This is a genomic window from Uliginosibacterium sediminicola (genome assembly GCF_039631295.1).
Lineage (GTDB): Bacteria > Pseudomonadota > Gammaproteobacteria > Burkholderiales > Rhodocyclaceae > Viridibacterium > Viridibacterium sediminicola.
The window spans coordinates 1-113,110 of record NZ_JBDIVE010000009.1 but is presented as its reverse complement, the minus strand read 5'-3'; the positions used below and the strand labels follow the sequence as shown (position 1 = coordinate 113,110).

Here is a 113,110-nt window from a genome sequence, read left to right as displayed (position 1 = left end):
CGATACGCGGCAGCCGGAATTCTGGGCGGGCTTGCGTCCTGCGACACCGAGCAATGTGCCGATCATCGGTCGCGCGCGGCTGCCGAACCTGTTCTACAACACCGGACACGGCACCCTGGGCTGGACGCTCTCCTGTGGCTCGGCCAAGCTGCTCAGCGATCTGATCGACAAGCGCACGCCGGCCATCGACTTCCCGCTGTGGCGGGGCCGCAGCTGAGCGGCCCATGGCGCTGTCCGCCGAGTACCAGGAATATCTGCGCGAACTCTTCGCGCCGCTGGGCGCCATCCGCATCAAGCGCATGTTCGGCGGCGCCGGCATCTACCTCGACGAAGTCATGTTCGCGCTGCTTGCGCAGGACACGCTCTATCTCAAGGTTGATGCAGAGAACCGCGCCGCCTTCGATGCGGCCGGGCTGGAGGCATTCAGCTACACGGCACGCGGCAAACTGGTCAAGCTGAGCTATTGCCGGGCGCCCGATGAAGCACTCGACTCACCCGCCCTGATGCAGCCCTGGGCGCGTTCCGCGCTCGGCGCTGCGCTACGTAATGCACGCCACCAGGCACGCCCCCAGAAATGACAAACGGGCATTGCTGCCCGTTTGTGACTGCGTTACACCACGCGCTGCTTACCAGCCGCCACCGAGTGCGCGGAACAGGTCCACGCTGGCATTGAGCCGGTTGGCCTGCGCATCGATACGGTCGCTATCAACCGCATAGAGGCTGCGCTGCGCGTCCAGCACGTCGAGATATTGCGAGACGCCCGCGTCATAGCGTCGCTGCGCAATACGCAAGGACTCGCTCAAGGCCTTGCTGCGCTGCTGCTGCAGGACCAGGGTGTCGCTGGCGGCGCGCATGGTACCCAGCGCGTCATACACTTCCTTGAACGCGGTCTGCACGGTCTTGACGTAATTGGCTTCGGACTGCACGCCACGCGCCTTGGCTGCATCAACCTGGGCATCAATATCACGGAGACCGAAGATTGGCTGCGTCAGCGCCGCACCCACCGCCCAGATCAGCGCCGGACCGGAGAACAGGTCGGAGAGCTTGGCGCTCTCCTGACCGACATTGCCGGTCAGCACCAGTTGCGGGTAATAGCGGGCACGCGCTTCACTCACCTTGGCCTGCGCCGTAGCAAGATCAGCCTCGGCCTGACGGATGTCGGGGCGACGCGTCAGCAGATCAGAACTCAACCCCGCCGGCACCGCCGGTGCGTCCGGCAGGCTGCTGGCCTGGCTACGCTTGACCGGCGCTTCGATGATGGCACGCGGCGAAGCACCGGCCAGCACCTGCAAGGCGCGCTCGCTCTGCGCTTGTGCCGCGATCAGATTCGGCAGATTGGCCGCCACCGCATCACGCTCGCTCTGCGCCTGCTGCAGTTGCAGCGAGTTGGCGGTACCGCCGTCCAGCCGCTTCTGCGTCAGCGCCAGCGCTTCCTCGCGGGTGCGCAAGGTCTGCTGGGTCAGCGCCAGCTTGCGATCAGTGGCCAACAAGCTGAAATAAGCGCGCGCCACCTGCGCTGCCAGCGAGGAACGCAAGGCGTTGAGCGCTTCGCGATTGGAGATCAGCTGACCGAGCGCGGCCGAATTGTTGGCGCGCACGCGGCCCCACAGATCAACCTCGTAGGACAGATTGACGCCTGTCGAAAAGGTATTGCTCAGATAGGTGCCAACCGGGCGCGCCACCGCGCCCTTCTCGGAAGCCTGGCTGCGGTTGGCGGAGATCGACAAGTCCGCCGTCGGCGTGAGATTGCTGCGCGCTGACGAGAGCAGTGCGGCCGCTTCATCAACACGCGCCACGGCAGCCTTGATGTCGGCGTTGTACTGCAGCGACTGCTCGATCAGCGCGTTCAGCGCCGGGTCCTGATAGCGCTGCCACCACTGGTTCAGATCCTCGCTCTTGGCCGTGGTGACGGTCGGCAGCTCCAGTGCCGGCTTGCTGGCCTCGGGCGGCAGGGTGCTGCAGGCCGCGAGGGTCAGCAGCGCCAGGCTGGCCAGTTTGAATCGGGCCTTGTTGTAATCAAGCATCATTGTTCTCCACTTCGAGGTCACGCGCAGTGCTCTGCCCTGCTTGTTTTTTGTCGCCGCTCAGGTCATTGATCAGGCGATAGAACAGGGGCACGAAGAAGATGGCCAGGAAGGTCGCCGCCATCATGCCGAACATCACCCCGGTACCCACCGACTGGCGCGCACCTGCGCCGGCGCCGGAGGAGAAGGCCAGCGGCACCACACCGAGGATGAAGGCCAGCGAGGTCATCACGATCGGGCGGAAGCGCAGACGTGCCGCTTCCATCGCCGCGTCAATCGACGACATGCCTTCATGCCGCTTGAGTACCGCGAACTCGACAATCAGGATCGCGTTCTTCGCCGCCAGACCGATCAGCGTGACCAGACCGATCTGGAAATACACGTCATTGGCCAGTGGTGGAATCGGGAAGGGCAGGAAGCTGTACACGAAGTTGCGCAACCACACCCCAGCCAGCGCACCGAAGATGCCGAAGGGCACCGCCAGCAGCACCGACAGCGGCAACGACCACTTCTCGTACTGCGCCGAGAGGATCAGGAACACCATGATCACGGCCATGCCCAGCGCCATGCCCGATGCACCCGAAGCACGCTTCTCCTGATACGAGGCACCACTCCAGTCGAGCGAGAAATCCGGCGGCAGCACTTCGGCCGCAATCTTCTCGATGGCTGCAATCGCCTGCCCCGAGCTGATGCCCGGCACGCCCGAGCCAAGCATCTTGACGGCCGGCAGGTTGTTGAAGCGGTCCAGCGTGTCCGGGCCCGAGCTGTACTTGACCGTGGTGAAGGCCGACAGCGGAATCATGCTGCCACTGCTGGACTTCACATAGATGCGACCGATGTCGTCGGGCTTCATGCGGTACTGCGTGTCCGCCGACATGATCACCTGCCAGGTACGGCCATACTTGTTGAAGTCATTCACGTAGTAGGAGCCGAGGGTTGCCGACAAGGTGTTGAACGCATCGCTGAGCGACACACCCAGGGCCACGGCACGCTCACGATCGACATCGATGTAGAGCTGCGGTGTCTGCGCGCGCCACAAGGTCTGCACATAGGCCAGGGTTTTGTCCTGTGCCGCGCGCGCCATGAAGGCTTGCGTGACTTCGGCCATGCGCTTGGGACCACCTTCGCCACGGTTCTGGATGTAGAACTCGAAGCCACCGGCCTGCCCCAGACCAAAGATCGCCGGCGGATTGAAGGCCAGCACCACGGCATCGCGCAAGCCAGCAGTTTTGGCATAAACCTCGCCGACCAGCGCCTGGGTCGGCAGCTTGCGTTCCTCCCAAGGCTTCTGGATCACGAAAATGGTCGCGGCCGAGTTCTTGTAACTGCCACCCAGGAAGTCGAAACCGGTAAAGGCCATCACGTCCTGATTGGCGTCGTTGGACTTGATGATCTCGGTGACTTGCTGCACGACCTTGTCGGTGCGCTGCAGAGAGGCGCCGTCCGGCAGGAACACCGAGGAGATGAACCAGCCCTGATCCTCATCCGGCACCAGCGAACCAGGCGTAGCAACCCACAGCTTGGCGGTCAGGCCGATCATGCACAGGAACAGCACGACCCCCAGCACGGCACGCCGCGCCAGGCCACCGACCACGCGGGTGTAGCGACGCGTGAGACGATCAAAGAAATTGTTGAAGGCCTGGAAGAAGCGATTGTCGGCCTTGTGCTCGCTGCGCAGGATCAGCACGCACAGCGCCGGCGTGAGGGTCAGCGCGACCAGACCGGAGATGCTCACCGCAATGGCGATGGTCACCGCAAACTGGCGGAACAATTCACCGGTCAGCCCGCCGAGGAAGGCGATCGGCACGAACACCGAGACCAGCACCAGCACAATCGCGATGACCGGACCGGTCACCTCGTGCATGGCCTTGATCGCCGCCTTGCGCGCATCCAGATGCTCTTCGTGCATGATGCGCTCGACGTTTTCGAGCACCACGATGGCATCATCAACGACGATACCGATGGCCAGCACCATGCCGAACAGGGTCAGGGTATTGATCGAGTAGCCGAGCATGATCATCCCGGCGAAGGTGCCCAACAGCGACACCGGCACCGCGAGGATAGGGATCAGCGTGGCGCGCCAGTTCTGCAGGAACAGGAAGACCACCAGGAAGACCAGCACCATGGCTTCGCAGAGGGTCTTGACCACTTCGTGGATCGACACCTTGACGAAGCGTGTGGTGTCATACGCCACCTTGTGGGTCAGGCCCTCGGGGAACTTGGCCGACAACTCCTTCATGGTCTTGTTCACGTCTTCGGCCACACCCAGCGCATTGGCACCGGGCTGCAGGAAGATACCGACCAGGGTCGAGGGTTTGCCATTGACGCGACCAATGAAGTCATAGTCCTTGGCGCCCAGCTCGACGCGCGCCACGTCCTTCAGGCGCACCTTGCTGCCATTGCCCTGCGAGCGGACGATGATGTCCTCAAAAGACTTGGCATCCGGCAGGCGGCCTTGCGCGGTGATCGTGTAGACCAGTTCCTGGCCATCGCCAGCCGGCGTCTGGCCGATCTTGCCCGGCGCGAACTGCGCGTTCTGTGAATTCAGCGCGGCCGTCAGCTCGGCCACCGTGATGCCCAGCTGCGCCATGCGATCAGGCTTGATCCAGATGCGCATTGCATAGTCTTTGGCGCCAAAGATCTGCACATTGGTGGTGCCCGGAATGCGCTTGAGGCGGTCCAGCACATTCAGCGTGACGTAGTTGCTGGTGTAGAAGTCGTCAAAGCGCTCGTCCGGTGAGTAGAAGGCGATCACCTGCAGGAAGCTCGACGAGCCCTTCTCGACCACCACACCCTGACGCCGCACCTCTTCAGGCAGGCGCGATTCGACCTGCTTGACGCGGTTATTGACGTTGAGCGCAGCCTGGTCGATATCGGTACCGATCTCGAAGGTCACGGTGATGGTCACCGCGCCATTGGAGGCCGAAGTCGAGGACAGGTACATCATGTGCTCGACACCATTGATCTGGTTTTCGAGCGGAGCTGCCACCGTCTGCTCCAGCACCTCGGCCGAAGCGCCCGGATAAACCGTGGTCACCTGCACCACGGGCGGAGCAATTTCAGGGTACTGCGCAATCGGCAGCACGCGGATCGCGGCCAGACCTGCCAGCGCGATGAAGATCGAGATGACCGCCGCGAAGATCGGGCGATCTATGAAGAAGCGTGAAAACATGTGGCCTCCTCAGTGTGCGGCTGCAGGTGCGGATTGCGCAGCCGCCGAAGCTTCCGGCGACACCGGCGCGACCGGCACGCCCGGCGGCATGCGGGTGAGCTTGGTCAGGTTGTCGATGATCACCTGATCACCGGCCACCAGACCCTTCTTCACCACCCAGACACGCGCCAGCGGGCCCTTGCCGAGCACCGACCATTCACCCACTTCGATCGGGCGCGGCGCAAAGCTGGTCGGCGCGCCATCCTTGCCGGGCACCACCACCATCACCATCTTGCCTTGCGGGCCTTCGAGCACGGCGCCTTGCGGCACCACCAGCGCTGCCGGACGCACTGCACCTTGCAAGGCGACACGCACGAACTGGCCGGCCTTGAGCTTGTTGTCGGCATTCGGCACTTCGGCACGCATCTCGACCGTACCGGTCTGGTTGCTGACGCGGCTATCTGCGAAGTTCAGGCGGCCACCCTGGGCCAGCACCTTGCCGTCAATGCCGCGGATCTCGACCGAGTAAGCGCCGCCCTTGGGCAGCTCCAGCTGATTGGCCGCCACATCGGCATTGATCGCGTTCTGTTCGTTCTCCGAAGGACCGAAGCTCACATACAGCGGATTGAGCTGCACCAGAGTGGTCAGCAGGCTGTCGGTGGTCGTCACCAGGCTGCCCTCGGACTTGAGGCCACGACCGGACCAACCGGAGACCGGCGCCGTGACCTTGGTGTAACCGAGGTCCAGCTGCACTTGCTGCAGACGCGCCTTGGAAGACTTTAGCGTCGCAACGGCAATCTGCTCATTGGAGACGGCGTTGTCGTAGTCCTGCTGGCTCACCGCCTTGTCGGCGATCAGCGGCTTCAGACGCGCCGCTTCGCGGCTGGCCTGGGCCAGGCGAGCCTCGGAAGTGGCCACATCGGCCTCCGCCGCAGCAACCTGGGCCTGCAGCGGCTTGGGATCGAGTTCAAACAGGGTCTGACCGGCCTTGACGAAAGCGCCCTCGGTGTACAGGCGCTTTTCAAGAATGCCGCCGACGCGGGCGCGCACTTCCACCTCGCGCGAACCGACGGTCTGGCCGGTGTATTCAAAGCTGACCGGCACGCGCTGCGGCTGCACGGTGACCGCGCCAACCTGCAGCGGCGGCATGTTGCCCATGCCAGCTCCTGGCGCCTGCGGAGCTTTCGAGCAAGCGGCCAGGCTGGCAATCACGGTTATACAGAGCAAGGCCGGTTTCATTTGACGAGCAATCATTGCAGGCTTCTCCAGTCGAGGCGATATGCGGTGAGATCAAGACATCTTGCAGCATTTTGATTAGCGGCAAATGACGTGCAGGAGTGCACGGTCATCTGACAACAATTGTGCTGCTTTGTAACATTTAACATACATTCTTGTATGTATGTCAAGCCGCGCCTATAATCCACACTGCCCGTACGGATTCAAGACCCTGCCGGCAGGAGACACAACATGGCCCGTAAAACCAAAGAAGAAGCCCTCGCTACACGTAATCAGCTACTCGATGCTGCTCAGCACGTGTTCAGCGAATGTGGCGTATCGAATACCTCGCTGCAGGAGATTGCCTGCGCGGCAGGCGTGACACGTGGGGCGGTGTATTGGCACTTCGAGAACAAGACCGACTTGCTGGCCGCGCTCTGGGACCGCGTCTGCCTGCCTATCGACGCGGCCATGGACGAGCTCGACCAGCGCTATGCCGAAGACCCGCTGGCACGCCTGGAGCACAAGATGCTGGACGTCATGCAACGCGTGGTCAATGAGAAGCAAACGCGTGACCTGATGGAAATCCTGCTCCTCAAATGCGAGTACGTGCCGGCAACCGAGGCCACGCGCCTGCACTTCGTCACCCAGCGCGAGAGCTGTCTGGACCAGACCGAGCAGGACTTCCGCGCAGCCGTTGCCTGCGGGCAATTACCGGCCAGCACCGATACGCGCATGGCCGCGCTGGGCCTGTTCGCGATCTTCGATGGCTGCTGTTTCCACTGGCTGATGGCCCCCGAACGATTCGATCTGATGGCGCTCGCCGACAACCTGGTCAAGGCCTACCTGCAAGGTTTGAGCAAACTCAGCTGATCAGCATTTGTGATCAGGACGCAGCATGCGCGCCGTGCGAGAATGCTGACGCCATGCACGCACAACTCGAACACATCCACCACTGCTTTCCCGGCGGCCGCCACAAGGCGCTCACCTTCAGCTACGACGACGGCAAGATCGAAGACCGTCGCCTCGTCGAGCTGTTCAACCGCCATGGGCTGAAAGCCAGCTTCAACCTCAACGGCGCCAAGTTCGGCCGCGATCACCGCATCGACGCGCATGAACTGGCCGATCTGTATGCCGGTCATGAAGTGGCCGCGCATTCGCTGACCCATCCGACCCTGACGCGCTGCCCGCCCGAGTTGCTGGTACAGCAGCTGTTTGATGACCGCCGCCGCCTTGAAGACCTGCTGGGCCGCGCCGTGCGCGGCTTCGCCTACCCCAATGGCAAGCACGATCAGCGCCTGCACGCCCTGCTGCCGGCTCTGGGCTTTGCCTATGCGCGTACCACGGGGGCGACGCGCAGCTTCGAGCTGCCGCAACAATTATTTGAATGGCAACCGAGCTGTCACCACAACGAGGGTTTGCTGGAGCTGGGTCAGGAATTCCTCGCCCGCGACAAATCCCAGTATCTGGATCTGTTCTATGTGTGGGGCCACAGCTTCGACTTCGAACGCGACGGCAACTGGTCGCTGATCGAGCGCTTCGCGCAGCAAGCCAGCGGCCACGCGGAGATCTGGTACGCCAGCAATATCGAGATCGTCGATTACCTGGCCTGCCTGCAACGCCTGCAATTTACCGCCGACTGCCGCCACGTGCACAATCCTTCGGCGCAAGCGCTGTGGCTGCGCGTCGACACCTTGCAGGCGGGCGAGCGCCGCAGCGCGATGTTTGAAGTCGCGGGCGGCGCTACGCTGAGCCTGTTTTAGTCTTCGAGCAGGCTACGCAGCATCCACGCGGTTTTCTCGTGCAGCTGGATGCGCTGGGTGAGCAGATCGGCGGTGGCTTCGTCGCCGGCCTTCTCCGCCGCCGGGAAAATCGAACGTGCAGTGCGCACAACGGCTTCCTGGCCGGCCACCAGCTGCTTGATCATCTCGACCGCCTTGGGCGTACCCTCGGCATCCTTGATCGACGAGAGCTTGGCGAAATCGCTGTAAGAACCCGGCGCGTAATGCCCCAGCGAGCGAATGCGCTCGGCGATCAGATCCACCGCCAGCGACAGCTCGGTGTACTGCGTCATGAACATCACATGCAGGGTGTTGAACATCGGCCCGGTCACGTTCCAGTGGAAGTTGTGGGTCTTGAGGTAGAGCGTGTAGGTGTCGGCCAGCAGATGCGACAAACCCTCTGCAATCTTGGCGCGGTCGGTTTTCTTGATGCCGATATCGATGTCCATCTGGTACTCCCCTTCGTAAAAAATCTGATCAGTAAGCGAATGCTAGCGCGCCCTTCGACCTAGCGGAACGCCGCTCAGGCTATAAAAACGATAGCTATTGAAGGGCTAGTCGGTGTTGGGCATCACGCAGCGCTCGGCGCCATAGCAGTGCAAAACACCTTGTCTGCGCACAGCCACGATACAAGGCCCACGCCTTGCCTCAGCTGCGCAGGCTCAAGCCCTTGTTAAAACAGCACTTGTTGACACGCCGCGAACAAGTCACTGCGGCATGTAAATTGCTTGAAACCCTCCATCAACTCTGCACCGGGGCAACGGCGTCTCCGCAGAGTCTGGCAAAGCTTGCCAATCGTCCACCTGCACGCCGTTCGCGCCTCTCTGAGGCAGCCGCAACGGCTGCCACGAATGAGAGACCATGGCTGACACACCCCACACCCCCACAACGCCCCGCCTGGAGACGCGCTCCACCTGCTGCTATTGCGGCGTTGGCTGCGGCGTCATCATCGAGCACGACGGCAAGCAGATCAGCGGCGTGCGCGGCGACCCCGAGCACCCCGCCAACTTCGGCCGCCTGTGCAGCAAGGGTTCGACCCTGCATCTGACGATGACAGAAGATTCACTGGCCGTCCGTGCGCTATACCCCGAACTGCGCAAGCAGCGCGAGCAGCCCCGCCAGCGCTGCGACTGGCATACCGCGCTCGATCACGCCGCCGAACGCTTCGCCAGCGTGATCCGCGAGCACGGGCCGGACGCCGTCGCCTTCTATATCTCCGGCCAGCTACTGACCGAGGATTACTACGTCTTCAACAAACTGGCCAAGGGCCTGATCGGCACCAACAATGTCGATACCAATTCACGCCTGTGCATGAGCAGTGCGGTGGCTGGCTACAAGCTGAGCCTCGGTGCCGACGCGCCACCCGCCTGCTACGAGGACATCCAGCACGCCGACACCCTGTTCATCGCAGGCAGCAATACCGCTTTCGCCCACCCCATTCTGTATCGCCGTATCGAGGATGCGCGGGCCGCCAAGCCGGCGATGAAGCTGATCGTCGTCGACCCGCGCCGCACCGATACCGCCGCCGAAGCCGACCTGCATCTGGCGATCCTGCCCGGCACCGACATCGCGCTCTACAACGCCATGCTGCACGTGATGCTGTGGGAAGACTGGATCCGCCCCGACTACATCGCGGCCCACACCGAGGGCTTCGAGGCCTTGCGCAAAACCGTGCGTGAATACACGCCGGCGATGGCCGCCGGCATCTGCGGGATCGACAAGAAGGACATCGAAAAGGCCGCCGAGTGGTTCGCCCACGCCGGCGATGCCAGCAAAGCCACACTGTCAATGTATTGTATGGGCACCAATCAATCGAGCCACGGCACCCACAACAACGCCGCAATCATCAACATGCATCTGGCCACCGCGCAGATCGGCAAGCCCGGCGCCGGACCTTTCTCGCTGACCGGCCAGCCGAACGCCATGGGCGGGCGCGAAGTCGGCGGCCTCGCCAACCTGCTCTCCGGCCACCGCGATCTGGCCAAGCCCGAGCATCGCGCCGAAGTGGCGCAGCTCTGGGGCATTCCCGAAGTGCCCGAGAAGCCCGGCCTCTCCGCCGTCGAACTATTCGACGCGATGGCGGCAGGCCAGGTCAAGGCGGTGTGGATCAGCTGTACCAACCCCGCACAGTCGATGCCCGACCAGAACCTGATCCGCCAGGCGCTCAGCCAATGTGACTTTGTCGTCGTGCAGGAGGCTTACCGCACAACCGAGACCGCGCGCTACGCCGACCTGCTGTTGCCGGCAACCAGCTGGGGCGAGAAGACCGGCACCGTGACCAATTCCGAACGCCGCATCAGCCGCGTCATCCAGGCCGTACCCGCGCCCGGCGAAGCACGCCATGACTGGGATGCGGCGCTGGACTTTGCGCGCCGCCTGGGCAACAAGCTCGCCAATCCGCACACCGCCAAGCTATTCCCCTACAGCACCGAGCAGGAGATCTGGAACGAGCATCGTGAATCCACGCGCGGCCGCGATCTGGACATCACCGGCCTCAGCTACGCCATGCTCGAACAGCAAGGCCCGCAACAATGGCCCTTCCCCTCCGGCGCCCACACCGGCAAAGCGCGACTCTATGAGGATGGCCGCTTCCCGACCGATTCCGGCAAGGCGAGGTTCGTCGTTACCGAGCACCGCGAGACGGCCGAAAAGGCCGACTCGAAATATCCGATCCGCATGACCACAGGGCGGCTGCGCGACCAGTGGCACGGCATGAGCCGCACCGGCACAGTGGCCCGTCTCTACGCCCACGAAGCCGAGCCGCTGATCCACATGAACGCTGCCGACATGGCGCGGCGCGGTCTCAAGAATGGCGACACGGTGCGCGTCAAGAGCCGCCGTGGCGAAGTCATCCTCAAGCTGCGTGAGAGCGAGAGCGTGCGCGCCGGTCAGGCCTTCATGCCGATGCACTGGGGCAGCAATGCGATGAGCGGCCTGGGCAGTAATGCGCTGACCATCAAGACCTTCGATCCTTTTTCCAAACAGCCCGAACTCAAGCACGCAGCGGTACAGATCGAGAAATACCAGGCGGCAACGGGCCTGGTCGCCATGCGCCGTGTCGGCAGCAACGCCAATGCCTTGCAGGTGATGGAAGCACTCCGCCCGCAGATCCAAAACATGGCGCAAGCCACCCTCACCCTCGCCGGCCGCGACACTCCCGTGGTGGTGCTCAAGGCGCAGACCGCAGCACTCGGCGCTGAGGCCATGGCGGCGCTCGACGCCAGCTTCGACCTCGCTGACGATACGCACTGTCTCAGTTACAAGGACGCACGCCGCAATATTTCCAAGCGCGCCCGCGTCGACCAGAACACGCTGACCGCCGTACGCCTCACAGGCGAGACGCGCGGCGCCGAGTGGCTGCAAGACATGATGGAGAACAATGGCAGCGCCAGCGAAGCGCGCAAATGGCTGCTCGCCCCACTGGCCGAACCACCTGTGGGTCAGGCACCGCGCGGCAGGATCGTCTGCAACTGCTTCAACGTGTCGGAGGGCGAGATCAGCGCGCGCGTGGCGGCGGGCGACTCGCTGCAAGCGCTACAGGCGCGTCTGAAGTGCGGCACCAATTGTGGTTCCTGCATCCCCGAGCTCAAGCGCCTCACCTCCAGCACTCAGGCATAACGCGCGCGCAGTAACTCGCAGAAGGCCTGCGCCGGCGGCGACAAGGTGGTATTGCGGCGCAGGATGAGCACGATGGTGCGCTGCACCTGCGGCCCCACCAGGGGAATGCTCAACACGCCCGGACGTGCGCCGGCCTGCAGCGTCGAAGCGGGCAGGATGGCGGTGCCGACGCCTGCCGCGACGAGGCCGATGGCGGTAGCCAGATGCTGCACCTCGTAGGCGCCGCGCAGGCTGATGCCTTGTTTGGCGAGCTGGTAATCGAGAAAGACGCGATTGACGCTCAGGCTGCTGATCATGATCAGCTCGGCCTCGCGCATGTCCGCCCAGGTCACCGAGCCTTGCGCACTGAGCGGATGCTCCTGGCGGCAGAAGAACATATAGGGCTCTTCCAGCAAGGAGATTTCCAGGATTTCGGGGTGCGCATCCATCGGGATGCCGACGCCCAGCTCAGCCTGCCCGCTCAACACCGCCTTGCGTACATCGAATGCATTGGTGTCGAGGATGCGGATGCGATTGCCCGGATACGCCGCCGAGTAATCGCTGATCACCGCCGGCAGCGCGTGCGAGGCCATGGTCGGCACGCAGGCGACACAAAAATCGCCCCGCCCGCTGCGCGACAGATCCTTCAGATTGCCGATGGCCTCGCTCATCTCGACGACAAAACCCTTGGCCCGCGGCAGGAATTCGCGCCCCACAGCAGTCAGTGCAACGCTGCGCGTGGTGCGGTCAAGCAGCTTGACGCCGAGGTAATCCTCCAGCTTCTGGATGCGCCGGGTCAGCGCCGTTTGGGTCAGATGCAGCTGCTCGGCGGCCTTGCCAAAGCCGCCCAGCTCGGCAATCGCCACAAAAGCCTGGATGCCATCGAAGTCAATTTTCATGCTTGCACGCCGTAACAGACGAAAGATCCATTTTATGCACAAAACGCAATAATTTGATCATTTAATGCATTTGAGTGATAAGAGACTAGGGCCTAGCATGCAAGGCATAAGGCTCGTTCAGGGCCAACCAACGGAGACAAGCACCATGAAGATCCACCATGCACTGCTCGCTGCAGCCTGCTTCCTGTGCAGCAGCCTCAGCCTCGCCCAGAACCCCATCATCATCAAGTTCTCGCACGTCGCCGCCCCTGACACGCCCAAGGGTCAGGCCGCGGACTATTTCAAGAAACTCGTCGAAGAACGCAGCAAAGGCCGCGTGAAGATCGAGATCTACCCGAACAGCATTCTCTACAAGGACGGCGAAGAACTCGAAGCGCTGCAGGTGGGCTCGGTGCAGATGCTGGCGCCGGTGATCAGCAAGTTCGGCCCGATCGGCATCAAGGAATTCGAGGCCTTCGACCTGCCCTATCTGTTTGCCGACGAGGACGCCGTGCACCGCGTCACGCGCGGCCCGCTCGGCGCATCGCTGCTCAAGAAGCTCGAAACCAAGGGCTTTGTCGGCCTGACCTTCTGGGATTCGGGTTTCCGTGTGCTGAGCTCCAACAAGCCCTTCAAGACGCCCGAGCAGATCAAGGGTCAGAAGATCCGCATCAACTCCTCCAAGGTGACGGCAGCGATCATCAAATCAGTCGGCGCCCTGCCGCAGACGATGTCGCTTGCCGAGGTCTATCAGGCGCTGCAAACCGGCGTGGTCGATGGCACCGATGGCCCCATCGCCAATCTCTACACGCAAAAGCACTACGAGGTGCAGAAGTACATCACCGTCACCAACCACACCTACAGCGGCTCGGCGGTGGTGGTGAACAAGAGCTTCTGGAACCAGCTGCCGGCCGATGTGCGCGGCCTGATCGAGACCGCCATGAAAGATGCAACGGTCTACAACGACCAGGTTGCCGAGAAGGACACCGATCAGGCACTCGCTGCGATCAAGGCCTCGGGCAAGAGCCAGGTCTACGTGCCGACAGCCGCCGAGCGCGCGCAATGGGTCAAAGCCATGGAATCGGTGCGGGAAGAAATGACCCCGCGTGTCGGCAAGGAAACGGTCGACGCCATCCTCAAAGCGGCTGCGGACCCCGCCGCTAAGTAAAGCCCCGCCTGCTGCCGGGCCACGCGCCTGGCAGCGCTGCTTTCCCCACCGGAGCTACACATGAAATTCCTGGATGAATTCGAGGAATGGTTCATCACGTCCCTGATGGCCGGCGCCACCATCGTGATCTTCCTCGCCGTCATACATCGTTACCTGTCCGCACTGCCCATTCCGGGCCTGCAGAACTGGCTGGTCTCGCTCGATGTGAGCTGGGCGCAGGAGCTGTGCATCATCATGTTCGTCTGGATGGCGAAGTTTGGCGCGGCCTATGGCGTGCGCACCGGCATCCATGTCGGCGTCGATGTGCTGATCAATCGGCTTGAGGCAAAGAATCGCGCCCGCTTCGTACTCTTCGGCCTGCTGGCCGGTGCCAGCTTCACCGGCATCGTCGCCGCGCTGGGCGCCGAATTCGTCTGGAATGCCGGCGCCCACCACGCTGCCCTGCAGGCTTTCGGCATGCCGCTGGGTGACATCCCCGAGGGCGGCACGACACCCGATCTGGAATGGCCCAAGTGGATCGTCTACAGCGCGGTGCCGCTGGGCTCCAGCCTGATGTGTTTCCGCTTCCTGCAAGTGGCGCTCAACTTCGTGCGCAGCGGTGAATTGCCCCACCACGACCACAGTCATGTCGACGGCCTCGACGATGACGCCGCAAGCGGAGCCAAAGCATGAATACAGCCGTCATCTTCGGAGTTCTGCTGGTGCTGATGATCACCGGCATGCCGATCTCCATCTCGCTCGGCCTGACCGTGCTGACCTTCCTCTACACCATGACCCAGGTGCCCATCGAATCGGTCGCGATGAAGCTGTTCACCGGCATCGAGAAGTTCGAGATCATGGCCATCCCCTTCTTCCTGCTGGCCGGCAATTTCCTCACCAGCGGCGGCGTGGCGCGACGCATGATCCGCTTCGCCGTCACCATGGTCGGCCACTGGCCGGGCGGTCTGGGCCTGGCCGGCGTGATGGCCTGCGCGATGTTCGCCGCCATCTCCGGCTCGTCCCCCGCCTGTGTGGTGGCGGTGGGCTCGATCCTGCTGCCGGCAATGATCAAGCAAGGCTATCCGCCGCGCTTCGGTGCCGGCGTGATCACCACTTCTGGCGCGCTGGGCATCCTGATCCCGCCCTCGATCTGCATGGTGATGTTTGCCGTCGCCACCAATACCTCGATCGGTGCGCTGTTCATGGCTGGCGTGATTCCCGGCCTGGCGCTGGCGCTGACTCTCGGCGGCGTGACCTGGTGGCGTGCCAAGAAGAACGGCTACCCGCGCTCGCCCAAGGCTTCGTGGGCCGAACGCCTGCACGCCTTCCGCGAATCCTTCTGGGGCTTGTTCCTCATCGTCGTGGTGATGGGCGGCATCTACACCGGCGTGTTCACGCCGACCGAGGCGGCCGCGATGAGCGCCATCTATGCATTCATCGTGGCGGTGTTCGTCTACAAGGACATGGGCGTCAAGGACGTGCGCCGCGTGCTGCTGAGCTCGGCCAATATGTCGGCGATGCTGCTCTACATCATCACCAATGCGGTGATGTTCAGCTTCATCCTCACCAATGAGCAGATTCCGCAAGCGCTCTCCAACTGGCTGCTCGCTAACGGCTTCGGTGTGATCGCCTTCCTGATGGCGGTGAACATCGTCCTGCTGCTCGCCGGCAACTTCATGGAGCCGGCCTCCATCGTGCTGATCTTCGCGCCTATCCTCTTCCCGGTGGCAGTGAAGCTGGGCATCAACCCGGTGCACTTCGGCATCATCATGGTGGTGAACATGGAAGTCGGCATGTGTCACCCGCCGGTCGGCCTCAACCTCTACGTCGCATCCGGCATCACCAAAATGGGCATCACCGAACTGACCGTGGCCGTCTGGCCCTGGTTGCTGTCGATGCTCGCCTTCCTCGTCCTCGTCACCTACTGGCCCGGCTTGTCGATCTGGCTGCCGCGCACCATGGGCCTGATGTGATGTGCATAACGGACACCGCACTGGAGCACTGACATGAATCTCACCGAATGGATCGGCCGCAGCGAAGAAGTGGCCGACATCGCCACCGCCACGCCCTATGCCGCGCTGTCGGCAACGCTTGATCGCGAAGCCACGCGTCCGATACCCGGCACGCCGCTGCCCGCGCTGTGGCACTGGCTGTACTTCCTGCCCATGCATCGGCAAAGCGAGATCGGCGCCGATGGCCATGCCAAGCGTGGCGGCTTCCTGCCACCCGTGCCGCTGCCACGCCGCATGTGGGCCGGCAGCCAGTTCGAATTCCACCAGCCGCTGCGCATCGGCGACGCGCTGACGCGCACCTCGACCATCCATGATGTCAGCGAGAAAAGCGGCCGCACCGGCCCGCTGGTCTTCGTCAAGGTGCGTCATGAGCTGCGTCGCAGCGGTGAGTCAGAGATTGCGCTGACCGAGTACCACGACATCGTCTATCGCGAAGCGCCCAAGCCGGACGACACGCCCTCGCCGCCCAAAGCCGCGCCGACGACAGCACGCTGGGAAAAGAAATGGGTGCCCGACGATGTGCTGCTGTTCCGCTACTCGGCGCTGACCTTCAACGGCCACCGCATCCACTACGACCGCCGCTATGTGACCGAGGTCGAGGGCTATCCGGGCCTCATCGTGCACGGCCCGCTGATCGCCACCTTGCTGCTCGACCTGCTGCGCCACCAGCTGCCCGATGCGGAACTGGCGCGCTTCGAATTCCGTGCCGTGCGCCCGATCTTCGACATCAACCACTTCTTCGTCTGCGGCGAACCACAAGCCGACGGCAAGACCATCCACCTGTGGGCCAGGGATCACGAAGGCTGGCTGACCATGGATGCCACCGCCGTGCTGCGCTGAAGCTCTGGAGACCCTGATCATGCGACCGCTTGAAGGCATCACCGTCGTCACCCTCGAACACGCCATTGCCGCGCCCTTCGCCTCGCGCCAGCTGGCCGACCTGGGCGCCCGCGTCATCAAGATCGAACGCCCCGGCGTCGGCGACTTCGCCCGCGGCTATGACGAACGCGTTCGCGGCCTGGCCTCGCACTTCGTGTGGACCAACCGCTCCAAGGAAAGCCTGACGCTGGACGTCAAGCATCCCGAAGCGCAGAAGATCCTGCACCGCCTGGTGCTGGAGCAAGCCGACGTAGTGCTGCAGAACCTCGCCCCCGGTGCCTCGGCGCGCCTGGGTTTGTCCTATGAAGCGCTGTCGGCGAAGAAGCCCGGCATCATCGTTTGCGACATCTCCGGCTACGGCAACAACGGACCCTACCGCGACAAGAAAGCCTACGACCTGCTGATCCAGAGCGAGTCCGGCTTCCTGTCCGTCACCGGCACGCCTGACGAACCCTGCAAGGCCGGCCCCTCGATTGCCGACACGGCCGCCGGCATGTACGCCTACACCAACATCCTCGCCGCCTTGCTGCAGCGGGGCAAAACCGGACGCGGCCAGCACATCGACATCTCGATGCTGGAGAGCCTCGTCGAGTGGACCAGCTACCCGCTCTATTACGCCTTCGACGGTGCCGCCCCGCCGCCGCGCACCGGCGCCAGCCACGCCACCATCTACCCTTACGGCCCCTTCCCGGCCGGTGACGGCAAGGTGGTGATGCTGGGCCTGCAGAACGAGCGCGAATGGGGCCTGTTCTGCGACAAGGTGCTGCTGCAGCCGGCACTGGCCAGTGACGAGCGCTTCACCAGCAACTCGCGCCGCGTCGCGGCACGCGAGGCCCTGCGTGCCCTGATCGTGGACGCCTTTGCATCGCTGACGGCCGAGCAAGTCGTGGAACGCCTCGAAGCCGCGCAGATCGCCAATGCCCAGGTCAACAGCATGCACGAGGTCTGGGCGCACCCGCAGCTCAAGGCACGTGATCGCTGGCGCGAAGTGGACACCGCCATCGGCAAGGTGCCGGCCCTGCTGCCGCCCGGTTCCTGGCAGCACGGCGAGCCACGCATGGACCCCGTTCCTGCACTCGGCCAGCATAACGATGCCATCCTCGCCGAACTCGGTTACAGCGCTGCGCAGATCGAAGCCTTGCGCGCCGAGAAAGCGATCTGAGCCATGGCGCTGCCGATCTCCTACCTGTTCGTCCCCGGCAACCGGCCCGAGCGCTTCGACAAAGCGCTGGCCAGCGCCGCCGGCGCGGTGATCATCGATCTTGAAGATGCGGTCGCCCCCGCCGACAAAGCCGCTGCACGCAGCGCACTGGCGCACTGGCTGAGTACGCATGACGAAGCACGGGCCCGCCTCTGCGTGCGTATCAACGATTGTCGCTCAGCCGACTTCCGCGCCGACCTCGACTGCCTCGCCGCGCTCGACCTGCACCGGCTGATGCTGCCCAAGGCTGAGTCGGCCGACGACCTGATGGCCGTGATCGCACGGCTCGGCACGGACATCCAGGTCATCCCGCTGATCGAGACGGCGCGTGGCGTACAGCAGCTCATGCAGATTGCGGCCGCCCCCTGCGTGCAGCGCCTGGCTTTCGGCACCCTCGATTACGCCGCCGACCTTGAACTCTCGGGCGACCCGCGCGGCTTGCTCTACCCCGCCAGCCAGATCGCCATTGCCTCGCGCTGTGCCGGCATCGGCACACCGATTGCCGGCGTCACCGCCGCGCTGCAAGACCCCGCTGCGCTGGCCGAAGACATCGCCTTGGCGCGCGCCTGCGGCTTCGGCGCCAAGCTGTGCATTCATCCTGCCCAGCTTGAGCCTACCCATTCAGCATTCCGCCCCAGCGCTGATGAACTGGCCTGGGCGCAACGCGTCATCGCTGCGGCGAGCGACTCGAAAGGCGCAGTACAACTGGACGGCAAGATGATCGACCCGCCCGTCCTGCGTAAAGCACAAGCGATCGTCGATCGCGCATCACTCTAACCAGCAAGGAGAAAACGCCATGGGCGCCAGCATTATTGACTCGTCGATCTTCGGCAATATTTTCAGCACCGAAGCCATGCGCGAGGTGTGGTCGGATCGCAATCGCACCACCAAGTACATCGACATCGAACGCGCACTGGCCATCGTGCAAGGCCGTCTGGGCATCATCCCGCAGGAAGCGGCCGACGAGATCGTGCGCAACTGCGACATCGACAAGATCGACATGGACAAGCTGCGCCAGCAAACCGAGCGCATCGGCTACCCGGTGCTCGGCGTGGTCTCGCAGCTCAATGCCCTGTGCCGCGACAAGCTCGGTGAATTCTGCCACTGGGGCGCCACCACGCAGGACATCACCGACACCGCAACGGTGCTGCAGATCCGCGAAGGCTTGGCCATCATCGATGAAGAACTCACCGCCATCTCGGCTGCGCTGGCAAAGATCTCGCGCGAACACCGCGACACGCCGGTGATCGGCCGCAGCAATCTGCAGCAGGCGATTCCCGTCACCTTCGGCTTCAAGGCCGCCGCCATCCTCGCCGGCATCGAGCGCCACCGCGAGCGCTTGGCGCAGCTGCGAGTGCGCGTGCTGATGGGCGAATTTGGCGGCGCCTGCGGCACCCTGGCATCCATCGAGCGTGGCGCGATGGAAACCCAGGCTGGCCTGATGCAGGAGCTGGGCCTCGCCCAGCCCGATATCGCCTGGCACACGGTACGCGACACCATCGCCGAAGTCGGCGCCTTCCTCGGCCTGGTCGGCGGCTCGCTGGGCAAGATCGCCATGGACGTCAAGCTGATGATGCAGCACGAAGTGGCCGAGGTGTATGAGCCCTTCGCGCCGGGCCGCGGCTCCAGCAGCACCATGCCGCAGAAGCGCAACCCGATCTCCAGCTGCTACATCCACGCCGCGATCAGCGTAGTGCGCCAGCATGCCGCTTCGCTGATGGATGCCATGGTCGCTGACCACGAACGTTCCACCGGCCCCTGGGAAATCGAATGGATCGCCCTGCCCGAGGCCTTCTGCCTGCTCGCTGGTGCCCTCAAGCAGACGCGCTTTGTGCTCGAAGGCCTGGAAGTCGATCCGGCGGCGATGCGCAAGAACATCGACCTCACCAACGGCCTGGTGATGTCCGAAGCGGTGATGATGGGCCTCGGCCCCTACATCGGCCGCGAATACGCGCACGATCTGGTGTATGACCTGTGCCGCCAGGCGATCAAGGAAAACCGCCCGCTGCTCGACATCCTCGCCGAGCACCCGGAGATCAATGTGCATCTGTCGCGCGACAAGCTTGCCGAACTCTGCGACCCGGCCAATTACCTGGGGCAGGCCGGCGTCATGGTGGATAAGGTGCTGGCCCGCTTGAAATAAGGCTGGCCGTGAAATTGAGCCATTGCAGCCTGCCACGGGCATGCGATGGCTCAAGCAGCGAAAGTGATCTGAGATTACAATCGTCACATTTCCGTCACACAGCACACCAACATGTTCGGACGCCTGATGCCCCGCGAGGGCCGTTTTTTTGAGCTTTTCAATGCCCACACCGAGCAGATGGTGGCGGCAGCAAAATCCCTTGAAGTTCTGATGTCGGCGGACGATGTACAGCCGCACATCGAAGCCATCGACTCGCGCGAAGTGCGTGCCGACGGCATCCAGCACGAAATCATGGCCCTGCTGCACCGGACTTTCATCACGCCGTTTGACCGTGACGAAATCCATGCGCTGATCTCCTCGATGGACGACATCGTCGACGCCATCCAGGACGTCGCCGAATCGATCACCCTCTACAACGTCGACCGCTACACGCCGGACGCCCGCCAGATGGCCAGCCTGTCGCTGTCCTGTTGCGAGCGCGTCAAGCACGTGGTCAGCCTGCTCGACGACATGAAGTCGGCCGGCGACATCCTGCGCACCTGCCGCGAGATCGACCAGATCGAAGGCGATTGCGACCGCGTGATGCGCACCGCCATCTCCGAACTGTTCCGCAAGGAAACCGACGCACTCAAGGTGATGAAGCTCAGCGCCATCTACCAGGTGCTGGAAAAGATCACCGACTGTTGCAAGGACGTGGCCAAGCGCGTCGAGAGCATCGTGCTGGAAAGCGCCTGAGCGATGGATCTGTCGATCAGCTTGCCGATCATCGTCGGCCTCGTCGTCCTGGCGCTTTTGTTTGACTTCCTCAATGGTTTCCACGACGCCGCCAACTCGATTGCCACCGTGGTCTCCACGGGCGTGCTCAAGCCCGGCCATGCCGTGATCTGGGCCGCCAGCTTCAACTTCATCGCGCTGTTCATCTTCCACCTCAAGGTGGCCGCCACCATCGGCAAGGGCATTGTCGACCCGCTGGCCGTGGACCACTACGTGATCTTCGGGGCGCTCGCTGGCGCCATTGCCTGGAACCTGATCACCTGGTTCTACGGCATCCCGTCAAGCTCCTCGCACGCGCTGATCGGCGGCATCGTCGGCGCCACCATCGCCAAGGCCGGCACCGGCCCGCTGGTCGCCTCGGGCATCGGCAAGACCGTGCTGTTCATCGTGCTCTCGCCGATGCTGGGCATGCTGCTCGGTTCGCTGATGATGCTGCTGGTCGCCTGGCTGCTGCGGCGCTCCCACCCGGCTCACGTGGACCGCTGGTTCCGCCGCCTGCAACTGGTCTCGGCCGGTCTCTACAGCCTCGGCCACGGCGGCAATGATGCGCAGAAAACCATCGGCATCATCTGGCTGATGCTGATCGCTGCCGGCGTCACCAGCGCAGGTGAGCCGGTGCCTGACTGGGTGGTCATCAGCTGCTACATGGCGATCGGCCTGGGCACCCTGTTCGGTGGCTGGCGCATCGTCAAGACCATGGGTCAGGGCATCACCAAGCTGCGCCCGGTCGGCGGTTTCTGCGCCGAAACCGGCGGTGCGATCACCCTGTTCCTCGCTTCCGCCCTCGGCGTGCCGGTGTCGACCACCCACACCATCACCGGCGCCATCGTCGGTGTCGGTTCGGCGCACCGCGTCTCGGCCGTGCGCTGGGGTCTGGCGGGCAGCATCGTCTGGGCCTGGGTGCTGACCATCCCGGCCAGCGGCTTGATCGCCGCACTCGCCTACGCCGTAGGCAAGCACCTGCTCTGAACCGGCTATGCGCAGGGCGCCCGCCCTGCGCACGCGGCAGCGAGGCCGGCACAGCGCTCTGCGCTGCGCAATAAATCCTGCCAGCGCGCTCAAGTCGCCCTTCCTTGAGCCGTAGAAAGGTGCTGTCCCCCTACGATGGAAGAGCCTCATGTCCAGCACCCCTGACATTCTTGTCGTCGACGACAGCAAGGTCTCGCGCATGCTGATCCGCGCCATGATTGCTGCCACCTATCCGCAAGCACGCATTGCCGAGGCAGCCGAAGCCAACCAGGCACAGGCGGCCGTCGAGGCTCAGCGCTTTGACCTGGCCATCCTCGACATGAACATGCCCGGCATGAACGGTCTCGATCTGGCCGGCACCCTGCTCGCCCACGCCAATGCACCCCAGCGTGTCTGCATGCTCAGCGCCAATGTGCAGGACGCCACGCGGCTGCGCGCCGAAGAACGTGGCGTGCTATTTTTCCGCAAGCCGGTATCTGAACCGGTGATCGCCGAAATCCTCGCCACCCTGAGTCATTAGAGTCCGTCATGATCGAATTCTCCGAACTGGAACGCGATGCCCTCGCCGAGGCCTTCAACCTCTCGCTCGGTGAAGCCGCCGCCACTTTCTCCACCATGGTGCACGAGGAGATCGAACTGAGCGTGCCGACCGTCGAAGTGGTCTCGCATGCCGACTTTGTCAGTCAGGTCGAGAGCCTGCTGCACAAGACCCGCAACATGCGGGTGGCCAGCATCAGCCAGTGTTTCGAATCGGACGCCGGTTTCGATACGCGCACCTTCCTGCTGTTTCCCGAACAGGGCAGCCTGGAGATCGTGCGCCGCATGCTCGGCGACGACACGCCCATCGAACAGATCACCGAGCTCGAACAGGACGCCCTGGCCGAGATCGGCAACGTCATCATCAACAGCTGCATGAGCAGCCTGGCCAATCTTTTCGGTGCCCGCCTCGAAGGCACGCTGCCGCTGGTCGAAACCGCCACCTCCAGCACCCTGCTGCGCGACCGCGCGCCGGACGCAGTCATGCTGGTGGCGCGCATTACCATGAGCATGTCGGCACACGACATCTCCGGCCTGGTGCTGTTCGTCATGGACGTGCCCTCGCTGACCAAATTCATGCAGGAGCTGCGCCGTGTTTTCCGCATGGATGACTAAGGCGCCCGCCACAACACCATGAACATGCTGCACCTGATCACCCAGCAACTCGATCTCGGACTGATCGTCCTCGATTCGCGAGGCTGCATCCTGATGTGTAACCCCTGGATCGCCAAGCGCTCCAATGCCGATCCAGTCACCAGCATCGGCCTGCGTCTCGAAGAAGCTTTCGGCGCCAGCATCGACCCACGCATTGCCCGCGTCGTGCGTGAAGCCCTGGACTTCGGCTGGTCGGCGCGCCTCTCCCACGCCCTGCACCCGACGCCCTTGCCGCTCTACGCCATCGGCGGTGGCGAGGAACGCATCAAGCAGATGATCGACGTGCAGCCGCTCAAGCAGGACGGGCTCATGCTCTGTCTGCTGCAGATCCGCGATGTCACCGAAACGGTGCGCCGCGAATCCCTGCTGCGCCAGCAAGCGCGGCAGCTGCGTACCGATCTGGCCAAGCTCGCCAGCGCACAGGAAGAACTGCAGCGCCGCGAGCTACGCTTCCGCGAACTGGCCCGCCTGGCGCCCGCCGGCCTGTTCGAGACCGATCCGCAGGGCAACTGGGCCTACCTCAACGAACGCACCAGCGCCTTCACCGGCGTCTCGCCCAAAGAGGGGCTGGGCAAGAGCTGGTTCGACTGCATCAACGAAAGCGAGCGGCCACGCGTCAAGGCGCAGTGGCAGATCGCCCGCGAGAGCGCGATCCGCTTTGCCGAGGAATTCCACTGCCAGCGCCCCGATGGCAAGGCGCTGTGGCTGCGTGTCGAGGCCGGCCCGGTCAAGGACGCGCAGAACCAGATCAGCGGCTTTGTCGGCACCTTGCTGGATGTCAGCGAATACCGCATCCGCGCCCAGCACATCGAGTTCCGCGCCAACCACGACGCCCTCACCTCGCTGTGCAACCGCGAACGCTTCGACACCCGCCTGCGCGCCGCCGTGTCCGGTGCGCAAGAGGTTGGCCAGAGCTTCGCCCTGCTGTTCATGGACCTCAACGGTTTCAAACAGGTCAATGATGAATTCGGCCATGCCGCCGGCGACAAGGTGCTGTGCACAGTCGCCGACCGTCTGCGCCGCGTCACGCGTCAGGAAGACCTCGTCGCCCGTTACGGCGGCGACGAATTCGCGATCCTGCTACTCGATGTGGGGGACGAAAAAGCCTTGCTGCACGTGGTCAGCAAGGTGCGCCAGGCGGTCTCGCTGCCGATCAATGCCGGCGGCTTCCATGCCCAGGTCAGCGCCTCGATCGGCATCGCCCAGTTCCCGCGCGACGCCCAGGATGCCGCCGCCCTGCTGCACTTTGCCGACCAGAAGATGTACGAATCCAAACGCCAGCGCAAAGCAGCCGGCGAAACGGTGATCCTGCCCGGCGAGCAGCTACTCGATAGCAATACCGACAGCTGGGACAACTAAGCGTCCCAGCGAGATCAGCACAGCGCGGCGCTCAGCCGCCGGTGCCACCGACGGTCAGGCCTTCCATGCGCAGGGTCGGCTGGCCGACGCCCACCGGCACGCTCTGACCATCCTTGCCACAGGTGCCGACCCCCGGATCGAGCGCCATGTCATTGCCGATCATGCTGACATGGGTCAGCGCGTCGGGGCCGTTGCCGATCAGGGTGGCGCCCTTGACCGGGTAGGCGATCTTGCCGTTCTTGATCACATAGGCTTCAGCCGCCGAAAAGACGAACTTGCCACTGGTGATATCGACCTGGCCACCACCGAAGTTGGCCGCGTAGAGCCCGTCCTCCACGGAGGCGATGATTTCCTGCGGGTCCTTGTCGCCGGCGAGCATCAGGGTATTGGTCATGCGCGGCATCGGCAGGTGGGCGAAGGATTCGCGACGGCCATTGCCGGTCGGCGCCACACCCATCAGGCGCGCATTCATGATGTCCTGCATGTAGCCGACGAGGATGCCGTCTTCGATCAGCGTGGTGCGCTGCGTCGGATTGCCCTCGTCATCAATGGTCAGCGAGCCGCGACGATCTGCCAGCGTACCGTCATCGACCACGGTCACGCCCTTGGCAGCGACCTGCTTGCCGATCATGCCGGCAAAGGCCGAACTGCCCTTGCGATTGAAATCGCCCTCCAGCCCGTGGCCAATCGCCTCGTGCAGCAGGATGCCCGGCCAACCATTGCCGAGCACCACGGTCATCGCACCGGCCGGTGCCGGCCGTGCGGCGAGATTGGTGCGCGCCTGGTGGGCGGCCTGCCGTGCGTATTCGCGCAGCTTGTCGTCGGTGAAATGCTTCAGATCCAGACGCCCGCCACCACCGGCCGAACCTTGCTCGCGGCGGCCCGCCTCTTCCATCACCACGCTCAGCGAGATGCGCACCATCGGGCGCACATCGGCGGCCATATGACCGTCGGAACGCGCCACCAACACCACTTCCCAGCTCGCGCCCAGATAGGCCATGACCTGGATGATGCGCGGATCTTCAGCACGCGCCAGCGCTTCGAGGCGTTCGAGCAGGCGCACTTTTTCAACAGCGGAGAGCGCAGCAATCGGATCAGCGTCGGCATACAGCGGCAGCGGCGAAGTCTTGGCCGCAGCCACCTTGACCTTGCGCGCATTGCCGGCGGCAGCAATCGCCCGCGTCGTCTTGGCGGTCTCGCTCAGCGCCTTCAGGCTCAGCTCGTCGGAATACGCAAAGGCCGTGCGATCACCGGCCACGGCGCGCACGCCGACGCCTTGTTCGATGCTGAAACTGCCGGACTTGACGATGCCTTCTTCCAGGCTCCAACCCTCGGAGCGCTGGTACTGAAAGTAGAGGTCGGCGTAATCGACCTGGTGCGTCATGATCGAGCCGAGCACCTTGCCCAGCGCAGCTTCAGTCAGTCCGCCGGGCTGCAGCAGGACGTCGCGGGCGGTGTCGAGGGATTTGAGCGGCGGGATCATCGGAGCGTTCATGTGCGGGGCTTGCCTTGCTGCATTGGGGTCTGCAGTTTAGCCCGGATCGCGTGCCGGCGAAACGCAGCCAAGCACGCCCGCTCAAATCAGATAGTCGAGCGCCAGCCCGGCGAACACCGCAGCGCCCAGCCAGTTGTTGTGCAGAAAGGCCTTGAAGCATTGCGCACGCTCACGCGTGCGGATCAGGCTGTAGTGATAGCAAGCGATGGCCGCCGCCACCAGAAGCCCGGCATAGAACGCCGGCCCGCGCCCGAGCTGGCTGCCGACCACGGCCAGCAGCGCCAAGGTGAGCGCGTAGCAGATCATCACCGCCAGCACATCGAAGCGGCCGAAGGTGATGGCCGAGGTACGGATGCCGATGCGCAGATCGTCGGGCCGGTCGACCATCGCATATTCGGTGTCGTAGGCCACCGCCCAGAACACATTGGCCAGCAGCAGCAGCCAGGCCAGCGGCGGCACCGTACCGAGCAGCGCGGCAAAACCCATCGGAATACCGAAGCCGAAGGCGATACCCAGATACGCCTGCGGAATAGCCAGAAAACGCTTGGTGAAGGGATAACTGCCGGCGAGGAACAAGGCCGGCAGCGACAGCCACAGCACCAGCGCATTGAGCGGCAGGATCAGCACGAAGGAACACAGCGCCAGCGCCGCCGCCAGCCACAGCGCCTCGCGCGGACGCACTTCACCAGTCGCCAGCGGACGCTGGCGGGTGCGCTCGACTTCGCCATCGAAGCCGCGATCAGCCCAGTCATTGATCACACAGCCGGCCGAACGCATCAGCAACGTGCCGAGCACGAAGATCAGCAGCACCTGCAGATCCGGCCGCCCCGCCCCGGCCAGCCACAGCGCCCACAGCGTGGGCCACAGCAAGAGCAGGGTGCCGATGGGTTTGTCCAGGCGCATCAGGCGTCGATAGGCATCAAGTCGGGCGAGTATGGGATTCATCGTGGCAGCTGGCCAATATCATCAAGAAAGATCTCGCAGACGATCATCGCCAGACCGCGGCGCATGAACAGCGAACGGCGCCCCCACAACTGCCCGGCGCGCACCGGGGCGAAGGCGGCGGCGCGATGATAGCGCGCATCACGCGCATCGAAACGCCGGCTCTGCAAGGCCGAGCGGCTGACCAGCGGGTCGGCGAACAGGGCTGAACCGAGCGGGCGATTGCCGATGCGGCCGAACAGGCGCCAGTCACTGCGCAGACTGGCGCGCGGCATGATTGAGCGCGCATAGACCTGGGCCACGCCATCGGTGCACAGCAAGACTTCGCGCACGCAGGCCAGCTCGCGTGGCCGCAAGCCGAGCACGACCGCTTCATCCGGGTGTGGCAGGGCCAGGCGCTGACTGAGCAGCTGTACTGTCAGGCGCGTGCAACGCGCGGCCAGCCGCGCCGTGAGCGAAGCCTCATCGCTGAGCCAGAGATAAAGGGGATGATGGGCCGGCAGAGACACCTGACGCCAGCCGGAGACGCGTTTCAGCAATGCAGCACTCACTCTCGGGAACGCCCGCCATGATACCCGTACGAAAGGGCAAGACATTCAAGTTATGCCCGCCACGCCCGTAAAACCTTTCTCCGCAATCGACGAGACAAACTGCCATGTACCCTGTCGAACGCTTCTTCACCACCACCACGCCCCTGCCCAGCATTCCCGGCGTGGTGCAATCCCTGATCTGCAGCCTCAGTGACGAGGATGTCGAGCTTGGCGTACTGATCAAGCAGATCGCCCGCGACCCCTCGCTCAGTGCGCGCGTGCTGCGTCTGGCCAATTCCAGCCACTATGGCGTCAGCCGCAAGATTGGCGCCATTGATGACGCCGTCACCCTGATCGGCCTCAATGCCTTGCGCACCCTGGTCATCGCCTCGGGCATTACCGCCGCCTTCAAGACCGTGCCGGGCGTCGATCTGGACCACTTCTGGCGCCACGCCACGCTCAGCGCGCAGATCGCCCGCAAGCTGGGCCGCAGCATGCAGTGCAATGCCGAATTCGCCTACACCGCCGCGCTGATGCACCGCATCGGCCAGCTGCTGATCAGCCTCGCCTACCCGAGCACGGCACGCGAGATTGCCGAGGAAAACCGCGACCTGTCGGTCAATGAACTGGCCGCCATCGAACGCGAACACCTGGGTTTCGATCACTGCGAGCTGGGCGCCGAGATGGCCCGCCGCTGGCAGTTTCCGGCGGTGATCCACAACGCCATGCGCTGGTACGGTCGCCCGCTGGCGGCGGAGGCCTGCCCGTATGCCGGCATCGTGCATCTGGCGGCGCACATTGCATTCGGCATCGAGGCCCACACCTATGATCGCGACATCGTCGCCAGCCTCAACTGGCCGCTGATCGAGCATCTGGTGCTGGAACAGCACGACTGGTTCGAAGAGGTGGAACTGGCGCGCAACAACGAACAGCAGATGCTGGCCGCCGCCTAAGCCAACGCTAAGCCTTCAGCAGCTCGGCGCGGCCACCGAACCAGCGTTCGAGCAGCTGATCGGCCTGTTGCGGATAGCGCGCCAGCATTTCATTGGCCGCCTGCTGGGCCAGCTCGACCAGATCGGCATCGAACTCCGGATCGGCATAGCGCAGCAATTGCGCGCCGCTTTGCCGTGCCCCGATGAACTCGCCCGGCCCGCGCAGCTGCAGGTCACGCCGCGCGATCTCGAAACCATCGCTGCTCTCGTAGATCGCCTTCAGACGCTGGCGACCGTTCTCCGACAGCGGCTGCTCGTAGAGCAGCACACAGCTTGACGCGGCCGCACCGCGCCCGACGCGCCCACGCAGCTGGTGCAGCTGCGCCAGACCAAAGCGTTCGGCATGCTCGATCACCATCAGGCTGGCGTTCGGCACGTCCACGCCGACCTCGATCACCGTGGTCGCCACCAGCACCTGCACCGCGTTGCGCACAAAGGCTTCCATCACCGCCGCCTTGTCGGCCGGTTTGAGGCGGCCGTGCACCAGGCCGACCTTCAGCTCGGCAAGCTCGCTGCTCAGACTGGCATAGGTTTCCTCGGCGGTTTTCAGCTGCAGCGCCTCGCTCTCCTCGATCAGCGGGCACACCCAGTAAGCCTGGCGACCTTCGCGACAGGCATCGCGCACGCGGGCGATCACCTCGTCGCGCCGTGCCGCCGAAACCAGGCGCGTGACAATCGGCGTGCGGCCCGGCGGTAATTCGTCGAGTACCGAGACATCAAGGTCAGCCATGTAACTCATCGCCAGGGTGCGCGGAATCGGCGTGGCACTCATCATCAGCATGTGCGGCAAGGCGCCGGCCACTTTCTCGCGCAGCGCCAGGCGCTGGCGCACACCGAAACGATGCTGCTCATCGACCACCGCCAAGCCCAGGCGCTCGAGCAGCACGCTGTCTTCGATCAGCGCGTGGGTGCCCACCGCCATCAGCGCTTCGCCGCTGATCAGCAGCTGGCGCATCGCCTCGCGCTCGCGCTTTTTCTGCGAACCGGCCAGCCAGGCGACCTGCAGACCCAGCGGCGCCAACCAGCCGCGCAGCTTCTGGTAATGCTGTTCGGCGAGGATTTCCGTCGGCGCCATCAGCGCCGCCTGATAGCCGTTCTCGACCGCCTGCAGCATGGCCAGCGCGGCGACGATGGTCTTGCCGCTGCCGACATCGCCTTGCAGCAGGCGCTGCATCGGATGCGCCTGGGCCAGATCCTCGGCAATCTGGTCGACCGCGCGGCGCTGCGCACCGGTCAGCGCAAACGGCAGCTGCTCGATAAAGCGGCTGATCAGCTGGCCCTTGGCTGGCAAGGCATAGGCGCGATGGCTGCGGCGCTCGGCATAGGCGCGGCGCAGCGAGATCTGCTGGGCCAGCAATTCGTCGAACTTGATGCGGCGCCAGGCCGGATGATTGCGGCTCTCCAGCGCCGCCAGCTGGGCGTCCGGCGGCGGCTGGTGCAGGTAGCGCAGGCTGCGCTCCCAGGCCGGCAGCTTGAGCGCTTTGCGCAGCTCGGCCGGCAGCGGGTCATCCAGCGCGCAGCGCTCAAACGCCCGCGCCACCAGCTTGCGCAGCGCCGATTGCGCCAGCCCCGCGGTGCTCGGATACACCGGCGTCAGCGCCTGCGGCAAGGCCTTGGCTTCGGCCACCGTCTGCGTGCGCGGGTGGATCATCTCCTCGCCCCAGAAGCCGCTGCGCACTTCGCCAAAGGCGCGGATCTGCGCGCCGGGCACAAGCTGCTTGAGCTGCGCGGGATAGAAATTGAGGAAGCGCAGAGTCAGCACGCCGGAGTCGTCACGCAGGCGCACCACCAGCTGGCGGCGCGGTCGCAGCACCACTTCGGCATGCTCGACGAGCCCTTCCACCTGCTGCGGATCACCGCTGCGCAGAGCGGCAATCGGCGTCAGCGTCGTTTCGTCTTCATAGCGCAGCGGCAGATGCAGCAGCAGATCGGCCTCGCGCGCCACGCCCAGCTTGGCCAGACGGCCCGCCAGTGCGGATTTCTTGGGCGGCGGCGCGGCCTCGCTCATTCTGCGGCGCGCGCGATGAAGGCGGTCTTGTCCCCCGCGACAAAACCGGCCTGGGCGTAAAAGCGCAGCGTGGCCTCGTCCTTGCGGCTGGTCATCAGCATCACTTTGTAGCAGCGCGCCTGCCAGGCACGTTGGCGTGCTGCATGGAGCAGACGCGTGGCAATGCCGCGCTGGCGCCAGTCCGGATGCGTCACCACGTTCTCGATCAGGCCGTAGGGCCGCGCACTGCGCGTCAGATTGGGGATGATCGTCAGCGTGCAGCTGGCGACCAGGGCGCCGTCGATCTCCGCGACAAAGTAATGCAGCGCCGGATTGTCGAGCATGGCGCGCCAATGCGCAGCCAGATCCGCCGCATCGAGCAGCGGATCCTCGGCATTCAGATGCTGATAGAGCGCCAGCAAGGCCGGCAGATCAGAGGCCAGCGGCGCACGGATCAACTCCGGCGGCACGCTTTAGCCCAGCACCATGACCGCGTCGGCCTCGACCACCCCGCCGCGCGGCAGGCTGGCGACACCGATGGCGGCACGCGCCGGATAGGGTTGCGCGAAGTACTGCGCCATCAACTCGTTGAGGCGGGCGAAATTGGACAGGTCCGTGAGGTACAGATTGAGCTTGACCACATCCTGCAGCGAACCGCCGGCCGCCTCGGCCACCGCCTTGAGATTCTCGAAGACGCGCACGGCCTGCGCTTCGAAGCCCTCAGCCAGGCTCATGCTGACCGGATCGAGACCGATCTGGCCGGAGAGATAGACGGTGTCGCCGACCTTGACGGCCTGCGAATAGGTACCGATGGCGGCGGGCGCCTTGTCGGTGGCGATGATCTGTCTGGGCATCTGCAACTCCTGCGTGGTAATGCCCGCAGTTTATCGCAGGGCGCGCGCCGCTGGCGCGCTGGCGCCCGACAGTTCAAGGCCGTGGCGGCGGCAGGCTCAGTTGGCCGGGCGCAGGGTCACATCGCAACCGAGACGCGCAATCACCTTCTGGATGCCGATGCGTAGCGACACATTGATCACCAGCGGCGCCATCAGATTGGCCTTGATCGGCGTCGCATCGGTATCACGGCGCAGGATCAGGAACACCGCCACATCTTCGGGCTTGCTCACCCGCAGCAGCTGTTCTTCGTCCTCGGTCAGTGCGAACTCGTAGTGCAGGCTGAACTGATCGGGCTCGGCGACCGAAAACGCCACTTCCGGACGATCCACACTCTGCAGCACGCCCACCGAGGGATGCGCCACCGGGCTCGCGCTATCGACTTCGAGCAGGGAGAAGCGCTTGCAATCCTCAAAGCCAGGCAAGCCGGCCGGGAATGAAATCAGCTTGGCGGGATCAACTTCCAGACTGCCGTAATGCGGGCTTTCGATTTTCATGACTTTCCCCTCCATGGGAACGTTCATTGCGAGTGTCCCACTTTACGAGCAAATTGCGCCAGGCAAAGCGCGATAAACGCCGCTTTTGCAGGCCAATCCGCGCACATTGGCCTGCATGGCGGCCGTTCGCGCAAGTTTTTGCCGCCTCTGGGAGTGGTCGCGATCCGCGCATTGGCGCCGCCCCGCAAGGCCGGCTGTGCACGCCGCCGCCCCGCAGGTGCGGGTAGGCCACGCGTTGATCTTGCTCGCGCTTCGGCGCAGGATCACGGATCGGCCCTTGTCGTAAGGGACGATGGAATTCGTGTTGCCCAAGGGCCCCGCGTTCCGTACCGATGACTCATTTTTCTTCGAGGTAATGATGCAATTCCGTGCACTACTCGGGCTGCTGGCAGCCTGTTCGCTCAATGTGGCTGTCGCGCAAGTCCAGCCCACGTCCCGGCTTGATGAGGTGCAGAAGGCGGGCAAGCTCCGCGTCTGTACACCGGGCGACTATCGCCCGTTCAGCGTGCTGCGCAGCGACGGCGGCTTCGAGGGCATCGACATCGATCTGGTGCAGGCCGCAGCCAAGGCGCTGGGGGTCGAGGCGGAAATCATCAAATCCTCCTGGCCGAGCCTGATGAAGGATTTTCAGGAAAAGTGCGATGTCGCCGTCGGCGGTATTTCGGTGACGCTGGAGCGCCAGAAGTCGGCGTTTTTCACCACCGCATACATGGTCAATGGCAAGGCGCCGATCACCAAGTGCGAGAACGTCGCCAAATTCCAGAGCGTGGCCGACATCGACAAGCCCAGCGTGACGGTGATCGAGAACCCGGGCGGCAGCAATGAGCGCTTTGCGCGCGCCAACTTCAAGCAGGCGAAGATCGTCATCTTCAACGACAACACGACGATTTTCGACGAGATCCTCAAAGGCAATGCCGATGTGATGATCTCCGAATCGGTCGAGACCATCGCCCAGCAGAAGCTGCGCCCGGGCCTCTGCGCGGTCAATCCGGACAAGCCGCTGCAATACGGTGAAATGGCCTGGCTGCTGCCGCGCGGCGATACGGTGTTCAAGGCCTGGGTCGATCAGTGGCTGCATCTGTCCAAGGCGACCGGCGATTACGATCGCACGCTGGCACGCTGGCTGCGCTGAGCGCCGCACGCAAACCGGCACGGCTGCCCGATGACAGTGGCAAGACCGTGCCGGGCATGATCCAGGTCAACACGCCGCGTCCCCGCGCTCAAGATCGGGCCAAAATCTCCGAGGACATGGGGATATGCAGCCGTACCACGCGTGCGGGGCCGCATGCCAATACAAGACCGGGGACAGATCATGAGTTTCTTCAAACGCTTCCAGCCAGCATCCAGCCAGGGCGTGATCAGTGTCGCCGGCAGCAGTGGCGAGATCGCCAGCAAGCTGGCTGCACTGAGCATCAAACCAGCCTTCATTGCCGGCTTTGTTTCGCCGCACCTCGATCTGGACAGCATCGCCCGCAACATCGCCGCGCGCTTTCCAGGCGTTGCGATGACGCTGTGCTCCACCGCCGGTGAGCTGTGCAGTGCTGAGGAGAACCTCTACTGCCGCACCGGCGAGCACTGGGACCATGTGGTGCTGCAATGCTTCGATGCCTCGCTGATCGCCCAAGTGCACGTGGCGGCCGTGCCGCTGGGTTGCGAAGACTTGCGTCGTGATACGCCACAGCTGGGCATCAACGAACGCGTCGCTCGCCTGAGCCAATCCATCGAGCGACTCGAACCGGGTTTTCCGATCCATCACCACGACACCTTTGCTTATGTGATGTTCGAGGGCATGTCGGCCTCGGAGTCGTTTTTCATGGAAGCGCTGTACAACTCGACGCGCTTCCCCTGCCTGTTCGTCGGCGGCTCGGCCGGTGGCAAGCTCGACTTCCAGCACACCTGGCTGCATGACGGCCGGCAGAAGTACGAGAACCATGCGCTGATCGCCTTCATCAAGCTCGCGCCGGGAGCCCGCTTCGGCGTGTTCAAGAGCCAGAATTTCGAGCCCACCGGCGAGCGCTACCACGTCATCCATGCCTCGATCGAAGGACGCTACATCGAGGATGTGATCACCGCCCAGGGCCGCGTGATCTCGCTGATCGATGCCTTGTGCGCCAGCCTCGGCTGCAGCCCGCAAACGCTGTCGGACAAGCTGGCCGACTATTCATTTGCGATCCGCGTCGGCAAGGAGATCTATGTGCGCTCGGTGCACAGCATCGATCTGCAGCGCCAGCGCATCAACTTCTACTGCGACATTGCCTCGGGCGAAGAGCTGCTGCTGGTCAAGCGGACCGGTCTGGTCGCCACCACGGCCCGCGACTTCGAGCACTTCATGCGTGGCAAACCGGCGGCGCCGGTGGCCGGCATCCTCAATGACTGCATCCTGCGCCGCCTCTACAACGAGCGTGAGCTGAACGCGGTGGGCGATGTCTTCAAATGTGCGCAGCTGGCCGGCCTGTCGACCTTTGGTGAGATTCTGGGGCTCAATCTCAACCAGACCCTGACGGCGATCTTCTTCTTCCGCGTGGCGCCCGGCGTCGAATTCCACGATGACTATGTCGATAACTTCGTCGGCCATTATGGCGAGTTCAAGGCCTTCTTCCTGCGCCGGCAGATCGGCAAGCTTTCAGGCCTGTCACGCCTGTTCGGCCAATTGATCCACGATTACGAACAGCAGCACTACGGCGCCAAGCTCAATCCCGAGGACTTCGACCAGAACATGGCCGCCGTCGCCACGGGGCTCAACAATCTGGGTGCCACGCTGGCCCAGGCGAATGCCTCACGCGAGCAGACCTCGCAGCAGATCGACGCCTTCACGCAAGCGCTTTATGCCTCGGTGAGCGATCTCACCGGCCACATGGGCAAGCAGGCGCAGCTGGTCAGTGGCGCCCGCGACACCGCCGAGACGCTGACCCGCAATGCCTCGCTGGTGGCCGACAATGCGCGCGCCCTGGCCAATGCCAGCGACCGCATCCGTGGCGTGGTCGAGGTGATCCAGCAGATCGCCGACCAGACCAATCTGCTGGCGCTCAACGCCGCCATCGAAGCCGCACGTGCCGGCGACATGGGGCGCGGCTTTGCCGTGGTGGCCGACGAGGTGCGCAAGCTGGCGGAGAAATCTCGTGGCAGTGCTGGCGCCATCGGCACCGACATCTCCGAGCTGGCCAGCAGCATCAGCCGCGTGGCCGACGAGATCGAGCACCAATCGCGCGATGTCACCACCATCACCGGCATGCTCGGCGAAATCCAGAGCCTCACCGTGCAAACCTCCGACACCACCCAGCACACCAAGACCGTGGCCGACAAGCTCAAGCTGCTGACCGAGGGCTGAGCGCGCGCAGCTGCCCGCGCTTGACGCCGGCAGGGCGAATCCGGAACATCGCTGGCGCTGCCGCAGCGAGCATCAGTGCCACCTGCCTGTCAGTGATCATTGTTACGGGTAGGCAGGGTGGGCAAGAATGAAAAAAGCATGGCTTGTGCTGGGAGTGCTGGTCTTGGTGGGCTGCGCGAGCCTGGTGCGCGAAGATTTGCAGGCCCTGTTCGGACCGAGTGATCCGACGCGCTTCGATGTCCCCACCAAGCCGACCGCCAATCTGCTCTACCACCGCGACGTACAGCCGATTCTCGACCAGCGCTGTGTGGTCTGCCACGCCTGTTACGACGCCCCCTGCCAGCTCAAGCTCTCGTCCTGGGAAGGTGTGGCGCGCGGCGCCAGCAAGGAGCCCGTCTACAACGGCACACGCCTGCTCGAAGCCGAACCGACGCGGCTCTACATCGATGCGCCGAATGCCTCGGCCTGGCGTGAAAAAGGCTTCTTCCCGGTGCTCAACGAACATCGCCAGACGCCGGCCGCCGAGTTGCAAGCCGCCCTGCTCTCGCGCGTACTCGACCAGAAAGCCAAACATCCGCTGCCGGCCGACAAACCCGTGTCAGATGATCTGGATTTCTCGCTAAACCGCGAACAGCAGTGCGTCGCACCCGAGGCTTTCCAGGCCTATGAAGAGAAGAATCCGCTGTGGGGCATGCCCTTCGGCCTGCCGGCGCTGAACGCGCACGAGGTATTCACGATCAAGCAGTGGCTGGCCCAGGGCGCGCCCTATGAAGGCGCAGTACCCCTGCCGCCTGCGCTGCACCGCCAGGTGCAGCAATGGGAGCGCTATTTCAATGGCGACAGCCTGCGCGAGCGCCTGGTCAGCCGCTACATGTACGAACACCTGTTCATCGCCCACCTGTATTTCAAGGACGATAGCGCCAGCGCGGGCAATCGCCGCTTCTTCCGCATGGTGCGCTCGGCCACCCCGCCCGGCCTGCCGGTGCGTGAGATCGCCACCCGCCGGCCCTTCGATGATCCGGGCGTGGCGCGCGTCTACTACCGCCTGCTACCGGTGGAGGAATCCATCTCGGTCAAATCGCACATGCCTTACGAATTGAGCGAGGCACGCATGGCGCGCTGGAACGCGCTGTTCTACAGCAGCGACTACCAGGTCAGCGCCCTGCCCGCTTATTCGCCGCAGATCGCCGCCAACCCCTTCCTCACCTTCCGCGACCTGCCCTCGCGTGCGCGCTACCGCTTCATGCTCGATGAGGCGCAATTCACGATCATGGGCTTCATCAAGGGCCCGGTGTGCCGCGGCCAGACCGCGCTGAACGTGATCAATGATCACTTCTGGGTGTTCTTCATCGATCCGGACAAGCTGCCCGAAAGCGCGGCCGACTTCCTCAAGCGCGAAAGCCGCAACCTCGCCCTGCCCGCCGAGCGCGGCTCGCAGGTGCTGGCGCCGGCGGCCTGGTACGCCTACGCCAAGGATGAGCGCCGCTATCTGCAGGACAAATCCGCCTTCCTGGATGCCGCCTTTGCACCACCGGCGGCAGGCCCGGATATCAGTTTGTTCTGGAACGGCGAGGGCCAGAATCCGAATGCCGCACTGACGGTCTATCGCCACTTCGACAGCGCCACGGTGCTCAAGGGTCTCAATGGCGGCACGCCGAAAACGGCCTGGCTGTTCGACTATTCGCTGTTCGAGCGCCTGCATTACCTGCTGGTCGCCGGCTACGATGTGTTCGGCAACATCGGCCACCAGCTCAATACGCGGCTGTACATGGACTTCCTGCGCATGGAGGGCGAATACAACTTCATCGCCATGCTCCCGAGCAGCCAGCGCGAAGCCGTACGCGACCGCTGGTATCGTGCGGTGGGCAGTGATGTCAAAGATCTGGTGTTCGGCAAATACGCCTACTTCCACCGCGAGACCGCCATTCCCTTCAAGGGCAGCGAGCCGCCCGAGAAGGAATTGATGGGCATGCTCAAGCAACGCCTGCAAACGGTGCTGCCGCGCGAACACGCACTGACCGGCATCCGCAATGCGCCGACGCGGCAAGTGCTGGGCGAGCTGGCGGAGCTGCGTGGCAACGCCCTGGCGTGGATGCCGGAGGTGAGTTTTCTGCGCATCGACGAGGAGGACGGTTTCGAGACCGTGAGCCTGCTGCGCAACGCCGCGCACCTGAATGTCGCCCAGCTGCTCAATGACGCCAGGACCCTGGTGCCCGCCGAATTCTCGCTCGATGTGCTCAACGGTTATGTGGGCGCTTATCCGAATGCGTTTTTCCACATCCAGAGTGCGCAACTGCCGGCCTTCCGTCAGGCGCTCAGCCAGCTGCGCAGCGAGGCCGATTACCGCGCCCTGGTCAGCCAGTTTGGCGTGCGACGCACCTCACCGAACTTCTGGGCGCTCAGCGATACGCTCAATGCCGACTACGCACGGCGCGCGCCGATCGAAGCCGGCCTCTTCGATTACAACCGCCTGGAAAACCGCTGAGTCTGGTGGCGCCGTGCTGCCAGCGCCCGCTCCGCATCGACACAAGGCCATGTAGAGCCGCCGGAGGTTCGAATGAAAAGCATCGTCTATCAGTCCTACAGAACGCACCAGGTGCCTGACTGGATTGCGACCTGCATGCAGACCGTCAGGGCTTGGGCGGACAGCCATGCCTTCGAATACCGCTTCATCGACGACGCCTTTCTCGCCTATGCGCCGGACTGGTTTCGCGCCAAGGCCGATGGCCAGATCTGCCCGACCACCGATCTGGCGCGCCTTCTTGTCGCCAGAGAGCTGCTGGCGCAAGGTTACGAACGTGCCATCTGGGTGGATGCCGACCTGCTGGTCTTCGCCCCCGAGAAGCTGACGCTCGAGGTGACCGCAGACTTTGCGTTCTGCCATGAGATCTGGCTGTTCACCGACGAAACCGGCGAAAGCCAGATCAGCCATCGTGTCAATAACTCGATTTCGGTGTTCTGCAAGAACAACGTGCATCTGGACTTTTTCATCGACGCTGCGCTGCGCATTGCACAGCACCGCCAGCACATCGGCAAGCTCGACATCGGGACTATTTTTCTATCGCAGCTGCGCAGCATCCTGCCCTACCCCCTGCTTGAGAACGTCGGCATACTCGGTCCGGAGTTGATGCGGGAAATCAGCCTGGAGCAGGCGCGACACCTCATCGACTACGCCCGCCGTCTGAAAGCCCCGCTGGCCTGCGCCAATCTCTGCGCTTCCCTGCACGGGCAGACCATCCAGGACATCGCCCTGGAACACTCGCTGTATGAAGACGTTGTCCAGCGCCTGCTCGCCAGCCGGGGCGAAATCATCAATCGCTTTTACCTCGCGCCCGCCTGAACACCCCAGCTCACATCTGGCGAAACAGATGGGCATAAGCGCGACTGACATCCAGGGTCTCGTCGCGTCCGTGCAGGCTCAAACTCACACGGCCATTGAGCGCACGGCGCGCGCAGGCAATCGCCGCCGTGGCGACGATGGTGTTGCGATGGATCTGCCAGAAGCGCGCCGGATCGAGCTGCGGCAACAGCTCCTTGAGCGGCGTGCGGATCAGGTACTCCCGCTTTGCGGTCTGCAGCAGCGTGTATTTGTCATCGGCATGGAAGTACAACACCTCGTCGACATCGACGAGGTGCGTGTCGCTGCCGACGCTGGCGCGAATCCACTTGAGCCGTGCCGGCGGCGCCTCCTGCGTGCGCTGCATCAGCTGCTGCAGCAAAACGCCAAGATCGGCCGGCGAGGCCGGCTGCGCGATGCGCGCCTGCAGGCGGCTGACCGTCTGCGCCAGGCGCTCGTCACTGACCGGCTTGAGCAGGTAATCGACAGCAGCAGACTCGAACGCGGCGACCGCGTACTGGTCGTAAGCCGTGACGAAAACCAGATGCGCCACCTGCACCTGCTGCGCGACTTCGATGCCGGACAGACCGGGCATGCGGATATCGAGAAACACCACTTCGGGCTGCAGGCGCTGGATCGCCTCAAGCGCTGCCGGGCCGTGATGCACGAGCTCGGCAATCTCCAGCTCGGGCCACAAGCCGCTCAGGCGCGTGGCCAGATCGGCCGCCAGCAAGGGCTCGTCTTCAGCGATCAGGGCTAGTATTTTTCGCGCGGCAGACATAGTTCCACTCGTACTCCAGTCGGTGCATGGTCACGGATCTCCAGCGTCGCGGCGCTGCCGAACAAGGCGCTCAGGCGCTCACGCACATTCGTCAGCCCCAGACCGCTGCCGCCCGTGCTGGCACCAAAGCCGACGCCATCATCTTCCACCACGATGCGCAGTTGCTGCGCATCGCCCGCCGCCATCACGCTGACCCGGCCAGCCCCCAGCTTGGGTTCGATGCCATGGATGATGGCATTCTCGACCAAGGGCTGCAGCAGCATCGGCGGGAAAGCCGCCTCACGCAGCGCCTCCGCCAGCTCGACCTGAGTCTGCAAACGCCCGCCCATGCGCAGCTGCTGAATCGCCAGATAAGCCGACAGCATGGCGAACTCATCGCCCAGCGTAGCCTGCTCGGCGCGGCTATGGCTGAGGCTGGCGCGCAGGTAGTCGTTAAGGCGCTCCAGCAGGGTTTTCGCCAGCGCATCATCGCGGCCGATCAGGCTGTGCAGATTGGCCAGGGTATTGAACAGGAAGTGCGGCTCGATCTGCGCCTGCAGCAGACGCAGTTCGGCGCGCAAAGCTGCCTTCTGCCCCTGCGCCTCACGCAGCGCCGCCTCTTGCCTTGCCTGCTCCAGCCGGGCAATGCGCAAGCGGTTGCTGAAGTAGTACGTGAACCCCAGCGTGAACACGGCGCCGATCAGGACGTAGCGCAGCAATGAATGGCTGTTGCTGAACAGATGATCAGCCACTCCCTGAAACCCGATGAACTGCGCCAGATACAAACCCGCCGGCAAGCCCAGGCAGCTGCTCAGGATGATGCTGGGCGCACGCCCGATACGCCACTTGAGCCTGCGAAAGAGCAAGGCATAGATAGCATAGACCGACAGCCCCTGGCACTGCGAAATGATCCAGGTCGACCACAGGCTGTACTCGTTCATCGCCCACACCAGCAAGGCCACCAGGGTATTGCCGGCCACCACCATCAGCAGCACATTGAGCGGCGGCAGGCTTAGCGCTTTGGCATTCCGGGCCTCCTGCGACGGCAGCGGCCCGCTCATGCCGTCACCATCGCTTGTGCATCGGCCCGACGCAGCAGGCGCCAGACACCCAGGGCACGCGCCAGGAAGACGCCGCTGATCAAGCCGTAGAACACCGAGAAACCCAAGCCAAAACCCAGCGAATCGCGCCAGGCCGGCTCGCGCGCCAGCATCACCGCCGAGATGAAGCGCGCGCAGAAAATCATCAGCATCAGAACCAGGGGCACCAAGCTGCCGGGCACACGAACCTTGCGACCGCCGGCTTCAAGCTGCAGACCACGCGGATAGCCGATCAGCCCGCTGAACAACACAGACAGCGCCACGGCGCCGCACCAGCTCAGCACGGCAGCGCTGAAGGCGGGCGAACCCGCCAGGCGCGACATCAGCAGTGACAGCGACCACAGGCTCATCGCCAGGGGCACGATGAGGGCGCGCTTGACCGACAAGCTGCGGGTGAAGCTCTGCATGCCGCCAAACGCCAGCAGCAGACACAAGACGCCGAAAACCCAGATCGGGGTGTGGGAGAGAATCTCTTGCATGGCCAATCCTTCATGACAGGGAACAGGCCTTCAGCTTGCCTGCCCCGCCCTGTGCGGCCGAACGCTTTGAGACGAAGCGCCGGATTCGTGGCCTCAGTTGCATACCGCCGCGCCCAATGGCGCGGCATGTTGCAGTGCCTAGTGCCTAAGCCTAGTGCCGTGCCGGCACCAGCATGCCGGCATCGAGGCCGAGCGCCTTGATCTTTTCCTGCGCGAGCATCGCTTCCTCACGCGTCTTGAACGGGCCGACCTGGACACGCGTTTCCAGCTGCGAAGGGATGCCTGCGGCAGTCAGCTTCTTGCGCAATTCTTCGGCATTGTTCTGATTGGCGAAGACGCCCAGCTGCACCAGGAAATTGTTCACCGCCGAAGCCACCGCACCACTGGCCGGACGGGCCGGTGTCGGCGTGGGTGCTGGTGCTGCCTGCGGACGCGGAGCAGGTGCTGCGGGCTGCGCTGCCAGGCTGCTGGCGGCAGGCGTGGCACGCGCGCTGCGCACCGGCGCCTGCTGTTCGAGCACCAGACGCCCCGAGGCCTGCTGCTTGCCGCTGGCGGCCGCGCTGCTGCTGGCGGCCTTGGGCATGCTGGCCGGCACACCGAGCACCGGCACAGTCGGATCAGCTGAAGTTTCCGGCACCGGGGCCGAAGCCGTCTGCGCCACCACTTGCTGCTCGGCCAACACCACCGATTGCAGCTGAGCTGCTTCGTCCGAAGTCTTCAGCGCCTGCCGGGCAGCCTCTTCGAGGCTCTGCGATTGCTGGTCGGAGGCGGCCAGCGGCGCGGTGATGTGCGCAGTCGGCGCCGGTTCCGCTTCGCGCGGTGCCTCGGCGTTCTCGTACATCGCCAGCGCCACCACCAGCGTCACCGCAGCGGCAGCGGCCAGCCCGCCCTTGATGACCAGCTGGCGCCGGCTCTGCTTGAGCTCTTCCGCAGTCACCGGTGTTTGCGCGCCCAACTCAGCCATGTCCTTCTCTCCTGTCCTGATCCTGCGTATCGAGTTCGCCGCGCTCGCTCAAAGCCTGCACCAGCTCGGCCTCGGCCACCGAGATGCCGCAGCGCTCGGCAATCGTGTGCGCATCGAGCCCGCGACGCACCATCGACACCGCTTCGGCATAGGCCGGCGCGACACGGCTGGCGGCACGCACCGCCGAGAGTTCCTCGCGCAAGGCGCGTACCTCGTCGTCAAGCGCTCGCAGGCGCTGCGCGTGTTCATCGACCTTGTGATGCATCTGCCGCACTTCGAGCAAGGCATCAAAGCCGAAGCTGGAGGCGTCCGGTTCAGCTGCGCGCGGCTCACGGCGCTGCAGCGGCGCAGCGGCGGCTTGCTCGCGTGAATGAGCGGAGAGCGAAACGACGGCATCATCATCGTCGTCATCCTCGCTCAAGGTGTCTACGGTCTCGGCGCTGCGCACCGAGTAACTCGCCGGCGTCTCGGAGAATTGCGGCGAGAAGCGGTCTGCATCGCGGAAGATATTGCTCGGGTCAATGCGATAGCTCGCCGCTTTGGACAGCCGACGCCAGCGGATCGCCAGCCAGATGAGGTAGCCACACAGCAGTGCCACCAGCAGGATCAACAGTGTGCGCAAATCGAGGGACTCCAGCCCGATCGCCGCCCGCAAGGAGCAGCCTGTGTATATTGTGAGGGCATGATACTGGCTGCCGACGCCGATTCAAAGCCGCCGGGCGCCCTCCTCCCCCCAAACAGCGAAGCCGATATGTTGTTCACGCTCAAGAAACTGATCTCCGCCTTGATCACCCCGCCCCTGTTATGCCTGCTGCCGCTGCTGCTGGGCTTGCTGCTGTGGCGGCGCCGACCGCGCAGTGCGCGCCTGCTGTCCGGGCTGTCACTGCTGCTGTGGCTGGTGCTGAGTACGCCGCTGACGGTGAACATGCTGGCCGCGCCGCTGGAGGATTTCAGCCCGGTCAGCGAGCAGGCGCTGCGCCAGACCCAGGCCATCGTCATTCTCGGTGGCGGCCAGCGGCGTTACAACGAGGAATACGACGGTGCGGCCGGACCGAATCGCGTCTCGCAGGAGCGCGTGCGCTACGGCGCGCGCCTGGCGCGCAGCAGCGGCCTGCCGGTGCTGATCAGCGGCGGCGCGCCGACCGGTAGCCAAGCCGAAAGCAGCCTGATGGGCGACAGCATGGCGCAGGATTTCGGCGTACGCGCGCGCTGGCTGGACACCCGCTCGCTCGACACGCCTGACAATGCGCGCGAATCAGCGCAGATCCTGCGCGAGGCCGGCATCACGCGCATCACCCTGGTGACACACGCCTTCCACATGCGCCGCGCGCTGGGCGAATTCGAGCGTGTGGGCTTGCAGGTGACGCCTGCACCGCTGGCCTATCTGCGCAACGGGCCACGCGGCGAGAGCTATTTCGACGTGCTGCCGAACATGGACAGCCTCTACGCCGGCAGCATCGTGCTGCGCGAATGGCTGGGCATCGCCGCCCAGCGCATCCGCTTCGCACTGTCCTGATGGCTCAGAAGCTGTAGCTCATCTGCGAACCGAGCAGCCAGACCTGGCCGCTGTAGCTACCGTTGACCAGGCCACGGTTGGCCGAGCGCTGGTCGTTGTAGATCTGCGCATCGCGTACCTTGATGTAGGTCGCGCCCAGGTCCAGCACCAGAGCCTTGCTCGCCATCCACTGCAGCCCCGCGGAGAACCACAGGCGGTCATTGTCCGGCAACGAAACGAGGCGGTAATCCGCGCCCTTCACCGCGCCCTGGTCGTAAGCGATGCCGGCCTTGATCTTCCAGGCCGGACTCAGGCGATAGCTGCTGCCCAGCGCAACACGCCAGGTGTCACGAAAATGCGCATTGAGCGTTTGCGCCGTGGCGTTCGAGGTTTCGAGCTTGATATCCACCTCCTGCACGCTGCTCCAGCGCGTGTGCGAGATGTCGCCCATCATTTCCCACTTGTCGTCGATGGTCTGCACGACGCTGAAGATGAAGGTATCGGGCAGCGTCAGCTCGGTCGATTCCGCGCCGGTGCTGGCAGCCAGCAGCGCAGCCGTCGGCCCGGAAGCCCGCAGATCGCCCTTGAGGTGATAGTTGATGCGTGAGCGGTAGGAAAAGCCCAGTCGCATGCTCTCCGAAGACTCGAACAAGACGCCGGCGTTCCAGCCCCAGGCATGGCCCTGGGTCTGCAAGGCCACCGCATCGGAAGACAGCGAGAAGGCCGAGGAGGTCGACACCATGCGCTGGTACTGCGCCTCCAGCTGCTGGTAGTTGATGCCGCCACCAATCGACCAGCGATCATTGAGCTTGTAGGCCAGCGAGGGATTGACGTTCTGCGTCTTGATGTCGAACAGGGTGGCCTGCGCTGCGCCCGCCCAGGGCTGCTCGTAAGCGGTCTTCAGACCGAACGGCGCGCTGATGCCGATGCCGCCGAACAGGCCACCGCCCAGCTCGGTCGACACATAGGCATTGGGCACACGGCCAAGGGTGCCACCATCGGTGCCATTGCCGGTGCCGGTGAAGGCACCACTGCTCGAACCATTGTCATGAAACAGGTATTCGGCGCGCACCAGGGTGCCGCCCGCCGACACCTGGCTGCCCTTCAGGCGCGTCATCGCCGCCGGGTTGAAATAAATGGTGCTGGCGTTCTCGCCCAGCGCCGCCGAGCCGGCATAGGCATTGCCGATGCCGCTGGCGTTCTGTTCCAGCAACTGGAAACCGGAAGCTTGCGCGGCGCCCGCCGCCAGCATGGCCAGCGCGCTGGCGACGGCATGGGTGATCAGTGTTTTTTTCATGAAATATCCTCTGCTGATAGGCCGTGCTTTATAGCTGCGGCAATGCTCTTTTCTTGCCGGATTCATCGATGGCGACATAGGCCAGGCTGGCTTCCGTCACCTTGACGACTTGCGGATTGGCAGGGTCACGCTCGGCAAATACCTTGACCTCGACGCTCATCGATGTCGTACCTTCCTTGATGACGTGGGCGTAGAAGCTGACCAGATCGTTCTTGTAGACCGGTTGTTCGAAAGTGAAGGCATTCACCGCCACCGTGACGACGCGCCCACGTGCGCGGCGCGCTGCAGCCACCGCCCCGGCCAGATCGACATGGGCCATGATCCAGCCACCGAACACATCGCCGGCTGCGTTCAGATCCTTGGGCATGGCCAGGACACGCAGCACGGGTTCATATGCAGGTAATTCAACGACGCTCATCCAGCCACCTTTTCTAGCGCAGCCGCCGTTTGCGTGCTGGCCGCCGAGTGATACAAGGGCCCGCCCGTCCAGGGCGCGAAACCGGTGCCGAATATTACGCCAGCGTCGACCAGATCCGCGTCGGCAACGAGGCCCTTTTCCACACAGCGTTGCGCCGCTGCAACAAGGGGGGCGAGCAGGCGTTGCGCCAGCGCATCGTGCTGCGCTGCGGAATAACGTGCTTTGCTGCGCTGCGGTCGTCCCTTCTGCCAGCGGTAGAAACCCTCGCCCGCCTTGCGACCGAGTTTGCCTGCAGCGGCCAGCTGCGCCAGTTGCTGCGGCACCCGGCTTTGCCCGCTGAGCGCCGGGCCGGCAGCCAGCACGATGTCCAGACCCACGGTATCGACCAGCTCGACCGGCCCCATCAACATGCCAAAGCGCTGCATCGCCGCATCGATCTCGGCCGGGGCAATGCCTTCATCGACGCAGAGCATGGCTTCGTGCAGATAGGGCCCGAGCACAGCATTGACGACAAAGCCCGGCGCGCTGGCAACCGGCAGCGGCAGCTTGTCGAGCTGCTGCACGAAGGCCAGCGCACGGCGCACGGCCTCGGCATCCGTAGCGTCAGCCGCGACCACTTCCACCAGGGGCATCTGTGCGACCGGATTGAAGAAGTGGATGCCCACCAGGCGTTGCGGCTGCGCCAGCGCCACGCGGATTGCTTCGATGCTCAGGCTGGAGGTATTGGTGGCCAACAAGGCATCGGGGCGCGCCCGCGCCTCGACATCGCGCCAGAGCGCCTGCTTGGCGGCGAGGTTCTCGTAGATCGCTTCGATGATCACATCGGCACGCGGCACGCAGCGCCCTTGCGGGTCGGCGATCAGGCGGTCGAGGGCCAAGCGCTGCTGGATGCGCTCGCCGCGAAATTTGCGGGCGAACGTCGCCGCCGCACGCTGCAGGGCGGGCGCGATGCGCGCCATGTCCTGATCCTGCAGGCTCACCTCCAGACCGCGCAGCGCGCACCAGGCCGCGATATCGCCGCCCATCACGCCGGCACCGATGACATGCACATGACGCGGACGCGCTACGGCGGACGCATCATGCTTGCCCAAGCCCTTGAGACGCTGCTGCAGAAAGAAGATGCGAACCAAATTACGCGCCGTACCCTGCGCCACGATGTGCTGCAAGGAAGCCGGATGCCCCGTCGGCACTGCCAGAGCATTGCCGTCGTAGTGCTGCCAGATATCGATGAGCGCCCAGGGCGCCGGGTAATGCTCGCGCCGCGCTTTGTGCGCCAGCTGGCGCCGCGCCTGCCAGGCCACCCAGGCACGCAGCGGCCCGTTGAGCCAGGCGTGCAGACCGCGCGCCACACGCGGCGCCTGGCCGGACAGCACCAGCATGCGCGCCGCATTGTCCATCACGCGGGGCGGCACGCATTCGTCGACGAGACCGCTACGCCGCGCCCGCCGCGCATCGATCTGCTTGCCGCTGAGCATCATCTCCAGCGCCGCGACGGGGCCGATCAGGCGTGGCAGACGCAGCATGCCGCCCCAGGCCGGCACGATGCCGAGCAAGACCTCCGGCAAAGCCAGGCGAGTCGCCGGCTCATCAACCGCAATGCGGTAACGGCAGGCCAGCGCCAGCTCCAGTCCGCCGCCCATGCAGTGCCCGCGAATCAGCGCCAGCGTCGGCCAAGGCAGCGCGGCGAAGCGATTGAACAGCTGCCAGTTGCGTGCGACCAGATCGAGCACGCCGGCCAGCTCGCTGATCCGCGCATATTCCTCAAGGTCCGCTCCGGCGATGAAACCGCCGGCCTTGCCCGAGCGCAGCACCAGAGCGCGTGGTGGCTCCGCCTCCAGCTGGTCGAGCACGTCGGCCAGTTCGGCCAGCACCGCGCTGCCCAGGGTATTGGTGCTGCTGTCGGCAACATCGATGTTGAGCCAGACAATGCCTTCGGCATCACGCGAGAGTTGCCAATGCTGCCAGCTTTTTTGCGATCTGCTCATAGCGCCTCCACCAGCATCGCCCCGCCCTGCCCACCGCCAATGCAGATCGACGCGATGCCGCGCCGTGGCCGCCCGGCCGCAGGCTGTCGGCGCAAGATGTGCAAGAGTTGCAGGACGATGCGCGCGCCGCTGGCACCGACCGGATGCCCCAAAGCGATCGCGCCGCCATCGATATTGAGGCGGCTTTCATCGAGCACGCCGAGCACATCAGCCAGGCCCAGCGCCTCGCGGCAATACTCGGCATCGTTCCAGGCGCGCAGGCAGCCAATGACCTGGGCAGCGAAGGCTTCGTTGATCTCCCAGGCATCGACATCATCGAGCGCCAGCCCGTGGCGCTGCAGGATAGGCGTTACCGCGTGCACCGGCCCCAGCCCCATCTGCTCCGGCGCCAGACCCGCCCACTGACTGTCACGGATCAGGCCCAGCGGCTGCAAGTCGTAGCGTTGCAGCGCCTGTTCCGACGCCAGCAGCAGCCAGCTGGCACCATCGCTGATCTGCGAACTGTTGCCCGCGCTCACGCGACCGTACTTGCGGTCGAAAAAAGGCTTCAGGCGCGTCAGGTCGGCCAGGCTTGATTCGCGACGCAGGCCGTTGTCATGCTCATAGAGCTTGCCATCCTGATCGACCAGGGGCACCAGGCTCGCCGCGAAATGGCCGGCATCCTGCGCGGCCGCAAGACGCTGGTGGCTGCGCAGCGCGAAGGCGTCCATCTCCGCTCGCGTGATGCCGAAACGCCAGGCCAGATTCTCGGCCGTCTGCCCCATGCTCAAGCCGACGATGGGATCGGTCAGTCCCTTGAGCAAGGCGATCACCGGTGCCAGATGCGCCGGCCGCAGCCCGGCCAATACGGCGAGGCGCGCGCGCCAGCTCCTGGCCGCTGCCCAGGCCGACAGGCTGCGCACCATCGCCTCGCTCCACAGCACCGGCGCACGCGACAGCGCATCGACGCCGCCAGCCAACACCAGCTGCGCGCGCCCGCGCTGGATATTGGCCATCGCCGAATCGAGCGCCTGCATGCCGGAGGCACAGTTGCGCATCACCGTCCATGCCGGCACTGCATTGCCACAGCCCATGCGCAGCGCCACCACACGCCCGATATTCACTTCATCGAGCGCCGGCATCACACAACCGAGGATCACCTCGTCGAGCGCGCTGGCGGCGAAGGGCTGGCGCGCCAGCAGTTGGCGGCCGGCCAGCGTCGCCAGATCCGCCGCCGAAAATGGCCCCGGCACATTGCGCGATTTGAGGAAGGGAGTGCGCGTGCCATCGACAACATAGACGGGCTGGCTGTTCATCGTCTCCATCCTCGCAACTCAGGCCGCACGCGCCACACTGCGCGGCGGCGGATTGAAGCTTTCACGGGCGCTCAGATCTGGCGGAAAATCATCGACACGAATCACCTTCTGACGCAGCGCATCGCGCCGCGCCAGCATGACCCGCTCGCCCGCACTGATCAGTCCCCGCGCAGCGGCATCGGCCATCCACGCCTCGATGTCGGCCCCCGCCAGCTGCCCCGCCTTGTGCGCGGCATGCAAACGCGCCTCGATCCCCTCGGCCTGCACACAGGCTTCCAGTGCCAGCTCCAGCACGGCGACCGGGTCTTCCTCATCACCACGCTGCACATAGCTGCCATCAAGCAGACGATCACGGCTTGCCGAAGCTTGGATCAGCACGGCCGCCACGGCGTGGCCAAGCGCATCGGAAGGCGGCCGCTGGCGCGCGCCGAGCGGGAAGATCAGCACACGCAGCGCAAAAGCCAGGCTGCGGCTGGGGAAGTTGTCGAGCACGCCCTGCACGGCCTGCTGGATGCGCAGCAGCGCGTCCTGCAGCGCCCAGTGCAATAGGGGTGCGTCGGCCGCCTGGCGGCCCTCGTCCTCGAAACGCTTGATACTGGCGGCGCTCAGGTAGAGCAGCGAGAGTACATCACCCAGCCGCGCCGAGAGCTTTTCGCGGCGTTTGAGCTGGCCGCCCAGGCACAGCAGGCTGAAATCCACCAGCAAGGCGAACGCGGCAGACCAGCGCGTCAACTGGCGGATGTAGCGCCGGCTCTCCGGCGCGGCCAGCGGCGCATGCAGCGCGGGCGCCAGGCCCAGACCAAACAGCAGGCTGCGCGTGGCATTGCCGCATACCGCAGCAAGGTGGCGCCACAGGGCGGCGTCGAAATCACGCAGGCCGCGCGCGGCGTCGGCATCCTGCGCCGCCTGCATTTCCTTGAGCAGGTAGGGGTGACAGCGCAGCGCGCCCTGACCGAAGATGATCAGGCTGCGAGTGAGGATATTGGCGCCTTCGACGGTGATCGCAATCGGCATTTGCTGGTAGGCCCGCGCCAGGAAATTCTGCGGCCCCAGGCAGATGCCCTTGCCGCCCAGCACATCCATGCCGTCGTTGACCACCTGACGCGCCGATTCGGTGATGTGGTACTTGAGGATTGCGCTGAGCACCGCCGGATGCTCGCCACGGTCAATCGCGGCGAGGGTCAGCCGGCGCGCCGCGTCGGCCATGTAGAGCCTGCCGCCGATGCGCGCCAGCGGCTCTTCGACGCCTTCGAAGCGACCGATGGCGGTTTTGAACTGGGCCCGCACCCGTGCATAGGCGCCAACGCTGCGCGCCGTCAGCTTCATCACGCCGGTATTCGATGCAGGCAGCGAAATCGCACGCCCCGCCGCCAGGCATTCCATCAGCATGCGCCAGCCATGGCCGGCCATCGCCGGCCCGCCGATGATGAAATCCAGCGGCACGAAGACATCCTTGCCGGAATTCGGGCCGTTCTGGAACACCGCATTGAGCGGCGCGTGGCGCCGACCGATGCGCACGCCGGGATGGCGCGCCGGAATCAGCGCACAGGTGATGCCCAGATCCTCGACCTCGCCGAGCAGGTGCTCCGGGTCATACAGGCGGAAAGCCAGACCGAGCAGGCTGCAGATCGGCCCCAGGGTGATGTAGCGCTTGTCCCAGCTAAGGCGCATGCCCAGCACTTCGCGCCCCTCGTACAGGCCTGTACAGACGATGCCGCGATCGGGAATGCTGGCTGCATCGGAGCCCGCTTGCGGGCTGGTCAGCGCAAAAGCCGGAATCTCCTGACCGCTGGCCAGACGCGGCAGGTAGTAGCGCTTCTGCGCCTCGGTGCCGTAGCGCAGCAGCAGTTCGGCCGGCCCCAGCGAATTGGGCACCATCACGCTCACCGCGGCGGCCGAGCAGCGCGTGGAAAGCTTCATCACCACTTGCGAATGGGCGTAAGCCGAAAAACCCTTGCCGCCGTATTCACGCGGGATGATCAGACCGAGAAAGCCCATGTCCTTGAGGTATTGCCAGGCCTCGCTCGACAAGTCCTGGAACTGCTGGGTCTGCCAGTCATTGGCGAGACGGCACAGTTCTTCGGTCTCTTCGTCGAGGAAGGCCTGCTCGGCCGCACTCAGGCGGGCCGGCGGGAAGGCCAGCAGCGCCTGCCAGTCCGGACGACCAGCGAATAACTGCCCCTCCCACCATACCGAGCCGGCGTCCAGCGCCGTCTTCTCGGTCGCCGACATATGCGGCAATACGCGCCGGTAAAGCCGCAGCAAGGGCGCGGTGAGCAGGCGGCGGCGCAGTGGGCTGGCCACCAGCAGCACGAGGACGACAAGTAGCAAGAAGACGGCGTTCATCGCAGCACCTCCTTCAGGCAAAACCCGCCTCCGGCGGCAGGGGCGCGCGCAGGCCACCGAGCAGGAAGCTGGTCAGGCGCGGCTTGAGCAAGGCAGGATCATCATTGACGCGGGTACTGATCAGGGCCAGCGCGTCGATGCCGGAAATGGCATAGGACACCGCCCCCATCATGAAATGCAGACGCCACACGATCTCCTCTCGTGGCACTTCGGGCAGCGCGCGGTAGAGCGCGGCGATGTAGCGATCCATCACTTCGGCATACTCTTCGGCCATGAACTTGCGGATGAATTCGGCCGGCTCGGTATAGGTGCGACCGAGCAGGCGCATGAAGGTGTGGCCGCCGTGCTCGGTGTCCGCCGCCATGTCCAGCGCCGGGCCGAAGAAGCAGTCCATCAGCTCGCTGGCCTTGAGCACCCCGCCGGCACTGCGCGCCTCGGCCTCGTCGAGCGCCTGCACGCGCTGGCGATTGAGTTCGGCCAGACGGCGCTGGAAGATGCGCTGGAACAGGCCTTCCTTGCTGCCGAAGTGATAGTTCACCGCAGCGAGATTGACGCCGGCCCGCGCCGTCAGTGCACGCATGGCGGTGCCCTCGAAGCCATGTTCGGCGAACAGGACTTCGGCCGCGTCGAGGATGCGGCTGACGGTGTCCTGGGGATCACGTTCCGGGCGAGTACTTGCGCTCACGACAGACTCCTTGAATAAAGGTCAAGGCGGCGAGAAACAGAAACGAACGTTTGAATAATAGTCTGGCATGTCCGCCTGTATATCAGGGTTAGCCTGCGCTCCATCACATTCCCTAGGCATTTTCCACACTCACCCTCAGGGATCTTCAGCGCACGTCGTTATAGACGTATTGCATAGCCAGATGGCGTCGTATCAAAAAGTGAGAATCAATTGAACTCCACTGAAACTACTGAGAGCGCAAGCCTGGTGCTGATCGTCGATGACGACGCCGCCACCCGCGCGCTGCACTGCGGCATCCTGCGGCCGCACTTCAGAATCCTCAACGCGGCCAGCGGTGCCGAGGCACTGAAACTGGCCGCCCGCCACCCGCCGGACCTGATCCTGCTTGATGTCGGCATGCCCGAGCTCGATGGCTTCGAAACCTGCCGCCGGCTGCGCGAACAAAGCGCGGTGCCAATCATCTTTGCCACCATGCACGACTCCACCGACGAGCAGCTGAAAGCTTGCGAAGCCGGTGGCACCGACCTCTTCGTCAAACCGGTGTCAGCGCAATTGCTGATTCGCAAACTACAGCTGTGCATCGCGCAACACCGCGAGCGCGAGCGCAATCGTCTGGAAGCGCCGCCGCGCTCGCCGGTTTTGCTGCAGCTGCTCACGGCCTGCGCGCAGACGCCCAACCTGGTCCAGTTCATCCGCAGTTGCCTGGCCTGTGACAGCTACGCCGCGCTGGCACAGCATCTGGTCAGCGCCGCCGCCATGCTGGGCGCCGATTGCAGCGTACTGATCGAGCATGACAACAGCGAGACGCACTGGGGCGCCCAAGGGCCGCTCAGCGCACTGGAGCTGTCGGTGATCCATCAGCTCAAAGCTGGCCTGCCGGCCGAGCTGGAAGCGCATCTGTTCATCCGCCAGGGCAATGTCAGCATGCTGGTGCCGCAACGCACACAAGGAGACCCACGCGGCGTGCGCCATCAGCTCAAGGAATTGCAGGTCATGACCGATCTGGTGGCCGAGTTGTGCAGCCAGGTGGCATTGCGCCACGCACAGCAGCAGACGAGCAAGGCCGGCTGAGCGGCCGTGAAAACCGAATCATTGAACACGCATCCATGACGGAGTTCTTATGACTGAAACCCACACTGGCGAGCACGAAGGACTCGTCCTGGTCGTCGACGACGATGCCTCGACGCGCGCCCTGCACAGCGGCATCCTCTCCCGCCACTTCGAGGTGATCTGCGCCTCCACCGGCGCCGAAGCGCTGGCCCTGTGCGAATCGCGACGGCCGGACCTGGTCTTGCTCGACGTGCGCATGCCACAGCTCAACGGCTTTGAAACCTGTGCACGGATTCGCGAGCACAGTGAAGTGCCGATCATCTTCGCCACCGTCTATGACTCGCTCGAAGAGCACCTCAAGGCCTACGACGCGGGCGGCACCGACCTCTGCGTCAAGCCTGTCTCGGCGCAGATCATGATCCGCAAAGTGCGCCTGGGCATCGCCAAACACCGCGAGCGCGAAGCCCTCAAAGCCGAAAAAGCCTCGCTGCACTTCATGGCGATGAGCTTTCTGTCCACCATGGGCGAGAACGGCGTGCTGCTGCAATTCGCGCGTGCCAGCCTGAGCTGTCGCAGCTATGAAGCGCTGGCGCAGAACTTCGTCGAAGCCGCCAATGGCCTGGGCGTCGACTGTTGCGTGGCGATCCGTCATGACGAGCAGGAAACCTGCTGGAGCAAGAAAGGGCCGGCCACCGCGCTGGAGCTGTCGGTACTCGGGCATGTGTCGAAAATGGGTCGCCTGACGCAGTTCCGCAATCGACTGGCGATCAACTACGACAAGGTTTCGGTGGTCGTCAGCAATCTGCCGACCGAGCCGGCCGAGCTGGTCGGGCGCATTCGCGACAACATGATGGTGCTCGCCGAAACCACCGAGGCGCTCACCGAGAGTGTCCATGTGCGCCTGGAATCGGCCGCCCGCGCCGAACAGATGCAGGTCGCCCTGGGCGACGTGCTGCGCACCGTCGAAGAGCTGCGCAACAAGCACCGCTTGCTGGTCGCCGATGTGCGCATGCTGCTGCAATCGCACAGCGACGAAGTGCGCGCCAACTACGGCTGGCTGGCGGCGGACCGCATCCAGGAGGAAGCGATGAATCGCGAAGTGGTCAACAGTGTTGATCGCATCCTGCAAGTGCTGTTGCGCGGCGTGGCCTTCGAGGAAGACTTCGCGCGGATCAGCGCCAGCCTCAGCCGGCACGACCGCAACGAGGATTTCGAACTGTTCTGAACACCCGCGCAGCGCACGGCGGGCGCGGATGTGGTTCAATCCCGGACCATGTTAGAAGCCCATGATCTCGCCTGTTTGCGCGGCGACCGCCTGCTGTTCCGCCGCCTTGGTTTCAGCCTCGCGGCCGGCGAATTGCTGCGCGTGGCCGGCCCCAATGGCAGCGGCAAGACCAGCTTGCTGCGCATCCTCAGCGGTCTGGCCAGTGCCGAAACGGGCAGCCTGCACTGGCGCGGCCAGGACACCCGCCGCGAGCGCGAAGCCTGGCATGCCGAACTGATCTACCTGGGCCATGCGCCAGCACTCAGCGAACTGCTGACGCCGCTGGAAAATCTGCGTTTCGCCGCCGCAGCCGAGGGCATCGAGGCCAGCACCGCTGCCTGCCGCGACGCGCTGCAGCGCATCGGCCTGGAGCGCCAGCTTGGATTGCCCTGCCGCGTGCTCTCGCAGGGCCAGCGCCGCCGCGTCGCCCTGGCCCGCCTGCTGCTGCCGCGCAGCCGCGCGGTGTGGATTCTCGATGAGCCCTTCGCGGCGCTCGACGTGACAGCCGTCAGCGCACTAAGCGAGCGCATCGCCGCCCACGCTGCGGCAGGCGGCATGGCCATCTTCACGACCCACCAGGAAGCCGGCCTCGCCGCGCGTACGCTGGATCTGCAGGACTTCGCGGCATGAACCTGTTCCTCGCCGTGCTGCGTCGCGATCTGCTGCTGGCCTGGCGCTCACGCGCCGACCTGCTGGTGGCGCTGTCCTTCTTCGTCATCGTCGCCAGCCTGTTCCCGTTTGGCGTCGGCGCCGAGACCAACCAGCTGCGCGCCATCGGCCCCGGCGTGGTGTGGGTCGCCGCCCTGCTCGCCACCTTGCTGGCGCTGCCGCGCATGTTCAGCCAGGACTTTGAATCCGGCGTGCTTGAACAATTACTGCTCTCGCCCGAGCCGCGCGTGCTGTGGCTGAGTGCCAAGATCGCCGCGCACTGGCTGGCCACCGGCCTGCCACTGGTGATCGTCGCGCCGCTGCTGGCCCTGATGTACGGTCTGGAACCGGGCGCCATCGGCGTGCTGTGCGCAGCCCTGCTGCTGGGTACGCCGATCCTCTCGCTGATCGGCGCCATCGGCGCGGCACTGACCCTCGGCCTGCGCGGCGCCGGTTCGCTGCTGGCGCTGCTGGTCTTGCCGCTGATGGTGCCGGTGCTGGTGTTTGGCGCCGGCAGCGTCGATGCCTGGAGCGCCGGCATGTCCATCAACGCGCATCTGCTGCTGCTCGGCGGCGGCCTGCTCGGCGCACTGGCGCTAAGCCCGCTGGCCTGTGCGGCAGCGCTGGGGATTGCCAGCGATTAATTGAGGCAGGCTCTTGCGCCACATTTGTCCATAATCAGTCACTATCGAAATTCTTGCGGCAAGATGGTCCTGAACAATACTTTGCAGAATTCGCCCTTGGCGCGACATGGCTTGAGATAATCGCGCCGCGCCATCCGCTCCCAGGTCCGCTCCGCTTACCCAGACGCCAACGCCCGACGCATGAATTTCTTCCACTTCTCATCGCCGCAAACCTTCTACCCGCTGGCGGGCAAGCTGGCGCCGTGGATCGCAGCCCTGGCCGCCGTGCTGGCCGCCATCGGCCTCTACATCTCGTTCTTCGTCGCACCGACCGATGCGCAGCAAGGCGAGGTCTATCGCGTGATCTTCATCCACGTGCCGGCGGCTTGGATGAGCATGGTCATCTATATGGCGATGGCTTTCTGGTCGGCCATCGGCCTCGGCCTGGGCACCCGCCTGTCCTTCTACATGGCGCGCGCGCTGGCGCCGACCGGCGCGCTGTTCTGCTTCATCGCGCTGTGGACCGGCGCGCTGTGGGGCCGCCCGACCTGGGGCACCTACTGGGTGTGGGATGCGCGCCTGACGTCTCAGTTGCTGCTGCAATTCCTCTATTTCGGCTTCATCGCGCTGACCAGCGCCATCGAAGACCCGCGCCGCGCTGACAAGGCGGGCGCCATCATCGCCCTGGTCGGCGCGATCAACGTGCCGATCATCTATTTCTCGGTGAAGTGGTGGAACACCTTGCATCAGGGCTCCTCGGTGAGCCTGACCAAGTCACCGAGCATGGCCATGACCATGCTGTGGGGCATGCTGATCATGGCGCTGGCGGCCTGGGCCTACAGCATTGCGGTGACGCTGTGGCGTGCGCGCAGCATCATCCTCGAACGCGAACGCCACACCGACTGGGCGGCCGCAGAAATCGCGAGGCAGACGACATGAACTGGGCTTCCTTGGCCGACTTCATCAACATGGGCGGGCGTGGCTTCTTCGTCTGGGGCTCCTACGGCGTGAGCCTGGCCCTCATCCTTGCGGAACTCTGGCTGCTGTCACAGCGTCGCAAGCAAAGTCTGCAGCGCCTGCGCGCCCTGCAGCAACTCGATCAATAAGCCGGCCAACGGAGCATGCATTGAAAGCACGTCACAAACGTTTCCTGTGGATCGGCATCGGCGTCGCCCTGCTGGCGGGCGCCGTCTTCCTGGTGCTGCGCGCCTTCAACGACAACCTGGTGTTCTTCCAGACACCCAGCGACATCGCCGCTGGCAAGGTGCCGCAAGGTCGCAACGTGCGCCTGGGCGGCCTGGTGGAAAAGGATTCGATTCGCCGCGAAGCTGACGGCCTGACCGTACATTTCGTGCTCACCGATACCGCCAAGAGCATCCCGGTGACTTACAAAGGCATCCTGCCCGACCTGTTCAAGGACGGTCGCGGCGCGGTGGCGCAAGGCAAGGTCGGCCCTGACGGCAGCTTCATCGCCACCGAAGTGCTGGCCAAACACGATGAAAACTACATGCCGCCGGAAGCCAAGGCGGCCGTCGACCAGGCGCACGCGGCAACGCGGGCAGCCCAACCCTGAGCAAGCGCTTGCACGGTACAGATCGCGCAGCAATAATAGTTGCAACAGTTGCAACCGGAGACCAGCATGGCGACCACCCTAGGAGTCAAAGTCGATGACGCGTTGCGCGAGCGCCTTGGCGCCCTGGCCGAAGCCAAGGATCGCACGCCGCACTGGATCATCAAGACCGCGCTGACCGAATACCTGGAGCGTGAAGAGCGCCGTGAGCGCGAGCACAAGGAAGACATGGCGCGCTGGGAGCACTATGCGCTGACCGGCGAGCATGTCAGCGCTGAAACTGCCGATGCATGGCTGAACAAACTCGCCAAGGGTGAACGCGGCTCATGGCGCTGAAGTGGTCGCCTGACGCGCTCGATGATGTTGAACGCCTCATTGCCTTTCTGGACCAATACAGCAGCACGGCTGGCAATCAGGCGGCCGAACTCATTTTGCAGGCCGCCCGACAATTGCTGAACACACCACAGATCGGTCGCCAGCATGGCAGTGCAGGCATGCGCGAGTGGTTGGCACCATTCGGTGCCAGTGCTTATGTACTGCGTTACCGGATCGATCCGTCCGGCGATATCTTCATCCTGCGTGTCTGGCACTCCCGCGAAGACCGAAACGAAAAGAACTGACATGATCCCCGAACTCGGCCACTTCGCCCTCATCCTCGCCTTCCTCGTCGCCCTGATCCAGGGCGTCGTGCCGCTGATTGGCGCGCAGCGCGGCGACGCCACCCTGATGCGCATCGCACGCCCGGCGGCGCGCTTGCAGTTCGCCCTGGTGCTGCTGTCGTTCCTGGCGCTGGCGGCGGCTTTTGTCGGCAATGACTTCTCGGTGCTCTACGTCGCCTCGCACTCGAACACCTTGCTGCCGGTGTATTACCGCATCACCGCCGTGTGGGGCAGCCACGAAGGTTCGCTGCTGCTGTGGGGCCTGATGCTCTCGCTGTGGACCCTGGCGGTCTCGCTGGCGCGCAAGCTGCCCGAAAACTTTGTCGCCCGCGTGCTGGGCGTGCTGGGCCTGGTCAGCGGCGGCTTCTTCTCCTTCCTGCTGCTGACCTCGAACCCCTTCGAGCGCCTGCTGCCGGCCGCGGCCGAAGGGCAGGATCTGAACCCGCTGCTGCAAGACCCGGGCATGATCATCCACCCGCCCCTGCTCTACATGGGCTATGTCGGCTTCTCGGTGGCCTTTGCGTTTGCCATCGCCGCCTTGATCTCCGGACGACTCGATACCGCCTGGGCGCGTTGGTCACGGCCATGGACCCTGGCGGCCTGGAGCTTCCTGACCTGCGGCATCCTGCTCGGCTCGGGCTGGGCGTATTACGAACTGGGCTGGGGCGGCTGGTGGTTCTGGGACCCGGTCGAAAACGCCAGCTTCATGCCCTGGCTGGTCGGCACGGCGCTGATCCACTCCCTGTCGGTCACCGAAAAGCGCGGCGCCTTCAAGAGCTGGACCGTGCTGCTGTCCATCGCCGCCTTCTCGCTGTCCCTGCTCGGCACCTTCCTCGTGCGCTCCGGCGTGCTCACCTCGGTGCACGCATTCGCGGCCGATCCGCGACGCGGCGTCTATATTCTCGCCTTGCTGGTGATCGCCATCGGCGGCTCGCTGGCGCTCTACGCCTGGCGCGCGCCCAAGCTGGTTGGCGGCGGCCAGTTCGAAGGCGCCTCGCGCGAGACCTTCCTGCTCACCAACAATGTGCTGCTCGCCGTGGCCGCCGCGACGGTGCTGCTCGGCACGCTGTACCCGCTGCTGCTCGACGCGCTCAATCTGGGCAAGCTGTCGGTCGGGCCACCCTACTTCGAAGCTGTGTTCGTGCCGGTGATGGCGCCGGTGGTGTTCCTCATGGTGGTTGCCCCCTTCGTGCGTTGGAAAGCGCACGCCCTCTCCGCCTTGCTGCGCAAGCTGGCGCCGGGGCTGGCGCTCAGCCTGCTGATCGGCATCGGCCTGGCAGCCGGCCTGCAGGTACTCAGCTGGCGGAGCGCCCTCGGCCTGAGCCTGGCCGCCTGGGTGCTGATCGGCAGCCTGCAGCTGCTGCGCGAACGTCTTGGCGAACGCCCGGGCGCCGCACTCGGCTCGCGCCTGGGCACCATCCCCGCAGCCTGGTGGGGAATGTGGCTGGCGCATTTGGGCATCGGCGTCTTCATCATCGGCGTCAGCCTGGTGAAAAGCCTCGAAGCCACGGCCGACGTGCCGATGAAGATCGGCAGCAGCACACAGCTGGCCGGCTACGATTTCACCCTGCGCGGCATCGAAGACGTGCGCGGCCCCAATTTCACCGCTGCGCGCGGGCAAATCGAACTCTCACGCAAGGGTTTGCACATCAATACGCTGACGCCTGAAAAGCGCGTCTATACCGCGCGCCAGATGCCGATGACCGAAGCCTCGATCGACAACGGCCTGTTCCGCGACGTCTATGTCTCGCTGGGCGAACCGATCAGCGCCGACACCTGGATCGTGCGTCTCTACTACAAGCCCTTCATCAGCTGGATCTGGGCCGGATGCCTGCTGATGACCCTCGGCGGCGTGCTGGCGGCCTGCGACAAGCGTTACCGCAAGCAGGCTGCGCGCGAGCACAGCGCCGCCCTCGCCGCCCAATCTGCATAGAGCCATCATGAAAGCCAAAGCCCTCATCCCGCTCCTACTGTTCGTCGTGCTTGCCGTCTTCCTCGGTATCGGCCTGACGCGTGACCCGCGCGAAATTCCCTCGCCCCTGATCGACAAGCCGGCGCCCGACTTCAAGCTCTCGCAGCTGCACGCCAGCGACCAGAGCCTGTCGCTGGCCGATATGCAGGGCAAGGTCTGGTTGCTCAATGTCTGGGCCTCCTGGTGCGTTGCCTGCCGCGAGGAACACCCGGTGCTGGTGAACTTCGCGCAGCAGAAAGTGCTGCCGGTGATCGGCCTCAACTACAAGGACAAGACCCGCGATGCGCTGTCCTGGCTCAAGGATGGCGGCGACCCCTACACCCTGTCGATTGTCGACGCCGATGGCCGCGTCGGCCTCGACTACGGCGTCTATGGCGTGCCGGAGACCTTCCTCATCGATGGCAAGGGGCGCATCCGCTACAAGCAGATCGGCCCGGTCACCCAGGACGTGCTCGACAAGATCCTGCTGCCCAAGATTCGCGAGCTGCAACATGGCTGAGCGCCGGTCCTGCCTGCGGCCGCTGCGCCGCCTGCTCGGCGCCCTGAGCCTCTGCCTGCTGGCGCAGATCGCCAGCGCACAAAGTGACCCGGCGCTGGAAGCCCACGTCAACGCGATTTCCGAACGGCTGCGCTGCCTGGTCTGCCAGAACCAGTCGATTGCCGAATCGCAGGCCGACCTCGCCAACGATTTGCGCCGCCAGGTGCGCGAGATGCTCGCCGCCGGCAAGTCCGAAGACGATGTGATCGCCTTCATGGTCGAGCGCTACGGCGATTTCGTGCTCTACGATCCGCCCTTCAAATACACCACCCTGCTGCTGTGGGGCGGCCCGGCAGCCCTGATGCTGCTCGCCCTCGGCGGTTTTGCCTGGACCGTGCGGCAACGCCGGGCCGCCGCGCCACAACCGCAACTGACAGACGCCGAGCGCGAGCGCGCCCAGGCCCTGCTGGACAACAAGGACAACACCTAGGCATGAGCGCATTCCTGATTCTCGCCGCCATCTTGCTCTGCGCAGTGACGGCGATCCTGCTGTGGCCCTTGCTGCGCGCACGCCCTGAGACCAGCGACAATAGCGAAAGCCCGGCGCTGAAAATCCTGCGCGAACAGCGCAAAGAGCTTGATGCAGAACTCGCTGCCGGCAGCATCGACGCCGCGCGCCATGCGGAAACCCTGGCCGAGCTTGAACGCCGTGCGCTCGAGGAATCGAGCGCTCCCGAAGCCGCCCGCAGCGCAGGTCCGCGCCGCGCCTGGGCGATTGCGCTAGCGCTCGTGCTGCCGCTCAGCGCGGTCGGCCTCTATGTGTGGATCGGCAATCCGGCGGGGCTGCATCCCGAGCAAGCGGTCGATGAGTCGGCACAGCACGTCACGCCCGCGCAGATCGATGCCATGCTGGGCAAGCTGGCTGAACGCGTCGCCGCCAACCCGGACGATCTGGAAGGCCTGCTGATGCTCGGCCGCTCCTACATGGTGCTGGGACGCTTTGCCGATGCCGAGAAGAGCTTCGCCCTGCTCGCCAGCAAACGCCCGGATGCCCAAACCTATGCAGATTGGGCCGATGCGCTGGCCGCTGCGCAAGGACGCAGCCTCGCCGGCAAGCCGGAAGAGCTAATCAACAAGGCGCTCAAGCTCGACCCGCAGAACATCAAGGCGCTGGCACTGGCCGGCACCGTCGCCTTCGACCGCAAGGACTTCAAGACTGCCATCAAACACTGGCAGAAGATTGCCGCCTTGGTGCCGGCGGACAGCGAGTTCGGCCAGTCGGTGCAATCGATGCTGCAGGAAGCGCGCAGCCATGCCGGATTGCCCGCTACAGCCGACCCCGCAGCCAAGACAAGCACCGACGCAAGCGCCGCCCGCCCACAAGCAGCGGCGAATCAAGCGCCAGCGCTGACGCTCAAAGGCCAGGTCACACTCGCCGCAGCCCTGCGTGGAAAGGTCTCGCCGGACGACAGCCTGTTCCTGTTTGCGCGCCCGGCCGCTGGCGGAGCGCCGGTCGCCGGCATGCGCTTCAAGGCCAGCGAGCTGCCGCTGGAATTTGACTTCTCGACGGCGCAGGCAATGATCAGCCAGGTTGCGCCGCATGACAAAATCATCGTCGGTGCGCGCATCTCCAAGCACAACAGCCCGATGGCGCAAGACGGTGATCTGCAGGGACTCTCTGCGGCCGTCGAGGCTTCAGCGCAACAGCCGCTGCGGATCGAGATCTCCGAAGTCGTCAAGAAGTAGCATGCGCCGCGCCTCTTCCTTGCCGCTGCCGCAACCTGCAGGCGCGGACGAAGTACAGGGCTGGCGCACCATCCGCGCCTTGCTGCCCTATGTTCTGCGCTGGCGTGGCCGCGTGGCCCTGGCCCTGGTCTGTCTGGTCGGCGCCAAGCTGGCCAATGTGGCCGTGCCGCTGGTGTTCAAGCAAATCATCGACGCGCTGAGCATCACCCCGGCGCAAGCATTGATTGTTGTACCGGCGGCCCTGCTGCTGGCCTATGGTGCGCTGCGCTTTGCCACTTCAGCCTGCACCGAGTTGCGCGAGATCCTCTTCGCACGCGTCACCCAGCAAGCGGTGCGCAGCATTGCGCTGGAAGTCTTCGAGCATCTGCATGCGCTGTCGCTGCGCTTCCATCTCGAACGCCAGACCGGCGGCCTGACGCGGGACATCGAGCGCGGCACCCGCTCGATCGGCTCGCTGATCAGCTACGCGATCTACAGCATCCTGCCGATCATCATCGAGATCGCCCTGGTGCTGGGCATCATGATCCACAAGTACGACATCAGCTTTGCGCTGATCACCATCGCCACCCTGCTGCTCTACGTCGGCTTCACGATCAGCGTCACCAACTGGCGCAGCGTGCTGCGCCGCCAGGCCAACGAGCTCGATTCGGCCGCCAACGCGCGTGCCATCGACAGCCTGCTCAACTACGAGACGGTCAAATACTTCAGCAATGAAGCCTACGAGATGCGCCGCTACGACGAGCACATGCACGCCTGGATGCAGGCCCAGGTGCGCAACCAGTACTCGCTGTCGGTGCTCAATCTGGGCCAGTCGCTGATCATCGCCGCCGGCGTCACGGTGATGATGTGGCGCGCCGCGGCAGGTGTGGCCGACGGACAGATGACCCTGGGCGACATCGTGCTGGTCAATGCCTTCCTGATCCAGCTCTACATCCCGCTGAATTTTCTCGGCGTGCTGTATCGCGAGATCCGCCAGGCGCTGACCGACATCGAACGCATGTTCGGCCTGCTGCGCACCCAGCGCGAAGTCGAGGACGCGCCTGATGCGCTGCCCCTGCAGCCGGGGCCGGTGACGCTGCGCTTCGAGCAAGTGGGCTTTGCCTACGACGCGCGCCGACCGGTGCTCGAAGATGTCTCACTGGAAGTTGCGCCAGGCACCACGGTGGCCGTTGTTGGTCATTCTGGTGCAGGAAAATCCACGCTCTCGCGCCTGCTGTTCCGCTTCTACGATGTCAGCACCGGGCGCATCACTTTGAACGGCACGGATCTGCGTCAGTTCACGCAGAAGAGCCTGCGCCGCGCGATCGGCATCGTGCCGCAGGACACGGTGCTGTTCAACGACAGCATCCACTACAACATCCAGTATGGCCGCCCGGATGCCAGCGCCGAGGAAGTACTCGCCGCAGCGCGCGCAGCGCAGCTGCACGAGTTCATCGAACGCCTGCCCGATGGCTATGAAACACGCGTCGGCGAGCGCGGCCTCAAGCTCTCCGGCGGCGAAAAGCAACGTGTCGCGATTGCCCGCGCCCTGCTCAAGGATCCGCCTATCCTGATCTTTGACGAGGCCACCTCGGCACTCGACTCGCAAACCGAAAAAGCCATCCAGTCACAACTGGAAGCCGCCGCACGCGGACGCACCGCCCTGGTCATCGCGCATCGCCTGTCGACCATCATGAACGCCGACATGATCATCGTGATGGATCAGGGGCGCGTCGCCGAACGCGGCACGCACAGCGAACTGCTGACACAATGCGGTATTTACGCCAGCATGTGGGCACTGCAACAGCAAGAACCCCAGCAGGAAAACTGATCTGCACATCAAGCCTTTTGATCCAGATCATGCAACGTGGTTTTCCACAACTGCCTGGCGCAGTTATTGCGTGTATTTTCAGTCTGTCTCGGCGTTCGCCGAACGTGTTCAGGAGAATCAAACGATGAAAAAACTTTTGTTGGTCGCAGCAGTGTTGTCTTCTATCGCTCAAGTCAGTCAGGCGCAGGAAATCGACGGCACGCTGAAGAAGGTGAAGGACACCGGGAGCATCACCCTGGGTATCCGTGAATCCTCGGGCCCCTTGTCCTATCTCGACGCCAACCAGAAGGTCATCGGCTACCACATCGATATCTGTTACAAGATCGTCGACGCCGTCAAGGCCAAGCTCAAGCTGCCCGGCCTGAAGGTTGCAGAACAAGCAGTGACTTCGCAAAACCGCATTCCCCTGGTGGTCAATGGCACGGTCGATCTCGAATGCGGTTCGACGACCAACAGCGCTGACCGCCAGAAGCAAGTGGCCTTCGCGCCGACGACCTTCGTGACCAATGTGCGCATGGCCGTCAAGAAGGCCTCGGGCATCACCGATCTGGACCAACTGGGCGGCAAGCCGGTTGCCACCACCACCGGCACCACCAGCGTGGCGCTGATGCGTGCACACGAAAAGGGCAAGAGCATCGACTTCAAGGAAGTCTACGGCAAGGACCACGCCGACTCCTTCCTGCTGCTTGAAAGCGACCGCGCCGTGGCCTTCGTGATGGACGACAACCTGCTCGCCAGCCTGATCGCCAACTCGCAGAACGCAGCACAGTACGCCATCGTCGGTCCGGCCCTGTCGACCGAACCGATCGCCATCATGCTGCGCAAGGACGACCCGCAATTCAAGGCGCTGGTCGATGACACCGTCAAGGGTCTGATGAAGTCCGGCGAGATCAACAAGCTCTACGCCAAGTGGTTCACTTCGCCGATTCCGCCGAAGAATGTCAGCCTCAACTTCGCGATGAGCGATGCACTCAAGAACGCCATCGCCAATCCGAACGACAACCCTGTAGAAGCCTACAAGAAGTAAAAACAGTGAAGCTGGCGCAAGTCTTGCTGCGCCAGCTGATATCTGAGACAAGGCCCCGACCGCTGCTGCGCCGGGGCCATTTACACACAGGGAGCACACTTTGAATTACCACTGGAACTGGGGAATCTTTTTGCAGCAGGTCTCCTCCAGCGACGAAACATTCCTGCAGTGGATGTTGATCGGCCTGGGCTGGACTGTTGCCGTATCGCTGACCGCCTGGGTCATCGCCCTGGTCATGGGCAGCATCATGGGGACGCTACGCACCGTCCCGGACCGTCGCCTGGTCCTGATTGGCACCGCTTGGGTGGAGACCTTCCGAAACGTCCCCATTTTGGTGCAACTTTTCGTCTGGTTCTTCGTCTTGCCCGAATTCCTGCCCCAGGATCTGGCGATGTGGGTCAAGCAAGACATGCCGTTCAAGGAATTCCTGACCGCCTCGATTGCACTGGGCCTGTTCACCTCGGCACGTGTTGCCGAACAGGTGCGCGCCGGCATCCAGAGCCTCTCGCGCGGGCAGCGTAACGCCGGTCTGGCACTGGGTTTCACCCTGCCGCAGACCTTCCGCTACGTCATCCTGCCGATGGCCTTCCGCATCATCATTCCGCCGCTGACCTCCGAATTCATGAATACCTTCAAGAATTCCTCGGTCGCCTTCGCCATTGGCGTCTGGGACCTGACCTTCGTCTCTCGCCAGATGGTCGAGGAAACCGGTGGTCAAGTGATTGAAACCCTGGCCGCAGCGACCTTGCTGTACTTCATCTGCGCCATGGCAGCCAATCGCCTGATGCGTTTCATTGAAAGCCGCACGCGAGTGCCTGGCCTGATCATTGCCCACTGAGCCAAGGAACCTCGCACCATGCATCAGTTCGACTTCAGTGTCATTCCACAGAGCCTGCCCTTCATCTGGCAAGGCTTTCTGTTCAGCTTAACCCTCACCCTCACCGCCATGATCGGTGGCATCGGGCTCGGTACCCTGCTGGCGCTCGCGCGCCTGTCGGGCGGCAAGTTCCTGTCGCGGGCAGCCGCGATCTATGTCGATACCCTGCGCTCGATCCCGCTGCTGATGGTGATCCTGTGGTGCTTCCTGCTCATCCCGATCATTTTCGGTGTGCGCATGGGCGCCGAGAAATCGGCGATGATCACCTTCACGCTGTTCGAAGCGGCGTTCTACTGTGAAATCATCCGCGCCGGCATCCAGAGCATTCCGAAGGGGCAGATCAATGCCGGCTATGCGCTGGGCATGGATTACCGCACGGTGATGGGCAACGTGATCCTGCCGCAGGCCTTCCGCAACATGTTGCCGATCCTGCTCACGCAGACCATTGTGCTGTTTCAGGACACCTCGCTGGTCTATGCCATCGGCGCCTCTGACCTGCTGCACGCGGCGGAAGTCACCGGCAAGACCTTCAACCGTCCTGTCGAGATGTACGCCTTTGCGGCCATCGTTTATTTCATCATCTGCTTTTCGCTATCGACCATCGTCAAGCGCCTGCAGAAGCGTATTGCAATCATCCGCTAATCAGCACTGGATATCCCCATGATCGAAATCAAAGACGTCTCCAAGTGGTATGGAAAATTCCAGGTCCTCACCGACTGCACGACGCAAATCAGCAAGGGTGAAGTTGTCGTCGTCTGCGGCCCCTCGGGCTCAGGCAAATCCACCCTGATCAAGACCGTCAACGGCCTGGAGCCGATTCAAAAAGGCAAGATCCTGGTGCGCGGCACCAGCGTGCATGACCCCAAGACCAACCTGCCGCAACTGCGCGCGCATGTCGGCATGGTGTTCCAGCATTTCGAGCTGTTCCCGCACATGAGCATCATCGACAATCTGTGCATCGCACAGATGAAGGTGCTGGCGCGCGGCCGCGAAGAATCGGCCGACAAGGGCCTCAAGCTGCTCGATCGCGTCGGCCTCAAGGCACACGCCAACAAGTACCCGGGCGAGCTCTCCGGCGGTCAGCAACAACGCGTGGCGATTGCCCGTGCGCTGTCGATGGATCCGATCTGCATGCTGTTCGACGAGCCGACTTCAGCACTCGACCCCGAGATGATCAACGAAGTGCTCGATGTCATGGTCGAGCTGGCCCAGGAAGGCATGACCATGATGGTGGTGACCCACGAAATGGGCTTTGCGCGCAAGGTGGCCCATCGCGTGGTGTTCATGGATCAGGGCAAGATCGTTGAAGATGCAGCCAAGGACGACTTCTTCGGCAAGCCGCACTCGGAACGTGCGCAGCAGTTCCTCTCCAAGATCCTGCAACACTGAGTCTTGTCAGGCAGCGGCCGTCGCGCCGCTGAACTCCTCGAAGGCGGCCAGGGCATTGGCCGAGTACATGAGCGACGGACCGCCACCCATGTACACGGCCATGCCCAGGGTCTCTTCCAGCTCCGCACGGCTGACGCCCAGGCGCACCAGCGCCTGCGTGTGAAAGCCGATGCAGCCATCACAGCGCGCCGCCACCCCGAGCGCGAGCGCGATCAGCTCCTTGCTCTTCTTGTCCAGCGCGCCTTCCGCACTGGCGGCCTTACCCAATTCCTGAAACGCCTTCATCACCGCCGGCGTGTCATTGCGCAGCGGTGTCAGATTGCGACTGATCGATTGCGTCAGCTCGCGATAACTCGTATTCGTACTCATGTTCATACTCCGGAAAGTTTGCGCTTACTTGCGCGCGCAGCTACTCAAACCAAACGGCAGATAGGCCGGACAGAAGCGGAACACGCCGGTCGCAACCAGCACCAGACCCAGCCAGCCCCAGGCGCCGATAAGCCCCGACAGCGCGCCTGCAATCAACAAAGCACCCACGACGATGCGCAAGATGCGATCAATACCACCGACATTGCTTTTCATGATTCACTCCTCGAACAAGAAACTCACAACACATTGAGCGGCAGGCGCAGATAAGCCACGCCGTTGTCATCGGCAGGCGGCCAGGCGCCAGCACGGATATTCACTTGCACCGCAGGCAGGATCAGCTCCGGCACCTCCAGCGTGGCGTCGCGTGCTTCGCGCATGGCCACGAACTGCGCTTCCGTAACGCCGTCGTGCACATGGATGTTGTGCAGGCGCTGCGCGGCGACACTGCTCTGCCAGGCCGCAGAGCGCCCGGCGGGCGGATAGTCGTGGCACATGAACATGCGCGTGGTGAGTGGCAGCGCTAGCAAAGAGCGGATCGAGCGGAACAGCGCATGGGCATCGCCGCCGGGAAAATCGCAGCGCGCGGTGCCCAGGTCGGGCATGAACAAGGTATCGCCCACAAACAAGGCGTCGCCGATCAGGTAGGCCATGTCAGCCGGCGTATGGCCAGGCACCCACAGCGCGCGTGCAGACAGCGCGCCGATAGCGAACTCTTCTCCGTCGGCAAACAAGCGGTCGAACTGCGAGCCATCGACCGCAAAAGCCGGCTCCAGATTGAACAAGGCTTTGAACACGGTCTGCACACGATGGATGTGTTCACCAATGGCGATCTGCCCGCCCAGCTGCTGCTTGAGATACTGCGCGGCAGAGAGATGATCGGCATGCGCATGGGTCTCGATAATCCAATCCAGCTGCAGCGCCTGAGCACGCACGAAGCCAATGATGCGCTCGGCCTGTCGGGTGCTGCTGCGACCGGACTTGACATCAAAATCCAATACCGGATCGATGATTGCCGCATGACCGCCGGGCGCATCGAAAACCACATAACTGACGGTTCCGGTCAGGGCATCGTAGAAAGCTTCGACTTGTGGTTTCATGGTTCGGGCCTCAAAAACACTTTATTGATTTACATACTATCATCGTATAAACTATTTTCAAGTAGATTGATCAAGCAAACACCATGAATCCAGTCAGCCTCGACATGCAACAGATGCGCACGGCCGCCGACCTGGCCAGCAACACGCTGCGTGTGCTCGCCAATACCGACCGCTTGCTGCTGATGTGCCAACTCAGCCAGGGCGAAAAATCGGTGGGCGAGCTTGAAGAACTGCTCGACATCCGCCAGCCCACCCTTTCCCAGCAACTGGGCGTGCTGCGCACGGAAGGCCTGGTCAACACCCGGCGCGATGGCAAGCGCATCTTCTATTCGGTCGCTGATCAACGCGTGCTGCAAATCCTCGCCACGCTCTACCAGCTGTACTGCCCTGCTCCCGGAGCCTGAATATGTTGATCGACACCCATGCCTTTACGCCCTGGAGTGCGCTAGCCGGCGGTGCGCTGATCGGCGCAGCAGCCGCCCTGCTGGTGCTCGGCAGCGGCCGCATCGCTGGCATCAGCGGCATCCTCGGCGGCCTGCTGCGCAGGCGCGAAGGCGATCTGTGGTGGCGCATCGCCTTCCTCGCCGGCCTGCTGCTGGCACCTAACCTGTATGGACTTTTCCTGCAGCCGCCAGCGAGCCGTCTCGACACCGACGCAGCGCTGATCGTGCTCGCCGGTCTGCTGGTCGGCATCGGTACGCGCTACGGCGCAGGCTGCACCAGTGGTCACGGCGTCTGTGGTCTGGCCCGCCTGTCACCACGTTCGCTGGCGGCCACACTGAGCTTCATGGCGGCGGGCTTTGCTGCGACGTATGTCCTGCGTCATCTCATCGGAGTCTGAACCATGCCCACGACCATAGCCTTCCTGTCGGGCCTGCTCTTCTCTTGCGGGCTGATCCTCTCGGGCATGAGCGATCCGGCCAAGGTGCTCGCCTTTCTGGACCTGGCCGGCGCCTGGGATCCCTCGCTGGCCTTTGTCATGCTCGGCGCCATTCTGGTCGCCGCACCAGCCTTCGCGCTGGCGCGCAAGCGGGGGCGCAGCTTTGATCAGCAGCCGATCAATCTGCCGCCCACACGTAACATCGATGCCCGCCTGATCGGTGGCTGCCTGCTGTTCGGCATCGGCTGGGGTATTGCCGGCATCTGTCCGGGGCCGGCCCTGGTCCTCGTCGGGCTTGGCAATGCAAAGGGAATCCTCTTCGCGCTGAGCATGCTGGCCGGCATGCTGATCTTTGAATATCTGGAACGCCGCACGCGGCAGACGACATGCTGACAGCCCTGCTGCTTGGACTGCTGATCGGCACCGTGATGGGCATCACCGGTGCGGGCGGCGGCGTGCTGGCCGTGCCAGCACTCGTCACCGGCCTAGGCTGGAGCATGCAGCAAGCCGCGCCGGTGGCCTTGATTGCCATGGTCGGCTCGGCGGGTGCAGGCGCAATCGAAGGCCTGCTGCACCGCCTGGTGCGCTACCGCGCGGCCATCCTGATCGCCCTGATCAGCCTGCCCTTCACCAGCCTTGGCATACTTGCCGCGCATGCGCTGCCGCAAGTCGTGCTGATGCGCATCTTTGTGTTGATCATGCTGATCAGTGCGATTCGCAGCTTGCGCAATACCAATCGCATAGACCAAACCATCGACACCAGCAGCACACTGTGTGCGCTGGGTCCTATCGACAGCAACACTGGGCGTTTCATCTGGAGTATCCGCACGGCATCTGTGCTGGCCAGCATCGGTAGCATAGCCGGCTTCATGGCGGGTTTACTCGGAGTAGGTGGCGGTTTCGTCATCGTGCCCATGCTGCGCCGTTTCACCCAGCTCTCCATTCACAGCGCGGTTGCGACAGCCTTACTGATCATTGCCCTGGTCAGCGCAGGCGGCGTCGCCAGCAACCTCGCCCACGGAGTCGAACTCCCGCTGCAGATCACGGCCACATTCGCGGCAGCCTCCATCGGCGGCATGCTGATCAGCCGTCGCTTCGCACACCGGCTCTCAGCCGCACAAGTACAGCGCGCATTCGCACTGCTGCTGATCGTGGTGGCCATCGGCCTGGGCTGGCAATCGTTCACCCGCGCCTAGCCATCAACCATTCACTCAGCATTTATTTGAAAATCCATATTGCAAAAACAAACAAATGACTTAGGCATTTGTTGACTTCATTTGCAACATTGTTGCAGTTAGATGTCAAAAATATTTAACGCACGAGGACTAAGCTGCGCGCACACCAAACCATTCCCGAAGGTTCAGATTCATGCGCACAACTTCATCCCTGCTGCTTCTGCTGGCTGCGGCTTCGCTGCCCGCCGCAGCGCAGACGATTTATCCGCTCAACCGTGCCGACATCCTGGCCGGCGCTCCTTTTGATTTCAAGGTCGAATTCCCGGGCCTCGTCGATCAAGCCAAACTCAAGCTCACCATCAATGGCGAGGACTACAGCAAGCTGCTGGGCAAGCAGGCACAGCTGATCCCGCGTGAGAACGACAAAGACGCCTCCAGCCTGATCCTGCGCGATGTCAGCATCAGCAAACCCGGTAACTACACGGTCAGCGCCAGCGATGGCAGCAATACCAAGACCGTGAGCTGGAACGTCTACGGCACGCCGGCCAAGCCGGCAGCCAAAAACGTGATTCTCTTCATCGGTGACGGCATGTCGATTGCGCAACGCACGGCAGCTCGCATCCTCTCCAAGGGCATCGAGGAAGGCAAGTACAAGGGCAAGCTGGCCATGGATGACATGCCTTACATGGCCCTGCTGTCGACCGCCGGCACCGATTCGATCGTCACGGACTCGGCCAACTCGGCCAGCGCCTACACCACCGGACACAAGAGCTGCGTCAATGCGCTGGGCGTGTATTGCTCGCGCGCTGCAAAGTCGCTGGAGCATCCGAAAGTCGCCACGATTACGGAAGTGGCCAAGAAGAAAGGTCTTGCCGTCGGTGCAGTGACCAACTCCGAAATCGAAGATGCCACGCCGGCCGCAATGGTCGCCCATACGCGTCGTCGCAGCGACTACAACGACATCGTCAAGATGTTCTACGACAGCGGTATCGATGTGATCATGGGTGGCGGCTCGCCGAACTTCTTGCCCAAGAGCACGCCGGGTTCGAAGCGCAATGACGACGTCGATTACATCGACGCCTTCAGCAAGGCCGGCTATGCCTTCGCCAAGACCAAGACCGAGATGCTTGCTGCAGCCGACAACAGCAAGACGACCAAGCTGCTGGGCCTCTATAACACCGGCAACATCGACGGCGCGCTGGACTTGAAGTTCCTCAAGAAAGGCTCGGTCAGCAAGTTCCCTGACCAGCCCGATGTCGTCGAGCAGATGAAGGCGGCCATCAAGGTGCTCTCGCGCAACAAGAACGGCTTTGTACTGCTGGTCGAATCGGCGCGGATCGACAAGTACGCTCACTCGCTCGACGCCGAGCGCTCGATCTACGACACCATCATGCTCGACAATGCCGTGCAAGCGGCCAAGGACTGGGCCAAGGCCAATGGCGATAACACCCTGATCCTCGTCACGGCCGATCACACGCATGGCGTGACCCTGCTCGGCACGGTCGACGACAACGCGCCCGGCACCGACATGCAGGAGAAGATCGGTACCTATGAGGACGCAGGCTTCCCCAACTATGGCGCACCGAATGCCGAGGGCTATCCGGAGAAGGTCGATGTCTCCAAGCGCCTGCGCTTTACCTTCGCTGCGACGCCGGACCACTACGACACCTTCCGTCCGCACCTCGAAGGCGAATTCGTGCCGGCGATCAAGGACAAGGAAGGCAAAGTCGTCGCCAATCCCGCCTACAAGGATGAGCCGGGCGCCGTATTCCGTCCGGGTAATCTGCCGCGCACCGGCCCGCGTGCCGCAACGCAAGGCGTGCATTCCGGCGACGACGTCCTGCTGACGGCCAGCGGTCCTGGCGCCAATGCCGTGCATGGTCAGATGAACAACAACGAACTGTTCCGCATCATGGCTGAAGCACTGGCCCTGGGGCCGACCACACAGGCCAAGAAAGCTGCCAAGAAATAATGTCGCGCGCAGCAACAGAAAGTGGTTTGCAACACGCTCGGTCCGGCGGCGCCAGTCGCCGGACTTTTTTTCGCACCAGCCTGGGCTTGCTGAGTCTCAGCGCCTTGCCGTCACTCGCCGTTGCAGCGGAAAAGCTCAGCTTCGATACGCTCTACAAGAGCAGTGGCGTGCTCGGCATCCAGTACAGCGAGCGTGCCCTGGGCTTGCGTGGCAAACCCATTGTCATTCGTGGCTTCATGGCCCCGCCGCTCAAACCGGAGAGCAAGTTCTTCGTACTCACCCGTGAGCCTGTTTCCGTCTGCCCGTTCTGCGCATCGGACGCCGAATGGCCGGTCGACATCATCGTGGTCTATCTGCAAGGCACGCTCGCGCCGGTCGATTTCACGCAGCGCCTGCAGGTTGAAGGACGCCTCGAAATCGGTTCGTGGACTGACCCGCAAACTGGCTTTGTCAGCCAGGTTCGCCTGCGCGAATCCACCGTAAGCAAAATCTGATCATGCTGTTACGCCTTGATGATCTGCACATGCGCTTTGCCGGGCAAAGCAGCGCGCTGTTCCACATCGACAGTTTGCAGCTTGCCGCCGGCAGCAGCCTGGGCATTCGTGGCGCCTCGGGCGCTGGCAAGACCACGCTATTCCATTGCCTGGCCGGTCTCGAACGCGCGAGCCAGGGCAGCATCCGCTGGCATGGGCAGGACATCCTGAAACTGCCTGATGCAGCGCTGGACGCCTGGCGGCAACGCCAGCTCGGCCTGATTTTCCAGGACTTCCACCTCATCGACGGACTCTCGGCGCTCGACAACGTGCTGCTGCCCGCTCACTTCGACGCCTGGCGCGCCAGCAGCGAACTGCGTCAGCGCGCCCGCGAACTGCTCGAACAGGTTGGCTTGCGCACCCACACGCGTCTTGCCGCCCTGCTCTCGCGCGGCGAACGTCAGCGCGTCGCGATTGCGCGCGCCCTGCTGTTCAAACCGGCCATCGTGATGGCCGACGAACCGACCGCCAGTCTGGACCCCGAGCATCGCCAGATCATCGGCGATCTGCTGATCGAACGCGTGCGCGCCGAGGGCGCCGCACTGATCGTCATCTCGCACGAAACCGAATTGCTGGCCCGCATGGATCGCCGCTGTCTGCTGCAGCACGGTCAGCTCATGGAAGAATGAAGATGTTCAATCCGCTGCCCATCATCATCGCCGACTACCGCCGCAATCGCCTGATGGTTGTCGTCACCCTGCTGCTGGTCGCCATTTCAGTGGCCACTGGCATCACCGTCATCTCGCAAGAGCGCGCCCTGCGCCAGGGCAGCGCACGCGCTGCCGACGACTTCGATCTGCTGCTCGGCAGTCCGGGCAGCCCGACCCAGCTGGTGCTGACCGCCATCTACCTCAAACCGCAGGCGATTCCCCTGCTCAGCGGCGACGTGCTCGATCGCGCCAGTACCGCACGTGGCGTGCGCTATGCCGCACCGATTGCCTTCGGTGATCGCTGGCAGGGCTATCCCATCGTCGGCACGATTGCCAATTTCGCGCTGCGCGGCGGCCAGCTGCAGCCCGCTGAGGGGCGCGTGTTCCAGCAGCGCGGCGAGGCCATCATTGGCGCCGCCGTCAAACTGCCGCTGGGTGCCCAGATCACGCCGCAACATGGCATGCATGAAGAGGATGACGATGATGAAGGCGATGCCCATCATCACGCCGATGCCGCGCACCAGGCCCTGCACTATCGCATCGTCGGCCGTCTGCCCGCACGGCACAATATCTGGGACAGCGCGATTTTGGTGCCGGTCGAGGATGTCTGGGCCGTGCACGGCCTGCCCACCGGTCACGCGCCCGATGCCGCGCCGCATCTGGGTCCGCCCTGGGATGCGCAATATCTGCCCGGCATGCCGGCCATCGCCATCAAACCCGATTCCATCGCCGCCGCTTACGGCCTGCGCACACAGTTTCGCAATGCTCAGAGTCAGGCCTTGTTTCCGGCCGAAGTGCTCAACGATCTCTACCTCACCTTGGGCAATGTGCGCGACCTGATGGCCCTGCTCGCGCTGAGCACCCAGGTGCTGGTCGTGGTGGCCGTGCTGATGGCGCTGCTGGTCGGCTTTCTCGCCCGACGCCGCCAATACGCCGTGCTGCGCGCCATTGGCGCCAGCCGTGCCTATGTGTTCTGCACGGTGTGGGCGGAGGTGAGCTTGCTGATTCTAGGCGGCGCGCTGAGCGGCCTGCTGCTGGGCTGGTGCGGCTCGCTGCTGCTGGCGCGCTGGCTGGCGACGCGCACCGGCTTTGCGATGCCAGTCAGTCTGGGGATGGCGGAATGGCTGCTGCTGGGCGGTCTGGTACTGGCCGGCGCGCTGATCGCCATGCTGCCGGCCTGGCTCACCTTCCGGCAGCCGATTGCCGCAGGCCTGAGCAGCTGATCAGGCCTGCACGCCGCGCTTACCAGCGGCGATGATGGTGATAGGGGCCAGCGCCACCCCAGCCCCAGCCGTAGCCGATTCCAACCGTCACCGGCGGGTAGTAGACCGGCGCCGGTCGATAGACCACCACCTGACGGGGTTCTTCGATGATGGTGCTGGTCACCACCGTACGCATCGGCTCGACCGTGGTGTTCGACGCGCCCTCGGCCGAGACACGGATCGGCACCCACTCGCCCGGGTCATTGGGCAGGCGCGTGGTGTAGCGCTGGCCGGCGTATTCGTAGGTCACGTCATAGCCGATGACGCGCTGCTGCGAGCTCATCGTGGTGCTGCAGCGACGCACGGTCTGGCTGACGGTGTCCGTGTTCTGGCGCTCCAAGTTATCGCCCACTGCAGCGCCGACGAGGGTACCCACTGCCGTCGCTGCGAACTGGCCACCGCCGCGCCCAACCGTATTGCCGAGCAGGCCGCCGGCAATGGCGCCGATCAGCGCGCCACCGCCCTGCGAGCGCGGCTGCTGAACCAGCACTTCCTCGTAGTGGCAGTTCTGCGAAGGGGACTGCACTTCCTGCAGCACCTGCACACTGGAAATCACATGACCGTATTCAGCCGACCAGGCCTGGCTGGCCGCCATGGCCAGGGCCGCGAGGGTGAATGTCTTGAGTAACGGAGCTTTCATGTCTGCCTCACTTGGAACATGGACTCGTCCATCACGCGCGAGTCCTTACGCTTATTCTGTGCACTCAACGCAGCAAACGCCAGCAGGCTTACATTCACTTTCAAAAACCTCGCCAGCGCCTTACAACTGCTCGGCTTTGAAGGTATTGCACTGCCCCAGTTCCCCCGACTGCAGACCACGCTGCAGCCAGCGTGTGCGCTGTGCCGAGCTGCCGTGGGTGAAGCTGTCCGGCACCACGCGCCCTTGTGCAGCCTGCTGCAGGGCATCGTCACCAATGGCGGTAGCGGCGCGCATGGCTTCCTCGACATCGCCGGCTTCAAGCATGTGACGCTCTTTGTTGGCGTGATGGGCCCAGACGCCGGCAAAGCAGTCGGCCTGCAATTCCAGCCGCACGGACAGCGCATTGGCCTGCGCCTTGCTGCTCGCGCGCTGCTGCGCTTGATGGACGCGATCCGAGATGCCCAGCAGATTTTGCAGATGGTGGCCGACTTCGTGGGCGATCACATAAGCCTGGGCGAAGTCCCCCGGCGCGTGAAAACGCCGCTTCATCTCATCGTAAAAGGCCAGATCGATATACACCTTCTGATCGGCCGGACAATAAAACGGCCCCATTGCCGTCTGACCCGTCCCGCAAGCGGTACGCGTGGCGCCACGGAACAGTACCAAGCGCGGATTGACGTAAGGCTTGCCGGTCTGCGCCGGCAGCTGCTCGGCCCAGGTTTTTTCGAGGTCGCGCAACACCACCTTGACCAGATGCACCGACTGCTTCTCCTCGGCGCTCTCCTGCACCGGCCCGGCGGCCTGCTGCAGCGCCTGACCATCCTGCAGCATGCGGCTGCCGTTGATCACGATCGACGGATCGATACCGAAATACCAGGCGGCCAGCGCCAGTACCACGGTGCCCACGCCAATGCCGCCGCTGATGGGCAAGCCGCCGCCACTACCACGGCGATCCTCGATATTGCTGCTCTCGCTGTCGTCGTCAAAACGCATCCCGCACTCCCGGCTAATTCATGGCGCGATTGTGCCTGATGGCAGCACGCGCGCTAAGGCCCGCCGCCGCTGGCGGCACAGGACGTCGCATTCCGCACACAGCAAGCCGGAGACGTGCACAAATGCGAACTATTCTCGTTGACAACGCTGTTACAAATGGGAACAATTCGCAATAACAGTCTTGCAATGCAGCAAAGCAGCACATCAGAAAACAACGGTCCCAGGGAGAGATCTTCATGAGAAAGTATCCAGCAGAAATCCTCAACAACGCGCCATCACGATTGCTGATGGCTATTGCCGCCACAGTGGCCACCACACATCCGGCTGCCGCAGCCGATGCCCCTGCCGCACCGAAAGCGGCACAGAGCGCGCCGGCCGCCGAGCCGAGCCTGGCACCTGTCGTGGTCAAGGGGCAGCGTGAGAACGGCAAGCCGGAAACCGGTTACAAGGCCGAAACGACCAAGATCGGCAAGCTCGATCAGGCCCCCAAGGACATCCCGCAGTCGATCACCATCGTCACCAGCAGGCTGATCGAAGACCGCAAGCAAGACAGCCTCAAAGCTGCGCTCGCCAACGTCTCGGGCCTCACCTTCAATGCCGGTGAAGGCGGCCGTATCGGCGACAACATCAATCTGCGCGGCTATGTCGCCTACGGCGACCTGTACCAGGACGGCATGCGCGACATCGCCCAGTACAACCGCGAAGTGTTCAATCTGGACAGCGTGGAAGTGCTGCGTGGCGCCGCCTCGATGCTGTTCGGCCGTGGCTCGACCGGCGGCGTGATCAACCAGACCAGCAAGGTGCCCTACCTCGCCGACGAGAACACCGTCTCGGCCACCATCGGCAACCACGACTATCTGCGCACCACGGCAGATCTGAACAAGGTGATCGGCGAAACCACCGCGATCCGCCTGAACACCATGACCACCAAATCGGCCGGCGACCCAGAAGGCGCCGATACCAAGCGCTACGGCTTTGCGCCGACCCTGCGCACCGGCATCGGTACCAACAACGAGTTCCAGATCGGCTACTACCACCTCAACTACGACGATACGCCTTACTACGGCTACGCCTGGGCGGGCGGTCGTCCGGTCGACAGCACCGCCGGCAAATACTACGGCACCGACAACAACTTCCAGCGCGACTCGGCCGACGTGGTCACCGCCAGCTACACCCACCGCTTCGACAACAAGACCAAGGTCACCAGCACCCTGCGCTACGGCGAATACAAGCGCGACCTGTGGGCCACCGCACCGCGCCTGTCCGGCAGCGCGGCGGTGACCGACAGCACCGTCTTCACGCGCCAGAACCAGCGTCGTGGCGGTGAAGAGAAACACATCTTCAGCCAGACTGACCTGACCTCGCGCTTTGAATTCCTGGGCATGAAGCACGAAGCCCTGGCCGGTATCGAACTGGCGCATGAAAACTCGGAGCGCTGGAGTTACGCCAACACCCCGGCACAAGCCTCCGGCGTCACTGGCGATCCGCTCGCCACGGCCAACCAGCGCCTGGCCCCCACCGGCATGCGCAGTGGTTTGAGCTATTTCACCTCGACCGACTACGGCCTCTACACGCAGGACATCATCGAATTCCTGCCCAAGTGGAAGCTGCTTGCCGGCGCACGCTGGGACCGCTTCTACGGCAACTACGTCGGCACCTCGGGCAGTACATCGGCGACCTATGACCGCAAAGACTACCTGTGGAGCTACCGTGCCGGCCTGATCCGCGAGCTGACGCCGAACATCAATACCTACCTCTCCTACGGCACCTCGTTCAACACCTCGGGCGACCTCTACCAGTACGACAGTTCCTCGTCCAAGACACCGCCTGAAGAGAGCCGCAACATCGAGCTGGGTGCCAAGGCAGAGCTGCTCGATGGCGATGTCTCGGTGCGTGCAGCGCTGTTCCGTACGCAGAAGTTCAACGAACGCAGCACCGATACCGATACGGCCTCCGGCGCCTTCCTGCTCTCCGGCGCGCGCCACACCGACGGTTGGGAAATCGAGGTCACCGGCAAGATCACCGAGAAGTGGGAGACCTTCTTCAACTTCGCCCACATGTGGTCGAACATCGACAAGGCCGGCTCCTCGGCAGCATCCTCCGCGACCGTGGGGCGTCCGGCCGCCAACACGCCGACCAATAGTGCCAGCTGGTGGAATACCTACCGCATCCTGCCAGACTGGACCATCGGCGCCGGCGCCGATGGTGTCAGCAAGCGCAACCCCTCGCACAACTCCAGCAACTGGGCACCGGGTTACGTGAAATATGACGCCATGCTGCGCTACGACCAGGACAAGTACACGGTGAGTCTGAACGTCAACAACATCTTCAACAAGGTGTATTGGCTGTCGGTTTACAATGGCCACATTTCAGCCGGGCCCCTGCGTACCGTCCTGCTCACTACGGAATATCGTTTCTGACCCATCTGCGCCACGGCCTGCGCAAGCGGGCAGTGGCGCGGCAGCACACCCAAGGGAAATACAGGCAATGCTGATCCAGGCAACCGAAGTCCTTAGCGCTGAAGAACTGGCGCGTCTGCAACAACTGCTCAAGCAGGCCGACTGGGCCGATGGCAAGATCACCGCCGGCAGCCAGTCGGCCAAGGTCAAGTACAATCGGCAGTTGCCCGAATCAGCGCCTGAGATCAAGCTGGCGCGCGCCATTGTGCACACCGCCTTGTCGCGCCACGGCCTGTTCTTCTCGGCAGCCTTGCCGCGCGAAATCTACCCGCCGCTGTTCAATGCCTACTCGGGTGGCGAGTACTTCGGCAAGCACGTCGACAACGCCGTGCGCCTGTTGCCCGAAGGTGGGCGCCACCTGCGTACCGATGTCTCGGCGACGCTGTTCCTCGCCGAACCGGAGAGTTACGACGGCGGCGAACTGGTGATCGAAGACACCTACGGCGAGCACCGCGTCAAGCTCAAGGCCGGCGATATGGTGGTCTATCCCTCGACCAGCCTGCACCGCGTCGAGCCGGTCACACGTGGCGAACGCGTCGCCTGCTTCATGTGGATGCAGAGCATGGTGCGCGACGATGGCAAACGCCGCCTGCTGTTCGAGTTGGACATGGCCATCGCCAGCCTGCGCAACCGCCTCGGCGACTGCGAAGAAACCATTTCCCTCACCGGGAACTATCACAACCTGCTGCGTCAATGGAGCGAATTATGAGTCTGCGCAGCCCACTCGCCGGCAACGGTCAGCCGCTGGCACAACGCAGTGCCGTCGGTGTTGCGGTGATGGGCCTTCATGTACTGGCCGCCGCGGGTCTGGCGACCATGGTGATCCGCAGCAGCGAACCGGAAGAACTCCCGGTGCTGAGCGTGAGCTGGATCCCCACCCAGGCCCCGAAGGACACCCCCACCCCGCCACAACCCAAACAAGCACCCAGCAAGGTCACGCCGCGCCCAACCGAAACACGCACCCAGGCACCCACGCCAACGGCCACACCGCTGATCCAGGCCGAAGCCACCGCGCCCGCGGCCACCGAAGCGCCGCGCCAGGTCGCGCCGACGCCGGTGGCTGCAGCCGCCGAAGCGCCGCCCGCACCGCGCCCGGCACCGCCAGCCCCGGCCGCCCCGAGCGAGCTCAATCGCAGCGTCGATTGCACCGCCAGCCCGGAACCGATTTACCCCGCCACAGCGATGCGCCTGGGCGAAGAAGGCCAGGTCATGCTGCGCCTGCAGGTGGATGAGCAAGGCCACCCGACGCGCGTCGAAGTGCAGACCGGCAGCGGCAGCAGCCGCCTCGACCGTGCCGCCCGCGAAGGCGTGCGCAACTGGGTCTGCCCGCTGCGCCAGGGGCGTCAGAACACCGGTGGCTGGTTCACCGTACCGATCATTTTCAAGCTTTGAAGGAGTTAGTCCCATGCCCGCCGAACACTCTCTTGGTTTCACCCACTTCCTCGCCCAGGCTGATGGCCTCGGCAAAACCCTGCTGGTCGTCCTGATCCTGATGTCGATGGCCTCCTGGTACTTCATCCTCACCAAGGCCATCACCGGTCTGCGCCAGCGCCGCGCCAGCCAGCGCTTTGTCGAAAAGTTCTGGGACGCCAGCAGCCTTGACGCCGTCAAGAACGAGATCAATACCCACGGCGCCCACGAGCCTTTTGCACACCTGACCAGCCATGCTCTGTTCGCCGCCGAACACCATGGCAAGACCGGTGGCGGCAAGATCGGCGAGGGCGGCACCCTGGCCGAGTTCCTCACGCGCAGCATGCGCAAGACCATCGACGAAGAAACCGCACAGCTCGAAAACGGCCTCACCTTCCTCGCCACGGTCGGCGCCACCGCGCCGTTCGTGGGCCTGCTCGGTACGGTGTGGGGCGTTTATGGCGCGCTGGTCGGCATCGGCATGTCGGGCGCCGGCACCCTGGACCGCGTCGCCGGCCCGGTCGGTGAAGCGCTGATCATGACCGGCCTGGGTCTGGCCGTCGCCCTGCCCGCGGTGGTCGCCTACAACTTCTTCACACGCGCCAACCGCCTCACCCTGGCCAGCCTGGACGCCTTTGCGCACGACCTGTTCGCCTATCTCACCACCGGCAGCCAGGTGAAGCAGAACAGCAATAGCCTGCATGTGCTGCAAGGAGCGGCGTGATGGCTTTCGGCGCATTCAACAAGGGCTCGGCCAGCGCGCCGATGGCCGAGATCAACATGGTGCCGCTGATCGACGTGATGCTGGTGCTGCTGGTGATCTTCATCCTTACCGCGCCACTGCTGACCAATGCGGTGAAGATCGACCTGCCCAAGGCATCGAGCAGCGAGAACGTCAGCAAGGCGCGCAAGATCGACATCGCCATCGACGCTGATGGCACGCTGTTCTGGGACGGTGAGGCGATCAGCGAAACCGGCCTCGAAGAGCGCTTCAAGGCCGCCGCGCGTGGCGCCGATGGCCAGCTGATCAGCGACCCGGCGCAGCAACCGGAAATCCACCTGCGCGCCGATCACCTGACCGCCTACGAAGTGCTGGCCCGCGTGATGGCTGCCAGCGCACGTGCCGGCTTGACCAAACTCGCCTTCGTCAGCACGCCGCCCTGATGCACCCCTAAAGTTGCCCCGGCCAGCGCCGTTGAATTCGCAGGGCCTCGCATAAAGGAGGCAGGCCCGCTCCTCGCCAACGTCTGGCGAGGAGAGCTTTCAGTAGGTGCGGCCATGATCAAAATTAAAATCCAGTTACTTGCATTACTGGGCCTGCTGACCACACTGGCCGTCTGCGCGGTCGGCCTGTTCGGTCTGCAGAATGTAGGAACACGCGTCAAGGATGTCACCGGCAATACGCTGCCGGCGCTATCGGCCATCGCCGACATCCGCGCCGGCTACCTGACCATGCATGCCACGGCCTACGAGCTGCTCACCAACAAGGATGAGGCGCATGCCAAGGAACTGGCCGACACCATGCAGGCGCTGCGCGACAAGCTCATCGACCGCATCAATTTCTACGCCGAACGCACCCAGGATGCCGCCGAGAAGGATCTGCTGACGCAAACCACGCGCGGCATTGCTTCCTACGTATCGGCGATGCAGCAAGTCTCCGGCCTCACCAAGGCGGGTGAAGCCGAAATGGCTGCCGCCGCGATGAGCAACCGCGTGCTGCCACTGCACAAGTCACTCGCCGAAGGGCTGGATCATCTGGTCGTGCTCAAGGGCACCCAGGCCACCGCAATTGCCGAGCGGGCGGATGACAGCCAGGCCTCGACCATGCGCCTGATGATCATCGCCGCCATTGCCGGCGCCGTGCTGATGGTCATCGTCGGCTTGCTGCTGGCGCGCTCGATCACCCGTTCGCTGAGCGTGATGCAGCAAGCCATTTCGCACACCGCCAGCGAGCTGGACTTCACCCAGCGCATCAAGGTCGAATCGCGTGACGAAGTCGGCCTCACGCTGAACGCCTACAACCAGCTGCTCGACAAGCTCTGCCAGAGCTTTGCCAATGTGCAGCGCAGCGCCTCGCAAGTGCTGCAGGTGGCGGCCGATACCGACAAGTCCTCCAAGCTGATCACGCAGAATTCGCGTGCCCAGAGCGAAGCGTCCAATGCCGTCGCGCAGGCGGTCGAGCAGATGGCCGGCGCCATCGCCCAGGCCGAGAGCAATGCGCAGGAAGCCTGCCTGCACACCGAACAATCGAGCACCCAGGCGCGCGCCAGCGCCCAGGTGGTGATGGACACCGTGCACGGCATCGAGAGCATCGCTAGCTCGGTGCTGGCCGCCTCGGAGAAAATCAGCGCGGTGCGTGGCCATACCGATGAAATCTCGCGGGTGGCCAACATCATCGGCGAGATTGCCGACCAGACCAATCTGCTGGCCCTCAATGCCGCCATCGAGGCTGCACGGGCCGGCGAACAGGGGCGCGGCTTCGCCGTCGTCGCCGACGAAGTACGCAAGCTTGCCGAGCGCACCGGTAATTCGACCAAGGACATCAGCCACCTGATCGAGCGTGTGCAGGGCGGCACGCGGGACGCTGTGGCGAGCATGGAAGCGGCCGTCAGCGAAGTGCATGCCGGCGTGGCCAGTGGCAAGCGGGCCGGCGAATCGATTGCCGATATCGAGGCCGGCACCACCCGCGTGGTGGCCGAGGTAGATGAAATCACCTCCGCCATCCACGAGCAAAGCCGCATGAGCCAGACCATCACGCAGCAGGTCGAGCGCATTGTCAGCGTCACCGAGCACAACAAAGAGCAGGCCGAAGCCGCCACCCAGTCGGTCGAACGCCTGCTGCAGATCAGCGCCGAAATCAACGCCGCGCTGGCCGCCTACAAGGTCTGAGAAGCGGTTCACGATCTGTAGCGAGAGGCCGTCAGCGGGCTCAGTTGGCAAATGCGGAGCAGCACAGGAACCGGAGTTTAGGTTGATCAATGAGGATTCCGAGCAGCGCATGAGCCCCGATCACGGCCTCGCAGTAAGATCATGAACAGCTGCTGAGCGCGCACAGCTGAGCGCCGCACACCCGTCCGCACAGGACAGCGCCGGCGCCAGCCGTTAAACTGGCGGCCATCGAAACCGCTGGATCCGCGCACATGAGCTTCATTTCAGACCTCCAGACCGCCTGGGCACATAACAACTCCCTGCTCTGCGTAGGCCTCGACCCCGATCTGTCGAAATTCCCGGCGCACCTGCAAGGCAAGCCGGACGCCATCTACGCGTTCTGCACCGCCATCGTCGATGCCACGGCCGATCTGGCCTGCGCCTTCAAGCCGCAGATCGCCTACTTCGCCGGTGAGTCCGCCGAAGCCCAGCTCGAAGCGCTGATCGACTACATCCACCTCAATCATCCGCAGATCCCGGTGATCCTCGACGCCAAGCGCGGCGACATCGGCGCCACCGCCGCGCAATACGCCCGCGAAGCCTTTGTGCGCTACCAGGCCGACGCGCTGACGGTCAGCCCCTACATGGGCATCGACTCGGTCGAGCCCTATCTGGAATACCCCGAGTGCGGCCTCATCGTGCTCTGCCGCACCTCCAACCCCGGCGGCTCGGATCTGCAGAACCTGCAGATTGAAGGCGGCAAGCGCCTCTACCAGCATGTCGCGCAGCTGGTCGCCGAGAAGTGGAACCGCCACGGCCAGGCCGCCCTGGTCGTCGGCGCCACCTTCCCCGCCGAACTGGCCGATGTGCGCAGCCGCGTCGGCGATCTGCCCCTGCTGGTGCCCGGCATCGGCGCCCAGGGCGGCGATGTCGAAGCAACGGTGAAGGCCGGCAAGACGGCAGCCGGCAACGGACTGATGATCAGCTCCTCGCGCGCCATCCTCTACGCCAGCCAGGGCGAAGACTTCGCCGAGGCCGCGCGCGCCGTGGCGCTGGCCACGCGCGACCAGATCAACCAGTACCGCTGAACGAGGGCGCCGCCGCTCATCCGGCATGGCGGTGCCTAACGTTTATTTACGTGGCATCCGCCTAGAATTGACTGAAGCGTTCATCAAGCATGAATGATTCCCGAAACCACGAAGAGAGTCCGCTATGAGCCTGCAAGATGATCTGAATCAAATCCAGGCGCGCCGCCTCACGCTGGAACGCCTCAGCGGTCTAGGCGCCTCGCTGCTGCTCGGTTCCTGCGGCGGCGGTGGCGAAGGAAGCAGCACCACGGTTCCCAGTTTTTCGAACAGTTCGAGCTCGTCGAGCAGTTCATCCAGCAGCAGTTCCAGCAGCAGCGCTTCGTCCAGCAGTGCAGCCAGCAGCAGCTCAAGCAGCAGTACTGGCAGCACCAGCTGCTCAGTGATCCCCGAAGAAACCGCCGGCCCCTACCCTGGCGATGGTTCGAATAGCAACAGCAATGGCGTCGTCAATGTGCTGAGCCTGTCCGGCATCGTGCGCAGCGATATCCGCAGCAGCATTGCTGGCGCCAGCGGCGTGGCCAGCGGCGTGCCCTTGACCATGACGCTGCAACTGCAGAACACCTCATCGAGTTGCACCGCGCTGTCCGGCTATGCGGTGTATCTCTGGCACTGCAATGCGGCGGGGCTCTACTCGCTGTATTCGACCGCCATCATCAACGAAAACTACCTGCGCGGCGTGCAGGTCACGGACAGCTCGGGCCGCGTCAGCTTCACCACCATCGTTCCCGGCTGCTACAGCGGACGCATGCCGCACATCCATTTCGAGATCTACCGCAGCCTCGCCAGCGCAAGCTCGGCGAGCAACAAGATCAAGACCTCGCAGCTGACTTTCCCGCTAGCCATGTGCAACAGCGTTTACGCGCTCAGCGCATACAGCGGCAGCGCCAGCAATCTGGCAGCCATCAGCTATGCCACTGACAATGTTTTCAGCGATGGCTACTCGCTGCAGATGGCCAGCGTCTCCGGCGACGTGAGCAACGGCTACACGGCAAGCCTCGCCGTCGGCATCACGCCCTGATCCGCCCATTCAAGCAATCCTGACGGCGGCGCCAGACTTGCCTATCATCCGGGGCTGAGCCACTCGCCCCGCCCGCCATGTCCTTCACCTCACTGGGGCTCTCCCCCGCCTTGCAACAGGCCCTGCACGCGCAGGGTCTGGACACGCCGACCGCCATCCAGCACGCCGCCATCCCCGCCGTACTGCGCGGCGAAGACCTGCTCGGCGCGGCACCCACCGGCTCGGGCAAGACCCTCGCCTTCGCTCTGCCCGTCTTGCAACTGCTCGCCGAGCGCCCGCGCAAGGGCCGCTTCCACGCCGCCCGCCCGCTGCGTGCGCTGATCCTCTCGCCCAGCCGCGAGCTGGCCCAGCAGACCGATGAGCGCCTGCGCAGCCTCGCCCGCAGCCTGGCTACGCCGCCCAAAGCCCTGCTGGCCTTCGGTGGCGTGTCGATCAACCCGCAGCTGATGGCCTTGCGCGGCGGTGCCGACATCCTCATCGCCACGCCCGGCCGCCTGCTCGACCTCGTCGATCACAATGCGCTGTCGCTAGCCAGCGTCGAGATCCTGGTGCTGGACGAAGCCGACCGCCTGCTCGATGCCGGCTTCGCCGCAGAGCTGCAGCAGATCCTCGCCCTGCTCCCCGCCAAACGACAGAACCTGCTGTTCTCCGCCACCCTGCCGGCCGATGTGCGCAGCCTCGCCGATGGCCTGCTGCAGACGCCGACGCGCATCGAGATCACGGTGGACAAGCCCGACATCCTGCAGCACGCCGTGTGCGTCGACAGCCAGCGGCGCACCGCCTTGCTGCAACAACTGGTGCGCGAAGACGGCTGGAGCCGCGTGCTGGTCTTCGTCGCCACCCAATACGCCTGCGAGCTGGTCGCCGACAAGCTGGCGCGCCGTGGCATCCGCGCCGCGCCCCTGCACGGCAAGATGAGCCAGGGCGCGCGCAGCGACACCCTCGCCGCCTTCAAGGCCGAGGCGCTGCACGTGCTGGTCGCCACCGATCTTGCCGCACGCGGGCTGGACATCGCCCGCCTGCCGGTGGTGATCAACTACGACCTGCCACGCGCCCCCGCCGACTATGCACATCGCATCGGCCGCTGCGGACGTGCCGGCGAACCGGGTCTGGCGATCAGCTTCATCACCGCCGACAGCGAAGCCCACTTCCGCCTGATCGAAAAACGCCTCGGCTTCCGCCTGGAACGCGAAATCGTCGCCGGCTTTGAACCGACCGAAGCCCACAGCAGCAGCCCCAGCGACCCTGCCGGCGGCATCAAGGGCAAACGCAAGAGCAAGAAAGACAAGCTGCGCGAAGCCGCCGCAGCGGCCCAGGCCACAGTTCAGCCAGACGAGCAAGCCTGAGCAAACGGTGTTTCTCCCAGGAGAGCACAAGAAAATCATGCACACTCAGGCACTTCTGATCCGCACGCGAGTTGCCCATGTCCGTCCCGCGCCGCACCGTACTCCAGACCCTGTTGCTGGGCAGCCTGCAATTGAGCGGCTGCGCCTCGCCGCCTGCGGCGACGGCCAACAAGCAAGCCGTGAAGACATCGGCCAGCCTGCCCGATCACCCGCGCCTGATCGCCGGCCAGGCGGATTGGCAGATGCTGGCTGCACGCCGTGGCACGGATGCGGATCTCAATCGCCTCATCGAGCTATTACTGGAGCGCGCGCGCAACGACCTTAAACGCGAGCCGGTGGAGCGCAAGCTGATCGGGCGGCGCCTGCTCGATGTGTCACGCGAGTTCATTCGCCGCAGCCTGCTGTGGAGCTTTGCTTACCGCATCACCGGCGAGTCAGTGTTCCTCGACCGCGCGCGGCGCGAGATGCTGGCCGTGGCGGCGTTCTCCGACTGGCATCCCGAGCATTACCTCGATGTTGCCGAGATGACGGCGGGCATGGCGATCAGCTATGACTGGCTGTATCACGATCTGCCGGCAGATGAGCGCGCCACCCTGCGCCGCGCCATCGTCGACAAGGGCATCGCCCAGGCACGCAAAGGGCACAAGACTTTCTCGATGGACAACAACTGGGGGCAAGTGTGTATCGGTGGCATGGTGCTGGGCGCGCTGGCGGTCGAGGAAGACGAGCCGGCGCTCTGCGCCGACCTGCTCGCCGCGGCGCGCAGCAAGGCCTTCATCGCGCTCGACGCCTACAAGCCGGATGGCGTCTATCCCGAAGGCCCGAGCTACTGGAGCTATGGCACCAGCTACGAAACCCTGCTCGTCGCCAGCTTGCGCAGCGCGCTGCAGACCGATTGGGGGCTGCTCGATGCGCCGGGCTTGAAGCGCAGCGCCGAGTTTTACGCCCAGGCGGTCGGCCCGACCGGCAAGCAATTCAATTTTGCTGACAGCGGCGAATACCAGGAACTCGCGCCGCCGCTGTTCTACCTCGCCCGCGAACTGCAGCAGCCGACCCTGGTTGATGCCAAGCGCATGATGATCCGCAACAAGCAGGGACTCAGCGAGCGCTTCGCGCCGCTGGCGGCGCTGTGGTGGCCCGATACGCGCCAGACGAAGCCAGCAGCGCTGCATTTCAGCGGCCAGGGGCCGCAGCCGGTAGCGATCTGGCGCTCGGCCTGGAACGACCCGAACGCGCTGTACTTCGCCATCAAGGGCGGCGGCGCAGCACACAACCATGCGCATATGGATGGCGGCAGCTTCGTGCTCGAACTGGACGGCGTGCGCTGGGCCAAAGACCTCGGCATGCAGGACTACAACAGTCTGGAGGCGCGCGGCATCGATCTGTGGAACATGAAACAGGCTTCGCCGCGCTGGCAGGTTTTCCGCATCGGCAATGCCGCGCACAACACCCTGAGCGTCGGCGACAGCCTGCACAATGCAAGCGGCATGGCCCGCATGATCAAGGCCGATGCGCAGGGCGCCCTGTTCGACCTCAGCCCGATCTTCCTGCCCGGCCAGCTGCGCACGGCAAGCCGCGCAGTGCGCATCGAGGGCGAGCGCGTGGAACTCAGCGACCAGATCAGCGGCGCCGTCGCTGGGCAGCTGATCCACTGGCGCATGAGCACCGAAGCGGAGATCCGCATCGACGGCCAGCACGTCGTGCTGAGCCTGGCCGGCAAGCAGCTGCAGCTGCGCTTTAGCGGCACGCCGCTCAGGCTGAGCGTGCTCGACATCTCCGCACCACGCGCCGATTTCGACCTGCCCAATCCCAAGCAGCGCCAGCTGCTCGCCAGCGCGCCGGTTGCCGCCGATGGCAGCTGGCAACTCCAGGTGCGTTTCTCGCGAGATTAGTTGGCGGAGTCTGGCGTAGCCAGTTGCGCGTCCCTGCGTGCAAATAGTTGCTATACGCAATCGTTGCGTATAACATCAAACCCATCCCGCACTTTCTGCCCGCTTCTCAATGCCCGCTTCTGCCGACACCGACGTCCTCCGCGACGCGATGCGTCTGTTCATCACCGCGCAGCGCAAATACCTGCACGACGGCGGTACGCCGCCGCAGGGGCGCATGCTGGTGACCTTGCTGCGGCGGGGCACGGTGACCCAGGCCGAATTCGGCCGCTGCCTGGGGCTGGAGAAGAGCTGGGTCAGCCGCTCGGTCGACAAGCTGGTGCAGCAGGGCTGGGTGCTGCGCAACACGCTGGAGAGCGACCGCCGCAGCGTGCAATTGCAGCTCACCGAGGCCGGCAAGCTTGCCGCCCGCGAGGTCGAGGCGCGCATGAACGCCCATGCCCATGGCGTGCTGCAAACCCTGCCCGAAGACTCGCGCGAGCGCCTCATCGCCGCGCTGCGCGAATTGCGCGACGCCTTGCAAGAACAGGCCGACAACACCTGAACATCCGGAAGCACCCAACATGAACGCAGCCGCAGCACCGCGCAGTTTTTCCGCCTCACTCTCGGCCATGATCGGCATCTGTCTGGTGATCATGCTGATCGCCCTCGACAGCACCGTGGTCGGCACCGCCATGCCGCGCATCATCGCCGAGCTGCAAGGCTACGAGCTCTACACCTGGACCGCCTCGGCCTACCTGCTGACCAATGCGGTGATGATTCCGATCATGGGCCGCCTGGGCGACCTCTACGGCCGCAAGCCCTTCGTCATCGGCTCGATCCTGCTATTCACCCTGGCCTCAGCGCTTTGTGGGCTCTCGCAGAGCATGTTGCAGCTGGTGCTGGCCCGTGGCCTGCAAGGCATTGGCGGCGGCATGCTGACCGGGGTGGCCTTCGCCTCGGTCAGCGATCTGTTCCCCGACCGTATCCAGCGCGTGCGCTGGCAAGCCATGCTGTCGGCAACCTTCGGCATTTCCACCGCCATCGGTCCCTCGCTGGGCGGCTGGCTGACCGAGCATGCCGGCTGGCGCAGCGTGTTCTACGTCAATCTCCCGGTGGCCTTGCTGGCCCTGCCGGTGATTGCGCGCTACCTGCCGCACATCATGCATCACAAGGGCAGTGATAAATCCATCGACTGGCTTGGCGCACTCTTGCTGGCCGCCAGCATCAGCTGTTTGTTGCTGGCCACCGAACACGGCCAGATGCACGGTTTCCTGCAGCTGCAGTTCATCGGTCTGGCGCTCGCCGCACTGGCCGGCGGTGCACTGTTCATCTGGCACCAGCAGCACTCACGGGCGCCAATCATCCCGGCGCGGCTGTTCGCCAATCGCGCGGTGCGCCAGCTCACCGCTCTCGGCGCGCTGACCGGCCTGGTGATGTTTGTGTTGATCTATTACTCGCCGCTGCTGCTGCAGGGCGGTTTCGACCTCTCGCCGAAGACCGCCGGCCTGCTGCTGACGCCGCTGCTGGTGCTGATCACCGTCGGCAGCATCATCAACGGCCGCCTGATCTCGCAGCTGCGCCGTCCTGAACGCCTGATCGCCTACGGCCAGATCGGCTTGCTCGCAGGCTGCCTGCTGCTGATCCAGATGCATGCCGACAGCCCGCAGTTCGTCGGCATGTTCGCCTTCGGGGTGTGCGGGCTGGCGCTGGGCTTCCAGCTACCCAATCTGACCTTGCAGATCCAGGCGGTGGTCGAACGCCGCGACATCGGCGTCGCTTCGGCGCTGATCCAGACCACGCGCATGCTCGGCAGCATGGTCGGCACCAGCCTGGCGGCGGTGATCGTCAACAGCAGCTATTCGCGCCACGTCAGCAGCCTGCTGGCCGCACATGATCTGCACGATGCCGCGCTCGACAAGCTGCTCGACACGCCGCAGATCCTGGTTCGCGTGCAGGATCAGGCGGCGCTGGCCGAGCTGGCAACGCGCCTGCACTTCGCCGCCCAGCCGCTACTCGACGAGATCCGCGTCGGCTTGATCAAGGGCGTGCACCACGTCTATCTGGGCTGCGCCGTCGTGGTCCTCTTCGCGGTCATGCTGGCGCTGAAGCTGCCGCACTACGACCCGCACCGCAGCGACAAGTAAGCGCGCTCAGTCAGCGTAACGCGCATGCTCGGCCAGGCGCGCATCGACCAGGTTCTCGGCGATGCCGCCATACAGCCAGCAGCGCGCCAGCAAGGCGGCGATGGCGCGCGTGGCGGCGTCGCAGTCTTCGTCCTCGGCGACGCAATCAAGATGACAGGCAATGGCCTGGGCGGCGCCCTCGGTCGGCCACTCCATGTAACGCGTCATCGCCAGCAAGGTGCTGGCCAGGGCGGGCGTGCGCGAGGCCAGGGCCAGATCGGAGAGCAGCGCAATGCTGTCAAAGGCACCCATCTCAGTGTGCTCCCGGCAGTGCCGTGGCGCTCAGGCTGCGCATGATGTAACCACGCCAGCGCAGAGCCAGCGCAAAGCACAGATCAGCCAGACGCGGATCGGCCTGCTGCTCGGCCGCGCATTCGAGGTGGCGGGCCACCAGCTGGGCGTTCTCGACGCAGGGCGACTCGACATAGCGGGTCATCGCGAAGAGCGTCGCGCCCGCCAGGGAAGTGTGGTTTTGGGTGTGCAGCTCGGCCATGGTGAACTCCGTGGAGGATCAGAGCCCTCATTCTACACAAATGAGAATGGTTCGCAATTGCATTTGTTGATGTGATCGCAGCCTGCCGCAAGTGACAGGCAAGTGATAGCCAAGTTCACAATTTGCGGGTTTAATCCGGGCACCCTTTTCCGCCACGCCCCGCTGCACCTCGCCATGCATTTGCCGCACTTCCGCCTCACCGAGCAAAGCCTCGTCCGCCAGAGCCTGATCGCCTTCGTGGCCGGCGCGCTGACGGTCTTCGCTTACGCGCCCTTCAATCTCTTTCCGCTGATGGCGGCCAGCTGGGCCGTGCTGTGGTGCCTGTGGCAGCCGGCCAGCCCGCGCCGCGCCGCCGGCCTCGGCCTGGCCTGGGGCTTCGGCCAGTTCTGGACCGGTGGCGGCTGGCTGTTCGTCGCCTTCCACACCTTTGGCGGCATGGCCACGCCGCTGGCGATCTTCTTCCTGTCGATCTTCTTCGCTTACCTCGCCTTGTGGGGCGCGTTTGCCGGCTGGCTGTTCGCACGCCTGCGCAGCGGCTGTGTATGGCTCGACGCCCTGCTCGGCGCCGCCTGCTGGACGGCGGGCGAGCTGCTGCGCGGCTGGGTATTCACCGGCGTGCCCTGGCTGGCCGTCGGCTACACGCAGACACCACCCAGCCCGCTGGCCGGCTACGCGCCGCTGTTCGGCAGCTATGGCGTGGGCTTGCTGCTGATCCTCGTCAGCGCCCTGCTGGTGCTGGCCGTTCGCGACCCACAACGCCGTCTGCGCGCGGGCCTCGCCGCGCTGGCCATTCTCGCCGGCGGCGCGGCGCTGCGCCTGGTGGCATGGACCACGCCGGTCGGCGAGCCGATCCGCGTCGCGCTGATCCAGCCGAATATCCCGCAAAACCTCAAATGGGAGCGCGAACGCCTCGGCGAATGGCTGATGCGCAATCTGGAGCTGACCCAGGCGCATCCGGCGCAACTGGTCGCCCTGCCCGAAACCACTCTGCCGCTGCTCGAAGAACAGCTGCCCGAGGGCTACCTCGACGCCCTCGCCAGCGCGGCCAAGGCGCGCGGTGGCGATGTCATCACCGGCACCTTCACGCGCGACGCCCAGGGCCATCTGTTCAACAGCGCCATCTCGCACGGCACCCAGCCGCGCCAGGTGTACAGCAAGCAGCACCTGCTGCCCTTCGGCGAATACGCCCCGCCCTCGATGCACTGGCTGCTGACCCTGATCAATATCCCGATGGCCGACCAGACACGCGGCGCGGAAGAGCAGCCGACGATGCGCATCGGCACGCAGAAGGTGGCGGTCAATATCTGCTACGAAGACGTGTTCGGCGAGGAGCTGATCTACGCCCTGCCGGAAGCCACGCTGATGCTCAACATGAGCAATCTGGCCTGGTATGGCGACTTCCACGCCCAGCCGCAACACCTGCAGATCGCGCGCTTCCGCGCCATGGAGGCGGGCCGGCCGATGCTGCGCAGTACCAATACCGGCGCCACCGCCATCGTCATGCCCGACGGCTCGGTGCCGCATCTGCTGCCCGGCTTCACGGCCGGCGCCATCGAAGCCGATGTGCGCGGCTATGGCGGCCTGACGCCCTATGCGCGCTGGGGCAACAAGCCGGTGCTGGCGGCCTTGCTGGCGATTGCCGCGCTGGCGCTGTGGCGGCGGCGCAAGGCGCGCTCAGGCTGAGCGCGCTTCCAGCGCTTCCCAGCGCTCCAGCAGGGTCAGCAGTTCTTCGTCGATGTCTTCCAGGCGCTTGTTCATCACCGGGATTTCAGCGGCGCGCTCGCGGTAGATATCGGGATTGGCCAGCTGCTGCTGCAGGCTGCTTTGCTCGCTCTCCAGCGCCTTGATCTTGCCCGGCAGCGCTTCGAGCTCGCGCTTTTCATTGAAGCTCAGCTTGACGCCGGCCTTGGCGGCCGGCTTGGCCACGTCCTTCACCGCCTCCTTCGCCGTCTCCTTGGCCGCTGCCGCAGCCGGCTGCGACGCAGCGGCGCGGGCCTTGGCGGCGCTGTCGGCCATCTGCGCACGCGACACGCGCAGCCAGTCCTGATAGCCGCCGGCATATTCGCGCCAGATGCCCTCGCCCTCGGCGACGATGGTCTGCGTCACCACATTGTCGAGGAAGGCGCGGTCATGGCTGACCACGAACAGCGTGCCCTTGAATTCCTGCAGCAGCTGTTCGAGCAGTTCCAGGGTCTCGATATCGAGGTCATTGGTCGGCTCGTCGAGCACCAGGATATTCGCCGGCCGCGCAAACAGGCGCGCCAGCAGCAAGCGATTGCGCTCGCCACCGGACAGCGACTTGACCGGCGAGCGCGCACGTTGCGGCGCGAACAGGAAGTCTTCCAGATAGCCGATGACGTGCTTCTTGGTGCCGCCGATCTCGACGAAATCCGAGCCCGGGCTGATCACCTCGGTGAGCGGCAGTTCCGGGTCCAGCGCGGTGCGGAACTGGTCGAAGTAAGCAATCTGCTGCTTGGTGCCGCACTTGATGCTGCCGACATCGGCTTCCAGCTCGCCAAGAATCAGCTTGAGCAAGGTGGTCTTGCCGGCGCCATTGGGGCCGATCAGGCCGATGCGGTCACCGCGCAAGAGGCGCGCCGAGAATTCGCGGATCACCCAGCGCTGGCCGCCGTCCGGCGTATCGAAATACTTGCCGACGCCTTCCAGCTCGGCAATCAGCTGGCCGCTGCGGTCGCCGCTTTCGAGCTTGAAATTGACGTCGCCCATGCGGTCGCGCCGCTCGCTGCGTTCGCGCCGCAGCGCTTCGAGCCGGCGCACGCGGCCCTCGTTGCGGGTGCGCCGCGCTTCGACGCCCTTGCGAATCCATACTTCCTCCTGCGCCAGCACCTTGTCGAATTCGGCATTGCTCTTGGCTTCCATCTCCAGCATCTCGGCCTTGCGCTGCAGATAGGCCGAAAAGCTGCCGGGGAAGCTCGACAGGCGGCCACGGTCGAGTTCGACGATGCGCGTGGACACCGCATCCATGAAGGTCCGGTCGTGGGTGATCACCATCACGCCGCCGCGGAAGGCCTTGATCAGCTCTTCGAGCCAGCCGATGGCGGTGATGTCGAGGTGGTTGGTCGGCTCGTCGAGCAGCAGCAGGTCCGGGTCGGAGGCCAGCGCGCGTGCCAGCGCCACGCGCTTGATGCCGCCGCCGGAGAGGCTGGACACCAGCGCGGCGCCGTCGAGCTTGAGGCGGTCGATGACTTGTTCGACCTTGTGGTGCAGGGTCCAGCCATCGCCCGCTTCGAGCTGATGCTGCAATTCGGCGAGACGATCCAGCGCGCCTTCCTCGCCTTGCGTCAGGGCCAGGGTGCAGCGGTGGTATTCGGCGATCAGGCGGGCGGCGTCACCAATGCCGTCGGCGACGGTGGCGAACACATCGCGGCCCAGATCGAAGTCCGGCTCCTGCGCGACATAGGCAATGCGCAAACCCGGCTGACGCCAGACCTGGCCATCGTCGAGCGTGCCGCCGCCGGCCAGCACGCGCAGCAGGCTGGATTTGCCCGCGCCGTTGCGGCCGATCAGGGACACCTTTTCGCCGGGCTCCAGCACAAGTTCGGCATGGTCGAGCAGCGCAACATCACCAAAGGCGAGGCAGGCCTTATCGAGACTCAGGAGGGGCATGGCAGATCACGGCAAATGGAAACGAGAGCGCGATTCTACCCGCCTCGCCCGGCCAGGTCTCATCCCTTTCCACACCGCGCCCATGCGCTGGCCATGCATCGCAGTCAACGCAAGGCGGCGGCGAACCGCTACAATCCGCAGCCATCGCCCGCCGTAGTTCAATGGATAGAACGGCCGCCTCCTAAGCGGCAAATACAGGTTCGATTCCTGTCGGAGGGACCACCACCCAGCCCTGCACCCATTCTGTCTGGATATCCCCCTCACCGACCACCATCATGGTGCATGCCAGCAGGCAGCCCGCCTGAGCGCGCCAGCACTCGGTGCCGCAGACGCAAGTATTTGACACACAGATGCGCTATAAGGGTGCTGCACACTACTTGCTTAGGTCTTGACCGAAGCATTGCCCCTCAACCTTCCACAGACAGGCAGGCACCGTGTCCATTCACGTCAAACTCACCCATATCACGCACTACCGCTACGACCGCCTGGTCGGCCTGAGTCCGCAGATCGTCCGCCTGCGCCCGGCACCGCATTGCCGCACGCCGATCCTCGCCTACTCGCAGCGCATCACCCCGGGCGAGCACTTCATCAACTGGCAGCAAGACCCGCAGAGCAACTATCTGGCGCGCCTCGTGTTCCCCGAGAAGACGCGCGAGTTCAAGGTCGAGATCGACCTGGTGGCCGAGCTGTCGGTGATCAATCCCTTCGACTTCTTCCTCGAGCCCTACGCCGAGAAGTTCCCCTTCAACTACGAGCCCGACCTCGCCCGCGAGCTGGCGCCCTACCTGATCAAGCTGCCGGCGACGCCGAAATTCACCGAATTCCTCAACTCGATCAATCTCGATCCGGTCAGCAGCGCCGACTTCCTGGTGCGTATCAACCAGAAGGTGCAGCAAGCGGTCAATTACACGATCCGCCTCGAACCCGGCGTGCAGACGCCGGAAGAGACGCTGGACAAGGCGCTCGGCTCTTGCCGTGACTCCGGCTGGCTGCTGGTGCAGGTACTGCGCCACCTGGGCCTGGCGGCGCGCTTCGTCTCCGGCTACCTGATCCAGCTCACCGCTGATGTGAAATCGCTCGACGGCCCCAGCGGCCCCGAAGCCGACTTCACCGATCTGCACGCCTGGTGCGAGGTCTATCTGCCCGGCGCCGGCTGGATCGGGCTGGACCCGACCTCGGGCCTCTTCGCCGGCGAAGGCCATATTCCGCTGGCCTGCACGCCCGAGCCCTCGTCCGCCGCGCCGGTGTTCGGCTATGCCGACGAAGCCGAATGCGAGTTCGAACACATCATGAAGGTCGAGCGCGTGTGGGAAGCCCCGCGCGTCACCAAGCCCTACACCGAAGCGCAATGGACCAGCATCGAAGCGCTGGGCCACCTGATCGATGGCGACCTCAGCAAACACGACGTGCGCCTGACCATGGGCGGCGAGCCGACCTTCGTCTCGCTTGACGACCGCGACGGCGCCGAGTGGAACACCGAGGCGATGGGGCCGAAGAAGCGCCTGCTTGGCGCCGACCTGCTCTACCGCATGAAGGAAAAGTACGCGCCCAAGGGCCTGCTGCACTTCGGCCAGGGCAAGTGGTATCCCGGCGAGCAGCTGCCGCGCTGGTCGCTGTCCTGCTTCTGGCGCAAGGACGGCCAGCCGATCTGGGACAACCTCGATCTCTACGCTGACGAACACAAGGATTACGGCGCCAACGAAGAGACCGCCGCCGCCTTCCTCGCCGGCCTCGCCGAAGCGCTGGGCCTCGATCCCAAGTACGTCTTCCCGGCTTACGAAGACGTCTGGTACTACCTGTGGCGCGAACGCAAGCTGCCGATCAACGTCGACCCGTTCGACGCCAAGCTCGACGACGAAATGGAGCGCGAGCGCCTGCGCAAGGTCTTCCACCAGGGCCTCGACAAGGTGGTCGGCTGCGTGCTGCCGATCTCGCGTCAGTACAGCGGCCCCAGCCGCTGGCAGAGCGGGCCGTGGTTCCTGCGTACCGAGCGCTGCTACCTGGTGCCCGGCGATTCGCCGATTGGCTACCGCCTGCCGCTGGACTCGCAACCCTATGTCAGCAAGGGCGACTACCCCTGGCAGTACGACATCGACCAGAGCGTGCCCTTCCCGCCGCTGCCGGCCTATGACGCGATCCGTCGCCTGTTCCAGACCCCCGGCGTCAGCGAAGACGAGCGCAATGCCCTGCTGGCCGGCCTCGACAAGCCGCAGAAGGCCGAGATTCCGGCCCACATCAAGGAACTGCTCGACCGCCAGCGCATGCCGCCGGCCGCCGGCCAGTCCGCCGGCTGGATCACCCGCACCGCGATGTGCGCCGAGCCGCGCAATGGCCGCCTGTATATCTTCATGCCGCCGGTCTCGGCGCTGGAGGACTACCTCGAAATCGTCACCGCCATCGAAGCCGTCGCCGCCAAGCTCGACACCCCGGTGATCATGGAAGGCTACGAGCCGCCGCGCGACCCGCGTCTGCAAAGCTTCCGCATCACGCCCGACCCCGGCGTGCTCGAAGTGAACATCCATCCTTCCGAGAGCTGGGAGGACATGGTCGAGCGCACCACCCACCTCTACGAGCAAGCGCACCAGTCGCGCCTGACCACCGAGAAATTCATGCTCGATGGCCGCCACACCGGCACCGGCGGCGGCAACCACTTCGTGCTCGGCGGCGAGACGCCCAACGACTCGCCCTTCCTGCGCCGGCCCGACCTGCTCAAGAGCCTGATCGCCTACTGGCACAACCATCCGTCCTTGTCCTACCTGTTCTCGGGCATGTTCATCGGCCCGACCTCGCAGGCACCGCGCATCGACGAAGCGCGCAACGACTCCGTCTATGAGATGGAGATCGCGATGAAGCAGATCCCCGAGCCGGGCGGTTACACGCCACCCTGGCTGATCGACCGCATCCTGCGCAATCTGCTCATCGACTCCTCCGGCAACACCCACCGCAGCGAGTTCTGCATCGACAAGCTCTACTCGCCCGACGGCCCCACCGGCCGCCTCGGCCTGCTCGAACTGCGCGCCTTCGAAATGCCGCCGCACGCGCAGATGAGCCTCACCCAGCAACTGCTGCTGCGCGCACTGATCGCCCGCTTCTGGCAACAGCCCTACGCGCCGGAAAAGCTCACCCGCTGGAGCACCGAGCTGCATGACCGCTTCATGCTGCCCTACTTCGTGCAGCAGGATCTGAACGACGTGATGACCGAGATGAACGACTTCGGCTATCCGCTGCAGACCGACTGGTTCGCGCCGCACATGGAGTTCCGCTTCCCCAAGATCGGCGAATTCGCCTCGCGCGGCGCCAACTTCGAGTTGCGCTTCGCCCTCGAACCCTGGCACGTCATGGGTGAAGAAGGCGCGCCCGGCGGCACCGTGCGCTACGTCGACTCCTCGGTCGAACGCATGCAGGTGCATGTGCAAGGCCTGGCCTCGGACCGTTACGTGCTCGCCTGCAACGGCCGCGCCATTCCGCTCGCGCCCACCGGCAACATCGGCGAATTCGTCGCTGGCGTGCGTTACAAGGCCTGGGCCCCGCCGAGTGCCCTGCACCCGACGATTCCCTCGCACAACCCGCTGGTCTTCGACCTCGTCGACACCTGGATGAACAAGTCCATGGGCGGCGCGACCTACTACGTCGCCCACCCCGGCGGCCGCAACCACGAAACCTACCCGATCAACGCCTACGAAGCCGAAGGCCGCCGCCTGGCGCGCTACGCCCACATGGGCCACACCCCGGGCAAGATCGAAGTGAAGAAGGAAGCCCCCAACCCCAACTTCCCCTTCACCCTGGATTTGCGTCGATAAAAAGCTTGGTTTGGATCAAACAACAATGCCCGCATTTGCGGGCATTGTTGTTTGTGGCGGGCATGCGGATGGGGTATTGTGTTTGGAAGTTCCGTAGGATTTATCGATAAACCGATACGCCTTCGGGTTGAAGGCTAATTCACGTTAGGCAGCAAACAAGGCTCCCTCATGACAGAAGATCAAGAAAAAGAGAAAGTTATTGCCGTTCTCGAAAGAGAAATTCAATGGCAGTGGCGCTGGGAGAAGCTAAACAGGTTTTACCACCACACGACAATCTGGCTTCAATGGGTTTGCACACTAGCCGTAGTAGTTTTGTCGATATACCAAGTACAGTTGAGCAATCAGTTGGAAAAATGGGTGATTTTTACCATTGCTGCACTTTCTACTCTCGGGTCAACAATTCCTGGGCTGTCAGCTCAATTTAAATTTCAGCAGCGTCAGCAAGTTTACGATGAAATGGCCAGGGCTTATGAACTGATCAAAATCAAGATTGAGATTGATGCAATATCAGCAAAACAAGCGCTGAAGCTATTCTCAGAAATTCATGAAAAACCAACCGAGAGAGTTATCCGTGAAACAGCCTAACCCTTCCGTCGAGAGGGGCCGCCCACAAGCTGCGCCTGTGGGTTCCCTTTGCGGCTTTGCCGCTACGGCTGCCCCTCACGTCAAACGTTAGATTTTAGTGTTGCGCCAGCAATCACAATTTTCACGTCACCGAAAGCCAGCAAAACCAGCGTGGCATCAAGCAGCTTCAGCGCTATTGCGAAGCGATTTAAAAGGGAGTTGCATTTAATGGATACAAACGTTCCGCCCACGGCAGTTCTCCATGTTCATGTTTTCAAAGATAGCCGCGATCCATTCATTGCTTTGCTTAATGAGCACGGCGTTGCTCATGAAGAATTGATGTTGAAGGCCAATGTGGTTATGGCCGGTGGTTTTGTAGTCGAAATTCTTCAAAGTTCTGCTCCTTGGGCTGCGGGTCTCGCCACGGTAATTTGTGCATTTCTAAAAAATCGCCGCAGTCGAAAGGTAATCATCACCACAAAAGATGGAGTGGTTGTGCATTGCGAAGGTCTTTCTCAGCCAGAGATTGAAAGCACTTTAGAAAATGCGCAGTCTCTTGCTGCCATTGAAACGAATCGTGATGCAACCTAACAATTCCGTCGAGAGGGACGATTTGCAAGCAGCACTTGCAAATGACATACACACCCTTGGCATTCATGCCATCCCTCACGTCAAACGTTAGGGTTTCCGGGTGAGTAACCAAGGCCGTAAGTCGGAATAATTCAATGCATGGCGGTAGGTCGGAAAAGCCGTAGGCGCCTTCCGACGTTTGTGCAATTTGGCCCCAAACGTCGGAAGGCGCTTCGCTTTTCCGGCCTACGCATAAGGATGCACTCCTGGTTACGGCCTTGCGGCGGCCCCTCAAATCAAACTTTAGGAAAATGTAAACCGTTAGCCATCATAATGCCTTGCATCGACCGACAGTTATCTCCAACGGACAAGCCCTGACCAAAACCGACCAAGAAAGATAAAGGATGAAAAACATAGAAAAAGCAAAAATACTCGTCGTGGCTCGTGACAAGGCTAATCTTGTCAAACTCTCTAGTAGAGATAGTCCAATGATTGTTCAGTGCGGAACCATCGGTCGAACAATTGCACAAAAAGTTCTCGATGGCGGAGGCAAAGCAGTTGTCCTAGCAAGCGAAATAAAGATGGCCATCGATACCACTGATGGAGCGAATGCAATTCAAGACAACTTTGATCTATTTGAAAATCGTACAAAAGAGCCACTTCTGCATTATCTTCTCAAGAATCAATAGCAGCCTTGTAGGGTGCGCAAGTTCTTTTCCTTGCGCACGCGGTCAAGGGCATGACTGATGCAAAGCGCTATTTGCACGGACAGATGGTGCGCAAGCCTTCGGCTTTCACACCCTACAAATTGAGCAAAGGCCGTAAGGCGGAATAATTAAATGCATGGCGGTAGGTCGGAAAAGCCGCAGGCGCCTTCCGACGTTTGTGCAGTTCATTCAGCGGCATCACTCGCGAGCGAGTCCCGAACGTCGGAAGGCGCTTCGCTTTTCCGACCTAAGCATAAGGCATGCGCTCCGGGTTATGGTCTTGGCGGATGGGTTGATAAACCAACACAGCATTCAAATTGACTGTTATTTTAGGCTAGGCGTTCCATGCAAAACAAATTTGCGAAGTTTTGTTCCTATCAAATCGTTCTGTGTCTATTTATTTTGGCTGCGAATGCGCACGCGCTCTCACCTATGCCAGCACAAAACGTTCAATCACAAGCGTGCCTATATTTTGATCAAAACAAAACCACTCTTTCTGCTGAGAGCGAGAAAGCACTGCAAAACACGCTCGATCTTGCAGAGTCGGCAGCAAATGTTTCGATTGAGATACAGATACCCGTAAATTCAATAATTCAAAGTCCGGTACAAAATGCACCGACATCGAATGAAACCACTGTTGACCGTCTGCGGCTAGCCATCGAGCAGCATCATAATTTGGCTTTACGCCTAGAGCCTTTCCTGATCAAAAAACGCGCCGCCTGGAGCACTGCAAGTAGCTTCTTCATGCCCCCAAGAGAGTACGGCAATTGCCAAGCAATCTTGATCGCTCGTTTTGCGGCACCCTCTGAAGTTTGCAAAGGCTACGGCCCATGCAGAGTAACTTGTTCGTCTACACGCTGCTACGAAAACCAATGACGCACAAAATAGGCTGTAAGCAAGTAGCCCGGATGCAGCGCAGCGGAATCCGGGGAATGCGCCAAGGACAAGCCCCCGGATTCCGGCTTCGCCTGCATCCGGGCTACATGTATTCATGTGCATCCTCGCGCGACCACTCCGCCAATCCCGCTCCCGGCGCTGCGCGCCACCCTCTCCCGCAGGCGGGAGAGGGGAAATCTGCGCTGCGCTGAAGCCTTCAACTTCGCCTTCCTTCGCGGCCCTGCGTTTCCTGCGCGCCTTTGCGGTGAATGCCTTTCAAATGCCTTGCAGGGTTTAAAGCCTAATGACATCGGCGCGGTAGGCGTGCCGGAAAGGCGCAAACTTGTGCTCAGCGGCTGCCGGCGGCAGAATGCGATAAACATCACCCCAACGACGCGAACATGAAGCCTCTTGAAAATCGAACCTGGTTTGCTGCTGGCAGTCTTGCCGTCTCGGCTGTGCTCATGCTCGGCCTGTGGCTGGCTGCTGGACTGCCGCTGAATCCCTCAGCGGGGGCCGTCTTTGTGTTTGCGAGCCTCGGGCTCTGGCAGGGCGTCAACAAGCTGCTTGCATTGGCGCTCATCAAGCTCAAGCCCTCCCTCGGCGCGGTGCATTGAACCGCGTACCTCAGATCTTCGTAGGGCGGAACGCAAAGCGCTTCCGCCAATCCTACATTCGCGAAGCCCGATTTAAAGCCGCCTAGCGGCGGCTGGCGGAAGCTCCTGTGGAGTTCCGCCCTTGGTCTGGCTTGAAGGCTGAGCTGTTCACGTAGATGAGGCCCCGGATTCCGGATTCGCCCGCTCCATCCTCGCGGCGCCCACGCCCTCTCCCGGCGCTGCGCGCCACCCTCTCCTGCAGGCGGGAGAGGGGAAATCTGCGCGGCGCTGAAGCCTTCAACTTCGCCTTCTTCGCCCTCCTTCGCGGGCCTTAGATTTTCCTCCGCGCCCTTCGCGTCTATCAATCGGCGCTCAAAAATGCGGGCATTTGTGGCGCGGGCGTTTCAGATGAAGCGGCTGAGGAAGGCGCGGGTGCGTGGGTGTTGGGGCTTGCCCAGCACGTCGGCGGGTTTGCCTTCTTCGACGACGACACCGCCGTCCATGAACACCACGCGGTCGGCGGCTTCTTTGGCGAAGCCGATCTCGTGCGTCACGACGATCATCGTCAAGCCCTGGTCGGCCAGGTCGCGCATGGTGGCCAGCACTTCACCGACCAGCTCCGGGTCGAGCGCCGAGGTGGGTTCGTCGAAGAGGATCAGCTGCGGCTGGATCGCCAGTGCGCGCGCAATCGCTACCCGTTGCTGCTGCCCGCCCGAGAGCTGGCGCGGATAGGCGTCGGCTTTCTCGCGCAGGCCGACGCGTTCAAGCAGGCTGTAGGCGAGCTGTTCGGCCTCGGCACGCTTGCGGCCGTGCACGCCAACCGGCGCTTCGATGATGTTCTCCAGCACGGTCATGTGCGGGTACAGGTTGAACTGCTGGAACACCATGCCGATCTGGCTACGCTGGCGGGCAATCGCGCGGGCGCCGAGGCGATGCAGGCGTTCGCCACGCAGCGCGTAGCCGATCTGCTCCTCACCGACCAGGATGTAGCCCTGGTCCATGGTCTCCAGGTGGTTGATGCAGCGCAGGAAGGTCGATTTGCCCGAGCCGGAGGGGCCGAGTATCACCACCACTTCGCCCGGATTGACATCCATGTTGATGCCCTTGAGCACCTCGTTGTCACCAAAGCGCTTGTAGACATTGCGGGCGCAAACCAGGGGTTTGGCCGGCGCGGCAAGATGCGTTTCGCTCATGGCAGCTCCTCCGCAGCGGCGGGCGTCGCGGCGCGACGTTTGCGGCGCGGCGTGATGCTGCCCGACTCACCGCGTGCGTAACGACGCTCGATGGCGCCCTGGACAATATTGAGTACGGTGGTGATCAGCAGGTACCAGATCACCGCGACCAGCAGCAGCGGAATCACCTGGAAGGTGGCGTTGTAGATGTTCTGCACGGCGTGCAGCAGATCGCCCATGGCAATCACGCTGACGATCGAGGTCGCCTTGACCATGCTGATCAGCTGGTTGCCGGTGGGCGGAATGATCGCGCGCATCGCCTGCGGGATGACGATGCGGCGCAGCGCCCGCCCCCGCGTCATGCCGAAGGCCTGGGCGGTTTCGAGCTGCCGCGCGTCGACCGAGATGAGGCCGGCGCGGATGATCTCGGCCATGTAGGCGGCCTCGTTGAGCGCCAGGCCGACAATGGCGGCGGTCAGCGGCGTGATCAGGTCATTGGTGTTCCAGCTCAGCAGGTCCGGGCCGAAGGGAATGCCCAGCGTGATGCGCGGGAACAGCGTGGACAGGTTGTACCAGAACAGCAGCTGCACCAGCAGCGGCGTGCCACGGAAGAAGCCGATGTAGAGCCCCGAGGCGGCGCGCAGCACCGGGTTGGCTGACAAGCGGGTCATCGCCAGCAGCAGGCCCAGCAGCACGCCGATCAGCATCGCCACCACGGTGAGGCCGAGGGTCATGCCCAGGCCGCTGAGCACGGTCTTCTCGTTGAAATACTGCGCCACCACCGACCATTCCATATTCGGATTGGCCACCAGCAGCCAGGCCAGCTTGAGGCCGACCAGCACCACCACGGCGCCGAGGAGAATGCCCGGATAGTCCGGCCGGTGGCGGGCATAGGCGACATCGCGCTGGCGGGCGGTGCCGCTGGCATCGAAGTGGCCGGACGTGGAGTGCATCACCGTCATTTCGCTTGCTTGCCTGCCAGATTCATCGCCGGCGCCTTAAGCATGTTGGCGCTCAGGCCCCACTTCTTCATGATCGCGGCGTAGGTGCCGTTGTCCATCAGCTTCTGCATGGCTTCGAGTATCACCGGGCCGAGGGGCGAGCCCTTGCCGACCACGGCGCCCTGGTACAGATCGTCAAAGCCGTTCTTCTTGCCGACGCCTGCAAGCTCCAGCGCGCCATTCGCTTGCTGCACAAAGTACACCAGCGGGGCATGCGAGGAGAAGAAGGTGTCGGCACGCTTGGAATTGACGGCCAGGATCGAGGTCGGCTGATCCTGATAGGCCTGCACCTCGACCGCCGGTTTGCCGGCCGCCGTACAGGCGGTGGCCTGCTGGCGGATCACCTTTTCTGCCGAGCCACCAGCCATCACCGCGACCTTTTTGCCACAGGTGTCTTCCAGGCCGTTGATGCCCAGGGGGTTGCCCTTGGGCACCGCAAACACCACGTACTCCTGAACGTAATCGATGAAGTCGGCTGAGGCTTCGCGGTCGACAAAATCGCCCTTCGGCCCCATCGCAAACTGGTAGCGCCCGGCCTTGATGCCCAGCAGCAGCGGCGACAAGCCATTGACCGAGGCGTGCTTGATCTTGATGCCCAGCATCTCGGAGAGCGCCTGGATGAAGTCTGCACTGGCGCCGGAGAGCGACTGGCTGTCGGTGACGATTTCATACGGAGGGAAGGAGCCGTTATTGACGGCGGTCATCTCGCCGGTGCTGAGGATATCCACCGGCAGCTTGGCGCGCAGCTTGGCATCGAGTGCCTGGGTGGGGATTTTGATCTTGTCCTCGGCGTGCACGAAACCGGCCATCAGCAAAGTCGCGGCCAACAATGAGAGATGAACAAGCGATTTGATTTTCATGGCGCTTAGCCTTTCAGAAAGAATGAAGAAAATGGCCTTCAGGCCCGAGCTTTGATGAGCTGAGGGGAATCGAAACGCCGGTTTTCCAGTACCGGCAGCACTTTACGCGCATAGCTGATGCGTTCCGGATCGAGGTCGGCGATGATCAGCCTCGGCGCCTCGCCAGCGCAGGAGACGGCTACGCCCAGTGGATCGATGACCACACTCTGACCGATGTTGCGCTCGCCGCATTCACCCACCGCGACCATGTAACAAGTGTTCTCCAGCGCCCGCGCCGTGACCAGAACGTTCCAGTGCGCCTCCTTGAGCGGCCCTTTGACCCAGGCGGCCGGCAGCACCAGTACATCAGCGCCGTCGAGCGCCAGGCGGCGCGCCAGCTCGGGAAAGCGCACGTCATAGCAGGTCATCAGCCCGACCTTCATGCCCGCCACTTTAACCAGGGGCGGCACTTCGTCGCCCGGCTCCACATTTCTGGACTCCTGCATATTGAACGCGTCGTACAGATGCAGCTTGCGGTACTGGGCGATGATCTGACCGTCGCGAATCGCGATCAGCACATTCCACACCTTGCCGTCGTCGCCGAATGGCACGTGTATCGTCATCATCGTCGTCAGCGTCGTATTGCGACTGCTATCCAGCACCTGGCTGACAAACGGGCCATCGAGTGACTGCGCTGCTTTGCGCACCAAATCCGGGTCGGCAATATCGCGCGCCAGAATACCCTCGGGCAACACCAGCAAATCAGCGCCCTGACGGGACGCTTGAAGCATCAGATCTTGCGTGGTGCGCAGGTTTTCGGTCCATTCGCGGCTGACCGCAAATTGCCCCAATGCGACTTTCATCATCAATCAGACTCCAGAAATTCAAACTGCGTACTGCGGAAAAAGATCACGCGGACTGAGCCGCGCAGCGGTAATGCCCTGCACCTGCAATTCCGCGCAAAAATCATCAAGCATGCGCACATTGGCGGCGTAGCCATTGCGGTTCCAGTGCTCGGGCAGCTCGCGCCGCGTGCGCTCGATCTCGTCGAGAATCCAGGGCGTGGTGTCGGCGTACTTGATACGCTTTTCCAACCACACGCGGGCCGATTCATCGAACAGCTCGCTGAGCGCCTGCGGCAGCCAGGGCCGCTCGGCCACAACGGCTGGCTTCAGACACAGCAGATGGATGCCGGGCATGTAGCCGACATCGTGGAAGTAAGCGACCTCGGCCGCGCGGCAGTCCGGCAGCAAGGGGCGCAGGCCGGAATCCGGCTCGAAAAAACCGCTCGGCATGAAGGGGGTGAACACCGCATCGAGCGTGCCGTCATGCAGCATATCGACCAGCGGCGCCTCGCCCGGCGCGGCGTCAATGAGGCCGGGGCGGCCGAAACCACCCAGCCGATCCTGAATCGGATGCGCCGCCGTCAGGCGACCGACGAACCAGCGCGCCTGCTCGATGCCGACACCCTCGCGGCCCAGCAGGGCACGCGTCCACACATTGCCCGAATCCTGCCAGCCGGTCAGGCCGATGTTCTTGCCCTGCAGTTGGGCGAAGCTAGTGATCGGGCTCTCCCGCGTGGTGATCACGCAATGCTGGCGAAAGCCACGCATGATGAAGTGCGGCACGCCATACAGACTCTGGTCGCCGCGCGCCCGCCCCTGGGCATAGCGGCTGAGCGAGATTTCGCCGCCTTCGTAACGCGGATTGCCCGCCAGATCATTCTCCAGCGCATTGACGCGATCCAGCTCCAGCGTGAAGCCTTCGGGCTTCAGATCACCCAAGGCCAGCGGCGTGAGGAAGTCCCAGTCACGCACCGCCAATCGAATTTTGACACTCACCTACAGCTCCTTTTGAGCGCTGAGCACACCACGGCAACGCCGCTGCAGCCCAAGCTTGAGAGCCATCCTAAATGTAAGATTTTTTCGATACAATAAATTCTTTGTTACTGAACAAAAAATAAATCATGCACCAAAAACTTGCTGCCGCGCACCTTGCTGAGTCACTGAAAAGCCGCGCCACGCGTGAGATTGCGGTCGAAATGGCGGCGCTGATCCGTTCTGGTGCAATCGCCGTCGGCACCCAGTTGCCCGCGGTGCGCGAGCTCGCCCAGGCGCTGGGCGTCAGTCCGGCGACCATTTCGGCGGCGTGGAGCGAACTCAAGCGCAACCGCGTCATCGACGGACGCGGCCGCAACGGCGTCTGGGTCTGCGGCAACAAGCCCTCGCCGCGCCCGGCGCGCTTCGAGAACGTTGGCAACTTCGGCAAGCTGACCGTGACCGACCTCACCTATGCCGCGCCCGACCCGGCCCTGCTGCCCGATCTGACGCTCGCCCTGCAGCACGGCGCCCGTACACCGCAGCTCAATAGCTACCAGCGCGAACCCATCAGCGCAGCGCTGCGCGCTGCGGCAGCGGCGCGCTGGCCCTACCCGGCCGCCGCCTTCATGGCCACCAACGGCGGCTTCGACGGCCTGCAGGCCACCCTGCAAGCCCTGCTGATGCCCGGCTCGACGGTGGCCATCGAAGACCCCACCACGGTGCGCCTGCTCGACCTGCTCGACAATCTCGGCGCCCACGTACTGCCCGTGCGCTGCGACGAGCAAGGACCGATCAGCGCCTCGCTCCGCGACGCGCTCAAGCACAAGCCCGCCGCCTTCATCTACCAGCCGCGCACCCACGCCGTCACCTGCCACAGCGTGAGCCCGGCACGCATGGCCGAACTGGCCTCGGTGCTGGCGGACAGCGAGACCCTGATCATCGAAGACGATGGCATTGGCGATGTCTCCCTGCAGCCCGCCGTCAGCCTCGGCAATCATTACCCGCAGCGCTGCGTGCATGTTGTCTCGTATTCCAAATCGCTGGGCCCCGATCTGCGCCTGGCGGTGCTCTCCGCGCCGCAGGAGCTGGTCGAACAGATCCAGGCCTGGCGCAACTTCGGCGCCAGCTGGACCAGCCGCATCCTGCAAGACGCAGCCGCCTGGATGCTCGCCGACAGCGCCACCCTGGCGAGCATCGCGCGGGCACGCGAAGCCTATTGCGAGCGCCGCCAGACACTGATCGCCGCCTTGCAGCAGCGCGGCATCCGCATCGCCGGGCAGGACGGGCTCAGCGTCTGGATCGCCGTGCCCTCCGAGCAGTTCGCCCTGGTCACCCTGGCCGTGCACGGCTACGCGGTGTTTCACGGCGCACGTTTCAGCCTGACACCCGATCCGCATATCCGCGTCAGTACCAGTCTGCCAATCCACAACATCGACGCCCTCGCCGATGCCATTGCCTTGTGCATGGATGCCATTTAGAAACCTCTCCTGAATGTCTTAGTCATTTCTGACATCGCAGCGCAGCAAGACAAGCGGCGGCAAAAAGCGCATTGTCGCTGCGGGACATCGTCATAAGCAGTTCCGCATCAGTCCGACGACACGCCCGATGGCACTGCAGCATGTCAGGGAACACGCTGCAGAAACGCGTACAACAAACCCAGGAGACAAGATGAAAACCACGCACCTGGCGCTTCTCGCGCTCATGGCTGGCTTCGTGTTCGACGCCAGCGCAGCAAACCGGCCTGCCGGCTACACCACGCTGTGTACCGAGGGCAAGACCTGTAGCGTCGCCAGCACGACCAACGTTGCTTTCGGTCGTGCCGACAAATTCACTTACAAGCAGCTCACGGGCAGCTTCGTCTGTTCGGAAGCCACCTTCGGCGCCGGCAGCAAGGTCGCCGGCGGCACCAATGAGTGCTCGATTCCCAGTACCAGCGCTTCGTCCAGTGCGGCCAGCAGCGCCGGCAGCAGCAGCTCCAAAGCCAGCTCGTCGAGCAGTTCCAAGGCGAGTTCATCAAGCAGCTCCAGCGGCAGCGGACTAAGCGCCAATGTGACGATCAGCGCCTGGCCCGGCTGCCCGGCCTACGCAACACCCTCGGACACGGTGCCCAACACCAGCACCATCGTCGTCCCGGCCGGCACGACCTATGACGGCGGCGGCAAGCGCTTCCAGCTCTCCAACTCGGGCCAGTCCGAAACCCAGCCGCCGGTCTTCCAGCTCGAAGAAGGCGCCACCCTGCGCAATGCGGTGATCGGTGATCTGGCCGCTGACGGCGTGCACTGCGTGGGCAACTGCACGGTTTATAACGTGTGGTGGGAAGACATCGGCGAGGATGCAGCCACCGCCAAGGGCGGCTCCGGCACCACCATGCGTGTCGATTGCGGTGGCGCCTTCCTCGGCGTGGACAAGACCTTCCAGCACAATGGTCAGGGCACCCTGCACATCTCGCGCTTCGTGGCCGACAACTGGAAGAACAAGGGCGGCAAGTTCTATCGCTCCTGCGGCGACTGCACCGGCAACAAGGGCCCGCGCACGGTGATCATCGAAAATTCGCGCATCCACAACCACCAGACCATCGTCGGCGTGAACAGCAGCTACTCGAATGGCTCGCCGGCCGACAAGGCAACCCTGCGCAATCTCTACCTGCTGCGCTGGAACGGCGAAGTTGAAGTCTGCTCCACCTTTGCCGGCGTCGAAAAAGGCTCGGGCTCGTCCAGCGAGAAGGGCGCCGAATGGAACACCACGACCTGCAATGTCGCCGCCAGCAATATCACCGCGGTCGACAAGACCGGCGGCAGCAAGAAGACCGGCATCGCCCCGGGCAACGGCCCGGACCCGGCACCGGTCAATCGCGTGCAGGAAAGCTGGAACTACTGAGTTCCAGCGCCTAGCGCTCGAAACCAGCGCCCGAGGATGGGTTCGCAACGGACCCATCCTCGCCCCTTGCGGTGAAGGCTGCAGCGCGGCCTTCACCGCAATACTCAGCCCTCTCCCGGCGCTACGCGCCACCCTCTCCCGCAAGCGGGCGAGGGAACCATCCGCACTACGCTAAAGCCCTCGCCTTCCGTTCGCCTTCCCTTCGCCTTCCGTTCGCCTTCCGTTCGCCTTCCCTTCGCCTTCGCCTTCCCTTCGCCTTTCCTTTGTCTTGCCTTTGCGGCCCTTCGCGTTTCCTTAGCGCCTTTGCGGTGAAGTCCTTTCGCCTTTCACCCCCGACCTTGCATTAAATGCAACCGTGTTGCATTATTACTGCCCGGTTGCAGTACCGCATCCGCCTGTTCTTGATGCCATCAGAGGCCGCCGGTCCTGCACACAAGTTTCCCGCCATGAAATCATCGTTCCTACGAGGGCTGCCGCCCTTGCTGCGCCAGGCACCCAGCGTGCTGGGCATGAGTGCATTGGCCCGCCTGGCCTTTGCCCTGTTCTTCATTGCCTGGCTGTGGGCCGGCGTGTTCTGGGCCTTGTCCGCATGAATACCGCGATCAGCCTGGAAAACGTCACCGTCGCGTATCGCCGCCACCCTGCCCTGCACCATCTGAGCGGCAGCTTCAAGCGCGCCTCGCTGACGGCGGTGATCGGCCCCAACGGTGCCGGCAAGAGCAGCTTGCTCAATGCCATCACCGGCGCCGTGCCGCTGAGCGATGGGCGGGTCAGCGTGGCGCCGGACCTGCAACCCTCGCTGGCCTATCTGCCGCAGCGCACCTCGATTGACCGCAGTTTCCCGATCCGCGTCGATGAACTCGTGCAGCTTGGCAGCTGGCGCAAGACCGGGCCCTTCGGCCGGGTCAGCCGCGCCATGCGCGATGCAGCCGACCACGCGCTGGCGGCGGTCGGTCTGGAAGGCTTCGGCGCGCGTCTGGTCGGCGAACTGTCGGCCGGCCAGTTCCAGCGCGTGCTGTTTGCGCGGCTCTTGCTGCAGGATGCCCAGCTGATTCTGCTCGACGAGCCCTTCAATGCCGTCGACGAGCGCACCACGGCCGACATGCTGGCCCTGGTGCAGCGCTGGCATGGCGAGGGACGCACGGTAATCGCCGTACTGCACGACATGGCCCAGGTGCGTGCGCACTTCCCCGAGGCGCTGCTGCTGGCACGCGAGCAGATCAGCTGGGGGCCGACGGCCGAGGTGCTGGACGAAAGCCATCTGGCCCACGCCCGCCGCCTGTCGATGGCCTGGGACGAAGAAGCCGCGTTCTGCGTGCGGGAGGCAGCATGAGCGTGCTGTCCATCCTGCCGCTGGCGGTCGATCCCTTCATCGAATTCGGCTTCATGCGCCGCGCCCTGGTGGCCTGCCTGGCCCTCGCGCTGTGCAGCGGGCCGATGGGCGTGCTGCTGGTGCTGCGCCGCATGAGCCTGGTCGGCGATGCGATGGCGCATGCCCTGCTGCCGGGTGCGGCCATCGGCTTCCTGCTCGCCGGTTTTTCGCTCGGCGCGATGAGCGCCGGCAGCTTTGCCGCCGCCATGCTGGTAGCGCTGGGCTCGGGCGCCGTGGTGCGCCTCACGCCGCAGCGCGAAGACGCCAGCTTTGCCGCCTTTTACCTGATCGCCCTCGCCTCCGGGGTGATGATCATCTCGATCCACGGCAGCAGCGTGGATCTGATGCACGTACTGTTCGGCGCCATCCTCGCCGTGGATGACGCGGCCCTGCTGCTGATCGCCAGCGTCACCAGCGTGGTGCTGGCCAGCCTGGCGCTGATCTACCGGCCGCTGATCGTCGAATGCTGCGATCCGGGCTTCCTGCGCGCCCTCGGCGGTCGCGGCGGGCTGTATCACTTCCTCTTTCTATGCCTGCTGGTGGCAACCCTGGTCAGCGGCTTCCAGGCCCTGGGCACCCTGATGGGCGTCGGCCTGATGATGTTGCCGGCGGTCACCGCCCGCTTCTGGGCCCGCTCGGTTGGCGGCATGGCCGCCGTGGCCGTGCTGCTGGCCTTTGTCGCCGGCTATCTGGGCCTGCTCGTCTCGTATTACGCCGATCTGCCATCCGGCCCGGCCATCGTGCTGGTCGCCGGCGCTTTCTATATTTTCTCGCTGCTGCTGGGGCGTCATGAGGGCATCCTCAGCACGCGCTTTCTGCGGCAAGTCCACAAGGAGTTCTGAACCATGCGCACTGCGCTCACCGCGCGCCTGCTCGGCGCCCTCTCCCTGACACTCGTCCTGATCCTCTCTTGCGCCCTGCCCGCGCAGGCCGCGCAGCCGCCGCTGCAGGTGGTGAGCAGCTTTTCCATCCTCGGTGATCTGGTCAAGCAAGTCGGCGGCGACGCCGTCGTCGTGTCCACCCTGGTCGGCCCCGATGGCGACGCGCATGTCTTCGAACCGCGCCCGGTCGACGCCCGCCGTGTCGCCCAGGCCGACCTGGTTTTCGTCAATGGCCTCAACTTCGAAGGCTGGATGGCACGACTGGTCACCTCATCGGGCTACCGTGGCAAGGTGATCACCGCCTCGCAAGGCGTCAAGCCGCGCCAGATGAAAGACGAACACGAGCACGGCCATGATCACGACCATGATCATGGCAACCTCGACCCGCACGCCTGGCAAGACCTCGCCAACGGCATCATCTATGTCGAAAACATCCGCGCCGCCCTGGTCGCCGCCCGTCCCGAACAAGCCGAGGCCATCAACGCCCGCGCCGCCCGCTACAGCGCACAACTGCGCGAAATGGACGCCTTCGTGCGCAACACCCTCGCCCGCGTGCCGGCCGAAAAGCGCCGCATCATCACCTCGCACGACGCCTTCGGCTACTTCGGCGCCGCCTACGGCGTGGAACTGCTCTCACCGCAAGGCCGCTCGACTGAAAGCGAAGCCTCCGCGTCCGACGTCGCCGCGCTGATCCGCCAGATGAAAGCCAAACAGGTGCGCGCCGTGTTCGTCGAAAACGTCAGCAACCCGCGCATGATCGAACGCATCGCCCGCGAAGGCGGCGGCGTGGTCGGCGGCCGCCTGTATTCCGACGCGCTGTCGAGCAACAACGAAGCCAACACCTACCTCAAGATGTTCCAGCACAACGCCAGCACCCTCGCCAGCGCCATGCTCAAGCAATAGGCGCATCTGCACGGCCACACAGTACTTTAAGGCGTGTTCAGTTTTGAAGCGCTGAACATGTCGTCGCGAAGGCCGCAGAGAAAGACAAAAGGTCCGCAAAGGGAAGCAAGAACTGCCTTTCCTTTGCGGGCCTTTGCTTTTTCTTCGCGACCTTGGCGCCCCCCTCGGCGAACAAACATCCAATACGCCTGAACGAACGGCATTCGCAGCTGTTCGGCTTTGCCTTTGCCACGACTGGCGGTTTCGGGCGCTATCATTTTTTGCTAGCGTGAATGGATGAGGAACACCATGAACCATCAGGGCTACACCGCACGCATCGAATACGACGAACGCGACGCACTCTTCGTCGGCCGCATCCTCGGCATCCGCAGCATCATCAGCTTTCATGGCGAGACCGTCAGCGAACTGCGCGCAGCCTTCGAACACGCCGTCGAAGACTACCTCGCCGAATGCGCCGCCGCCGGCATCAGCCCCGAAAAACCCGCCTCCGGCAAACTCCTGCTGCGCATCCCCCCCGAACTCCACGGCCGCGCCCTCATCGCCGCCCAAGCCTCAGGCAAAAGCCTCAACCAGTGGGCGACCGAGGTTTTGCGGGAGGCGGCAGAGACGACGCTCTAGATTCAAGAACTCGGTAAAGACGCTTATCCGTGTTTGCGCGGGGATGCGAATGGCGTATCTTGTTGGGGATTGATGTTGAGTTGATTGATAAACAGGTACGCCTTCAGAGTGAGGGCGATTTCACGTTAGACCTAGGTGCGTAATGAAGAGAATTAACATAGAAATTCTTGAACGCGGGGATATTGTTCTCACCACTTCCTCTGGAAAAGACAGTGCTTTTATCCGAAAGATAACAAAAAGCGACATTGAATCGCCCCGGGTTTTCTAGACAGTCCCGAGCCTCATGAAGTACTGCTTTTCGTAGTCTACCGGAGACATGCCAT

General features: G+C 63.8%; 112 protein-coding genes and 1 tRNA gene (1 of these 113 cut by a window edge). 76 read left to right on the top strand and 37 right to left on the bottom strand.

The window, feature by feature from the left end; translation table 11 throughout:
* Positions 1-217, top strand: partial view of a D-amino acid dehydrogenase gene (locus tag ABDB84_RS15555; RefSeq protein WP_345920672.1) — the 3' end only. The gene continues 1,046 nt to the left of window position 1, outside the view; only the last 217 of its 1,263 coding nucleotides appear in the window; the start codon falls outside the window, past its left edge; the stop codon is at positions 215-217.
* A 7-nt stretch (positions 218-224) separates the two neighbouring features.
* Positions 225-578, top strand: a complete 354-nt coding sequence (locus tag ABDB84_RS15550; RefSeq protein WP_345920671.1) for a TfoX/Sxy family protein — start codon at positions 225-227, stop codon at positions 576-578.
* 48 nt (positions 579-626) lie between these two features.
* Here the strand turns inward: ABDB84_RS15550 and ABDB84_RS15545 are convergent, their stop codons facing one another.
* Genes ABDB84_RS15545 through ABDB84_RS15535 form a run of 3 tightly spaced genes read right to left on the bottom strand, consistent with a single transcriptional unit; the run spans position 627 to position 6,333 of the window.
* Positions 627-2,027 (bottom strand): efflux transporter outer membrane subunit, encoded by a 1,401-nt coding sequence (locus tag ABDB84_RS15545; protein ID WP_345920670.1) that lies wholly within the window; start codon positions 2,025-2,027, stop codon positions 627-629.
* Positions 2,017-5,196, bottom strand: coding sequence for an efflux RND transporter permease subunit (locus ABDB84_RS15540; RefSeq protein ID WP_345920669.1), 3,180 nt, complete (start codon positions 5,194-5,196; stop codon positions 2,017-2,019). Before ABDB84_RS15540 ends, ABDB84_RS15545 begins: the two co-directional genes overlap by 11 nt.
* Positions 5,197-5,205: 9 nt before the next feature.
* A complete protein-coding gene (locus ABDB84_RS15535; RefSeq protein WP_345920668.1) occupies positions 5,206-6,333 on the bottom strand; it encodes an efflux RND transporter periplasmic adaptor subunit in 1,128 nt (375 codons plus the stop codon).
* Positions 6,334-6,642: 309 nt separating this feature from the next.
* Between ABDB84_RS15535 and ABDB84_RS15530 the strand changes: the two genes are divergently transcribed.
* Both ABDB84_RS15530 and ABDB84_RS15525 read left to right on the top strand, forming a co-directional pair.
* Positions 6,643-7,263 (top strand): TetR family transcriptional regulator, encoded by a 621-nt coding sequence (locus tag ABDB84_RS15530; RefSeq protein ID WP_345920667.1) that lies wholly within the window; start codon positions 6,643-6,645, stop codon positions 7,261-7,263.
* Positions 7,264-7,316: 53 nt separating this feature from the next.
* Complete coding sequence (locus ABDB84_RS15525) at positions 7,317-8,153, top strand: polysaccharide deacetylase family protein (RefSeq protein ID WP_345920666.1); 837 nt, start codon at positions 7,317-7,319, stop codon at positions 8,151-8,153.
* Here the strand turns inward: ABDB84_RS15525 and ABDB84_RS15520 are convergent.
* Positions 8,150-8,620 (bottom strand): Dps family protein, encoded by a 471-nt coding sequence (locus ABDB84_RS15520; RefSeq protein WP_345920665.1) that lies wholly within the window; start codon positions 8,618-8,620, stop codon positions 8,150-8,152. The genes ABDB84_RS15525 and ABDB84_RS15520 overlap by 4 nt on opposite strands.
* A gap of 412 nt (positions 8,621-9,032) precedes the next feature.
* Here ABDB84_RS15520 and ABDB84_RS15515 point away from each other — a divergent pair, with 412 nt between their 5' ends.
* Positions 9,033-11,789, top strand: a complete 2,757-nt coding sequence (locus ABDB84_RS15515; RefSeq protein WP_345920664.1) for a nitrate reductase — start codon at positions 9,033-9,035, stop codon at positions 11,787-11,789.
* Here ABDB84_RS15515 and ABDB84_RS15510 read toward each other — a convergent pair.
* Positions 11,780-12,667 carry a LysR family transcriptional regulator gene (locus ABDB84_RS15510; RefSeq protein ID WP_345920663.1) on the bottom strand — a complete coding sequence of 296 codons (888 nt, stop codon included), beginning with the start codon at positions 12,665-12,667 and terminating at the stop codon, positions 11,780-11,782. The two genes, ABDB84_RS15515 and ABDB84_RS15510, sit on opposite strands and share 10 nt — an antisense overlap.
* A 145-nt stretch (positions 12,668-12,812) precedes the next feature.
* On the opposite strand from ABDB84_RS15510, the gene ABDB84_RS15505 reads away from it, so the two are divergent.
* The 12 genes from ABDB84_RS15505 to ABDB84_RS15450 all read left to right on the top strand — a co-directional run bounded on the left by ABDB84_RS15505 (position 12,813) and on the right by ABDB84_RS15450 (position 24,321).
* Positions 12,813-13,814 (top strand): DctP family TRAP transporter solute-binding subunit, encoded by a 1,002-nt coding sequence (locus ABDB84_RS15505; protein WP_345920662.1) that lies wholly within the window; start codon positions 12,813-12,815, stop codon positions 13,812-13,814.
* Between the two features lie 60 nt (positions 13,815-13,874).
* Positions 13,875-14,486 (top strand): TRAP transporter small permease, encoded by a 612-nt coding sequence (locus tag ABDB84_RS15500; protein ID WP_345920661.1) that lies wholly within the window; start codon positions 13,875-13,877, stop codon positions 14,484-14,486.
* The gene (locus ABDB84_RS15495) at positions 14,483-15,766 is read left to right on the top strand and encodes a TRAP transporter large permease (RefSeq protein ID WP_345920660.1); all 1,284 of its coding nucleotides are present in this window, start codon (positions 14,483-14,485) and stop codon (positions 15,764-15,766) included. Before ABDB84_RS15500 ends, ABDB84_RS15495 begins: the two co-directional genes overlap by 4 nt.
* Before the next feature lie 33 nt (positions 15,767-15,799).
* Positions 15,800-16,645 carry an HTD2 family dehydratase gene (locus ABDB84_RS15490; protein ID WP_345920659.1) on the top strand — a complete coding sequence of 282 codons (846 nt, stop codon included), beginning with the start codon at positions 15,800-15,802 and terminating at the stop codon, positions 16,643-16,645.
* Positions 16,646-16,664: 19 nt separating this feature from the next.
* Entirely contained in the window at positions 16,665-17,846 is a 1,182-nt protein-coding gene (locus tag ABDB84_RS15485; protein WP_345920658.1) for a CaiB/BaiF CoA transferase family protein, read from the top strand.
* Between the two features lie 3 nt (positions 17,847-17,849).
* Entirely contained in the window at positions 17,850-18,662 is an 813-nt protein-coding gene (locus ABDB84_RS15480; protein ID WP_345920657.1) for an HpcH/HpaI aldolase/citrate lyase family protein, read from the top strand.
* 19 nt (positions 18,663-18,681) lie between these two features.
* Positions 18,682-20,028: a class-II fumarase/aspartase family protein gene (locus ABDB84_RS15475; protein WP_345920656.1), complete on the top strand. Its 1,347-nt coding sequence runs from the start codon at positions 18,682-18,684 to the stop codon at positions 20,026-20,028.
* A 111-nt stretch (positions 20,029-20,139) separates the two neighbouring features.
* On the top strand, positions 20,140-20,763 hold the full coding sequence (locus ABDB84_RS15470) for a DUF47 domain-containing protein (RefSeq protein ID WP_345920655.1): 624 nt from the start codon (positions 20,140-20,142) through the stop codon (positions 20,761-20,763).
* A 3-nt stretch (positions 20,764-20,766) separates the two neighbouring features.
* Entirely contained in the window at positions 20,767-21,771 is a 1,005-nt protein-coding gene (locus ABDB84_RS15465; RefSeq protein ID WP_345920654.1) for an inorganic phosphate transporter, read from the top strand.
* Positions 21,772-21,919: 148 nt separating this feature from the next.
* A complete protein-coding gene (locus ABDB84_RS15460) occupies positions 21,920-22,291 on the top strand; it encodes a response regulator (protein ID WP_345920653.1) in 372 nt (123 codons plus the stop codon).
* Positions 22,292-22,299: 8 nt separating this feature from the next.
* Positions 22,300-22,923, top strand: coding sequence for a hypothetical protein (locus ABDB84_RS15455; protein WP_345920652.1), 624 nt, complete (start codon positions 22,300-22,302; stop codon positions 22,921-22,923).
* A gap of 18 nt (positions 22,924-22,941) precedes the next feature.
* Positions 22,942-24,321, top strand: coding sequence for a diguanylate cyclase domain-containing protein (locus ABDB84_RS15450; protein ID WP_345920651.1), 1,380 nt, complete (start codon positions 22,942-22,944; stop codon positions 24,319-24,321).
* A 31-nt stretch (positions 24,322-24,352) separates the two neighbouring features.
* Here ABDB84_RS15450 and tldD read toward each other — a convergent pair whose 3' ends face one another.
* The 3 genes from tldD to ABDB84_RS15435 form a co-directional block, all read right to left on the bottom strand.
* The gene (gene tldD / locus ABDB84_RS15445; protein ID WP_345920650.1) at positions 24,353-25,816 is read right to left on the bottom strand and encodes a metalloprotease TldD; all 1,464 of its coding nucleotides are present in this window, start codon (positions 25,814-25,816) and stop codon (positions 24,353-24,355) included.
* Between the two features lie 81 nt (positions 25,817-25,897).
* Positions 25,898-26,761: a 4-hydroxybenzoate octaprenyltransferase gene (gene ubiA, locus ABDB84_RS15440; RefSeq protein ID WP_345920649.1), complete on the bottom strand. Its 864-nt coding sequence runs from the start codon at positions 26,759-26,761 to the stop codon at positions 25,898-25,900.
* Positions 26,758-27,297: a chorismate--pyruvate lyase family protein gene (locus ABDB84_RS15435; protein ID WP_345920648.1), complete on the bottom strand. Its 540-nt coding sequence runs from the start codon at positions 27,295-27,297 to the stop codon at positions 26,758-26,760. Before ABDB84_RS15435 ends, ubiA begins: the two co-directional genes overlap by 4 nt.
* A gap of 116 nt (positions 27,298-27,413) precedes the next feature.
* On the opposite strand from ABDB84_RS15435, the gene ABDB84_RS15430 reads away from it, so the two are divergent.
* Positions 27,414-28,241, top strand: coding sequence for an HDOD domain-containing protein (locus ABDB84_RS15430; protein WP_345920647.1), 828 nt, complete (start codon positions 27,414-27,416; stop codon positions 28,239-28,241).
* 7 nt (positions 28,242-28,248) lie between these two features.
* Here the strand turns inward: ABDB84_RS15430 and recG are convergent, their stop codons facing one another.
* The 4 genes from recG to fliW all read right to left on the bottom strand — a co-directional run bounded on the left by recG (position 28,249) and on the right by fliW (position 31,655).
* Positions 28,249-30,288: an ATP-dependent DNA helicase RecG gene (gene recG, locus ABDB84_RS15425; RefSeq protein WP_345920646.1), complete on the bottom strand. Its 2,040-nt coding sequence runs from the start codon at positions 30,286-30,288 to the stop codon at positions 28,249-28,251.
* Positions 30,285-30,737 carry a GNAT family N-acetyltransferase gene (locus ABDB84_RS15420; protein ID WP_345920645.1) on the bottom strand — a complete coding sequence of 151 codons (453 nt, stop codon included), beginning with the start codon at positions 30,735-30,737 and terminating at the stop codon, positions 30,285-30,287. Before ABDB84_RS15420 ends, recG begins: the two co-directional genes overlap by 4 nt.
* A gap of 3 nt (positions 30,738-30,740) precedes the next feature.
* A complete protein-coding gene (locus tag ABDB84_RS15415) occupies positions 30,741-31,121 on the bottom strand; it encodes a RidA family protein (protein ID WP_345920644.1) in 381 nt (126 codons plus the stop codon).
* A 96-nt stretch (positions 31,122-31,217) separates the two neighbouring features.
* The gene (gene fliW / locus ABDB84_RS15410) at positions 31,218-31,655 is read right to left on the bottom strand and encodes a flagellar assembly protein FliW (protein ID WP_345920643.1); all 438 of its coding nucleotides are present in this window, start codon (positions 31,653-31,655) and stop codon (positions 31,218-31,220) included.
* 355 nt (positions 31,656-32,010) lie between these two features.
* On the opposite strand from fliW, the gene ABDB84_RS15405 reads away from it, so the two are divergent.
* The 4 genes from ABDB84_RS15405 (at position 32,011) to ABDB84_RS15390 (ending at position 38,323) form a co-directional block, all read left to right on the top strand.
* A complete protein-coding gene (locus ABDB84_RS15405) occupies positions 32,011-32,787 on the top strand; it encodes a transporter substrate-binding domain-containing protein (protein WP_345920642.1) in 777 nt (258 codons plus the stop codon).
* A 180-nt stretch (positions 32,788-32,967) separates the two neighbouring features.
* Positions 32,968-34,983 (top strand): methyl-accepting chemotaxis protein, encoded by a 2,016-nt coding sequence (locus tag ABDB84_RS15400; RefSeq protein ID WP_345920641.1) that lies wholly within the window; start codon positions 32,968-32,970, stop codon positions 34,981-34,983.
* Positions 34,984-35,110: 127 nt separating this feature from the next.
* On the top strand, positions 35,111-37,468 hold the full coding sequence (locus tag ABDB84_RS15395; RefSeq protein WP_345920640.1) for a fatty acid cis/trans isomerase: 2,358 nt from the start codon (positions 35,111-35,113) through the stop codon (positions 37,466-37,468).
* Positions 37,469-37,540: 72 nt separating this feature from the next.
* Positions 37,541-38,323 (top strand): hypothetical protein, encoded by a 783-nt coding sequence (locus tag ABDB84_RS15390; protein WP_345920639.1) that lies wholly within the window; start codon positions 37,541-37,543, stop codon positions 38,321-38,323.
* A gap of 10 nt (positions 38,324-38,333) precedes the next feature.
* Here the strand turns inward: ABDB84_RS15390 and ABDB84_RS15385 are convergent, their stop codons facing one another.
* The 5 genes from ABDB84_RS15385 to ABDB84_RS15365 all read right to left on the bottom strand — a co-directional run bounded on the left by ABDB84_RS15385 (position 38,334) and on the right by ABDB84_RS15365 (position 42,245).
* Positions 38,334-39,101 carry a LytR/AlgR family response regulator transcription factor gene (locus ABDB84_RS15385; protein WP_345920638.1) on the bottom strand — a complete coding sequence of 256 codons (768 nt, stop codon included), beginning with the start codon at positions 39,099-39,101 and terminating at the stop codon, positions 38,334-38,336.
* Entirely contained in the window at positions 39,077-40,141 is a 1,065-nt protein-coding gene (locus ABDB84_RS15380; protein WP_345920637.1) for a sensor histidine kinase, read from the bottom strand. Before ABDB84_RS15380 ends, ABDB84_RS15385 begins: the two co-directional genes overlap by 25 nt.
* Positions 40,138-40,659, bottom strand: a complete 522-nt coding sequence (locus tag ABDB84_RS15375) for a DUF6622 family protein (protein ID WP_345920636.1) — start codon at positions 40,657-40,659, stop codon at positions 40,138-40,140. The genes ABDB84_RS15380 and ABDB84_RS15375 overlap by 4 nt, the downstream gene beginning before the upstream one ends.
* Positions 40,660-40,810: 151 nt before the next feature.
* Complete coding sequence (locus tag ABDB84_RS15370; RefSeq protein ID WP_345920635.1) at positions 40,811-41,623, bottom strand: SPOR domain-containing protein; 813 nt, start codon at positions 41,621-41,623, stop codon at positions 40,811-40,813.
* On the bottom strand, positions 41,616-42,245 hold the full coding sequence (locus ABDB84_RS15365) for a DUF2802 domain-containing protein (RefSeq protein ID WP_345920634.1): 630 nt from the start codon (positions 42,243-42,245) through the stop codon (positions 41,616-41,618). The genes ABDB84_RS15370 and ABDB84_RS15365 overlap by 8 nt, the downstream gene beginning before the upstream one ends.
* A gap of 129 nt (positions 42,246-42,374) precedes the next feature.
* On the opposite strand from ABDB84_RS15365, the gene ABDB84_RS15360 reads away from it, so the two are divergent.
* Positions 42,375-43,139, top strand: coding sequence for a YdcF family protein (locus ABDB84_RS15360; RefSeq protein ID WP_345920633.1), 765 nt, complete (start codon positions 42,375-42,377; stop codon positions 43,137-43,139).
* Between the two features lie 4 nt (positions 43,140-43,143).
* Here the strand turns inward: ABDB84_RS15360 and ABDB84_RS15355 are convergent, their stop codons facing one another.
* From ABDB84_RS15355 to ABDB84_RS15330, 6 genes are read right to left on the bottom strand one after another with little or no spacing between them, the layout of a single operon-like run.
* Positions 43,144-44,415 carry an OmpP1/FadL family transporter gene (locus ABDB84_RS15355; RefSeq protein WP_345920632.1) on the bottom strand — a complete coding sequence of 424 codons (1,272 nt, stop codon included), beginning with the start codon at positions 44,413-44,415 and terminating at the stop codon, positions 43,144-43,146.
* A 28-nt stretch (positions 44,416-44,443) separates the two neighbouring features.
* Positions 44,444-44,833: an acyl-CoA thioesterase gene (locus ABDB84_RS15350; RefSeq protein ID WP_345920631.1), complete on the bottom strand. Its 390-nt coding sequence runs from the start codon at positions 44,831-44,833 to the stop codon at positions 44,444-44,446.
* Positions 44,830-46,818, bottom strand: coding sequence for a 3-hydroxyacyl-CoA dehydrogenase NAD-binding domain-containing protein (locus tag ABDB84_RS15345; RefSeq protein WP_345920630.1), 1,989 nt, complete (start codon positions 46,816-46,818; stop codon positions 44,830-44,832). Before ABDB84_RS15345 ends, ABDB84_RS15350 begins: the two co-directional genes overlap by 4 nt.
* Positions 46,815-48,113, bottom strand: coding sequence for an acetyl-CoA C-acetyltransferase (locus ABDB84_RS15340; RefSeq protein ID WP_345920629.1), 1,299 nt, complete (start codon positions 48,111-48,113; stop codon positions 46,815-46,817). The genes ABDB84_RS15345 and ABDB84_RS15340 overlap by 4 nt, the downstream gene beginning before the upstream one ends.
* Positions 48,114-48,131: 18 nt before the next feature.
* Positions 48,132-50,459: an acyl-CoA dehydrogenase gene (locus ABDB84_RS15335; RefSeq protein WP_345920628.1), complete on the bottom strand. Its 2,328-nt coding sequence runs from the start codon at positions 50,457-50,459 to the stop codon at positions 48,132-48,134.
* A gap of 13 nt (positions 50,460-50,472) precedes the next feature.
* Positions 50,473-51,144: a TetR/AcrR family transcriptional regulator gene (locus tag ABDB84_RS15330; RefSeq protein ID WP_345920627.1), complete on the bottom strand. Its 672-nt coding sequence runs from the start codon at positions 51,142-51,144 to the stop codon at positions 50,473-50,475.
* Positions 51,145-51,354: 210 nt separating this feature from the next.
* Between ABDB84_RS15330 and ABDB84_RS15325 the strand changes: the two genes are divergently transcribed.
* The 18 genes from ABDB84_RS15325 (at position 51,355) to ABDB84_RS15240 (ending at position 66,257) form a co-directional block, all read left to right on the top strand.
* Positions 51,355-52,215, top strand: a complete 861-nt coding sequence (locus tag ABDB84_RS15325) for a response regulator (RefSeq protein WP_345920626.1) — start codon at positions 51,355-51,357, stop codon at positions 52,213-52,215.
* A gap of 49 nt (positions 52,216-52,264) precedes the next feature.
* Positions 52,265-53,419 carry a response regulator gene (locus ABDB84_RS15320; protein WP_345920625.1) on the top strand — a complete coding sequence of 385 codons (1,155 nt, stop codon included), beginning with the start codon at positions 52,265-52,267 and terminating at the stop codon, positions 53,417-53,419.
* Between the two features lie 48 nt (positions 53,420-53,467).
* Positions 53,468-54,088 carry a cytochrome c biogenesis heme-transporting ATPase CcmA gene (gene ccmA, locus ABDB84_RS15315; RefSeq protein ID WP_345920624.1) on the top strand — a complete coding sequence of 207 codons (621 nt, stop codon included), beginning with the start codon at positions 53,468-53,470 and terminating at the stop codon, positions 54,086-54,088.
* Entirely contained in the window at positions 54,085-54,750 is a 666-nt protein-coding gene (ccmB, locus tag ABDB84_RS15310; protein WP_345920623.1) for a heme exporter protein CcmB, read from the top strand. The genes ccmA and ccmB overlap by 4 nt, the downstream gene beginning before the upstream one ends.
* A gap of 180 nt (positions 54,751-54,930) precedes the next feature.
* Positions 54,931-55,668 carry a heme ABC transporter permease CcmC gene (ccmC, locus tag ABDB84_RS15305; RefSeq protein WP_345920622.1) on the top strand — a complete coding sequence of 246 codons (738 nt, stop codon included), beginning with the start codon at positions 54,931-54,933 and terminating at the stop codon, positions 55,666-55,668.
* Positions 55,665-55,835: a heme exporter protein CcmD gene (gene ccmD / locus ABDB84_RS15300; protein WP_345920621.1), complete on the top strand. Its 171-nt coding sequence runs from the start codon at positions 55,665-55,667 to the stop codon at positions 55,833-55,835. The genes ccmC and ccmD overlap by 4 nt, the downstream gene beginning before the upstream one ends.
* A gap of 20 nt (positions 55,836-55,855) precedes the next feature.
* On the top strand, positions 55,856-56,302 hold the full coding sequence (gene ccmE, locus ABDB84_RS15295) for a cytochrome c maturation protein CcmE (RefSeq protein WP_345920620.1): 447 nt from the start codon (positions 55,856-55,858) through the stop codon (positions 56,300-56,302).
* Positions 56,303-56,368: 66 nt separating this feature from the next.
* Positions 56,369-56,635, top strand: a complete 267-nt coding sequence (locus ABDB84_RS15290; RefSeq protein WP_345920619.1) for a ribbon-helix-helix protein, CopG family — start codon at positions 56,369-56,371, stop codon at positions 56,633-56,635.
* Positions 56,626-56,919, top strand: coding sequence for a type II toxin-antitoxin system RelE/ParE family toxin (locus ABDB84_RS15285; protein WP_345920618.1), 294 nt, complete (start codon positions 56,626-56,628; stop codon positions 56,917-56,919). Before ABDB84_RS15290 ends, ABDB84_RS15285 begins: the two co-directional genes overlap by 10 nt.
* A 1-nt stretch (position 56,920) precedes the next feature.
* Positions 56,921-58,891, top strand: coding sequence for a heme lyase CcmF/NrfE family subunit (locus ABDB84_RS15280; RefSeq protein WP_345920617.1), 1,971 nt, complete (start codon positions 56,921-56,923; stop codon positions 58,889-58,891).
* 7 nt (positions 58,892-58,898) lie between these two features.
* Positions 58,899-59,429, top strand: coding sequence for a DsbE family thiol:disulfide interchange protein (locus ABDB84_RS15275; protein WP_345920616.1), 531 nt, complete (start codon positions 58,899-58,901; stop codon positions 59,427-59,429).
* Positions 59,422-59,898 (top strand): cytochrome c-type biogenesis protein, encoded by a 477-nt coding sequence (locus ABDB84_RS15270; RefSeq protein ID WP_345920615.1) that lies wholly within the window; start codon positions 59,422-59,424, stop codon positions 59,896-59,898. Before ABDB84_RS15275 ends, ABDB84_RS15270 begins: the two co-directional genes overlap by 8 nt.
* Before the next feature lie 2 nt (positions 59,899-59,900).
* A complete protein-coding gene (ccmI, locus tag ABDB84_RS15265; protein WP_345920614.1) occupies positions 59,901-61,154 on the top strand; it encodes a c-type cytochrome biogenesis protein CcmI in 1,254 nt (417 codons plus the stop codon).
* A gap of 1 nt (position 61,155) precedes the next feature.
* Entirely contained in the window at positions 61,156-62,964 is a 1,809-nt protein-coding gene (locus ABDB84_RS15260) for an ABCB family ABC transporter ATP-binding protein/permease (RefSeq protein ID WP_345920613.1), read from the top strand.
* Positions 62,965-63,088: 124 nt separating this feature from the next.
* Positions 63,089-63,991, top strand: coding sequence for a transporter substrate-binding domain-containing protein (locus tag ABDB84_RS15255; RefSeq protein WP_345920612.1), 903 nt, complete (start codon positions 63,089-63,091; stop codon positions 63,989-63,991).
* A 100-nt stretch (positions 63,992-64,091) separates the two neighbouring features.
* On the top strand, positions 64,092-64,829 hold the full coding sequence (locus ABDB84_RS15250) for an amino acid ABC transporter permease (protein WP_345920611.1): 738 nt from the start codon (positions 64,092-64,094) through the stop codon (positions 64,827-64,829).
* Positions 64,830-64,847: 18 nt separating this feature from the next.
* Complete coding sequence (locus ABDB84_RS15245) at positions 64,848-65,510, top strand: amino acid ABC transporter permease (protein ID WP_345920610.1); 663 nt, start codon at positions 64,848-64,850, stop codon at positions 65,508-65,510.
* An 18-nt stretch (positions 65,511-65,528) separates the two neighbouring features.
* On the top strand, positions 65,529-66,257 hold the full coding sequence (locus ABDB84_RS15240) for an amino acid ABC transporter ATP-binding protein (RefSeq protein WP_345920609.1): 729 nt from the start codon (positions 65,529-65,531) through the stop codon (positions 66,255-66,257).
* A gap of 6 nt (positions 66,258-66,263) precedes the next feature.
* On the opposite strand, the gene ABDB84_RS15235 is transcribed toward ABDB84_RS15240, so the two are convergent.
* The 3 genes from ABDB84_RS15235 to ABDB84_RS15225 are packed head-to-tail and all read right to left on the bottom strand — an operon-like array spanning position 66,264 to position 67,723.
* Positions 66,264-66,626 carry a carboxymuconolactone decarboxylase family protein gene (locus ABDB84_RS15235; RefSeq protein ID WP_345920608.1) on the bottom strand — a complete coding sequence of 121 codons (363 nt, stop codon included), beginning with the start codon at positions 66,624-66,626 and terminating at the stop codon, positions 66,264-66,266.
* A 24-nt stretch (positions 66,627-66,650) separates the two neighbouring features.
* Positions 66,651-66,839 carry a YgaP family membrane protein gene (locus ABDB84_RS15230; RefSeq protein WP_345920607.1) on the bottom strand — a complete coding sequence of 63 codons (189 nt, stop codon included), beginning with the start codon at positions 66,837-66,839 and terminating at the stop codon, positions 66,651-66,653.
* 23 nt (positions 66,840-66,862) lie between these two features.
* Entirely contained in the window at positions 66,863-67,723 is an 861-nt protein-coding gene (locus tag ABDB84_RS15225) for an MBL fold metallo-hydrolase (RefSeq protein WP_345920606.1), read from the bottom strand.
* A gap of 83 nt (positions 67,724-67,806) precedes the next feature.
* Between ABDB84_RS15225 and ABDB84_RS15220 the strand changes: the two genes are divergently transcribed.
* The 8 genes from ABDB84_RS15220 (at position 67,807) to ABDB84_RS15185 (ending at position 74,156) form a co-directional block, all read left to right on the top strand.
* Positions 67,807-68,127, top strand: a complete 321-nt coding sequence (locus tag ABDB84_RS15220) for a metalloregulator ArsR/SmtB family transcription factor (RefSeq protein WP_345920605.1) — start codon at positions 67,807-67,809, stop codon at positions 68,125-68,127.
* 2 nt (positions 68,128-68,129) lie between these two features.
* Positions 68,130-68,564 carry a YeeE/YedE family protein gene (locus ABDB84_RS15215; protein WP_345920604.1) on the top strand — a complete coding sequence of 145 codons (435 nt, stop codon included), beginning with the start codon at positions 68,130-68,132 and terminating at the stop codon, positions 68,562-68,564.
* Positions 68,565-68,567: 3 nt separating this feature from the next.
* Positions 68,568-68,996 (top strand): DUF6691 family protein, encoded by a 429-nt coding sequence (locus tag ABDB84_RS15210; protein WP_345920603.1) that lies wholly within the window; start codon positions 68,568-68,570, stop codon positions 68,994-68,996.
* Entirely contained in the window at positions 68,990-69,799 is an 810-nt protein-coding gene (locus ABDB84_RS15205; protein WP_345920602.1) for a sulfite exporter TauE/SafE family protein, read from the top strand. Before ABDB84_RS15210 ends, ABDB84_RS15205 begins: the two co-directional genes overlap by 7 nt.
* A 172-nt stretch (positions 69,800-69,971) precedes the next feature.
* The gene (locus tag ABDB84_RS15200) at positions 69,972-71,750 is read left to right on the top strand and encodes an alkaline phosphatase (RefSeq protein ID WP_345920601.1); all 1,779 of its coding nucleotides are present in this window, start codon (positions 69,972-69,974) and stop codon (positions 71,748-71,750) included.
* An 86-nt stretch (positions 71,751-71,836) separates the two neighbouring features.
* A complete protein-coding gene (locus ABDB84_RS15195; protein WP_345920600.1) occupies positions 71,837-72,244 on the top strand; it encodes a hypothetical protein in 408 nt (135 codons plus the stop codon).
* A gap of 2 nt (positions 72,245-72,246) precedes the next feature.
* A complete protein-coding gene (locus ABDB84_RS15190; protein ID WP_345920599.1) occupies positions 72,247-72,912 on the top strand; it encodes an ABC transporter ATP-binding protein in 666 nt (221 codons plus the stop codon).
* 2 nt (positions 72,913-72,914) lie between these two features.
* Positions 72,915-74,156 (top strand): FtsX-like permease family protein, encoded by a 1,242-nt coding sequence (locus tag ABDB84_RS15185; protein ID WP_345920598.1) that lies wholly within the window; start codon positions 72,915-72,917, stop codon positions 74,154-74,156.
* A gap of 19 nt (positions 74,157-74,175) precedes the next feature.
* Here the strand turns inward: ABDB84_RS15185 and ABDB84_RS15180 are convergent, their stop codons facing one another.
* Both ABDB84_RS15180 and ypfJ read right to left on the bottom strand, forming a co-directional pair.
* The gene (locus ABDB84_RS15180) at positions 74,176-74,835 is read right to left on the bottom strand and encodes a glycine zipper 2TM domain-containing protein (protein WP_345920597.1); all 660 of its coding nucleotides are present in this window, start codon (positions 74,833-74,835) and stop codon (positions 74,176-74,178) included.
* Between the two features lie 120 nt (positions 74,836-74,955).
* Entirely contained in the window at positions 74,956-75,828 is an 873-nt protein-coding gene (ypfJ, locus tag ABDB84_RS15175) for a KPN_02809 family neutral zinc metallopeptidase (RefSeq protein WP_345920596.1), read from the bottom strand.
* Between the two features lie 236 nt (positions 75,829-76,064).
* Here ypfJ and ABDB84_RS15170 point away from each other — a divergent pair, with 236 nt between their 5' ends.
* The 7 genes from ABDB84_RS15170 to pyrF all read left to right on the top strand — a co-directional run bounded on the left by ABDB84_RS15170 (position 76,065) and on the right by pyrF (position 83,653).
* Positions 76,065-78,248, top strand: coding sequence for a TonB-dependent receptor (locus ABDB84_RS15170; protein WP_345920595.1), 2,184 nt, complete (start codon positions 76,065-76,067; stop codon positions 78,246-78,248).
* A 67-nt stretch (positions 78,249-78,315) separates the two neighbouring features.
* On the top strand, positions 78,316-78,996 hold the full coding sequence (locus tag ABDB84_RS15165) for a Fe2+-dependent dioxygenase (protein ID WP_345920594.1): 681 nt from the start codon (positions 78,316-78,318) through the stop codon (positions 78,994-78,996).
* Entirely contained in the window at positions 78,993-79,679 is a 687-nt protein-coding gene (locus ABDB84_RS15160; RefSeq protein WP_345920593.1) for an energy transducer TonB, read from the top strand. Before ABDB84_RS15165 ends, ABDB84_RS15160 begins: the two co-directional genes overlap by 4 nt.
* Before the next feature lie 13 nt (positions 79,680-79,692).
* Positions 79,693-80,421 carry a MotA/TolQ/ExbB proton channel family protein gene (locus ABDB84_RS15155; RefSeq protein WP_345920592.1) on the top strand — a complete coding sequence of 243 codons (729 nt, stop codon included), beginning with the start codon at positions 79,693-79,695 and terminating at the stop codon, positions 80,419-80,421.
* The gene (locus ABDB84_RS15150; protein WP_345920591.1) at positions 80,421-80,861 is read left to right on the top strand and encodes an ExbD/TolR family protein; all 441 of its coding nucleotides are present in this window, start codon (positions 80,421-80,423) and stop codon (positions 80,859-80,861) included. Before ABDB84_RS15155 ends, ABDB84_RS15150 begins: the two co-directional genes overlap by 1 nt.
* Before the next feature lie 114 nt (positions 80,862-80,975).
* A complete protein-coding gene (locus tag ABDB84_RS15145; RefSeq protein ID WP_345920590.1) occupies positions 80,976-82,586 on the top strand; it encodes a methyl-accepting chemotaxis protein in 1,611 nt (536 codons plus the stop codon).
* A gap of 251 nt (positions 82,587-82,837) precedes the next feature.
* A complete protein-coding gene (pyrF, locus tag ABDB84_RS15140; RefSeq protein ID WP_345920589.1) occupies positions 82,838-83,653 on the top strand; it encodes an orotidine-5'-phosphate decarboxylase in 816 nt (271 codons plus the stop codon).
* A gap of 147 nt (positions 83,654-83,800) precedes the next feature.
* On the opposite strand, the gene ABDB84_RS15135 is transcribed toward pyrF, so the two are convergent.
* A complete protein-coding gene (locus ABDB84_RS15135) occupies positions 83,801-84,022 on the bottom strand; it encodes a hypothetical protein (RefSeq protein ID WP_345920588.1) in 222 nt (73 codons plus the stop codon).
* 10 nt (positions 84,023-84,032) lie between these two features.
* On the opposite strand from ABDB84_RS15135, the gene ABDB84_RS15130 reads away from it, so the two are divergent.
* The 5 genes from ABDB84_RS15130 to ABDB84_RS15110 all read left to right on the top strand — a co-directional run bounded on the left by ABDB84_RS15130 (position 84,033) and on the right by ABDB84_RS15110 (position 90,032).
* On the top strand, positions 84,033-84,671 hold the full coding sequence (locus ABDB84_RS15130; RefSeq protein WP_345920587.1) for a dioxygenase family protein: 639 nt from the start codon (positions 84,033-84,035) through the stop codon (positions 84,669-84,671).
* A gap of 77 nt (positions 84,672-84,748) precedes the next feature.
* The gene (locus ABDB84_RS15125) at positions 84,749-86,017 is read left to right on the top strand and encodes a DEAD/DEAH box helicase (RefSeq protein WP_345920586.1); all 1,269 of its coding nucleotides are present in this window, start codon (positions 84,749-84,751) and stop codon (positions 86,015-86,017) included.
* Positions 86,018-86,094: 77 nt separating this feature from the next.
* Entirely contained in the window at positions 86,095-87,909 is a 1,815-nt protein-coding gene (locus tag ABDB84_RS15120) for a heparinase II/III domain-containing protein (protein WP_345920585.1), read from the top strand.
* A 109-nt stretch (positions 87,910-88,018) separates the two neighbouring features.
* On the top strand, positions 88,019-88,450 hold the full coding sequence (locus ABDB84_RS15115) for a MarR family winged helix-turn-helix transcriptional regulator (RefSeq protein ID WP_345920584.1): 432 nt from the start codon (positions 88,019-88,021) through the stop codon (positions 88,448-88,450).
* Positions 88,451-88,469: 19 nt separating this feature from the next.
* Positions 88,470-90,032, top strand: coding sequence for an MDR family MFS transporter (locus ABDB84_RS15110; protein WP_345920583.1), 1,563 nt, complete (start codon positions 88,470-88,472; stop codon positions 90,030-90,032).
* A gap of 6 nt (positions 90,033-90,038) precedes the next feature.
* Here ABDB84_RS15110 and ABDB84_RS15105 read toward each other — a convergent pair whose 3' ends face one another.
* Complete coding sequence (locus ABDB84_RS15105; protein WP_345920582.1) at positions 90,039-90,323, bottom strand: hypothetical protein; 285 nt, start codon at positions 90,321-90,323, stop codon at positions 90,039-90,041.
* 1 nt (position 90,324) lies between these two features.
* Positions 90,325-90,564, bottom strand: coding sequence for a hypothetical protein (locus ABDB84_RS15100; protein ID WP_345920581.1), 240 nt, complete (start codon positions 90,562-90,564; stop codon positions 90,325-90,327).
* A gap of 174 nt (positions 90,565-90,738) precedes the next feature.
* Here ABDB84_RS15100 and lnt point away from each other — a divergent pair, with 174 nt between their 5' ends.
* On the top strand, positions 90,739-92,247 hold the full coding sequence (lnt, locus tag ABDB84_RS15095; RefSeq protein ID WP_345920580.1) for an apolipoprotein N-acyltransferase: 1,509 nt from the start codon (positions 90,739-90,741) through the stop codon (positions 92,245-92,247).
* Here lnt and ABDB84_RS15090 read toward each other — a convergent pair.
* Positions 92,239-94,191 (bottom strand): ATP-binding cassette domain-containing protein, encoded by a 1,953-nt coding sequence (locus ABDB84_RS15090; protein ID WP_345920579.1) that lies wholly within the window; start codon positions 94,189-94,191, stop codon positions 92,239-92,241. The genes lnt and ABDB84_RS15090 overlap by 9 nt on opposite strands.
* A gap of 147 nt (positions 94,192-94,338) precedes the next feature.
* On the opposite strand from ABDB84_RS15090, the gene ABDB84_RS15085 reads away from it, so the two are divergent.
* From ABDB84_RS15085 to ABDB84_RS15055, 7 genes are all read left to right on the top strand, one after another.
* A tRNA-Arg gene (locus tag ABDB84_RS15085) sits at positions 94,339-94,413 on the top strand.
* A 212-nt stretch (positions 94,414-94,625) separates the two neighbouring features.
* Entirely contained in the window at positions 94,626-97,991 is a 3,366-nt protein-coding gene (locus ABDB84_RS15080; RefSeq protein WP_345920578.1) for a transglutaminase family protein, read from the top strand.
* A 168-nt stretch (positions 97,992-98,159) separates the two neighbouring features.
* A complete protein-coding gene (locus ABDB84_RS15075) occupies positions 98,160-98,576 on the top strand; it encodes a hypothetical protein (RefSeq protein WP_345920577.1) in 417 nt (138 codons plus the stop codon).
* A gap of 150 nt (positions 98,577-98,726) precedes the next feature.
* Positions 98,727-99,146 (top strand): hypothetical protein, encoded by a 420-nt coding sequence (locus tag ABDB84_RS15070; protein ID WP_345920576.1) that lies wholly within the window; start codon positions 98,727-98,729, stop codon positions 99,144-99,146.
* A 383-nt stretch (positions 99,147-99,529) separates the two neighbouring features.
* Positions 99,530-99,814 carry a hypothetical protein gene (locus ABDB84_RS15065; protein WP_345920575.1) on the top strand — a complete coding sequence of 95 codons (285 nt, stop codon included), beginning with the start codon at positions 99,530-99,532 and terminating at the stop codon, positions 99,812-99,814.
* Between the two features lie 363 nt (positions 99,815-100,177).
* On the top strand, positions 100,178-100,708 hold the full coding sequence (locus ABDB84_RS15060) for a hypothetical protein (protein ID WP_345920574.1): 531 nt from the start codon (positions 100,178-100,180) through the stop codon (positions 100,706-100,708).
* A 401-nt stretch (positions 100,709-101,109) separates the two neighbouring features.
* Positions 101,110-101,325, top strand: coding sequence for a hypothetical protein (locus ABDB84_RS15055; RefSeq protein ID WP_345920573.1), 216 nt, complete (start codon positions 101,110-101,112; stop codon positions 101,323-101,325).
* A gap of 383 nt (positions 101,326-101,708) precedes the next feature.
* Here the strand turns inward: ABDB84_RS15055 and ABDB84_RS15050 are convergent, their stop codons facing one another.
* Genes ABDB84_RS15050 through ABDB84_RS15030 form a run of 5 tightly spaced genes read right to left on the bottom strand, consistent with a single transcriptional unit; the run spans position 101,709 to position 106,157 of the window.
* Positions 101,709-102,497 carry an amino acid ABC transporter ATP-binding protein gene (locus ABDB84_RS15050; protein WP_345920572.1) on the bottom strand — a complete coding sequence of 263 codons (789 nt, stop codon included), beginning with the start codon at positions 102,495-102,497 and terminating at the stop codon, positions 101,709-101,711.
* Positions 102,494-103,438, bottom strand: a complete 945-nt coding sequence (locus tag ABDB84_RS15045) for an amino acid ABC transporter permease (RefSeq protein WP_345920571.1) — start codon at positions 103,436-103,438, stop codon at positions 102,494-102,496. Before ABDB84_RS15045 ends, ABDB84_RS15050 begins: the two co-directional genes overlap by 4 nt.
* Entirely contained in the window at positions 103,435-104,337 is a 903-nt protein-coding gene (locus tag ABDB84_RS15040) for an ABC transporter substrate-binding protein (protein ID WP_345920570.1), read from the bottom strand. Before ABDB84_RS15040 ends, ABDB84_RS15045 begins: the two co-directional genes overlap by 4 nt.
* Before the next feature lie 38 nt (positions 104,338-104,375).
* On the bottom strand, positions 104,376-105,182 hold the full coding sequence (locus tag ABDB84_RS15035; RefSeq protein ID WP_345920569.1) for a deaminated glutathione amidase: 807 nt from the start codon (positions 105,180-105,182) through the stop codon (positions 104,376-104,378).
* An 18-nt stretch (positions 105,183-105,200) separates the two neighbouring features.
* On the bottom strand, positions 105,201-106,157 hold the full coding sequence (locus tag ABDB84_RS15030) for a substrate-binding domain-containing protein (protein ID WP_345920568.1): 957 nt from the start codon (positions 106,155-106,157) through the stop codon (positions 105,201-105,203).
* Positions 106,158-106,282: 125 nt separating this feature from the next.
* Here ABDB84_RS15030 and ABDB84_RS15025 point away from each other — a divergent pair, with 125 nt between their 5' ends.
* From ABDB84_RS15025 to ABDB84_RS14995, 7 genes are all read left to right on the top strand, one after another.
* Positions 106,283-107,614, top strand: a complete 1,332-nt coding sequence (locus ABDB84_RS15025; protein ID WP_345920567.1) for an aminotransferase class I/II-fold pyridoxal phosphate-dependent enzyme — start codon at positions 106,283-106,285, stop codon at positions 107,612-107,614.
* Positions 107,615-107,804: 190 nt separating this feature from the next.
* The gene (locus ABDB84_RS15020) at positions 107,805-109,013 is read left to right on the top strand and encodes a pectate lyase (protein WP_345920566.1); all 1,209 of its coding nucleotides are present in this window, start codon (positions 107,805-107,807) and stop codon (positions 109,011-109,013) included.
* Between the two features lie 446 nt (positions 109,014-109,459).
* A complete protein-coding gene (locus ABDB84_RS15015) occupies positions 109,460-109,606 on the top strand; it encodes a hypothetical protein (protein WP_345920565.1) in 147 nt (48 codons plus the stop codon).
* Positions 109,603-110,346, top strand: a complete 744-nt coding sequence (locus ABDB84_RS15010; RefSeq protein ID WP_345920564.1) for a metal ABC transporter ATP-binding protein — start codon at positions 109,603-109,605, stop codon at positions 110,344-110,346. Before ABDB84_RS15015 ends, ABDB84_RS15010 begins: the two co-directional genes overlap by 4 nt.
* Positions 110,343-111,227, top strand: a complete 885-nt coding sequence (locus ABDB84_RS15005; protein WP_345920563.1) for a metal ABC transporter permease — start codon at positions 110,343-110,345, stop codon at positions 111,225-111,227. The genes ABDB84_RS15010 and ABDB84_RS15005 overlap by 4 nt, the downstream gene beginning before the upstream one ends.
* A 3-nt stretch (positions 111,228-111,230) precedes the next feature.
* Positions 111,231-112,169: a metal ABC transporter solute-binding protein, Zn/Mn family gene (locus ABDB84_RS15000; RefSeq protein ID WP_345920562.1), complete on the top strand. Its 939-nt coding sequence runs from the start codon at positions 111,231-111,233 to the stop codon at positions 112,167-112,169.
* A gap of 288 nt (positions 112,170-112,457) precedes the next feature.
* Positions 112,458-112,787: a type II toxin-antitoxin system HicB family antitoxin gene (locus tag ABDB84_RS14995; RefSeq protein ID WP_345920561.1), complete on the top strand. Its 330-nt coding sequence runs from the start codon at positions 112,458-112,460 to the stop codon at positions 112,785-112,787.
* Positions 112,788-113,110 lie beyond the last annotated feature (323 nt).

Coding starts and splice junctions, on each gene's coding strand:
- ABDB84_RS15125 (WP_345920586.1), top strand. CDS start 84,749: ATGTCCTTCACCTCACTGGGGCTCTCCCCCGCCTTGCAACAGGCCCTG.
- ABDB84_RS15025 (WP_345920567.1), top strand. CDS start 106,283: ATGCACCAAAAACTTGCTGCCGCGCACCTTGCTGAGTCACTGAAAAGC.
- ABDB84_RS15385 (WP_345920638.1), bottom strand. CDS start 39,101: ATGTCTGCCGCGCGAAAAATACTAGCCCTGATCGCTGAAGACGAGCCC.
- ABDB84_RS15255 (WP_345920612.1), top strand. CDS start 63,089: ATGAAAAAACTTTTGTTGGTCGCAGCAGTGTTGTCTTCTATCGCTCAA.
- ABDB84_RS15245 (WP_345920610.1), top strand. CDS start 64,848: ATGCATCAGTTCGACTTCAGTGTCATTCCACAGAGCCTGCCCTTCATC.
- ABDB84_RS15380 (WP_345920637.1), bottom strand. CDS start 40,141: ATGAGCGGGCCGCTGCCGTCGCAGGAGGCCCGGAATGCCAAAGCGCTA.
- ABDB84_RS15510 (WP_345920663.1), bottom strand. CDS start 12,667: ATGAAAATTGACTTCGATGGCATCCAGGCTTTTGTGGCGATTGCCGAG.
- ABDB84_RS15190 (WP_345920599.1), top strand. CDS start 72,247: ATGCTGTTACGCCTTGATGATCTGCACATGCGCTTTGCCGGGCAAAGC.
- ABDB84_RS15230 (WP_345920607.1), bottom strand. CDS start 66,839: ATGAAAAGCAATGTCGGTGGTATTGATCGCATCTTGCGCATCGTCGTG.
- ABDB84_RS15100 (WP_345920581.1), bottom strand. CDS start 90,564: ATGGCCGAGCTGCACACCCAAAACCACACTTCCCTGGCGGGCGCGACG.
- ABDB84_RS15470 (WP_345920655.1), top strand. CDS start 20,140: ATGTTCGGACGCCTGATGCCCCGCGAGGGCCGTTTTTTTGAGCTTTTC.
- ABDB84_RS15015 (WP_345920565.1), top strand. CDS start 109,460: ATGAAATCATCGTTCCTACGAGGGCTGCCGCCCTTGCTGCGCCAGGCA.
- ABDB84_RS15355 (WP_345920632.1), bottom strand. CDS start 44,415: ATGAAAAAAACACTGATCACCCATGCCGTCGCCAGCGCGCTGGCCATG.
- ABDB84_RS14995 (WP_345920561.1), top strand. CDS start 112,458: ATGAACCATCAGGGCTACACCGCACGCATCGAATACGACGAACGCGAC.
- ABDB84_RS15040 (WP_345920570.1), bottom strand. CDS start 104,337: ATGAAAATCAAATCGCTTGTTCATCTCTCATTGTTGGCCGCGACTTTG.
- ccmI (WP_345920614.1), top strand. CDS start 59,901: ATGAGCGCATTCCTGATTCTCGCCGCCATCTTGCTCTGCGCAGTGACG.
- ABDB84_RS15260 (WP_345920613.1), top strand. CDS start 61,156: ATGCGCCGCGCCTCTTCCTTGCCGCTGCCGCAACCTGCAGGCGCGGAC.
- ABDB84_RS15485 (WP_345920658.1), top strand. CDS start 16,665: ATGCGACCGCTTGAAGGCATCACCGTCGTCACCCTCGAACACGCCATT.
- lnt (WP_345920580.1), top strand. CDS start 90,739: ATGCATTTGCCGCACTTCCGCCTCACCGAGCAAAGCCTCGTCCGCCAG.
- ABDB84_RS15320 (WP_345920625.1), top strand. CDS start 52,265: ATGACTGAAACCCACACTGGCGAGCACGAAGGACTCGTCCTGGTCGTC.
- ABDB84_RS15150 (WP_345920591.1), top strand. CDS start 80,421: ATGGCTTTCGGCGCATTCAACAAGGGCTCGGCCAGCGCGCCGATGGCC.
- ABDB84_RS15290 (WP_345920619.1), top strand. CDS start 56,369: ATGGCGACCACCCTAGGAGTCAAAGTCGATGACGCGTTGCGCGAGCGC.
- fliW (WP_345920643.1), bottom strand. CDS start 31,655: ATGAAAATCGAAAGCCCGCATTACGGCAGTCTGGAAGTTGATCCCGCC.
- ABDB84_RS15105 (WP_345920582.1), bottom strand. CDS start 90,323: ATGGGTGCCTTTGACAGCATTGCGCTGCTCTCCGATCTGGCCCTGGCC.
- ABDB84_RS15010 (WP_345920564.1), top strand. CDS start 109,603: ATGAATACCGCGATCAGCCTGGAAAACGTCACCGTCGCGTATCGCCGC.
- ccmC (WP_345920622.1), top strand. CDS start 54,931: ATGAATTTCTTCCACTTCTCATCGCCGCAAACCTTCTACCCGCTGGCG.
- ABDB84_RS15500 (WP_345920661.1), top strand. CDS start 13,875: ATGAAATTCCTGGATGAATTCGAGGAATGGTTCATCACGTCCCTGATG.
- ABDB84_RS15540 (WP_345920669.1), bottom strand. CDS start 5,196: ATGTTTTCACGCTTCTTCATAGATCGCCCGATCTTCGCGGCGGTCATC.
- ABDB84_RS15370 (WP_345920635.1), bottom strand. CDS start 41,623: ATGGCTGAGTTGGGCGCGCAAACACCGGTGACTGCGGAAGAGCTCAAG.
- ABDB84_RS15090 (WP_345920579.1), bottom strand. CDS start 94,191: ATGCCCCTCCTGAGTCTCGATAAGGCCTGCCTCGCCTTTGGTGATGTT.
- ABDB84_RS15205 (WP_345920602.1), top strand. CDS start 68,990: ATGCTGACAGCCCTGCTGCTTGGACTGCTGATCGGCACCGTGATGGGC.
- ABDB84_RS15180 (WP_345920597.1), bottom strand. CDS start 74,835: ATGAAAGCTCCGTTACTCAAGACATTCACCCTCGCGGCCCTGGCCATG.
- ABDB84_RS15495 (WP_345920660.1), top strand. CDS start 14,483: ATGAATACAGCCGTCATCTTCGGAGTTCTGCTGGTGCTGATGATCACC.
- ABDB84_RS15225 (WP_345920606.1), bottom strand. CDS start 67,723: ATGAAACCACAAGTCGAAGCTTTCTACGATGCCCTGACCGGAACCGTC.
- ABDB84_RS15050 (WP_345920572.1), bottom strand. CDS start 102,497: ATGAGCGAAACGCATCTTGCCGCGCCGGCCAAACCCCTGGTTTGCGCC.
- ABDB84_RS15035 (WP_345920569.1), bottom strand. CDS start 105,182: ATGATGAAAGTCGCATTGGGGCAATTTGCGGTCAGCCGCGAATGGACC.
- ABDB84_RS15020 (WP_345920566.1), top strand. CDS start 107,805: ATGAAAACCACGCACCTGGCGCTTCTCGCGCTCATGGCTGGCTTCGTG.
- ABDB84_RS15170 (WP_345920595.1), top strand. CDS start 76,065: ATGAGAAAGTATCCAGCAGAAATCCTCAACAACGCGCCATCACGATTG.
- ABDB84_RS15065 (WP_345920575.1), top strand. CDS start 99,530: ATGAAAAACATAGAAAAAGCAAAAATACTCGTCGTGGCTCGTGACAAG.
- ABDB84_RS15535 (WP_345920668.1), bottom strand. CDS start 6,333: ATGGGCAACATGCCGCCGCTGCAGGTTGGCGCGGTCACCGTGCAGCCG.
- ABDB84_RS15045 (WP_345920571.1), bottom strand. CDS start 103,438: ATGACGGTGATGCACTCCACGTCCGGCCACTTCGATGCCAGCGGCACC.
- ccmA (WP_345920624.1), top strand. CDS start 53,468: ATGTTAGAAGCCCATGATCTCGCCTGTTTGCGCGGCGACCGCCTGCTG.
- ccmB (WP_345920623.1), top strand. CDS start 54,085: ATGAACCTGTTCCTCGCCGTGCTGCGTCGCGATCTGCTGCTGGCCTGG.
- ABDB84_RS15520 (WP_345920665.1), bottom strand. CDS start 8,620: ATGGACATCGATATCGGCATCAAGAAAACCGACCGCGCCAAGATTGCA.
- ABDB84_RS15405 (WP_345920642.1), top strand. CDS start 32,011: ATGATGCAATTCCGTGCACTACTCGGGCTGCTGGCAGCCTGTTCGCTC.
- ABDB84_RS15285 (WP_345920618.1), top strand. CDS start 56,626: ATGGCGCTGAAGTGGTCGCCTGACGCGCTCGATGATGTTGAACGCCTC.
- ABDB84_RS15490 (WP_345920659.1), top strand. CDS start 15,800: ATGAATCTCACCGAATGGATCGGCCGCAGCGAAGAAGTGGCCGACATC.
- ABDB84_RS15375 (WP_345920636.1), bottom strand. CDS start 40,659: ATGCAAGAGATTCTCTCCCACACCCCGATCTGGGTTTTCGGCGTCTTG.
- ypfJ (WP_345920596.1), bottom strand. CDS start 75,828: ATGCGTTTTGACGACGACAGCGAGAGCAGCAATATCGAGGATCGCCGT.
- ABDB84_RS15550 (WP_345920671.1), top strand. CDS start 225: ATGGCGCTGTCCGCCGAGTACCAGGAATATCTGCGCGAACTCTTCGCG.
- ABDB84_RS15430 (WP_345920647.1), top strand. CDS start 27,414: ATGTACCCTGTCGAACGCTTCTTCACCACCACCACGCCCCTGCCCAGC.
- ABDB84_RS15115 (WP_345920584.1), top strand. CDS start 88,019: ATGCCCGCTTCTGCCGACACCGACGTCCTCCGCGACGCGATGCGTCTG.
- ABDB84_RS15475 (WP_345920656.1), top strand. CDS start 18,682: ATGGGCGCCAGCATTATTGACTCGTCGATCTTCGGCAATATTTTCAGC.
- tldD (WP_345920650.1), bottom strand. CDS start 25,816: ATGAACGCTCCGATGATCCCGCCGCTCAAATCCCTCGACACCGCCCGC.
- ABDB84_RS15545 (WP_345920670.1), bottom strand. CDS start 2,027: ATGATGCTTGATTACAACAAGGCCCGATTCAAACTGGCCAGCCTGGCG.
- ABDB84_RS15505 (WP_345920662.1), top strand. CDS start 12,813: ATGAAGATCCACCATGCACTGCTCGCTGCAGCCTGCTTCCTGTGCAGC.
- ABDB84_RS15450 (WP_345920651.1), top strand. CDS start 22,942: ATGAACATGCTGCACCTGATCACCCAGCAACTCGATCTCGGACTGATC.
- recG (WP_345920646.1), bottom strand. CDS start 30,288: ATGAGCGAGGCCGCGCCGCCGCCCAAGAAATCCGCACTGGCGGGCCGT.
- ABDB84_RS15055 (WP_345920573.1), top strand. CDS start 101,110: ATGAAGCCTCTTGAAAATCGAACCTGGTTTGCTGCTGGCAGTCTTGCC.
- ABDB84_RS15210 (WP_345920603.1), top strand. CDS start 68,568: ATGCCCACGACCATAGCCTTCCTGTCGGGCCTGCTCTTCTCTTGCGGG.
- ABDB84_RS15145 (WP_345920590.1), top strand. CDS start 80,976: ATGATCAAAATTAAAATCCAGTTACTTGCATTACTGGGCCTGCTGACC.
- ABDB84_RS15235 (WP_345920608.1), bottom strand. CDS start 66,626: ATGAGTACGAATACGAGTTATCGCGAGCTGACGCAATCGATCAGTCGC.
- ABDB84_RS15390 (WP_345920639.1), top strand. CDS start 37,541: ATGAAAAGCATCGTCTATCAGTCCTACAGAACGCACCAGGTGCCTGAC.
- ABDB84_RS15460 (WP_345920653.1), top strand. CDS start 21,920: ATGTCCAGCACCCCTGACATTCTTGTCGTCGACGACAGCAAGGTCTCG.
- ABDB84_RS15465 (WP_345920654.1), top strand. CDS start 20,767: ATGGATCTGTCGATCAGCTTGCCGATCATCGTCGGCCTCGTCGTCCTG.
- ABDB84_RS15240 (WP_345920609.1), top strand. CDS start 65,529: ATGATCGAAATCAAAGACGTCTCCAAGTGGTATGGAAAATTCCAGGTC.
- ABDB84_RS15280 (WP_345920617.1), top strand. CDS start 56,921: ATGATCCCCGAACTCGGCCACTTCGCCCTCATCCTCGCCTTCCTCGTC.
- ABDB84_RS15215 (WP_345920604.1), top strand. CDS start 68,130: ATGTTGATCGACACCCATGCCTTTACGCCCTGGAGTGCGCTAGCCGGC.
- ABDB84_RS15060 (WP_345920574.1), top strand. CDS start 100,178: ATGCAAAACAAATTTGCGAAGTTTTGTTCCTATCAAATCGTTCTGTGT.
- ABDB84_RS15530 (WP_345920667.1), top strand. CDS start 6,643: ATGGCCCGTAAAACCAAAGAAGAAGCCCTCGCTACACGTAATCAGCTA.
- ABDB84_RS15345 (WP_345920630.1), bottom strand. CDS start 46,818: ATGAGCAGATCGCAAAAAAGCTGGCAGCATTGGCAACTCTCGCGTGAT.
- ABDB84_RS15400 (WP_345920641.1), top strand. CDS start 32,968: ATGAGTTTCTTCAAACGCTTCCAGCCAGCATCCAGCCAGGGCGTGATC.
- ABDB84_RS15415 (WP_345920644.1), bottom strand. CDS start 31,121: ATGCCCAGACAGATCATCGCCACCGACAAGGCGCCCGCCGCCATCGGT.
- ABDB84_RS15395 (WP_345920640.1), top strand. CDS start 35,111: ATGAAAAAAGCATGGCTTGTGCTGGGAGTGCTGGTCTTGGTGGGCTGC.
- ABDB84_RS15350 (WP_345920631.1), bottom strand. CDS start 44,833: ATGAGCGTCGTTGAATTACCTGCATATGAACCCGTGCTGCGTGTCCTG.
- ABDB84_RS15110 (WP_345920583.1), top strand. CDS start 88,470: ATGAACGCAGCCGCAGCACCGCGCAGTTTTTCCGCCTCACTCTCGGCC.
- ABDB84_RS15165 (WP_345920594.1), top strand. CDS start 78,316: ATGCTGATCCAGGCAACCGAAGTCCTTAGCGCTGAAGAACTGGCGCGT.
- ABDB84_RS15480 (WP_345920657.1), top strand. CDS start 17,850: ATGGCGCTGCCGATCTCCTACCTGTTCGTCCCCGGCAACCGGCCCGAG.
- ccmD (WP_345920621.1), top strand. CDS start 55,665: ATGAACTGGGCTTCCTTGGCCGACTTCATCAACATGGGCGGGCGTGGC.
- ABDB84_RS15275 (WP_345920616.1), top strand. CDS start 58,899: ATGAAAGCCAAAGCCCTCATCCCGCTCCTACTGTTCGTCGTGCTTGCC.
- ABDB84_RS15525 (WP_345920666.1), top strand. CDS start 7,317: ATGCACGCACAACTCGAACACATCCACCACTGCTTTCCCGGCGGCCGC.
- ABDB84_RS15335 (WP_345920628.1), bottom strand. CDS start 50,459: ATGAACGCCGTCTTCTTGCTACTTGTCGTCCTCGTGCTGCTGGTGGCC.
- ABDB84_RS15455 (WP_345920652.1), top strand. CDS start 22,300: ATGATCGAATTCTCCGAACTGGAACGCGATGCCCTCGCCGAGGCCTTC.
- ABDB84_RS15220 (WP_345920605.1), top strand. CDS start 67,807: ATGAATCCAGTCAGCCTCGACATGCAACAGATGCGCACGGCCGCCGAC.
- ABDB84_RS15185 (WP_345920598.1), top strand. CDS start 72,915: ATGTTCAATCCGCTGCCCATCATCATCGCCGACTACCGCCGCAATCGC.
- ABDB84_RS15075 (WP_345920577.1), top strand. CDS start 98,160: ATGACAGAAGATCAAGAAAAAGAGAAAGTTATTGCCGTTCTCGAAAGA.
- ABDB84_RS15360 (WP_345920633.1), top strand. CDS start 42,375: ATGTTGTTCACGCTCAAGAAACTGATCTCCGCCTTGATCACCCCGCCC.
- ABDB84_RS15160 (WP_345920593.1), top strand. CDS start 78,993: ATGAGTCTGCGCAGCCCACTCGCCGGCAACGGTCAGCCGCTGGCACAA.
- ABDB84_RS15000 (WP_345920562.1), top strand. CDS start 111,231: ATGCGCACTGCGCTCACCGCGCGCCTGCTCGGCGCCCTCTCCCTGACA.
- ABDB84_RS15340 (WP_345920629.1), bottom strand. CDS start 48,113: ATGAACAGCCAGCCCGTCTATGTTGTCGATGGCACGCGCACTCCCTTC.
- ABDB84_RS15270 (WP_345920615.1), top strand. CDS start 59,422: ATGGCTGAGCGCCGGTCCTGCCTGCGGCCGCTGCGCCGCCTGCTCGGC.
- pyrF (WP_345920589.1), top strand. CDS start 82,838: ATGAGCTTCATTTCAGACCTCCAGACCGCCTGGGCACATAACAACTCC.
- ABDB84_RS15005 (WP_345920563.1), top strand. CDS start 110,343: ATGAGCGTGCTGTCCATCCTGCCGCTGGCGGTCGATCCCTTCATCGAA.
- ABDB84_RS15120 (WP_345920585.1), top strand. CDS start 86,095: ATGTCCGTCCCGCGCCGCACCGTACTCCAGACCCTGTTGCTGGGCAGC.
- ubiA (WP_345920649.1), bottom strand. CDS start 26,761: ATGAATCCCATACTCGCCCGACTTGATGCCTATCGACGCCTGATGCGC.
- ABDB84_RS15515 (WP_345920664.1), top strand. CDS start 9,033: ATGGCTGACACACCCCACACCCCCACAACGCCCCGCCTGGAGACGCGC.
- ABDB84_RS15200 (WP_345920601.1), top strand. CDS start 69,972: ATGCGCACAACTTCATCCCTGCTGCTTCTGCTGGCTGCGGCTTCGCTG.
- ABDB84_RS15155 (WP_345920592.1), top strand. CDS start 79,693: ATGCCCGCCGAACACTCTCTTGGTTTCACCCACTTCCTCGCCCAGGCT.